Consider the following 114,390-nt stretch of genomic DNA (forward strand, 5'->3'; position numbering starts at 1 on the left):
CACCGACGCCGTCCGAGGCACCGCCCGCACAACCACTCGCGGCACCGATCGCGGCCGTCCCGAGCAGCAGCCCGCGGCGTGACATCCCGTTCCTCACCATGGCCTCCTCACCGCACCTTGCGGACGTAGCCGGCGCTGCCGGGCGTCGACACGTCCAGATCCCGGCGCACGATGCTGAGCCTCCCGGCGAAACCCGAACGGGCCTTGCGCAGACCGGAGTCGGAGTACTCGATGACGATGACCCGGTCGTCGAAGGCCGTGGCGTACTCCCCGCACTCGTCGTACTCCGCGCACTCCTCCGCGACCGCGAAGTCGAGCCCGGTTTGCTTCCTCAGCCCGGCCAACTCCACGGTGTTCTTCTGGGCGATGGCGAGCTGGCGGGCGTGCGCGTGCCGGGAGAGCAGGGTGATGAAGGCGGTCGCGTCGTTCGCCGTCAGGAGGTGCTGGGAGCGGGTGTAGCTGTCGTAGTTGTCCGGCTCGATCGCGTCGAAGCCCTTGGCTGCACAGTCGTCGATCCACCGGTCGACCCGTGCCGCCACCCGTTCCCGCTTCGCCGCCGTACCGATGTCGAGCAGCGCCTCCCCCCAGTCCTCGTCCACCACCACCTTGCCGTGCGCGTCCCGCAGCAGCAGGTCGGCGGGCCAGGAGGCGCGCTCGTCCGGCTGGGCCTGGAAGGCGTTGACGTAACAGATGTTGTAGAGGCCCGGCGCGGGCGACGCCGTACGGTCGCGGCTGACGATCCGGACGCCGGCGGGCGGGGGATAGGCGCCGCCGATCTGGTAGTCGAAGTCGGCGTGGAGCGGCGGGAGTTGCACCCTGCCGGGCGCCGAACTGGTCGAGGTCCCGCACGAGGTCAGTACCGCTGCGGTCGCGGCGGCGGTGACCAGGACCGCGGCCGTCCCGAGACCTCCGACGCGGGAGACACCCTTGGCGGGCATGTCCGCTCCATCAATCGCGGGTACGACCCCGCCTCGGACCGGATGGCGACGCGGTCCTGGCGACTGTGGCCGGGCTTGGAACCTGTCCGCTACCGGCTGGGCGCACCTCTGCGTACCGCGCGGCACGCGCGGGCACGTCCAGGATCAAAGCGCCTGGCCGCACCGGCCGTCAAGTGCGCGTGCACATGCGCGACTTCGAGCACTCACGAAGTCGTACGCTCCAGACCGGTACCGAACTCGAAGGCAGGAGCAGCAACGATGCAGTACGTGAAGCTCGGTTCGACCGGCCTGGACGTCTCGCGGATCTGTCTGGGCTGCATGACCTACGGCCTCCCGGACCGCGGCACCCACGAGTGGACCCTCGACGAGGAGGCGTCACGCCCGCTGTTCCGGCAGGCGCTGGAGGCCGGGATCAACTTCTTCGACACGGCCAACGTCTACTCCGACGGCACCAGCGAGGAGATCACCGGCAGGGCGCTGCGCGACTTCGCCCGCCGCGACGAGATCGTCCTCGCCACGAAGGTGCACGGCCGGACACACCCCGGACCCAACGGCGCCGGACTGTCCCGCAAGGCGATCATGTCCGAGATCGATCTCAGCCTCGCCCGCCTCGGCACCGACTACGTCGACCTCTACCAGATCCACCGCGCCGATCCGCACACCCCCGTCGAGGAGACGATGGAGGCGCTGCACGACCTGGTGAAGGCGGGCAAGGTCCGCTACATCGGGGCGAGTTCGATGTACGCGTGGCAGTTCGCCAAGCACCAGCACATCGCCGAGCGGCACGGCTGGACCAAGTTCGTGTCCATGCAGAACCACTACAACCTCCTCTACCGCGAGGAGGAGCGCGAGATGCTGCCGCTCTGCGGGGACCAGGGCGTGGGTGTGCTGCCCTGGAGCCCGCTGGCGCGGGGCCGCCTCACCCGGGACTGGGGCACCACCACCGAGCGCAGCAGCACCGACAACTTCGGCAACCGCCTGTACCAGGAGGGCGACCGCAGCATCGTCGAAGCCGTCACCCGTATCGCGGGCGACCGAGGCGTACCGCGTGCCCAAGTCGCCCTCTCCTGGCTGCTGCACCAGAGCACGGTGGCCGCACCGATCGTCGGCGCGGCCAAGCCGCCGCACATCGAGGACGCGGTGGCCGCCGTCGAACTGGAGCTGAGCGAGAAGGAGTTGGACGAGCTGGAGCAGTCCTACACTCCGCACGCGATCAGCGGCCATTCCTGACGGACCGTCAGTGCGGGCCGTGCGGTGCGAACTCCGTGCCGCACGGCCCCGCCCCGGCGCTCTCCGCCAGCGGCACCCGTTCGCCGCTCATGGAGATCGTGCGGTAGAAACTCCCGATCCGGTCGGCCGAGCGGCCCACGTAGTGCCCGATGAACGAACGCCGGAAGCGGTCCGCGCTGCGATTGGGCTGCGAGCCGTGCACCAGGCTGCCGTTGAAGAACAGGACGTCCCCGGGCGCCATGTCGACCGGTACGGCCGCGAGCCCGGGCGGCGGAGGAACGTACTCGCGCGCGAAGGACACCCCGGGATCCGCCTCCTCCGGGCAGAACACGTCCATCCGATGGGTGCCGGGCACGACCTCCAGGCCGCCGTTGTCCCGGTCGATCTCGTCGCAGGCGATCCACGCGGCCACGCACGTGCCCGGCTCGGCCCGCAGATAGAAGTTGTCCTGGTGCAGCGCCTGCCCCCGCGCTCCCGGCGGCTTGAAGTAGAACATGCTCTGCGCGGCGAGCACCTCCTCGCCGAACAGGCGCTCCAGGACGCCGCGCAGCCGCGGGTCGAGGAGGAAACGCAGGGCGAGGTCACTGATCTCGTGCGGGTGCATCACCCTGGGGTGGGTCAGCAGAGGATCGTCGGAGGCGTGCGGCGCGAAGTGCCCGGGCACCGGACCGGCCGCGTGCAGCGCCGTGAACTCCGCACAGAGCCGGTCGATTTCGTCGTACCTGAACAATCCGCGCGCGACCGTGAACCCGTCCTCCTCGAACGCGCCGATGTCCGTGGCCGTCATACGAGACCTCCTCGGTGTGATGTCACCACCACACTCTCAGGAGACCGGGCATCCGCCTATTGGTTGGGCGTGAACGCTCTCATCGGTGATGTCACGGAAGTCGTCAACTCCCTCGGCCCCGCCGTCTCGTCCGAAAATGGCCCGGGCAGCCGGAACATGACCTGGGAAGACCGGGAGAAGGGCAGTGCCCTCGCCCGACGTGCGGGGTGGTCCGGGCGCTCTCCGGCCAATGGTTTCGGGATTTCCCGTGTCGATACGGTGGCAATCCCATAACGGACCCGATTGACGAAACGTCAAATTCCGTGGGCCCGACCGCAATGCACAAAACCGAGAGATCCCTTGTTCCGCCTCGCTGACCTGTGCAAAGGTGTGCCTGTCGGCGCGCGGACACATAGATGATTCCCCTCTGCGCGCCCGAGGCTGCTCCCGTACGTCACCCCCCTTGCTTCAAAAGAGCTTCCCCAGGCGGACGTTCGGGATGCCATCAATCGGACGGGCAGGCCCTGTCGGCTCGTCGGCACGGTCCCATACCCGCCGGTATGGACTGAATCCCGCGTTTCACCTGGAGGAATGCAGCCGTGAAGGACGCAGGTCCCTCGAATTCCCCGACTTCCGCTCACCACTTCGAAGTGACCGACGAGCAGCTCAGCGCCGAGCTGAAGAAGTGGACGGGGACATCGCCCGCGCTGCAACCCGTCGGCGAACTGCTGGACCGGCACTGGGAAGCCGCCTACGCCTATGCGCGGCTGTGCACCGACGGACCGCACCACGCCGGAATGCTCACCACGGCCGCATTCACCCGGCTCTTCGGGGAATCCCTGCGGCAGTCCGGACCGACCGCGGCCTGGCGGCCGCAGGTTCTGGTCACCGTGCGCCGTATCGCCGGGGAATGGGACACCGACCGCCGGCAGGAAATGCTCCACCCGGACCTGCGCTCGGTGGCCGGTGACGGCGACCGCATCGCGGCCCGGCTGCTGCCGGTGCCCGAACGGCGGCTGATCTCCCGGGCGTTCCAGCGGCTGCCCCAGTCGGCGCGCACGCTGCTGTGGCACATGGAGGTCGAGTCCGAACCCGTCGCGATAGCGGCCGGACTGGTCGGCCTGGACGAAGAGGGCGCCCGTATCGAACTCGGGCGCGCCGTCGGGCGGTTGCGCGAGGAGTGCCTCCAGGTCCATCGCGAACTGGCCCCCAGCGACGAGTGCCAGCTGTACATCCGGCTGCTGGACGTCACCTTCCGGCGCGGTGGCGCGGAGGTCGACCCGGACCTCGCCATGCACCTCACCGTCTGCAAGCACTGCCGGTTCACCGCCGACCAGCTGAACCAGTTCAACGCCGGGCTCGGCGTCGCGCTGGCCGAAGCGGTGCTCGGCTGGGGCGCGCGGGCCTACCTGGAGGTAAGGGCCGGCAGCCGCGCGCTGCCCGCCGAGGTGCCGCCCGCCTCGACCGAAATCGCCGTGCACGCCGGTCCACGCCGCGGCGAACTCAGATCCGCCCACAAGGCGGCCCGCCGCGTCCGCCGCCGCAACCTCGGTGTGGCCGTGCTGACCGTCAGCGGACTGGTCGTCCTCCCGCTCGTCCTGTGGTCCAGCGGCGGCTCCGGCGGCGCGAAGACCACGACCGGGAACCAGGCCGCCGGCGCTTCCGGCACCGGCAAGGAATCCGCCAACCCCTCCTGGGTCGGCAAGAACGACACCACCCAGGGCACGCTCAGCGGCCGGCTGCACAACGTCGAGTCCGGCCTCTGCATCGGCATCGTCGGCAACAAGCCCCTCAAGGGCGCCGAGGCCGAACTGCAGACCTGCTCCTCGGCGGCCGGCCAGCAATGGTCGTACGAGACCGACGGACAGCTGCGCAGCACCGCCGACCCCGGCCTGTGCCTCGACTCGCACCTCGCCTACGAGGTCCAACTCGCCCCCTGCACGGGCGTGTCCTCGTCGACCGCCAAGAACATCCGCTACGACTTCACCCTCCAGGGGATCCTCGTACCGCGCTGGAACCAGGACCAGGCGCTCACCCCCGCCTCCACCGACGGCGGCGGCGCGCTCGTGCTGAAGACGCGGGCGGACGACTCGGCCCAGCGCTGGGTCTTCGACACCTCGAAGGCAGACCCCCAGATGCAGGTCGTCAACTGGGACACCGACACCACCGACTCACCGACGCCCACGACCAAGAAGGCCGCCCCGACGCCCTCGGAGACGCCGACGGCCACGCCCACTCCGACCGCGTCGACCCCGCAGTCCACGCCGACCACGTCGTCCCCGACCACGGGCTACTGCGACTACTACCCGTCCTACTGCTCAGGCGACGGTCAGGGCGGCGGCTGGTCCGGAGGCGGCGGATACGGGGGCGGATACGGCGGCGGTGGGCACGGCCACTGACCCTCAGTGGTGATGCGGCGGTGGCGGCGGCAGGGTCGAGATGCCCGGCGCCGCCTCCGGCCACACCAGCAGCACCGGACAGGGCGCGTGATCGACGGCGAACCGTACGGCGGGCCCGAGACTGTGCGGGCCGAGCCGGGCCCGGTCGCCGTCGCGGGCCAGCACCAGCAGATCGGCGTCCCCGGCGGCGGCCACCACCTCCCGCTCGACCCGCCCGGCCCGCTCCGTCCGGACGCACGGCCGACCCAGCCGCTCGGCCGCCGCCGCCAGCAGCTCCGCCGCCGACGTACTGCCCAGATCCTCCAGCCGGGTCCCGGGATCACGCTGCGGACCACCCCGGCCGAGCAGCCCGGCGAACGCCCCGTGCGCGACACCGGGCACGTCCGGCCCGCTGACATGCAGCAGCACCACCTCGTCCGCCTCCGGCGCATGCGTCCGTACGGCGTCCACACAGGCGGGCCATGTGCCCTCGACCAGCCAGGCGATCACACGCATTCGGCCTCCCTCGGTGTCAGAGAACCTGGAGCGACACCCACAGTGCCACCGTCGCCGGGACGAGTGCCGACGGCACGGCGAGCAGCCCCAGCTTCGTGAACTCCTTGAGATCCACGCCGTGTTCGTGCTGATGCACGATCCGCCGCCACAGCAGCGTCGCGAGCGAACCGGCGTAGGTCAGGTTCGGCCCGATGTTCACCCCGAGCAGCACGGCGAGCACGGCCCCGGGCCCGGACTGCGCGGTCAGCGGCAGCAGGACCAGCACGGCGGGCAGGTTGTTGATGAGATTCGCCAGTACGGCGGCCAGCGCGGCGATCCCGAGCAGGGCCGCGATCCCGGTCCCGCCGGGCAGGACGTGCCCGAGTGCGTCGGAGAGCCCGTTGTCCACCACCGCCCGGACCACGATCCCGAGGGCCAGCACGAACGCCAGGAAGGACGGCGCGGCGGCCCGCACGACCGTGAGCGGAGTCGCCTGCCGTCGTAGCAGTGCCCGGCCGGCGAGGACGAGGGCGCCCGCCAGCGCGGCCCACGCCGGGTCGATGCCGATCGCCGAGGTCAGCACGAACCCGGCCAGCGTGCAGGCGACGGTCGCCAGCGCGAACACCGGCAGCTCGGGCTTGTCGCCGGAGGTCGGGGAGGGGGCCGCCGCCGCGAGGTCACGGGCGAAGAACTTCCGGAACACCAGGTACTCGGCGCCGATCGCGACCAGCCAGGGCAGCACCATCAGCCCGGCGAACCGGGTGAAGCTCAGCCCGCTCGCCGCGAAGGCGAGGAGGTTCGTCAGGTTGGAGACCGGCAGCAGCAGCGAGGCGGTGTTCGACAGATGCGTGCACGCGTAGACGTGCGGCTTGGGACGCACCCCCATCCGGGACGCCGTCGCGAACACGACCGGCGTCAGCAGCACGATCGTCGCGTCCAGACTCAGTACGGCCGTGATCGCCGAGGCCAGCGCGAACACCGCCGTCAGCAGCCGGCTCGGACTGCCCTTCGCCCACTCCGCCATCCACGCCCCGCAGGCCCTGAACAGGCCCTCCACATCGCAGAAGTGGGCCAGCACGAGGACCGCGGCCAGGAACCCGACGACCGGCCCGAGCTGTTCGGCCTCGGCCCGCGCGTGGTCGAGCGAGATCGCCCCGGTGGCCACGGCGATCCCGGCGGCCGGGACCGCCATCACCGCCTCCGGCCACCCGAAGGGACGGACGACGGCCCATACGAGGACGGCGACGAGCAGGACGACGGACAGGGTCTCGGCGAGCGGGGTGTTCAGGGGACGGTCCTCCGGGACGCGATCAGCGGTGGTGCACGCCCATGAAACCAGGCCGCCGCCCGAATCCCGTCGTCAGGCGCCCGTCCCCGCGCTGAACACCGTCAGACGCACCGAGGACGCGTTGCCGGACACGGGCACCGTGCCGTTCGTCCACTTCACCTTCAGCGGGTCCTTCTCGTCGGGCGGGGTCACCACCAGCGTGGTGGGAGTCGCTGTCTTCGCGCCGCTGATCTCCGGGTTGGAGAAGGTCAGGCCCGCCCAGGCGCTCTGGCCGGGCTTCAGCGTGACCGTGGTGACGGTGCTGCCCGACTCGCGCTGCGGGTCCGGGCCCAGCTGCTGGCCGGACGCGTTCACGAACGCGGCGCCGGGATAGCCGCGGACCGTGCACGTACGGCCCGACGCGTTGGTGAGGACGATCGGGAAGTTCTCCTGCCCGGCGCCCGGGTCGTTGCCGCCGACCTTCGCGCTCAGCTCGGAGGTGTGGCACCGGCTGCTGCTCGTGACGCCGGAGCCTGAGGAAGTGGAGGTGGACGTACCCGACGAGGTGGAGGTCGAGTCCGAACCGGTGGCGGTGTCGGTGCCGCCCGACGTGGAAGCCGGCGTGCCGGCCCCGTCGGTCGTGGGATCGCCGCCCGCGGGCGCGGCCGTACCCGACTGGGTCTGCGGGCTGCTCACCGTGCCGCTGCCGTTGCCACAGGCCGTCGTCAGGCCCAGTACGGCGACCGCGCTCACGAGCAGGGCCGCCCGGCGCAGGGACTGGGACGTGTTCGCCATCTTCAACACTCCTGGAAGTTCACCGCACACACCTCGGCGTGCTGACCGCGCCTCATGCGCCGTCACAGAGATCCGATGCGTGTGCGCGCCGAAAAGTTCGTGGGATCGCCGGTCATTCTCTCCGGCGGGGACTTCTGTTCCGACAGTGATCAGGTGACCCGCAGCGAGCGGAGTATGCGCGCGGTCGCGTCTCCGCTGTGCTGCCGTATCTGTACGTACACCTGGGGCTGCGCCGCGCCGCCGACCATGCGCAGCGCGGTCTCCGAGAGGGTGCCCGTACCGCCCGAGCAGTCGCTCCAGGTACGGGTCGTGCCGCGCCAGGTCGCACTTGAGTAGGCGTGGCTGCCGTCGTAGTGGCAGCCGGAGTGGGTGATGCCGTCCACCTCGGTCGTCACGCTGCCGTGCTCGCTCAGGCCGATGAACACGCCGTTCACGTCCGCCGAGAGGTCCGGCCACTTCGCCAGGTCGTCGGCGACGGCCAGCCCCGGCTCGTGCCCGTCCTGCAGCCCGAGGGCCTGCGGATTCCAGCCCGAGTCGCGCAGCTGGCGGCCCCATGCGGCGGGCACCTCGGCCACGACCCGGCCGGTGCTGTCCTTGACCCGCAGGTCCGAACTCCCGGACGAGAACGGCAAGTTCAACACAGCGACGGCCGCACCGGCGGCCACCACGACGAACAGACCCGCCATCAGCGCGACTCCCCGGTGCCGGCTGTGCGACTGGCGCTGCTTGCGCGCGGGGGCCGCCTCGGCCGCCAGCCGCTCCAGCTCCTCCGCGAACGCGCGCGCCGTCGGCCAGCGCCGCTCCCGGTCAGGTTCCAGCGCCCGCAGCAGGGCCCGCTGGACGTCGGGGGACAGGTCAGGCCGCAGCCGGTCCGGCCGTACGACCTGCCCGGGCGCCCCCGGAACCGTGCCGGTGACGAGTTCGTAGCCGACCGCGCCCAGGCTGTACACGTCGGCGCGCTCGTCGATGCCGAACCCGGGCTGCGCCTGCTCCGGCGGCTGGTAGCCCGCGGAACCCGCGGCCAGGGTGAGGCCCGACCCGTGCGCCAGGCTCTTGGCCAGGCCCAGGTCGGCGAGCAGGACCCGGCCGGTGCCGTCCGGGGTGGTACGCAGCAGCACGTTCGTCGGCTTGATGTCCCGGTGCACGATCCCCGCCTTGTGCAGCGCGGCGGCGCCCCGGGCGGCCAGCGCGGTCAGCCGCAGCGCCTCGGGCACGGGCAGCGGACCCGCGGTGAGCAGATCGGCGAGGGTGCCGGCGTCGGCGTACTCCATCACGAAGTACGGCCGTCCGTCGGCCAGCTCACCGATGTCGTAGACCTGCACCACCCGGTTCGAGTCGGCCTTGCGCAGCAGCCGGGCCTCGGACAGGAAGCGCTCGCGGATGTCGAGGCGGTGCGCCCAGTTGTCGGCGAGGACCTTCACGGCGACCGGGGCTTCGAGCACGTCGTCGTGGGCGAGCCAGACCGTGCCGAACGCGCCGGTGCCCAGGCGGCGTTCGAGTCTGTAGCGGCCGATCTGTTCGACGAAGTGCATGGGACTATCATGCCTGCTCGGAGATCGAGGCGGAGGAGTGGATCCAGTGCGGGACACGGTACGGACCGAGGAACTGGCGCGGCGGGCCGCGGCCGGTGACACGGGTGCCCTGGACGAGCTGCTGCGGACGATCGGACCCGAGGTGCTCCGGCGGTGCGCGCGGTTCCTGCCGTGCCGCGAGGACGCCGAGGAAGCGGCGCAGGACGTACTGATGCAAGTCGCCCGGAAGATCGGCACGTTCGAGGGCCGCAGCCTCTTCAGCACCTGGCTCTACACGGTGGTCGCCAACGGTTCCCGGCAGAAGTACCGCGAGCTGAAGCGGCGGGCCGCCGAGCAGCCGGCCGTGATCGACGTGTCGCAGCACGTCGACCCGCGCACCACGAGCGTGATCGCCGGTTCGAAGATCGACCTCCTGGAGGCGCTGGAGCGCCTTGAGCGGGAGCAGCCGCACCTCGTCGCGCCGCTGGTCTACCGGGACATCTGCAACCTGGAGTACGCCGACATCGCCGAGCGGATCGGTATCCCGCTCGGCACCCTCAAGTCCCGGCTGCACGAGGCCCGCCGCCAGGTCAGGCCCTGGCTGACCGACCTCTCCTGAGCCGACCGGCCTCTCCTGATACGGCTCAGATCTCGTCGAAGAGGGAAAGTTCCGCCCAGATCGTCTTGCCGTCGGCCGTGTGCCGGCTGCCCCAGCGTTGGGTGAGCTGCGCGACCAGCAGCAGCCCGCGCCCGCCCTCGTCCCAGGTCTTGGCGCGGCGCAGGTGCGGGGCCGTGTGGTTGGTGTCGGACACCTCGCAGATCAGCGTGGCCGCGTCATGGATCAGCCGGAGCCGGATGGGGTGCGCGCCGTAGCGGATGGCGTTGGTGACCAGCTCGCTCACCACCAGCTCGGCCGTGAACCCGGCCTCGCTCATGTTCCAGGTGTCGAGCTGCTCCACGACCTGTTTGCGGATCGGGGCGACGAGCGACGGGTCGGCGGGGATGTCCCAGGTCGCGACCTGCTCGGCGGGCAGCCCCTGGGTGCGGGCCAGCAGCAGCGCCACGTCGTCGGCCGCGCCGCCGACCGGGAGCACGGCGTGCAGGATCCGGTCGCAGGTCTCGTCCAGGGAGTCCGAGGGGGCGTACAGGGCGTCGAACAGCAGCCGTTGACTGACGTCGAGGTCCCGGTCCCGGTTCTCGATCAGCCCGTCGGTGTACAGCGCGAGCACGGTGCCCTCGGGCAGCTCGAACTCGGTCGACTCGAAGGGCAGCCCGCCCAGGCCCAGCGGCGGCCCCGCGGGCAGGTCGACCTGCTCGGGCGGACCGCCCGGCCGGATCATGACCGGCGGCGGATGCCCGGCGCGGGCCAGCGTGCAGCGCCGGGACACCGGGTCGTACACCGCGTACAGGCAGGTCGCGCCCACCTCGCCCGGACTGCCCTCGCCGCCGGCCTCCGCGGACAGCCGTACGACGAGGTCGTCGAGGTGGGTCAGCAGCTCGTCGGGGGCCAGGTCGATGTCGGCGAGGGTGCGGACGGCAGTGCGCAGCCGGCCCATGGTGGCGGAGGCCTGGATGCCGTGGCCCACGACGTCGCCGACGACCATGGCGACCCGCATCCCGGACAGCGGGATCACGTCGAACCAGTCGCCCCCGACCCCCGCGCGCGCCGCCGGCAGATAGCGCGAGGCCGCTTCCAGAGCGGCCGTGCGCGGCAGTTTGCGGGGGAGCAGGCTGCGCTGGAGGGCCAGCGCGGTCTCGCGTTCGCGGGAGAAGCGGCGGGCGTTGTCGATGCAGACGGCGGCACGGGCCGTGACCTCCTCGGCCAGCAGCACGTCGTCGTCGGTGAAAGGGTCGATGCGCCGGTACCGGGTGAGGACGGCCACGCCGAGGGTGACGCCGCGGGCCTGGATGGGCACGGCCATCGAGGAGTGGATGCCGTACTCCTCGACGCGCCGGGTGCGGGTTTTGTCCCAGGCGAGCCAGAGTTCCAGGGCCCGGCCCGAGGCGACGAGCGTGCGGCCCGCGACCAGCGCGTCGGCCTGCGGGGACTGCTCCGGGTACAGGTTGAGCTGACCGGGCTTGGCGACGGCCTCCGGGCTGCCCTGCTGCACCGACTGGTGCGCGGCCCGGCGCAGTCCGACCGGCGCGATGATCGCCGTCGGGGGCTCACCGCCGTGCTCCTGCGGGTCCAACAGATCGATGCTGACGAAGTCGGCCAGCGCCGGCACACAGACGTCCGCCAGCTCCTGGGCCGTACGGGTGACGTCGAGGGTGGTGCCGATGCGCACGCTCGCCTCGTTGACGAGCTGCAGTCGCTCCCGCGCCAGGTAGTTCTCGGTGAAGTCGTGCGCGGCCAGACACACGCCCCGCACCCGTCCCTCGGCGTCGGTGATCGGCGCCATCCGGGCCAGCCACGCGTGCGCGGCGTCCTCGCCGCCGGTGCGCATGTAGATCTGGAAGTCCTGGGCGGTGCCGGAGGTGAGCACGCGGAGCATGTACTGCTCCAGCTCCGCGCTCTGCGCCTTCCCGCCGATCTCGGTGATCCGCAGGCCCTGGATGCGCTCCTCGGGCAGACCGATCACGTCGGCCATCGCGTCGTTGACCCGGTTCAGCCGGAGCCGCTCGTCGTAGACCGCGACGGCACACGGCGACTGGGTCAGCGCCGCGGTCGCGAGAGGGTCCTCGGCGGTGCGGGGAGCGCCGCCCTCCAGCGGTGTCACGACGAGCCAGTCGCCCGGGCCGCCGTCCCGCGGACGCCGGTGGTGGGCCAGCAGCCACACGGAAACGGCGCTGCCGTCCCGGTGGCGCAACGTGACCGTCCCGTCCCAGCGGGCGCCCGTGATCTCGGGCAGCGCCTCGTCGCCACCGGCCAGCAGCAGCACGGCCGGGTGGCCCACGACCTCGTCCGCGGTGTGGCCGAGGAGCCGCCGGGCCCCGTCGTTCCACTCCACCAGAGTTCCGGCATCGTCGATGACAACCCGCGCCGTCGCGGCATCGTCGAACGGGTAGACCGGACTCATCGTCGCCACTCCATCGCGCGCACTCACAGTGAACAGACCCGCCACTTGCGTTCCAGCCTAGTGCGTCACGCCGCCGCGCGGACGGGAACCCCCACGGCCGCAGGTACCGGTGGTCAAGGGGGAAATCCGGTCGAAGTGGCGCATGCGGCAGAAGCCCGCCCCCGCACCCTTGACGGCCCGGTGTGGCACCCCGTCAGAATCTGTTTGGTCACGATCAGTTGTGAGTACTTCTGGGCCCTGATGAGGGAGAGCCGCCATGACGGTCACTCGCAGATCGGTTTTGATCGCCTCTACGGCCGCGCCGACGGCCGCATCACTCCTGACCACCCCGGCCGCACGCGCCGCCGGAGCCACCACGGGCGCGTCCGGCCGCCACACGGTCCCGCTGCGGGACGGCTGGCGCTTCGCGCTGGTCAATCCGGGCGGGATCACCGACCCGACCGGTGCCTACGCCGAGGCCGCCGCACCGGGCTACGACGACTCGGCCTGGCGCGAGGTCGCGGTCCCGCACGACTGGAGCATCGAACAGACCCCCACCACGGCGAACGGCACGACCAGCGGCACCGGCTTCTTCCCCGGCGGCCTCGGCTGGTACCGGATCGCCTTCACCCTGCCGCCGGCCTTCGCGGGCAAGCGGATCTCGGTGGAGTTCGACGGCGTCTACATGGACTCGTACGTCTACTGCAACGGCACGCAGGTCGGCCAACACCCCTACGGATACACGGGGTTCGCCTTCGACCTCACCGACCGGGTGCACCTCGACGGCAGCACGGAGAACGTCGTAGCGGTGCAGGTACGGAACCAACTCCCCAGCAGCCGCTGGTACTCGGGCAGCGGCATCTACCGCGAGGCCCGCCTCGTCGTCACCGAGCCGGTGCACGTCGAACGCTGGGGGACCTACGTCACGACCCCGGACATCACGGCCGAGCGAGCCGTCGTGCGGGTCCGGACGTCCGTGGTGAACGAGTCGGGTGCCCCGAGCGAGGTCGAGGTCAGATCGCGGGTCGTCGACCCCGCCGGCCGCACGGTGGCCCGCGCCGCCTCCACGGTCACCGTCGCCGACCGCAGCACCGAACCCCATGAACTCGCCGTCCCCGAGCCGAAGTTGTGGGACATCGAGACCCCGGACCACCGCTACACCCTGGAGACCGAACTGCGCGTGGGCGGTAGGACGGTCGACACCTACCGCACCCCCTTCGGCATCCGCACCTACCGCTTCGACCCGGACGAGGGCTTCTCCCTCAACGGTGCCCACACCAAGATCAAGGGCGTCGACCTCCACCACGACCAGGGCGCCCTCGGGTCCGCGATCAGCCTCGACGCCGTACGCAGGCAGTTGAGCATCATGAAGTCGATGGGCGTCAACGCCTTCCGCACCTCCCACAACCCGCCCTCACCCCAAATCATCCAGGCCTGCGAGGAGTTGGGCATCGTGATGATGGTCGAGGCCTTCGACTGCTGGCACACCGGCAAGACGACCTACGACTACCACCGGTTCTTCGACGACTGGTGCGAGCGCGACGCCACCGAGATGGTCCTCGCCGCCCGCAACTCGCCCGCCGTGGTGCTGTGGTCCATCGGCAACGAGATCCCCGACTCCACCTCCACCGCCGGGCTGGCGATGGCCGACCGCATCATCGGCGCGATCAAGGCGGCGGACGACACCCGGCCGGTGGTCATCGGCTCGAACAAGTACCACGGTGTGCCCGCCAAGGGCTCCGCGGCCGACCTCATGCTCGCCAAGCTCGACGGACTCGGCCTCAACTACAACACCGCCAAGTCGGTCGACGGCCTGCACGCGGCCTATCCGCACCTGTTCCTCTTCGAGTCGGAGTCCTCCTCGGAGACCTCGACACGCGGCGCCTACCAGGAGCCGGAGCACCTGAACACCGGCGAGAACCACACCCCGGGCCGACGCGACACCTCGTCCTACGACAACAACCTCGCCTCCTGGACGATGAGCGGCGAGTACGGACACAAGAAGGACCGGGACCGGAAGTGGTTCGCGGGCCAGTTCCTGTGGTCGGGCATCGACTACATCGGGGAGCCGACGCCGTACGACGTCTTCCCGGTCAAGGCGTCCTTCTTCGGCGCGGTGGACACGGCCGGCTTCCCGAAGGACATGTACCACCTCTTCCGCAGCCAGTGGGTCCGCGAGCCCATGGTCCATCTGGTGCCCATGAGTTGGAACCACGAGCCGGGCGACACGGTGGAGGTGTGGGCGTACGCCAACGTCGACACCGTCGAGCTGTTCCTCAACGGAAAGTCCCTCGGGACACGGTCGTTCGACACCAAGAAGACCACCGACGGCCGCACCTACCTGGAGACCACCGAGGCCACCGGTGACGACAAGACCTTCACCACCGGCCCCTACCCGGGGAGTTACACCAGCCCGAACGGCAGCACGGGCAAACTCCACCTCGGCTGGAAAGTGCCGTACGAGCCGGGCGAGTTGAAGGCGGTGGCGAGCAGCGGCGGCAAGAAGGTTGCCACGGATGTGCTGCGTACGGCCGGAGCCGCGCACGCCCTACGCCTCACGGCCGACCGCAACTCCCTTGCCGCCGACGGCCGTTCGCTGGTCTTCGTGACCGCGGAGGTCGTCGACGCCCACGGTGTCGTACTGCCGGACGCCGAGCCCCTGATCGCCTTCGACGTGACGGGCGGGTCACTGGCCGGGCTGGACAACGGGCGGGAGGAGAGCGCCGAGCGCTACCAGGCGAGTACGCGAACGGCCTTCCACGGCAAGGCGCTTGCGATCGTGCGGTCCGGTACGGCGGCGGGCTCGCTGAAGGTGACGGCGCGGGCGGAGGGGCTGCGGACCGGCACGGTGACCGTACGGACGGCACCTGCCCGGGGCGGTGCCCTGACTCCGGCGCCGCGATTCGAGGCCGATCACCCTGCGCCGCTCAACTACCCGTACGCCGACGCGAGTTACTCCGGCCGCCCCGACACACTCCCCGCCGCCATGCTCGACGGTGACCCGGCGACCGGCTGGTCCAACGCCTTCGCGAAGTCGGCGACGGCCCTGCTGCCGGCCTTCAATGGTGCGCGGGAGAAGGACTGGGTGTCGGTGGACTGGGGGAGGGGGCGTTCCTTCGACCGGGTGGAGGTGTCGTTCACGGTGGACGCGACGCACAGTCTGCCCGCGGCGGTCGCGGTCGCGGTGTGGGACGGCCGTGACTGGGTGCCGGTGGAGGGGGCTGTCGTCGACTGGGCCACGGCCTCGGACAGTCCGACCGTCGTCGCCTTCGACGCCGTGCGCGGCTCCCGGCTTCGGCTCGCGCTGACGAGCGCTCATCCCGGGGTGGCCCAAGGGGCGGTGCGGATCAGCAAGTTGGAGGCACCGGCCGGATAGGCGACCCGCCCTCGGTCCGGACGGGAATCTGGCCTGTCCGGACCGTTGACGGGATGTCATGTCTCGAACAGCATGGCCTGCGTCCGCATCTGGGAGCGCTCCCATCGCACGTACCACCGCAGCGCGCCCCCACCTCCCAGAGGAGCCCAGACGTGAAACGACGCAGAACGACCCTGCTCGCCGCCGCGACCCTCCTCGCGGCGGCCCTCGCCACCCTGCCGGCCGGCCCGGCCGGGGCCGACGAGGTCGAGCAGCTCAAGAACGGCACCTTCGACACCACCACCGCACCCTGGTGGACGACCGGCAACGTCACCCCGGGCCTGTCCGACGGGCAGCTCTGCGCGGACGTGCCGGGCGGCACGACGAACCCGTGGGACGCCGCCGTCGGCCAGAACGACATCACCCTGGTGAAGGGCGAGTCGTACAAGTTCGCCTTCACAGCGTCCGGTTCGCCCGAGGGGCACGTGGCACGGGCCATCGTAGGACTGTCGGTGTCGCCCTACGACACCTACTACGACGTCAGTCCCGAGCTGAGCGTGTCGGGCAACTCCTATGCGTACACGTTCACTTCACCCGTCGACACCACACAGGGGCAGGTCGCCTTCCAGCTCGGCGGAAGCACGGACGCCTGGCACTTCTGCATGGACGACGTGTCGCTGTTGGGCGGGGTGCCGCCGGAGGTGTACCAGCCGGACACCGGTCCGCGTGTGCGGGTGAACCAGGTCGCCTATCTGCCCCGTGGACCGAAGAACGCGACGCTGGTGACCGCGTCGACGTCCGTGCTGCCCTGGCAGTTGAAGAACGCGGCGGGTGCGGTGGTCGCACACGGGCGGACCGTGCCGCGCGGCACCGACGTGGCCTCCGGGCAGAACGTCCAGTCGATCGACTTCGGTATCTACAAGGGGCGCGGCGGCGAGGGCTTCACGCTGGTGGCCGACGGGGAGGCGAGCCGCCCGTTCGACATCGGCACGAGCGACTACGAACAACTGCGCCTCGACTCGCTGAAGTACTACTACACCCAGCGCAGCGGCATCGGGATACGCGACGACCTGCGCCCCGGCTACGCCCGCCCGGCCGGTCACCTGAACGTCGCCCCCAACCAGGGCGACGCCAACGTGCCCTGCCAACCCGGCCTGTGCGACTACACACTTGACGTGACAGGCGGCTGGTACGACGCGGGGGACCACGGCAAGTACGTCGTCAACGGCGGTATTTCCACCTGGGAGGTGCTGAGCACCTACGAACGCTCACTGCTGGCCCGCACCGGTCAGCCGGCCAGGCTCCGCGACGGGACGCTGGCCATCCCGGAGAGCGGCAACAAGGTGCCGGACGTGCTCGACGAGGCCCGCTGGGAGCTGGAGTTCCTGCTGAAGATGCAGGTGCCGGACGGGCAGCCGCTGGCCGGCATGGCGCACGACAAAGTCCATGACGCACAGTGGACCGGGCTCCCGCTGCTGCCGAGCCAGGACCCCCAGAAACGTGAGCTGCACCCACCGACCACGCAGGCGACGCTCAACCTCGCGGCGACGGCGGCGCAGGCGGCCCGCCTGTACCGCCCCTACGACAGGGAGTTCGCGGCGAAGGCACTGAAGGCGGCGCGCAAGGCGTGGTCGGCGGCGGTCGCACACCCCTCGGTGTACCCGGACCCGAACGACGGTACCGGCGGCGGCGCCTACCCCGACGACAACGCGACCGACGAGTTCTACTGGGCGGCTGCCGAGCTGTATCTCACCACGGGAGAACGGCAGTTCGCGGACTACATCGTCAACTCCCCGCTCAACACCGCGGACATCTTCGGCAGCCTCGGCTTCGACTGGGCCCGCACCGCGGCACTGGGCCGACTCGACCTCGCGACCGTCCCCAGCAGGCTGCCCGGCAGGGACGCGGTGCGCCGCTCGGTGATCGAGGGCGCGAACACCTACCTGGCCACGCTACGAACGCAGCCGTACGGCATGCCGTACGCACCGCCCGGCAACCTCTACGACTGGGGCTCCAACAGCCAGATCCTCAACAACGCGCACGTCATCGCCACCGCGTACGACCTCACCGGCGCCGCGAAGTACCGCGACGGCGCACTCCAGAGCATGGACTACATCCTCGGCCGCAACGCCCTCAACATGTCGTACGTCACCGGTTACGGCGAGGCCAACTCCCACAACGAACACAGCCGTTGGTACGCCCACGAGCTCGACCCGAACCTCCCGAACCCACCGAGAGGGACCCTGGCCGGTGGCGCCAACTCATCCATCCAGGACCCCTATGCGCAGAGCAAACTCACGGGCTGCGTAGGGCAGTTCTGCTACATCGACGACATCCAGTCGTGGTCGACGAACGAGACGGCGGTGAACTGGAACGCGGCGTTGGCGTGGATGGCGTCGTTCGCGGCGGATCAGGGATGACCAGCGCATGGGCAGGTCTGCCGAAGTCACGCGTCAGATGTCTTCGGTACTGCCGGCGAGAGATCCGCCTATCCAGAAGGGCAGTGCCTTCTGGTCTTTGCTCAGTGAGCGTCGTATGGCGTTGACCAACCGCACCTGCGCCTGGGCGGGCGCCCTGTTGGCTCGGGAGAACTCCTCCTGGCTCAACGGGTCGCTCGTCGGGTCGCGTGCCGGGTCACGGGCCGCCTGGTCGAGGAACTCCCCGACGGCCTTGCCGAAGTTGTCGATCTCCACCGCGACAGCCGCGGGCGCGACCAGACTGGCACGGGTCAGGGCCGCGCTCCACTCGCTCCAGTCGTAGTCCCAGCCCTGGCGGCCGGCATGGGCGCGGCTGATGACCATCGTGAACTTTGCGTAGTGGCTGATCAGTTCCTGGTAGGCGAGCAACTGCTTGTCCCGCAGCCACTGACGGTCCTGGGCCCGGTGCGTGACGATGCCCCCGACCAGGACGCCTACCGTGGCGGACAGCGCCCCGGCCCCCGTTGTCACCAGTGTGTCCAGCAGTGCCACCTCAAGCCCCGATTTCCCCGTCGCCCGAACATCGGCGGCTCGAACCTAGTGGTGACCGACTTCCGGTGACAACGCTCCGGCCCGGCGACTGGCCCTAGGGTTCGCGCTCCACGAGTTCCTGCGGGCGCTTGTGCGCGGTCAGGGTGTGGAGTTCGGCCTGGCTGAGTGGCTGGTGCACCTCCACGTACTCGCCGTGCGGCAGGCGCTTGATGACACCCGTCTCGCGGCCGTGCAACACCAGTTCCCTGTCTCGGAGTTGGAGGCCCAGGCAGATACGGCGGGTCACGACGAACGCGATGGCCGGGACGGCGAACACCGCCACCCGCACCAGCCACGTCACCGTGTTGATCGACAGATGGAGGCGCGTCGCCACGATGTCGTTGCCGCCGCCGGCGAGCAGGACCAGGTACAGGCTGATCCAGGCCACCCCGATGCCCGTGCGGTTCGGGCGGTTGCGGGGGCGGTCCAGGAGGTGATGCTCTCGCTTGTCGCCGGTCCGCCGGGATTCCAGGAACGGGTACACGCCGATGAAGACCAGCAGGAGCGGGAAGACCACGATCGGGATCAGCACCCCCAGGACCAACGTGTGTCCCCACAGCGTGACTTCCCATCCCGGCATGACACGGACCAGGCCCTCCGCGAAGCCCAGGTACCAGTCCGGCTGGGCGCCCGTCGAGACCTGGTCGGCGCGGTAAGGGCCGTAGGACCAGACCGGGTTGATCGATGCCACCGCCGCGACCAGGGTGAGCGCGCCGAAGACCAAGAAGAAGAAGCCGCCCGCCTTCGCGAGGTACACGGGCATGAACGGGGCGCCCACCACGTTGCGTTCGGTGCGGCCGGGGCCCGCGAACTGGGTGTGCTTGTGGTAGACGACCAGGAGGATGTGGACGACCACCAGCGCCGCCATGATGCCGGGGATCAGCAGGACGTGCAGTGAGTAGAAGCGGGACACGATGTCGTGGCCGGGGTACTCGCCGCCGAACAGGAACATCGAGAGGTACGTCCCCACGATCGGCACCGACAGCAGTGCTCCGTCGACGAAGCGCATGCCCGTGCCCGACAGCAGGTCGTCCGGGAGTGAGTAGCCGAAGAGGCCCTCGAACAGACCGAGGAACAACAGGGTCCAGCCGAAAAGCCAGTTGAGCTCGCGCGGCTTGCGGAACGACCCCGTGAAGAAGTGCCGCATCATGTGCGTCAGCATCGCGGCGATGAACACCAGAGCCGCCCAGTGGTGCAACTGCCGGACCAGCAGCCCGCCCCGAACGTCGAAGCTGAGGTGCAGCGTCGAGGCGTAGGCGTCGGACATCCGGATGCCGTTCAGGGGGACGTAACTCCCGTGGTACGTCACCTCGTTCATCGACGGATGGAAGAACAGGGTGAGATACACGCCCGTGAGGATCAGCACCACGAAGCTGTACAGGCAGATCTCGCCGAGCAGGAACGACCAGTGGTCCGGGAACACCTTGCGCAGATACCGCTTGCCGAGGGTGCGGATGCCGAGGCGGCCGTCGAACCAGTCGGCGACGCGTTCGCCCCGCGAGGGGTCGGCGGTGCCGGTCACTGGTCGTCCTCCTCGTCCTTGTGCACGTGCGTGAGCTTCTCCGGGTTGGTCACGATGTAGACCCCGGACACCTGGTCGCCCTCGGGCGTGAGGTCCATGACCATCACCGCGTACGGCGAGTCGCCCTCGAACAGCACGGCCGCGTCGTCGCCGTTGACCCGCCGGTAGCGCAGCTCCAGGTCCTGGGGGCCGCGGCGTCCGGTCGCGAACGAGTTGATGAGCCGGACGGCCTTGTCCCGTCCGTGCACCGGGCGCAGCCCCGCCGGCTTCCGGTTGCCCCCGCTGTCGGTCCACACCGTGACGTCCGGCGCGAGGATCTCCATCAGCGAGGCGATGTCCCCGCCGATCGCGGCCCGCACGAACCGCTCGGTCGCCTCCCGCCGCACCCGGGGATGCGCCTCGTAAAGCGGCCGACGCGCGTGCACATGGGCCCGCGCGCGATGCGCGAGTTGTCGTACGGCCGCCGGGGTGCGGTCGATGATGTCCGCGATCTCGGTGTGGGCGTACCCGAAGACCTCGTTGAGGACGAAGACCGCGCGCTCCAGCGGGCTCAGCGACTCCAGGACGACCAGCATGGCCAGCGACACGGACTCGGCGCGCAGGGCGGGATCCACGGGATCGTCGTCGGCGGGCTGGTCGACCAACGGCTCCGGCAGCCACGGGCCGACGTACGTCTCACGGCGGCGGCTGATCGTGGCACGGCGCTGGAGCGCGTGGTTGACGGCGATGCGGACGAGATAGGCGCGCTGGTTGGTGATGGTGTCGAGCGGTGAGCGCCGGGCGCGCGATGTCCAGGACAGCCAGGTCTCCTGGAGGACGTCGTCGGTGTCGGCGACGCTGCCCAGCATGTTGTAGACAAGGCCGAACAGCAGCTCCCGATGGTCCATGAAGACAGTGGTCGCCTCATCGGTGACAGCGATCTCGGAGATCTCGGACATGTATGCGCCTCCCCAGTGCGTGCTCACTACTGCGAGGGGCGGCGAGGTGCGGAATGTGACAGCAGACGGCCTGAATGTGACGTAGGTCTCGGGAAATTCGTGCCGTGTCACACCCGTCGACCGTGCGGCCCTCTTGAACGCGAGTCCGACGTGCAGTCGGACGCGTAGTCGGACGTAAGGAGTCGACATCGTGTTCAAGAAGTGGCACGGCAATCCCTGGGCGATCCTCATCACGCTGTCGCTCGGGTTCTTCATGACCCTTCTCGACCTGACGATCGTGAACATCGCGATCCCCCAGCTCGGCGAGGACCTCAACGCGTCCCTGGACGAGATCCTCTGGATCGTCAACGCCTACACGCTGGCGTTGGCCGTCCTGCTGATCACCGGCGGACGCCTCGGCGACCTGCGCGGCAAACGGAACCTGTTCGCAGCCGGAGTCACCGTCTTCACCCTGGCCAGCCTCGCCTGCGGCCTCGCGCAGGACCCCGCCCAACTCATCGGGTTCCGCGCGGTGCAGGGGCTGGGCGCGGCGCTGCTCATGCCGCAGACCCTGTCGATCATCGCCGAGGTGTTCCCGGCCGACCGGCGCGGTGTCGCGATGGGCATCTGGGGCGCCGTTGCCGGAGTCTCCGGCGCGCTCGGCCCGATCCTCGGCGGGGTGCTGATCACCCATCTGTCCTGGCGCTGGATCTTCTTCGTCAACCTGCCGATCGGCGCGCTGGTGCTCGTCCTCACCATGGCGATCATCCCGGGCGCCCGGCGCACGGTACGGCGCCGCTTCGACACCCTGGGCGTCACCCTCGCCTCAACTGCTCTGTTCTGCCTGGCCTTTGGGCTGACCGAGGGGCAGCGATACGACTGGAACGCCTGGATCTGGAGCCTGTTCGGTGCGGCCGTCGTCCTCTTCGCCGGCTTCCTGCTGCACGAGCGCGGGCAGCAGAACGGCGAACCCCTGGTCCCCTTCTCGCTGTTCAAGGACCGCGACTTCAGCCTCATCAACTTCGTCGGCGTCACCGTGTCGTTCGGCGTGGTCGGAATGTTCCTGACGCTGACGATCTATCTCCAGTCCGTGCTCGGCTTCAGCGCCCAGAAGGCGGGGCTCGTGCTGCTGCCCGTCGCCCTCGGCTCGTTCGTCATGGCCGGGCCCGCCGGAGCGCTCGCGGACAAGGTCGGCGGCAAGTTCATCCTGATGGGCGGGCTGCTCGCCTGGGCGGGTGGACTGGTGTGGGTCGTCGGTGTCGCGGACGTCGGTACGGGGTGGTTGACGATCGCGTTCCCGTTGTTTCTCACGGGGTTGGGCGTCGGGTGCACCTTCGCTCCGATGGCCACGGAGGTCATGCGTAACGTCCCGCCCCGGCTCGCGGGCGCCGCGTCCGGTGTCACCAATGCGCTTCGGCAGGTCGGTTCCGTGCTCGCCGGTGCGGTGATCGGCGCGGTGCTCCAGGCGCGGCTCGCCTCTTCCCTGACCGAGCAGGCGCGGGCACGAGCCGGTCAACTCCCCGGCGCCTACCGGGAGTCGTTCGTCGCCGCGTTCTCCAAGGCAGAGTCCGACGTCGGCGCCGGGCAGCAGGGCGGCGCGCCGTCCGGTGTCCCGCACGACATCGCCGAGCGGATGCGTGTCCTCGGGGGTGAGGTGTTCGGCCACGGGTTCGTCCATGCGATGGGGCCCGCCGTGTATGTCGCCGTCGCCGTCCTGCTGACCGGTGCGCTCGCCTGTCTCGCCGTACGACGACACCACGGACCGTCCGCCAACCCACACGCCCTGCCCATGTCCGAGCCCGAACTGGAGGAAGCCGCACGATGACCATCGACTTCACGCCCATGTACGCCTCCCACGACGCGTTCCGGCGCGACCTGGAGCGGCTCGCTGTCGCGGTCGCGGAGGGCAGGGCGCACACCGGCCCTGTTCGCGCCGGGTGGGAGAACTTCAAGCACCAACTGCACGTCCATCACACCGCGGAGGACAGTGACCTGTGGCCGCGGGTCCGTGCGCGGGTCGCGGGGCGGGTACGGGACCTTACGCTGCTCGATGACATGGAGGCGGAGCATGCTCGGATCGACCCGCTGCTGGTCGCTGTAGACGCTGCCTTGGCCGATCAGGCACCCGAACTACCCGATCTCGTAAGGGCGTTGCGGGCTACCCTCGACGATCATCTCAAGCATGAGGAGGACGGGGCGCTGCCGTTGATGGGGGAGGTGTTGACCGACGCGGACTGGGGTGCATTTACGGGGCGGATGCGGGAGACACAGGGGTTGCGTGGGGCCGCGGTGTTTGTGCCGTGGCTTGTCGATGGGGTGTCGGGAGAGGAGCGGGATCGGTTCCTGGGGGCATTTCCGCCGCCGGTGCGTGTCCTTAACCGGCTGTTCTGGGAGGGGAGTTATCGGCGGAGGGGGCTTTGGGCTGTGTGACCCGTTCCGGCCGGTGGGGGCTGGTCGCGCAGTTCCCCGCGCCCCTATAGGGCGCTGTCCGCAACGGAGTTGATCAGTCCCCTCAGGGCGCGTCGTGGAACACCAGCCCCAGCGCGTGCCGTCGGCCGGAGCGTACGACGCTCACCCCGTGTCGCACTGCTCCGGCCGGCCAGCCTCCCTTCGTGCGTACCGGTCGGTCCCGCGTGGTGAACACCAGGCCGTGGCCCTGCCGTAGCGGGGTCGCGGTGCCCCGGGACTGGGCGCGGGCCCGCTGCTCGACCATCAGGAACTCGCCGCCCGTGTAGTCGGTGCCGTACTCGTCCAGACCGATCACCACCTGGAGCGGGAAGACCGACTCGCCGAACACATCGCGGTGCAGGGTGGTCCAGCCGGGCCGCCCAGTCCCGGGCGATCGGCAGCAGGCGCGGGTAGAGCGCGGCGCGCAGGCCGGCGACCGGTGCGGGCAGGTCGTGCGTGAAGTAGCGGTACGCGCCGGAGCCGAAGCGGTGTCGGGCCATGTCGACGGTGGTGCGGAACAGTTCCGGCTTCTCGTACAGCGCGGCCAGGTCGCGGCACTCGGCCGGTGTCAGCAACTGTGCGGTCGGCGCGCTGCCGTACAGGTCCAACTCCCCTGCAAGAGTGGACCAGTTGGTGCGATCCATGACTACTCCCTCCGTATCCCTGGCGTGCGTCAGCCGAGCATCGGCTGCAGCGCGCCCTCGTGCGTCAGCAGCCGCACCTTGCGCTCGACCCCGCCGGCGTAGCCACGCATCGAGCCGTCCGCACCGATCACCCGATGGCACGGGCGCACCAGCAGCAGCGGGTTGGCGCCGATCGCCGCGCCCAGCGCCCGGATCTCGGCGCGCGGCACACCCAGCCGCCCGGCGAGCACGCCGTACGTCGTCGTGGTGCCGTACGGAATCTCGTCGAGGGCCCGCCACACCCGCTGCTGGAACTCCGTTCCCTGGGCGGCGAACGGGAGTCGGAAGCGGGTGAGGTGTCCGGCGAAGTACGCGGACAGCTGACGGGTGGCCTCGGTGAAGGCCGGGTCGTCGCGTCGCCGGTCGGCACCCGCGCCTCGGCCGTCCGGCATGGACAGTGAGGTGAGCGTGGTGCCGTCGGTCGACTTCTCGCCGGTCAGGAGCAGTTCGCCCACAGGGCTGTCGATGAGTGTGTAGAGGGTCATACAGACGAGTCTGCTCCGGGACGACGGCCGAGTCCGGCGGGATTCGGACATGGCGCCGGAAGCCGTCCGGTACCGCCATCCGTACCTCTTGACCTGGTGGTATTTACGGGTAAGTACCCGAGCGGTACCGTGAACACATGCCAGCTCTCAACGTGGAGTTCAGCGACCGCGAGCTAGAGGACCTGCGGCGGATGGCCAAGGAGCGCGGTACGTCGATGAAGGCGTTGGTGCGTGAGGCGGCTGCGGCCGACATAGCTCGGCACCGGGCGCTGCAGGAGGGCGCCGAAGCCTTCCGCCGGTTCTTCGCCACGCACGCCGACGAGTTCGCCGCCGCGTTCCCCGACGACGAACCGTCGGCCAAGGGCGAGGGGCGGGTCGCCTGACGCATGCCCGACATCCATATCGACGTGCCCTGGCTGCTTCAGCGCCATGAGGAAGTCCTGCCGGACCAGCCGACCATCAACGACTTCTCGGCGTTCGTGGCAGCCGTCGCCCGGCACCGCGTCGATCCGCCCCGCCTCGGTGTCGACTCCGACCCGGCCTGGCGGGCCACCGCGTTGCTGCACACCCTCGCCCTGCTCAAGCCCCTGCCGTCGGCCAACGCCCGCTTCGCCTGCGCCACGGCGGTTGCCTACATGTTCGTCAGCGGCGTCGGCATCGATCCGCCCTACGGCGCCCTCGTCGACCTCGCCCGCGACCTGATCTCCGGCAAGACGGACGTGTACGGCGCGGCGGAACGGCTGCGTTCCTGGCAGATCTGACCGATCGGATGCGTCACCGGTCCTCGTCGAGGCGGGCGATCTCGTCGTGCGCCCGCGTGCGTCCGTCCTGGGGTGCTTCGTCGGACGCGGCGAGGCTGCCCAGCAGGCCGAGCAGTTCCGCGCTGCGGCTGCCCGGCTCGGCGTGGAAGACGACCACGCTCAGCGCGTCCGTGCCCGGGATCTCGAACTTGTTGGACCGCAGCTCGAAGTCGCCGACCAGCGGATGGCTGAGGAGACTGGTCCGGCCGACCATCGGCCGTACCTCGTGGCGGCTCCACAGCAGGCGGAAGCGCTCGCTGCGCACGGACAGCTCGCCCACCAGCTCCATCAGCCGCGGATCGTCGACGTCGGGACCGATGTGGCCGCGCAGGGTCGCCACGCCCTCGGCGGTCAACTCCTCCCAGTCGCGGCGCAGTTCGTGCTCGGCGGGGTCGAGGAACACCGCCCGCAGCAGGTTCACGCCCGGCGTGTAGTTCGGGGACAGCGCCCGGCACAGCGCGTTGGCCGCGAGGCAGTCCGTGAACCGGTTCTGCACATACGCGGGGTGTGCGGGCCAGGTGTCGAGCAGTTCGCGGACGCTCGCCGGTACCGCCTCGAGCCTCCTGGCCCGCCTGCGGGACGCGGCCGGCCGCTCCGGCTGGGCCAGGCTCAGCAGATGGGCGGTCGCGGAGGCGTCCAGGCGCAGCACCCGGGCCAGCGCCTCCAGCACCTGCACGGACGGGTTGCGGTCCCGGCCCTGCTCCAGCCGCAGGTAGTAGTCGGAGCTGATACCGGCCAGCAGGGCGACCTCCTCCCGGCGCAGCCCCGACACCCGCCGCAGCCCGCCGCCGCTCAGCCCCACGTCCTCGGGCCGGACCCGCTCACGGCGGGCCCGCAGAAACTGACCGAGCGCGTTCTTGCCGTCCACACCCACCACCGTAGGTCCGAATCCCCACAGGTGCGTGTCCCTGCCACTACCAGGAACATCCGGGTACTGCATGCCCGGCCGGGACGGGCGCAGAGTCGGTGGCAGGGAGCAGCACCTATCACCTACCGAAAGGCGCGCCATCATGGCCGACACCGTCTCCGGCGGCACCCTCACCCTCGCCGAGGGACTCACCATCACGCGCATGGGATACGGCGCCATGCAACTGGCCGGCCCGCACGTGTTCGGACCGCCGAAGGACCGCGCCGAAGCGGTGGCAGTCCTCCGCGAGGCCGTCGAGCGGGGCATCACCCACATCGACACCAGCGACTTCTACGGCCCCGTCGTCGTCAACGAGATCATCAGGGAGGCCCTCCACCCCTACCCGGACGACCTGCACCTCGTGACCAAGGTCGGCGCCCGGCGCGGCCCCGACGGCAGCTGGATCATGTCCGCGCACCCGGAGGACCTCAAGGCCCAGGTGTACGACAACCTCCGCAACCTCGGGCTCGACGCGCTCGACGTGGTGAACCTGCGGGTCGGCACCGATCACGGCGCCTACGAGGAGTCGATCGGGGAGAGGTTCGGTGCGCTCGCCGAACTGCAGAAGGCCGGGTTGATCCGGCACCTCGGGGTGAGCACGGTCTCCGACGCCCAGCTGACCGAGGCCCAGGCCATCGCGCCGGTCGTCACCGTGCAGAACCTGTACAACGTGGCCAACCGGGAGGACGACGCCCTCGTCGAGCGGTGCGCGGCGGAGAACATCGCCTTCGCCGCGTACTTCCCGCTCGGCGGCTTCACCCCGCTGCAGTCGTCGACCCTCTCGGACGTGGCCGCCCGCCTGGGCGTGTCGCCCCAACAGGTCGCCCTGGCCTGGCTGTTGCAGCGCTCGGCCACCATCGTCCTCATCCCCGGCACCTCGTCCCGCGCCCATCTGCGCGACAACATCGCCGCCGCGGACCTGGTGCTGACCGCGGACACGATCGCCGAACTCGACACCATCGGTCGGCCCGTGGCCTGACAGAGGAGGGCGGGGGTGGGCCGCCCCCGCCCTCGGGGCCGCCGACCGAGGGCGGGAGGAACAAGGTCGGCGGCCGTTTGGCGCGGGAGAGCCGCCGTCCAGCGCGTGGCCTCCGAGAAGGGCCGATTCCAGTGGACCGCGGTGAGTCGTGCGCCGGGAGCGTGCGTGACGCACCGGCGTGTGCGCATGCTTCACACGGGGCGCATGGAAAGTCGAAAGCCGGTGCGAGTGAACCGAGTTGTCACCGGATCTGACTTTATTTCAAAGATGTGCATGTTGCCCAAGTGCCTTGTTGGGTTCAGTGGGTTGTGCAAGGGTGAAACACCCGCGCGGGGGTAATGCCCGGGGCTCATTGACCTGTTGATGAACCGAATCCGAGGAATCCACTCCGTGTCCCTCCCTCACCCTCCCCGTCCTCCTTACCCTCCGCCGAACGGCGGGGCCCCGGAGGAATCGGACGAGACCCTGGCCGCCCGGCTGCGGGGCCGTCCGGAGGGCGAGGCGGCTCATTCCGTCGCGCTGCTGATGGCGCGACACTGGCAGCCGGTCCAGGATTACGCGGGCGTCTGTCTCACCGCCACGGGCAGTGTCCCCGCGATGGCTGCCGCCGCCGCTTTCCACCGGGTGTTCGACCGGCTGACGTTCGGCGAGCACGGTGTGGCGCTGCGCCCCCGGCTGCTGCTGACCGTGCGCGACACGATCCGGGAGTGGTCCGCGGAAGAGCGAATATCCGGTGTTCTGCCGGACCTGGAGAAACCCTTCGGGGGGCGCGCCATGCGTGCTGCCAAGTCCATGACACCCGAAAATCGCAAGCTCGCCGAGCGGTCTTTCCAGACTCTTCAGCCGCTCGCCCAGTGTCTGCTGTGGCACACCGAGGTCGAGGCCGAGTCGATAACCGTGCCGGCGGCACTGCTCGGGATGGATACCGACAACGCGTCGGCCGCTCTCCAGCAGGCGCACGAAAAATTCCGCGAAGGCTGTGTACGCGCCCACCGGGAACTCGCGCCGACCCAGGATTGCCGCTTCTACAACCGCCTCCTCGACGTCCCGATTCGACGCGGCGGCGCACTGCTGCCGGATGTCCAGCAGCATCTGGCCCAGTGCCGCTACTGCCGTTTCGCCGCCGAACAACTCAGCTATTTCGAAGGCGGGTTGGGAGTCCTCCTCGCCGAAGCGGTACTCGGCTGGGCAGCCCGCCCCTACCTCGAATCACGTCCCGGCCGCGCCCCGCGCGACGCGCGGACGAGGACCGCCTCCCGGCACGGCGGGCGCCCGAGCGGCGGCAACGGACGGCACCGTCTGCTGTCCCGGCTCCCCGCCCCAGGCCGCCGTGTCGTGGACGCGGCCCGGTCGGCGCGGTCGTCCAGGTCGCTGTTCGTCGGCGCCGGCCTGGTCGGTGCCGGAGTTCTCGCGACCGTGCTCGCCGTCAGCCTGTGGCCGGACCACGACGGCACCGCCGACCCGGTCGCCTCCAGCACCACGAACAGCGGCTCCGGTCACGTGTCGTCGTCGGCACCCGGTACGGCCCGGCTCCCCGCCGCACCCCAGCGGACGAGACTGCACAACGCCGCCGCCGACCTGTGCCTCGACATCCAGGGCACCGCGAAGGCCGGCGCCGGGACCAGCCTGGCGGTGTGCTCGTCGGCGCAGACCCAGGAGTGGTCGTACGACACCGACGGACTGCTGCGTAGTGTGGCGAGCCCTGGACTGTGCCTGGACTCGCACGCGGACGCCGGTGTCGTCGTACTCGGCACCTGCGCGGACGCGAAGGACAGGCGTGGCAACGATGTCCGCTACGACCTCACCGTGCAGGGCGAGTTGCTGCCCCGCTGGGATTCGGAGCTCGCACTCACCTCCACCACCAAGGACCCGGGCGCCGACATCGTCCTCAAGGTCCGCGACGGCTCCGCCGCACAGCGCTGGCTGACCGACTCGGTGACGGCCAGCCCCGGATCGCTGTCGATCGCCGGTACGGGAGCGCCGTCACCGCGCCCCGCGAAGATCGCGGACCGGCTCAGCTGACGACATCGCCGGGCGGTCTGCCGGTCAGGTAACCGGCGGCGTTCTCCACGGCGGCCAGCGCGATCCGGATCACCGTCTCCCGGGTCACACCGCCGACGTGCGGCGAGAGCACCACGTTCGGAGACTTGAGCAGACGCAGGGCCGTGGTCGGCGGTTCGGGGTCGAAGACGTCGAGGCCCGCACCCGCGAGGGCGCCTGCTTCGAGGGCGTCCGCGAGGGCGTCCTGGTCGATCAGGGCGCCCCGCGCGGTGTTGACGACGAACGCGGTGGGCTTGAGGAGCGCGAGCCGCTCCGCGTTCAGGAGATGCCGGGTCTCGTCGGTGAGCGGCGCGTGCAGGGTGACGTAGTCGGAGAGGCGCAGCAGTTCGTCGAGCGGGACGTGACGGGCGCCGCCGAGCCCGGCCGTCGTCTCCTCGGGGACGGCGCGTCGGCCGGCGGAGACGACGGTCATGTCGAACGCGGCGGCACGGCGGGCGACCTGCTGCCCGATGGCGCCCAGTCCCACGATGCCGAGGGTCTTGCCGGACAGCTCGGTCAGGGAGCGTTGCAGGCGGGGGAGCGCCCAGTCGCCCTCGACGAGTGAGGTGTGTGCGGGCACGAGTTGCTTGGCCAGCGCCAGCATCAGGGCGAAGGTCTGCTCGGCCACGTTCTGCGCCTCGGCACCGCTGGAACCGATGGTGCAGACGACGACCCCTTGGGCGCGGGCGGCCTCCAGGTCGACGTAGTCGAAGCCGTGACTCGCGCACTGCACCAGCTCCAACTCCGGGGCGGCGGCGAGGTGTTCGGCGGTCACCGGGGAGAGCGCGGTGATGACGACGTGCGCCGCACGCAGAGCCTGAGGGTTCTCGTCGACCGTCTCGACGACGGTGACGTCCACCCCTTCGGGCAGCAGCGTCGCGAGTCCGGCTCCCGCGGTGCGGCCGCCCATGTGGGGTGGGACGACGGCCAGGACGTTCTTCGTGGAGGGCATACGAAATCCTTGTGGGGGTGGGGGGAGGCAGGCGGGCGTCCGCGTGCGTCAGGACCAGGTGGCCGACTCGACGAGTATCCGGGCCAGTTCGCGGGGCCGGGAGAACATCGGCCAGTGGCCCGTGTCCATCCGGACCAGCTCCCAGCGCCCGCTCGCGACCAGTTCGTCCACCGGGGTCGGCAACTCGTCGCCGTCGAGCAGGCACTTGATGTAGGTGGCCGGGAGGTCGGCCAACGGGTGCGCCAGGACCGCGGGTTCGGTGAGGGTGGCACCCGGGTGTGGGGTCCCGTCGGTGACTATGCGGGTGATCTGCTCGTCCGTGAGGCCCTGGCCCGCGTAGTCGGCCGGGTCCAGGGGCGGCCAGTCGCCGCCGTTCTCGTCGAGCGACTTCCTGATGAAGTCGCTCGGGAAGCTGTCCAGGAACGACTTCCCGTCGACCGGCACGTTCGAGTCGACGAACACCACCCGGGCCAGCCGGTCGCCTGTCCGCTCGGCTGCCTGGCCAACGGGTACACCGGCGTAGCTGTGTCCGACCAGAACGACGTCCCGCAGATCGAGGCGCTCGATCTCGTCGACGATGTCCTGGACATGGGTCTGCTGCCCGGCCGGGATCCCCTGCTTCTCCGCCAGCCCGGACAAGGTCAGCGCATGCACCTCGTGCCCGGCCCCGCGCAGCTCGGGCACCACCTCGTCCCACGCCCACGCACCGAGCCACGCGCCTGCCACCACCACGAATCGAGTCATGGTCCCAACGTAACCGCCGGGTCTGACAACGACCTTCCCGGAACGATCAGACCGCCCGCGCCACGGCCCGTACCGGCGCACCGTCCGCCCTCGGCAGCCGCAGCGGGAACAGGAACAGTTCCACGTCCGCGATGCCCACCAGCTGATCCAGACCCGTGAGGTTCTCGGCGATCACCCCGCCCGCGCCGCACAGCACACGATGCGCGGGCAGCCCGAAGTCGGCCGTCACATCGCCGGGTCGGGGCGTCGGATCGACACTGAGCGCGTCGACTGCGACCGTACGGACCCCTGCCGCGACGAGAGCTTCGGCCGCCTCCGGGGTGAGCCACGGGTGGGCGAGGTAGTCGTCGGTGCCCCAGTACGCCGACCAGCCCGTGGCCAGCAGAACCAGGGACCCCGGCCGCAACCGGCTCAGTGCGGGCGCCAGCAGACCGGGCGTGATCGGTGCCCGGGCCGGCAGTCCCCGTACGTCGGCCACCACGGCGTGCCCGGCGAAGCGTTCCAGGGGCAGTTCGTCGAGGCGGGGCCACGCGTCGTCCACGTGGTAGGGGGCGTCGACATGCGTGCCCGACTGCGAACCCATGTGCAGCTGAAGGACGTTGACACCGTCCCGGGGTGCGCGCAGGGCGGAGGAGACCTCGACGGCCGGGTCACCGGGATACACGGGCATCCCGGTGACGACGGGCACCGACAGGTCGATCCATGCGGACGGCATCAGCTGCCCTCGGTGACCAGCGTGGGCGCCTGGGTCTCCGTGCCGGGGCCGGTGATCGCCGGTACCGGGACCTCGACCGTACGGGCCAGCCGAGCGCCCTCCGGGCCGTACACGGCGCGGGGTTCGGGGAACAGCCTGAGCAGGCTCAGGAACAGCACGGCGGCCACGGCCAGCGACAGCGGCAGGCTGATGTCCACGCCGTTCGCCAGGTCGCCGAGAGGGCCGACGAACTGCCCCGGGATGTTGGTGAACAGCACACCGACGACGGCGGCCACCCACCAGGCGGTCATGCCGCGCCAGTTCCAGCCGTGCGCGAACCAGTAACGGCCGCCGCGCTGACGGCGGTTGAAGACCTGGAGCGCGTCCGGGTCGTACCAGCCGCGCCGGGTGTAGAAGCCCAGCATCATCACGACCATCCACGGTGTCGTACAGGTGATGATCATCGTCGCGAAGGTGGAGATCGACTGCACCAGGTCGAAGCCGAACCGCCCGATGAAGATGAAAGCGATCGACAGCACACCGACCAGGAACGTCGCCTGCACCCGCGACAGCCGCGGGAACACCGACGAGAAGTCGAGCCCGGTGCCGTAGAGCGAGGTGGTGCCCGTCGACATGCCGCCGATCAGGGCCAGCAGACACACCGGGAGGAAGAACCAGCTCGGCGAGATCGCGAGGAGTCCGCCCACGAAGTTCGGGGCGGCCGGGTCGACGTACTTGGGGGCCTTCGTGGCGATGATGCTCGCGGTCGCCAGGCCGAAGACGAACGGGAGCAGTGTCGCGATCTGGGACAGGAACGCGGCCCCAACCACCTTGCGGCGCGGGGTGTTCGCCGGGATGTAGCGCGACCAGTCGCCGAGGAAAGCGCCGAACGACACCGGGTTGGAGAGCACGATCAGGGCCGCGCCGATGAACGACGGCCAGAACAGCGACTGGGTCGCCGCGTCCGCCGAGGACGTGAAGACACCGGCGTACGACGGGTCGAAGTCACCGGCGAAGGCGATCGCGCCGAGCAGGAACAGGACCGTCGCGGACGTCACGGCGATCTTGTTGACGAACAGCATGAACCGGAAGCCGTAGACGCACACCGCGAGGACCAGTCCGGCGAACAGCGCGTACGCGACGACGTACGACAGCGTGCTCTGCTCCAGGCCGAACAGCCGGTGCGCGCCGCCGACCAGGGCGTCGCCGGAGCTCCACACCGAGATGGAGAAGAACGCGACGGCGGTGAGGAGGGACAGGAACGAGCCGACGACCCGGCCGTGCACGCCCAGGTGCGCGGAGGAGGCGACCGCGTTGTTCGTGCCGTTGACCGGGCCGAACACCGCCATCGGGCACAGGATCAGCGCGCCTACGACGACTCCCAGCAGCGTGGCCGCGAGGCCCTGCCAGAAGGAGAGGCCGAACAGGATCGGGAAGGCGCCCAGGACACAGGTGGAGAAGGTGTTGGCGCCGCCGAACGCGACCCGGAACAGGTCGAGCGGGGTGGCGGTGCGGTCCGCGTCGGGGATGCGCTCGACGCCGTAGGTCTCGACCTCGGTCAGGGACTGGCTCGGCGCGGCGGGGGAGGGGGCGGGCTGCGAGGACAAGGGGGCTCCAGCGGGGGACGGCGGTGGAGCGCGTTGTGGCGCGGTGGCGGTGTGGACGGCCGTTCACGCGCGCGGGGTGGGCGGAGTGAGCGGATGCCGTCCTCAGGGTGTCTGGCGACGTTATGGCGGGCCGCGACACCCGCACCAGAGGACGGTTCATCCATCTTCCGTGCCGTGGGTGGAGGAATCGTCCACCCTGAAGTCACTCGGTTTCGCCGGGCGCGTCCTCCGGTTCGGTGTCGGGGCCCTGGGCGCGGACCCGCTGGACGTGTTCGAGGGAGTCGCGCAGTTCGCTGAGCCAGTCGTCGGTGTGGCGCTGGACGAGGCGGACGCACCAGGCGAGCGCGTCGCTGCGGCTGCGGGCCACGCCGGCGGCGATGAGGGTGTCGAGGACTTGGCGCTCGGGCTGGCGCAGCCTGGTCATGACGGGGGCGGCGATGTGCGTGAACAGGGACCGCTCCCCGGCGCACTCCACACCCCACGAGACCTTCCTGTGGAACCGGTGCTCGGCCTCGCGGGCGAGAGCGATCCGGGTCTCCCGGGTGCGCTCGCGGAACTCCTGGACCCGGCCCTGGACGGCCGCCTCCTTCTCGGCGTCCGAGACGTCCTCGGCGAGCTTGGGTGCGGGGATGCGGCCGATCACGGTGACCTCCTCGCGGTCCACCGTGACCTCGACCAGTTCCTCGAACAGGTCGTCCGGCAGGCGGCCGGTGAACCAGCCGCGAAGCTTCTCCTGCTGCTCTGTCGTAATCATGTAATGACGATTACTCGCGAGCAGAGTGAATGCAAGGGGCTGCGGTGGAGTGCGCCGAGAGCTGAAGCGGAATGTTTCGGGACTGTTTCAGGACGATTGGCGAGCACGGGTAAACCGGCCATCCGACCCGCTTCGGCGATCAAGAACCGCGCGGTTACGGGGTCGACGTGTTCGAATTCTGTGACTTCACGCCACTGATTCAACACGCAAGGTTACTGAAACCTGTGGGTGGGATGTGAGTTTCGGCGGCGGACTCGGCAGAGTGGCGCCCGCCGGTCCGGCACCGACCGAGCGGGACCGGCACCTCTTCGAACCGATCGGTTCGTGATCGGTTCGTATCGAGCGGAAGGATGCACACAATGCGGAACACCGCGCGCTGGGCAGCGACTCTGGGTCTGACGGCCACCGCCGTCTGCGGGCCCCTGACCGGCACCGCCCTCGCAGCCCACGGCGCCAGCCCGTCCGCGCTCTACGCCCCGTCGGCCCTGGTGCTGACCATGGGCCACGGGAACGACGCCGCCGTCACCACACCGGAACGCGCGGTGACCCTCACCTGCGCGCCGACCGCCTCGGGCACCCATCCCGCCGCCGACCGGGCCTGCGCCGAACTGCGCGGCATCGGGGGCGACTTCGACGCCCTGACGGCCCGGGACGACGTGCTCTGCAACAAGCTCTACCACCCCGTCGTCGTCACCATCGACGGTGTCTGGCAGGGCAGACGCGTCTCCTACGAGCGCGTCTTCTCCAACGAGTGCGTGAAGGACTCCTACGGATACGGAGGCGTCTTCACGTTCTGAGAGACCGGGATCGCACGGTCTCCGTGAGCAACAGGGAGGGTCCGTAGCTGGGGAGTGCGTACCCCTGTCGCGGAGTACTGCGGTCCCGCACCAGGGGTCGGCCGGGCGGTGTGGGGTCGCCCGTGCCGGCCCCTGTCGTCATTGCGGCCTCTCGTCGTGCGAGGGCAGCACGCGGAGCGGCGGGAAGCGGCCGAACAGTCCCGAGGCACGCAACAGCCGGTCGATGCGCGGCCCGTCGGAGACGATCCGCAGCCGCCCGCCGCGCTCCCTGGCCCGCCGCTCGGCCCGGCACAGGACGCGTAACCCCGAGCAGTCGAAGAACTCGACGGGCCGCAGATCCACCAGCACGTCGGGCTCCTCGACCGCGGTGGCGGCGTCCAGGTGATCGATGACCAGATCGGCGGTCGCCATGTCGATCTCCCCCGAGACCTCGACCACCGTGAAGGGGCCGCTCGACCGCGTACGGGCACAGGAGTTGGCCGCGGGACTGTCGCGTTCGTCCGCTTCCGCTGTCATGGCCGCTCCACCTCGGCACGGGACGCATTCGGTCTCGGTAGTTACCCCGGAGGGGCCCCGAGCATCCCTGATACGCCGTCCGCAAGATCTGGTTCACTCGACATGGTGAATTTCGGTTCGGAAGGTTGACTTCCGTTCAGTTGTCGCCAGACGGAACGCTCAGCCGACACTTCAGGGAAGAGAAGAGGGGCCGCCGTCTCCCTGCGGACGGCGACCCCTCGGTCTGTGCGGCTCAGGCTCGGGCGAACCCGGTCACATGTGGACGACCGGCGCCGCGTCCGCTTCCTGCTGCGGAACCCCGCGACGGTAGAGCACGAACGCGATCAGCGTGCCCGCGGCGAAGAAACCGGCCGACCACCAGAACGCGGTGGTGTAGCTCTCGATCGTCGCCTGCGCCTGGACCAGCTTGCTGGACGCGTCCTTCCCGGCCAGGTAGTCGGTCGCGGCGCTCGCGGCCAGCGTGTTCAGCAGCGCCGTACCGATCGAACCGCCCACCTGCTGCATGGCGTTGACCGTCGCGGAGGCGACGCCCGCGTCCTCGGCGGCCACACCGCTCGTGGCGAGCTGCATCGCCGGCGGCATCACCATGCCGAGACCCGCGCCGATCACGATCAGCTGCGGCAGGACGTGGGTCGCGTAGGACGAGCTGGTTCCGATGCCGGTCAGCCAGGCCATGCCGACCATGGCGATGGCGAAGCCCAGCGGAATGACGACCTTCGGGCCGAGGCGCGGCACGAGCATCGTGGTGCCGATCTGCGCCATCACCATCAGGGCGCCGATCATCGGCAGGAACGCGACACCGGTCTTGGTCGGGCTGAAGCCCAGGTTCAGCTGCAGGTAGTAGGTCAGGAAGAGGAACACACCGAACATGCCCGCACCGGTGATCAGCACGGCGAGGAACGAGGCGCCCCGGTTGCGGTCGAGCAGGATACGCAGCGGCAGCAGCGGGTGCGCGGCACGGTTCTGCCACCACGCGAAGGCCGCCAGCAGCACACCGCCCGCGATCAGGAAGCCCCAGGTCTGCGGCGAACTCCAGTCGTGCGTCTCGGCGTTGGAGAAGCCGTAGACGAGGGAGAACAGACCACCGGCGACCAGTACCGTGCCCGGTACGTCCAGCTTGGAGCCCGCGGCGTCGCGGTGGTTGCTGAGCAGGACCCAGCCGCCGGCGAAGGCGACGAAGGCGATGGCGACGTTGACGTAGAGCGTCCAGCGCCAGTCGAAGGCGTCGGTCAGCACACCGCCGAGCAGCAGCCCCACCGCACCACCGGCGCCGGCGATGGCGCCGTAGACGCTGAAGGCCCTGGCGCGCTCACGGGCGTCCGTGAACGTCGTGTTGAGCAGGGAGAGCGCGGCCGGCGCGAGGAGTGCGCCCGCGACACCCTGGAGGGCGCGTGCGGTGACCAGCATCTCGAAGCTGGTGGCGGCGCCGCCGAGTGCGGAGGCGGCGGCGAATCCGACGACACCGGCGAGGAAGGCGGTCTTGCGGCCGAACAGGTCGGCGATCCGGCCGCCGAGCAGCAGCAGGGAGGCGAAGGCCAGGGCGTACGCGGTGACGATCCACTGCCGGTTGCCGTCGGAGAAGCCGAGGTCCTTCTGGGCCGACGGGAGGGCGATGTTCACGATGGTGGCGTCGAGGACCACCATCAACTGAGCGACGGCGACGATCGCGAGGATCCACCACCGCTTGGAGGAGGGCGCGGACTGCGCCTCTCCGGCACCCGACCGGGTGTCTTCGGTCAATGTCTTCTGGGACATCGGGAACCACTCCAGGGAAGTCGTTCGGGGTTTACCAAAACGTAAACGAAACGGTTTCGTACACATGGAGACTAGAGCACTCGCAGCGAAACGGCAACGTTTCGCTGAGGATGGGGAGCAGGCGTGCGCAGTGGCATGTTCGAGGCCGATGGGGCCGGGCTGTACTACGAGGTGCGAGGCACCGGCCCGGCGCTGCTCATGATCAGCGGGGCAGGGGGAGACGCCGGCTACTACTCCGGCATCGCCGAGGCCCTCTCCGACGCTTTCATGGTGATCTCCTACGACCGGCGCGGCAACTCGCGCAGCACGGGCCGGTCCCGGACCCCGATGGAACTCACCGTGCAGGCGGCCGACGCCCGCGCGCTCATCGACGGACTGGCCGACGGGCGGGCGCTGGTGTTCGGCAACAGCGGGGGCGCGATCATCGGCCTCACGCTGGCCGCGCTGCACCCGGAGGCGATGGCGGGCCTGATCGCTCACGAACCGCCCGCCGTGAACGTCCTGCCCGACGGCGACCCGGGGCGCGGCTTCTTCGCCGAACTGGCCGCACTGTACGAGCAGGGCGGGGCACCCGCGGCCGGTCGCCGGTTCGCGGAGACGACACGCGGCGAGGGGACGTACCGCTGGCCCGCCGACCTCTGGAAGCGGTTCATCGGCAACCAGGACCACCTCTTCGGCACGGAGTGGCCCGGCTTCGCCGCCTTCCGGCCCGACGAGACCGCGCTCAAGTCGGCCCCGTTTCCCGTGGTGTTGGGCGCGGGCGCGGAGGACCGCGGTACGTACTACGCCCGGCCGTCGATCGAGATCGCCCGCAGGATCGGGGTGCCGTGGGTCGAATTCCCCGGCATCCACATGGAGGTCCTGCGCAACCCGGATCAATTCGCGGCGGCGGTACGGGTGTTGGCGACCCAGATGCACAGCAGCGCGGGCGAGGTGCCGGAGCTGTGGCAGGGCGCCGTTCAGTGAGGCCCGAGCAACTCCGCGACCAACACCCGCCGCAGCCACACCCGATAGGCGTCCCGTGTCCAACCCCGGTGCCTGCGCAGGAGTTGATGCATGTGCGGTGAGGCGAGGGCGTAGAGCGTGTCGGCGGCGGTGTGCGCGTCGAGGCCCGGGCGGAGGGCTCCGCGCTCCTCAAGTGCCGTGGCCAGAGCGAGATGTACCCCGTACGTGGCCTCGGCACCGGCATCCGCGGACGCCCGCATGTCAGGGTCGGCGCCGGCCGCCTCGACGGTCCCCATGATCAGGTCACCGGCGCGCTCCAGCAGGTCGGTCGTCTGGTCGACGGCACGGCCGATCGCGCGCTCGGGGTCGGGCTCGTCCCGAATCGCCAGAGTCTCGGGGCGGTCCGGGACGGCGACCGGTTCCTCGTCACCGGCGAGCGTGACGCCCAGGGTGTGCCCGAACAGTGCGGCCTTGGTGGGGAACGCGTCGTACAGCGTGCGCTCACCGACACCGGCCGGCGCCGCCACCTCCTTCATTCGCGTGCCCGTGTACCCGTTCTCTGTGAAGAGGTGGGCGGCTGCTTCTCGGATGCGGGTGCGGGTCGTCCTCGCCGGAATCCACCACGTGAAGATGCCCGTCACCGACCTCGACCGCTCACGGCACTGGTACGGCCGCGTCCTCGGCTTCAAGGTCACGCATGAGTTCCAGGATGCGGACGGAGTCGTGCGCGGCGTGGCGGGGGAGGTCCCGGGGCTCGGCGACTCGATGCTCTGCCTGCGTGTCAACTCCCAGGCGGCACAAGGCTGTCAGAGCTTCGACCCGGTCAGCTTCGCGGTCCGGGACCGCGCCGACATCGAGGCCTCGATCGGCTGGCTCCTGGTGTTCAACGACCCGGACGGCCTCGATCTGCATCTGTACAGCTGGGCGGCGCACGGGGTGGATCACGGGGGTGTCGCGGGGTACGGCCGTCCGGTCTCCTGAGCACTGAGCATGCCTTGACCGGCATATAACCGCCGAGGCATATTGGAGTCATGTCCGACGCCTCGCTCTGGACCGCCCTCGCCGATCCCCACCGGCGGGCCATCGTGGGCCTGCTCCTGGAGCGGCCCCGGCCCGTCGGCGAGATCGTGGAGGCATGCGGTCTGAGCCAGCCCAGCACGTCGAAGCATCTGCGGGTACTGCGGGACGCGGGCCTGGTCCGGGTACGGCAGGACGCACAGCGCCGCGTCTACGCCCTCGACCCGGCCCCGATCGCCGAACTCGACGCCTGGCTCGCTCCCTACCGCGAGCTGTGGAACCGCAGCCTGGACGCACTGGGCCGCCGCCTCGACGAGACGTCGGACGACGACGACACCTCGCAACCCACCCCGAAGGACTGATCCGCCATGTCCGTCGATCTCACCGGCACGTACCTGACCCTGGACGACGGCCGCCCCGCCGTCCGATTCAGCCGCACCTACGACCAACCCCTCGACCGGGTCTGGCAGTTCGTGACCGACCCGGACGAACTCGCCCAGTGGTTCCCCTCACGCGCCGAGTTCGACCTGCGTCCCGGCGGCACGGTCACCTTCAGCGGCGACCCCAACATGCCGGAGTCGACCGGCCGGGTCGTCGCCGTCGACGCGCCCCGGCACCTCTCCTTCGAATGGGGCGGCGACGAGCTGCACTTCGACCTGGAGGAGGTCGAGGAGAAGCGCACCACTTTCACGCTCACCCACATCCTGAGCGCCGCGAACACCGCGTCCCGCAACGGCGCCGGCTGGGAGGTCTGTCTCGCCGCCCTGGACGCGAAGGCCCGCGGCGAGCGCGTCGAGGGACCGCATACCGGTGCCGATGTGCCCTGGAAGGCGTTCTACGACGGCTACTTGGCGGCCGGGATCCCCTCCGGCGCGCCCGTGCCGGGCATGGACTGACCCATCACACCGACAGCTGAGCCGTCACGCCATCTGCCGCCGTACCAGCTCGTGCAGACGGCCGCCCGTGTCCGCCAACAGCTGGGCGGGCGGGCCCTGTTGGGCGACCTTGCCGTCCTCCATGACGATGACGCGGTCCGCGTCCAGCACCGTCGACAGGCGGTGCGCGATGACGATCCGGGTCGCGTTGAGGGCCTTGGTGCTCTCGATCACCGTGCGCTGGGTCTCGTTGTCCAGGGCGCTGGTCGCCTCGTCGAAGAAGAGAATGCGCGGTCGGCGGATCAACGCCTGCGCGATCATGAGGCGTTGACGCTGACCGCCCGACACCGCGCCACTGCCCGCGACGATGGTGTGCAGGCCCATCGGCATCCGCTTGATGTCCTCGGCGAGCCCCGCCATCTCGGCCGCCGCCATCGCCTCCTCCGGCGTGAACGGCTCGGTGCCGCAGATGACGTCCAGGATGGAACCGGTGAACGGCTGCGCGTGCTGGAGCACGACACCGCACTGCCGCCGTACCGCGGACTGGTCGAGGGCGCCGAGGTCCTGGCCGTCGTAGAGGACGCTGCCGGAGACCGGTTTGTCGAAGCCTATGAGAAGGCGCAGGAGGGTGGACTTGCCGCAGCCGCTGGGGCCGACGATCGCCACGAACTCGCCCGCTCGGACATTGAAGGACACGTCGTCGAGGACGAGGGGGCCGTCGTCGGCGTAGCGGAAGGAGACCCGGCGGGCCTCGATCGCGCCGGACAACTGGCCGGGGCGGGTGCTCGCGGTGCGGACCTCCGGGGCCGCGTCCAGGACCGGCCTGATCTCCTCGAAGAGGGGGAGTGCGGACACCGCGGAGACGAAGGCGCCGGTCAGGCTGGTGACGGAGGTCAGGAGCATCGTCACCGAGGTGTTGAAGGTGAGGAAGGAGGCCGCCGACATCGAGCCGCGCGCCGGGCCCGCGAGGAGCATGAACATCAGCAGGGTGCAGACCGGCAGGTACACCGCTCCCATGACCGTGGTGAGGTTCTTGATCCGGCCGACCCGCTGCTGCAACTCGCGGCTGCGGGCGAACTCGGAGGCCCAGGCCGCGTAGGCGTAGTTCTCGGCCGCCGCGACCCGCAGTTTCGGCAGACCGCGCAGAGTCTGGAACGCCTGGTTGTTCAGCTTGTTGCTGAGCACGACCAGCTTGCGCTGCCAGCGCACCTGCCACAGGCCGAGGCCCAGGAACACGGCCGCGATCACGACGAGCATGCCGATCGCCGCGAGCGCCATCGAGGGGCTGTACCAGAACAGCAGCCCCAGGTTCATCGCGCCGACCGTCACCGACTGGGCGACCACCGGGCCAACTCCCGCCAGCAGACGGCGGATCGAGCTGATGCCCATCGCCGCGCTCGCGAGTTCGCCTGTGGAGCGTTCGGTGAAGAACTTCGTCGGGAGTCTCAACAGCCGGTCCCAGACGGCCGGTTGGAGCGTGGCCTCGATGCGGCCCTCCAGGCGGAGGATGGTGAGGTTCTCCAGCAGCATGAAGGCCGCCGCCACCACACTGGTGATCATCACGGCCAGACAGACCTGGACGATCAAGTTCGTCTGCGCCTTCGGCACGAACTCGCCGAGCACCTTGCCCGTCGCGATCGGCACCAACGCCCCGATCACCACCGTCACCAGCCCGCTGATCAGCAGGTTCGACAGATCGCTGCCGGTGCCCTGCATGCTGAAGCGCATCAGCCCGAGCGGGCTGAGTCGGCGCTCGGGCAGCGGGCGGTAGAACATCACCGCGCGCGGCTCGAACTCCTCCGCGTTCGCCTTCTCGATCGGGGTCTCGCGCCCGGTCGCCGGATGGACGGCGACGTAGCCGCCGCGCCGCCACAGCAGTGCGACCGGCGCCCCCGACAACGCCCGATGGCCCACCAGCGGGCCGACGTTGTCGCGCCACCAGCGCCCGTCGAGCCGTACGGCGCGCACCCGGACCCGGGAGGCGAGGGCGATGCGCTCGACCGGGTCGAGGCGGTCGCTCTCGCTGCCGCTCTGCGCGGGTTCGGCGAGGGTGATGCCCGCTGCCTCGGCGACCAACTTGCAGGCCGCGTACGACGCGTCGGCGTCGGCGGCCGTCGTGCGCCGGGCCGACGACTTGCCGATCGACGCCAGCAGCGTCCGGTCCGCCTGGGCGCGCACCGCCTCACCGGCCTTGATACCGGCGGCGGTTCGCGTCTCGTGGGTGCGCTCCAGCTGCTCGATCCACTTGTCCAGCGTGGACAGCAGCCGGTACTGCTGGTCGACCATGCCCTGCCAGACACCCGGATCCATCAGCAGATCGGCCGCCGCCTCCGCGCCGTACATCGAGCCGTACTGCACGCTGCCCGGCGGGACTTGCATCCAGAAGACGTCGTCGTCGGTGAGCGCGGCGGCCCGTTCGGTGGCCATCGGTGCCTGGAAGAGGATGGAGAGGCCGCGGCCGACGCCGAGGGCGAGGGCGTATTCGAGCGGGCTCGAAGTCGGCGGCACGTACTGGGGGTTGCCGTACTCGTCGTACGACCAGGTCTGGGTGTCCGCGGCCTGGTACAGCTCGCGCAGGTTGATGCGGTGCACCACGCAGTCCCGCAACGGGCGTGCCACCAGCGTGTGTTGGGGTCCGGTGACCGGACCGAGCAGCAGCGAGCCCGCTTCCAGTCGGCCGAGGTGGTGCCAGTGCCCCTGCTGTACGGCGTCGACCGCGAAGAGGTCGATGGCGCCCGACGCGACGAGCCACAGCACCTGCGGGCCTTCGAGGTCGAGGCGGTTGAATCCGGCGCAGTCGATCGGCGTGCCCAGGGATCCCAGCGCACCGAGGACCAGGTCACCCTCGTGAACGGACGTCATCTCACCGCTCCTTGACCAGCGTGGCGTACGCGCCGCCGGCCGCAACCAGGGCGTCGTGCCGCCCGCGTTCCACGATCGTCCCGTGTTCGAGGACGACGATCTCGTCGCTGTCCCGCACGGTGCTGAGCCGGTGTGCGATCACCACGCAGGCGCAGCCGCGCTTGCGCAGGTTGTCCATCACGATCAGCTCGGTCTCCGCGTCCAGGGCGCTCGTCACCTCGTCGAGCACGAGGATGCTGGGCCTGCGCACCAACGCCCGTGCGATCTCCAGGCGTTGACGCTGACCGCCGGAGAAGTTGCGCCCGTCCTGCTCGACCCGGCTGTGGATGCCGCCGGGGCGTCGCATGACCACGTCGTACAGGGCCGCGTCCCGCAGGGCGTCCTCCACGGCGTCGTCCGGGATCGACGGGTCCCACAGCGCCACGTTGTCGCGGACCGAGCCCTCGAAGAGGAACACGTCCTGGTCGACGAAGGACACGGAGGCGGCGAGCGCGCCGCGCGGGATGTCCTCCAGGCGGTGGTTGTCGATGCGGATCACGCCCTCCCAGGGCGTGTAGAGGCCCGAAATCAGCCTGGAGACCGTGGACTTGCCGCTGCCGGAGCCGCCGACCAGCGCCACCTGCTGACCCGGGCCGACCGTCAGGTCGAAGCCGGTGAGCAGCGGCTTGTCGAGCGGGCTGTAGCCGAAGGTGATGTTCTCCAGCTCGACGTGGCCTTGCAGCCGGCGGGTCGAATCGGCGCCGCCGGCACGGGAGTAGAGGGGATCGGCCTGGAAGTTCTCGACGTCCTTGAGACGGGCCACGTCGGCCGCGAAGTCCTGGATGCGGCCCGCGACGCCGTTGAGCCGGGTGATCGGCGCGGTGAAGCGGGTGACCAGGGACTGGAAGGCGACCAGCAGACCGACCGAGATGCCCCCCTCCACGGCTCGCATGCCACCGATCCACAGGATCAGCGCGCTGTTGAGCGAGGCGAGTGTCGGCGCGACCACGCCCAGCCAGGCGCTCGGCACCCCGAGCCGCTGCTGTTCCTCCAGGGTGGTGGCGTGCTGTCCGGCCCACTTGCGGAAGTAGCCGTCCTCGCCGCCGGTCGCCTTCATCGTCTCGATCAACTGGAGCCCGGTGTATGCCGTGTTGGTGAGCCGGGCGCTGTCGGCACGGAGCTTGGCGGTACGGGTCGCGCGCAGCCGGATGACGACCCGCATCGCCACCACGTTCAGCAGGGCAACACATATGCCCACGTAGGTCAGTTGGGGGTCGTACGAGTAGAGCAGGAACGCGTAGAGCACCACGACCACCGCGTCCACGCCCGCTGCCGAGAGGTCGCGGGCCAGGGTCTCGGCGACGGCGTCGTTCGACTGGAGGCGCTGCACCAGGTCGGCCGGGCTCCGCTGGGAGAAGAACGTCACCGGCAGCCGCAGCAGATGGCGCAGGAAGCGAGCGCTGGAGAGAGTGGAGGAGATGATGCGGCCGTGCAGCAGGTTCGCCTGTTGCAGCCAGGTCAGCGCCAGCGTGAGCAGGACGCAGGTGCCCATCGACGCGAACAGGACGCCCAGCAGGGACGTCTGACCACCTATCAGAAACATGTCGATGTAGGTCCGGCTGAGCGCGGGCATCGCCGCACCGACCAGGACCAGCAGCAGGCTCGCGAGAACGGCGGCGGGCATCGTGCCCGCGGTACCGCGCAGCCGGGCCGGCATCGCGCCGAGGACGCCAGGCTTGCGCCCGCCCTTCTCGAAACCGTCGCCAGGTTCCATGACGAGGACGACACCGGTGAAGCTGGAGTCGAAGTCCTCCATGGGCACGAACCGGCGGCCTTTTCCTGGGTCGTTGATGTACACCCCGCGCCGGCCGAAGCGGCGCCCCATGCCGTCGTAGACGACATAGTGGTTGAACTCCCAGAACAGGACCGCAGGGGACCGCACTTCGGCGAGGGCGGCCGTGTCCATCTGCATGCCCTTGGCCGTCAGGCCGTAACTGCGCGCCGCCTTCAGCAGGTTGCTGGCGCGTGAGCCGTCGCGGGAGACACCGCAGGCGATGCGCAGTTCCTCCAGCGGGATGTGGCGGCCGTAGTGGCCGAGCACCATCGCGAGTGAGGCGGCACCGCACTCGACGGCCTCCATCTGGAGCACGGTGGGTGAACGGACCGTCTTCACACGGCCCTTGGGGACCGGGCGCTTCGGCGGCGCGGAACGGCGCCGCGAACGGGTGTCCTGTGCGGGGCTCACGGCAGCAGCCAATCGAGGGGACGCTGATCGGCCAGCCGGATCGAGGCCGAGGCCATGGTCATGGAGGTGAGGGCGAACGGCGGCCCGTCCTGGGACGACCACTTGAGCCCGCTCTTCGTCCCCTTCGACTTGTCGAGCTTCACCAGCACGGCCACCGGCCTGCCCTTCTTGGTGAACTGCTCGCCCAGTTGGCTGTCCCCGAGGAACGCGGCGATCGACTGCGCCGACTCGGCGGACCGGTCCACCGCCTTCACATGGCCGCGCAGCACGCCGTACGTCTGCGTCGGAACCGAGGAGACGGTCAGGTCGACGGCTGCGTTCGCGGGAATGGAGGCCGCGTTCTCGGCAGGCACGTACACCGTCGCGTACAGCGGGTCGGTGGCGCGGGCGACCTTCTCCACGGCGGCGACGTTCGCGCCGGTCTGGATGATCTGGCCGATGGTGGCGGCGAGCGCGGTGATCCGGCCCGCGGCGACCGTGCGCACGACGGCGTCGCCGGCGCTCGTACGGACCTTCAGGACAGGGGAGTTGGCGGGCAGCCGTTCCCCTTCCTGCGCGAGGACGGCGGTGACCTGTCCGGCCACGGGACTCTGCAGGATGTAACTGCCCTCCCCGTGCGTGAGGATGGCGGACGCCCCGACCGTGGACGCCACGGAACCGGTGACCGCCCACACGGAAGCGGCGGCCACCACGACCACCGTCACGGAGAGCACGAGCCAGCCCTGCGGACGCGCGAAGCGCACCGGAAGATCGAGCTCTTCGGGCGACTGGAGCTTGGCGAGGGCCTGTTGGCGGAACTGCACGGAACTTCCCTCACCTAGGGGAGAGATCTTTTACGGCATCCAAGAGTCCCGGAGCCGGGAAACGGCTCCGGGACTCAGTGGAACAAGACGCGATCAGAGACCGGAGACCAGGTTCGTGACCGGGGAAACGCTCAGGCCGGTGACACCCTCGACGGTGCCGACGACCGTGTCGACCAGGCCGGAGACCGGGGCGATGCCGTCCACAACACCGGTGACGGTGCTGAGGGCGTTCAGGGACAGGCCGCCGGAGACGTTGTCGAGCTCGGCGTCGGAGATCTCGACGGTCTGAACCTGGGGGGTGGAGTTCATGGGGGAACTTCCCTTCATATGGATATTCACAAGGGGGAGCGGCCCCCTCTGGGGACAGACGATGGCCGCGACCGCAGGCGCCGGGCGCCGTTTCCGGAGCCCTCGTGGCTCCTGCGGTGCGATGGATCAAAGCACGCTGCGGGTGGGCGCAGCCAATCAAACTCCCGCCTCACCAGGGCACTTGAGCCTCACGCACCTCGAACCGTGCAGGCGTGGGCACGAGGTGTCGGCGAGTTCTTCACATGCGCCACGGCATCGCTCCGTGGGAAGGGTTGCCGGGCGGAACCGGAATCCGGCACTCCCTACCAAAGGCGTCCCGGGGGGCGTGTGCATGTGCAGATCTGCCGAACCTGGTGACTTCGTTGGGTACGCGCTGTGCAGATTCCCTGAAGTGAGGATTCCGCCCGCTGTTCTCGACGGACCGTTGCCGACCGATCGCGTTCCGTGTCGGTCCGGGACTGTGCCGGGAGTGCGCGAACGGGGCCGGTGCGTGGGCAGGTTCGGCCGACACCGGTTCGATCAAGACATACGACCGCCCGGCGCGCGCCCGACGGACACGGACCGCCACGCCGTCGGCACTGGCCCGCAGCCACCTCGTACCCCCGTCGGGTCAGGGGCGGCACATGGCCGATTCCCGTTTTTGTAAAGGAAGTTGGGAAACGGAATTGAACGCCCCACGTGACACGTGCGTATCAACGGGCATCCAGGCGCCCCCCCATAAGCCGCCACCCGGCGGCACAGACCCCGGTCCCCAGGAGGTCGAGAAGTTTGAGTCACAAGCGAATTCCGAAGCGCAAGGTCGTGATAGCCGTCGGAGGTGTCGCGGCTCTCGGAGCGGCGGCCATCCTGCTGCCGAACGCCAACGCGTCCCAGGACAACTCGGCAGGCGCCGCCACCCCCAAGACCCTCAAGGCGACGGGCGCCTCCGACCTCTCCTCGCAGATCGCCGGACTGCTGGGTGACGCCTTCGCCGGGTCCTACTACGACAGCGCCACGCAGCAGCTCGTCGTCAACGTGATCTCGGGCGACAACAACAACGTGGTCGTGCAGGCCGAGAAGGCCGGCGCCAAGGTGCGCGAGGTGCAGAACAGCACCGCCGAACTCACCGCCGCCGCAAAGGTGTTGAAGACCAAGGCAACCGTCCCCGGCACCGCCTGGTCGGTCGACCCGAAGACCAACAAGATCCAGGTCCTCGCGGACAGCACCGTCACGGGCACCAAGTGGGACACCGTGCTGTCGACGGTCAAGAGCCTCGGCACCAGCATGGCCACCGTCAAGAAGACCGCCGGGTCCTTCAAGACGCTGGTCTCGGGCGGCGACGCCATCTTCGCCCAGACCGCCCAGGGCGGCGTGCGCTGCTCCCTCGGCTTCAACGTCACCGCGAGCGACGGCACCCCCGCCTTCCTGACCGCCGGACACTGCGGCGTCGCGGCGAAGCAGTGGTCCGACTCGCAGGACGGCGCTCCGATCGCCACCGTCGACCAGGCCACCTTCCCGGGCAACGACTTCTCCCTCGTGAAGTACGACGACCCGGCCACGCAGACCACGAGCGACGTCAACGTCGGCAACGGCCAGACCGTCCAGATCACCCAGGCCGAGGACGCCACGGTCGGCACGCAGGTCTTCCGGATGGGCTCCACCACCGGTCTGCACGACGGCTCGGTCACCGGGCTCGACGCGACCGTCAACTTCCAGAGCGAGACCGACCCGAACGGTGTCGACACCGTCAACGGCCTCATCCAGACGGACGTCTGCGCCGAGGCGGGCGACAGCGGCGGCTCGCTCTTCACCCAGGACGGCGGCGCGGTCGGCCTCACCTCCGGCGGCAGCGGCGACTGCACCGCCGGCGGCGAGACCTTCTTCCAGCCGGTCACCGCCGCGCTCACGGCGACCGGGGCCACTCTCGGTGACGCCGGCGCGGGTGCCGGTGCGGGCGACACCGCCACGGCGGACCCGTCGGCGACCGCCGCGGACCCGTCCGCCACCGATGGCACGGGCGACCAGTCCGGAGCCGTGGACCCGAGCGCGACCGACGGCACCGGTGACCAGTCCGGCGTTGTCGACCCGTCCGCGACCGACGCCACGGGCACCGGCGCGGACCAGAGCGGCACCGGCCAGAACACCGGCACCGGGGCCAACGACGGTTCGTCGCTCACCTCGAACCACTGATCCGACCCCTTCCTTCAGGTCGGCGGTGGATCGGTCCGGCCCTCCGGCGGGAGGGCCGGACCGCCCTGCTTTCACGGCAGTCGACCCGGTCCCGGCTCGCGGGCCCGCAGCAGTAGTAGCGCCACGTCGTCGATCCGCTCCTGTGCCGCGGCGCTGTGCCGCACCAGTTCGTCGGCGATCTCCTCCAGCGGCAAGTCCCCTGCCGCTGCGAGGCGTTGGCCCAGTTCGGCCAGCGCGTCCTCGATGTCTACGCCGGGCGACTCGATGAGCCCGTCGGTGTAGAGGGCGAGGACGGAACCGGGCGCGAGATCGACCTCCGTCGTCGGATACACGGCGTCGGCGTCGATACCCAGCAACGGACCACCGGCCAGGTCCAGCACCCGTACCCGCCCGTCCGGACGGCGCAGCAACGGCGGCGGATGCCCGGCACGCGCCATCACGGCCGTACCGCGTCCGGGATCGAGCCGTAGATACAGACAGCTCGCGAAGAGTTCGGAGCCGAGGTCGATCAGCAGCCGGTTGGTGCTGCGCATGAGCTCCGCGGGAGCCTGACCGACGGTGGTGTACGCGCGGACGGCGGTCCGGATCTGCCCCATCAGCCCGGCCGCGGTCACGTTGTGCCCCTGTACGTCACCGATCACCGCCGCCAGGCCCTCGGACGTCACCAGGTCGTAGAAGTCGCCGCCGATCTCCATGCCCTGGGTGGCCGGCAGATAGCGGGCGGCGGCCTCGATGCCCGGCACCGGCGGCAGCGAGTGCGGCAGCAGCGCCGCCTGCAGTCCATGGGCCAGCTGGTTCTTCGCGTCGTAGAGCAGCGCACGTTCCAGGGCCTGCGCGATCAGCCCGCCCAGACTCGTCAGCACGGCCCGCTCGTCCGCCGGGAAGACGTGCGGCTCGGCATAGGCCAGCACACAGGTGCCCACCGGCCGCCCGGACGCGATCAGCGGCAGATACGCCCAGGCCGCGAACCCGTCGGGGGTGGCGTGCCGGCTCGGATACAGCCGCTCCAGCTCCTGCCGTGAGTCGAAGAACGCGGGCACACCGTTGTTCAGCGCGGCCGTCCCGGGTGTCGACCCGGTCAGCGCCATTCCGTCGAAGCGCTCGACGACATGCGGGTCCGGATATCCGCGATGCCCCAGCACATGCAGCCGCCCGCCCCCCGAACCGAGGACGACCAGCGCCTGGCTGCCCACGGCCGGGGCGACCTCGTCCGCGATCAGCTGCACCACGTCCTCCACCCCGACCGCCTCGGTGAGCGCCCCGGCCAGGCTCAGCACCTGGGAGATGGTCACAAGCCGCGACGGCCCCTCACCGGGCTGCGGCGCCGCCCGGGCCAACTCCGTCACCGCCCGCGCCCGGCTGATCCGTACGCTCAGCCCGGTCGTGTTCGGGTACATCCGGAACGACAGCCACTCGCCCGGCGGTCGCAGCGCCACGAACGACGTGACCTGCTGACTGAGCAGCGCGGCCCGGTAACGGTCCTCGTACACCGGGTCGTTGAGCCAGGGCACCGCCGCCCACAACTGGGTGCCCAGCAGCCTGCTCACCGACATGCCGAGCAGCTCCCCGGCCGCCTCGTTCGCGAAGCCGACCCGCCCGTGCAGATCCAGCGAACACAGCCCGTACGGCAGCCGGGCCACCATCCGCGCCGCCTCGACCGTGCCCAGCGTCCCGGCCACGCTCGTCGCGGGCCCGGTGGCGAGCAGATCGGGCTCGGCCCGCACCGGGCGACGCTCCTCGACGGCCCGCTCCAGCCGCACCGCGAGCCGGTCGCAGGCGGAGGTCAGCTGGTCGCGGTCCCGGTCGGACAGGACCGGCGGATGCGAACCGGGCCAGGTCACGAACACCGAGCCGTGGACCGTCGACTCCGTGGCGATCGGCACGGCGGCCAGGGCGAAGGGGTACGGCAGCACGACCGCGATGCGCGGATAGCGGCGGGCCATGTCCTCCTCGCCGCCGACCCAGACCAGCCGCCGCTCGCGCACCGCCTCGGCGACCGGGATCGGCGCGCTCAGCCCGACCCGCTCCCAGGGCGCCGCGAAGGCGCGCGGCAGCCCCGCCATCACGGCCATCTCCAGCACCGGCTCGTCGGGCGTCAGCAGATACACGGCACCCGAGTGCGCGTGGACGGCGTCCATCATCGCGGCCAGCGCGAGAGACAGCATCGGCCGCCCGACCGCAGCCAGGTGGGACGACTGTCCGTCCGACACGCCGACCACCTCCTTGCACGGCCGCGCGGTCTCAGTGATCAGGCTCCACCCTGGGCGCCCGACGCGCACGGCGAACGAGATCGTCCCGCGGTGGTGAAGCGCTCGTTCGTACCCCGAAGGCCCCTGTCGTATACCCCCCAGATTGAAGCGCGCGGCGGCGTACGGGCGCCTCGCGTGCGCCCCCGCGCACCCTGTTGGCCGGATCTCCGGGACCGCGCGCGGTCGCGGAAGCGAACAATGGGGCACGCGCGAAACCACCGTGAAACCGGCGAACAGCGAGCTGAAGGGGCGGCAGTGATCCGGCTACTTCTGGTGTACGACGCGTGTCTGGTGCGATCGGTCCTCGCGGAGTGGCTCCGCCGGGAACCCGACCTCGGGGTCTACGACACCCCGTGGCGCACCGCATCCGGTCGCGTCCGGTCCGTACGGCCGGACGTCTGCGCGGCGGACCTGGACTGCGCCGACACGTACGGCATCCCGCCGCTCGGCGAACTCGGCCCCCGCGGCACCTGCCCCACCCCGCCACGCCTCCTCGTACTGGCCACCGCACACCGCCCCGGCCTGCTGAAACGGGCGCTCGAAGCGGGTGCGCTCGGCTACGTCGACAAGGCCAGCCCACCCGACCGGCTCGTGCACGGCATCCGCCGGGTCGCCGAGGGGAAACGTTTCGTCGACGATTCGCTGGGCTTCGGATTCCTCAAGGCCGCGGAGATGCCGTTGACCCGCCGGGAACTGAGCGTGTTATCGCTCGCCGCCGAGGGAGCCTCCATCGCGGAGATCGCCGGGAGCCTGCACCTGTCCCACGGGACCGTGCGCAACTACATGGCGGCCATCACCCGCAAGACCGGGGCCCGCAACCGCATCGACGCGATCCGTATCTCGCAGGGCGAGGGCTGGCTCTGACGACCAGCTGCCCACCAGCTCCCGATAGAGCGGGGAGCGACGGAGCAAATCGTCGTGCGTACCGAGCGCGGTCTCCGGCCCGTCCATGACCAGCACCCGCCCGGCCCGCCGCGCCGAACTGATCCGGTGCGCCACGACCACCAGTGCCCCGCCGTTCCGCTCCCGCCGGGCGAAGGCCCGCTCGGCACGTTCCTCCGCCTCCGGGTCGAGATGGCAGGTCGCCTCGTCGAGGAGAGCGAGCGGGGCGTACGACAGATAGGCCCGGGTCAGCGCGATCAACTGCCGCTCGCCCGCGGACAGCGCCGCCGGGTCGACCGGAGAGCCGGGCCCACCGAGGGCTTCGAGCAACGGGGCGAGTCCGACGGCGCCGGCCGCGGCCAGCAACTCCGCCTCGGGCACGGGGTCGGGCCGCAGATGGCCGAGGTTCTCGGCGAGCGTCCCACTGAAGACGTACGCCTCCTGCGGGATGAGCACACGCTGGGTGCCTGTCTCGGACACCGGCCGCCCGTACACCCGGATCGTGCCGTGTCCGGGCTTCAGCAGTCCGGCGGCGAGGGCGGTGAGCGTGGATTTCCCGATACCGCTTGGTCCTACGACGGCCAGGTGGCCGCCTTGGGGGAGGGCGAGGGTGAGGTCGCGGAGGACGGGTTCGCCGGCAGCGCCGTAGGCGAAGGTGACGGAGGTGAGGGAGAGGGCTGGGGGGTTGGGCGGGGGTGGGCCGGTGGTGAGGTGGGTGATGGTGGTTGGAGCGCCGCTCGGGCCGACGACGGCGAGGTCGGGGTCGTGGAGCACAGCTTCGTCGGCTGGTGGTGGGGCGACGTGTGGGGCGGTGGTCGGGACACCGCTTGGGACACCGCTTGGGTCTACGACGGCCGGGTGCGGGCCTTGGGGGGAGGGGCAGTTGGGGTTGTGGGGGACGGGTTCGCCGACCGGTTGCGAGGTGGGGGGAGGGGCGACGGTCGGAATGCCGCTCGTGTCCACGACTGCCGGGTGGGCGTCTTGGGGGAGCCCGGAGTCGGGGACCTGGGGGACGGCTGTGCTGGGCGGTGATGCGGCGAGTCGGGGGACTGTGTTCGGAGGTCCGGAGGCCGACGGGGGTGCCAGGCGGCGTAGGACGACCGCGAGGCGGGAGCCGCTGGTGCCCAGGCCGTGCACCAGGTTCTGGAGGGCCGGCAGCAGGGACTGGGTGACATAGGCGAGGGCGCCGACGAGACCGCCCGGGGTGACGCCGTGGCCGAGGAGCCAGGGGGCGGTGGCGAGGAGCAGCACGATCGGCAACTGGCCGCCGACCGCCAGGGACACCACGCGCAGGACGCCCCAGCGGGCCAGTGAACGCGCGGCACGCAGTTCGGCGTCGACGAGGTGCCCGGTGTCGGTGGCGACCTGTTCCTCGGCACCCGCCGCTGTGATGTCCCGCAGTCCCGGGCAGACCGTGCCCAGCCGCTCGGCGAGGGCCTCGTCGGCGAGGAGGAAGGTCTCCTGCCGCCGGGCCAGTGGACGCAGGGTCGCCGAGAACAGGCACACCCCGGCGACGAGGGGCGGCGCCACGACGAGAAGGAGCAGCGGGTCGAGCGAGAACAACCCGGCGAGCGCGCCCACGGCGGTGAACAGGAACGAACGGGACACCATCACCAGCCCGGCGAAGGTGTCCCGGGCCAGTTCCACCTGCTGGGTCAGCCCGGACAGTGCCCCGCCGTCCGCCTCCCGCACCCCGCGAGCGACGACCCCCTCCACGAGCCGGTCCCTGAGCGGCTCGACCAGATCGGCGACACCCCGATAGACCCGCCCCGTCCCGAAGGCTCCGACGACAACCCCGACTCCCGCCACCGCGAGCCACCCGAGCCCGACCCCACCCCGCCCGACGAGAAACCCGGCGTCCAACGCCCGAGCAAGCCCGTACCCGACGAGAAAGGTCTGCCCGGTTTCCAGCACGGACCAGGCACCGAGGCGGACCAGCACGGGCCGGCGGGTGCGGAGGAAGTGGAGGCCGCGGCGGGGGATGGTGTCGGCGTCGTGGGGTGGGGTGGGTGGCGTGGTCTTCTGCGGTGGGGCTTCGGGCGGCGGGGGTTGCTGCGGCCGACGGCGGAAGAAGCGCGGGCCGCAGCCGCTCTCGTGGGGCCGGGTGGGTGGCCTGGCCTTTGCCAACTGGGCTTGGGGCAGCGCCGGTTCCTGCGGTCGGCGGTGGAGGAAGTGGAGGCTGCGCCGAGGGACGGTGCCGTTGTCGTCGGGCCGGGTGGATGGTGTGGTCCCTGGCGGTTGGGCTTCGGGCGGCGCGGATTTCTGCCGTCGTCGATGAAGGGAGCGCAGGCCGCGTCGAGGGGCGCTGCTGTCGGCGTGGGGTTCGGCGGGTCGCGTGGCCTCGTTCGGCTGGGCGTCGAGTGGTGCCGGGTTCAGTCGCTGCCGACGCAGGAAGCCGAGGCGGTGTCGACGGATGCCGTCGCCGGTTCGGCGCAGGGTCTCCGCCGACTTGGTGCCGGGTGGCGCCGGGTTGTCCCGTCTCCCGAAGCCCGGTCGACTGAGGCCGCGCCTACGACCATCACCGTCGTCCTCGGTCCCGCCGTGCCACTCGGTCTCCGTCGGGCCACTCCGTTCACGTTCTCCGGGTCCTCGCCGTGTCTGCTCCCCCGCGAGGTCCGTCGGCGGGTTCGTTGCCGGGTGATCGCCGAAGCAGTCGTTGCCGACAGGTGATCCTTGGCGTCCCTGGTGGTCCTTGTTCGACATCGGTCCGTTCAGTCGGCCCGCCTGCTCCTCCCCGCCCGACATCACCCCGTCCCGCCCTCTGCGCCCCGAGTCCCTCCGCGCATGGCTCTCTCGGCAGCCCCCGATCCCTCCGAACCACTCACCGCCTCCACGCCGACCCCATCCCTTCCCGTATCCGCCAACCCCTCCACCTCCCCGAACACCCCTCGATACCCCGCCATCCCCCACAACTCCGCATGCACCCCGACCGCCCGCACCCGCCCCCCGTCCAGCCAGGCCACCAGGTCCGCGCGGGCCGCCGTAGCGGCGCGGTGGGCTATGAGGAGGCGGGTGCCGGTGGCGTCGGGGCCCGTGAGGGACTTCGTGATGTGGTGTTCCGTGATCGTGTCGAGGCTGGAGAGGGCGTCGTCGAGGATCAGGACACGGCCTTCGTGGGCGAACGCCCGGGCGAGGCCGAGGCGTTGGGACTCGCCGCCGGAGTGGGGCGCGTCGGCGACGGGGGTGGCGTAGCCGTGGGGGAGGCGGCGGACGAACGTGTCCGCATGGGCCATGAGCGCGGCCTGCCGGACGCGGGCGGGGGAGGGCGACCGTAGGCCGAACGCGATCGTGTCCTCGATCGTCGTCCCGAGCAGTGCCGGACGGTCGAAGGCGTAGCCGATCGCGCCGCGCAGGTCGTCGTGGGGCAGGTCGCGGAGCGGGATCCCGTCGAGGAGTACCTCGCCCGCGTCCGGGTCGGTGAGGCGGCCCGCGACGGCGGCGAGCAGTGACTTGCCCGCTCCGGAGCGGCCGACGACGGCGAGGGTCGTACCGCCGGGGATCACCAGGTCGATGCCGTCGAGCACCGTGCGTTCGCCGTGCCGGGCGATCACGCCGCGCAACTCCAGGCGTCCGGGGCCCGGCGGGAGACGGCGGTGTCCATGGACGGGCGCCGGTTCGGCCAGGAGCTCGCCGAGGCGCCGCGTCGCCGCCTTCGCGCGCAGCAGGCCCGCCAACTGCCCGACGAGTACTCCGACTCCGGTCGCCAGGACCGCGTACCGGGACGCGGCCAGCACCTCGCCCACCGTCAGACGGTGCCTGGTCAGCAAGTAGCCCGCCACGGCGACGACGGCGAGTTGGAGGAGGGGCGCCACGGTCACCGCCTGTGCGGCGGCCCGACCCTGCACCCGCCACATGCGGTGACCCGCGCGGGAGAGTTCGGGCAACGGCCGCAGAATCCGTGCCGTCTCCCGGTCCGCCGTACCCGCCGCCTGGATCGTACGGAAGCCACCCATCGCCTCCGCGAGCGCCGCCGCGATCCGCCCCTGGACCTGTTGGTAGCGCGTCACACACTCCGAGGTGTCACGGGCGAAGGCGCGTAGGAGGACGGTGAGGACCGGGGCACCGGCCAGGAAGACGGCCGCCAGCCACGGGTCGATCAACGCCAGCGCGACCACGCCTCCGACCGGCCCCGCCAGTGCCGCGAGCAGCGCCGCCACCGCACCCGGAGCCGTCCCCGCCTGCGCGGCGTTCCCCACCAGCCGGGCCACCAACTCCCCGGCGCCGAAACGGGAGTTGGCCTGCGGACCCAGGGCAAGTACATGTCCGGTGACGCGTCGCCGCAGCCATGCCGTCGACCCGGCCGTGACCGTGCCGCCGAGCACCGTCCCGCACGCGTCCAGCACACCGATCAGCAGCACGAGCCCCGCGCACCCCCACACCCAGCGCGAAGCCGGAGCGTGTGCCAGCAGGTGGTCCAGGGTCCGGCCCAGCACGGCGGGCAGCAGCAGCGCGGCGGCCGTGGACGCCGTACTGACCGCGCACAGCGCCACACAGCGCGGACCGGCGGCGCGGACGGCCGACCGGAGCAACGAGCCGGTCAGCGGGGCGCCTTCGGCATGCGTCGTCATACGGCGGTCCCTCGGGGTGACGTGACGTGGACCCCGGGCGGCCCTCCCCTTCCACGAGGGGGCCGCCCGGAGCCGTGGGCTCACCGTGCTGTCAGAGACAGAGCAGAACGCTCGCCGCGCTGATGCAGGAGAGCAGGCTGACCGTGCTCGCGCCGCCGCCGTCGTTGTGCTCGTCGGATTCCATCGTCTGCAGGTCGAGAAGTGCCATGAGATGTCCTTTCGTTGTGGGGACGGGGTGGTGGTGTCACGACTCCGTCAGATCGCGGAGCCGTGCTGAGTGGGCCGCCGGAGCGGCGGCAGGAAGGGCAGCCCGGGCGCGGAGTCGGCATCGCCGAAGGCCGCGCCGAGCGCGAGCAGGCACCCGGCCGTTCCGGTGCCCAGGTCCATGGACAGCCGCATCATCTGGTGCCCGGGGAAGGCGAGTTGACCTTCGTACGACATCGCGAACCAGTCGAGGCCGGCGACCTGTTCGGCCAGCCTGCCGGCATCGGCGCCCGGCGCGGTCGTACGGGCGAGGTGCAGGATCATCCCCGCGCGGCCCTGGAACAGACCGGGCTGCGCGTAGAAACGGGAGGTGGCCGCCGTGAGGATGCCGGTGCGGGCGCGCTCGAACTCCCCGTCCTCGTCGGGGACTTGGGCCAGCAGGTCGTCAAGGACCATGCCCAGGCCCACGCTCCCGTCGCCGAGGTACGGCAGCGTCCGCCACCCCTCGTCGACCTCAAGCCCGCCGCCACGCTGCACGACACAGCACTCAAGGTCGCGGCGCAACGCCCCGGCCGCCGCGTCGAGCAACCGCCGGTCGCCGGTCCACTCGTACTGCCGCAGCAGGAACAACGCGGGCCCGCTCGCGCCCCGCAGCAGACCGGCCCGCCGCCGGGGCGTGGCGGGGCGCGGCTCCGCCAGCCGTCGTACGAGGATGTCCGCGGCCTCCGCCGCCCGCTCGCGCAGCTCCGACTCGCCGGTGTCGGCGGCCAGTTGGCCGAGGACCAGGCCGAGTCCTGCCAGGCCGCCGTGCAGGTCGGAGGAGAGGTTCTGCCAGCGTTCCGCGAGGATGCCGGAGATGAGGTCGAGGGCGCGTTGGCGGTGGCCGAGCCGGTCGAGGACGTGGGCGACGCCCGCGAGTCCGTCGTACAGGCCGAGCGGGGTGCCGACCGGGGGCGGGGCGGTGCGGTCCAGGAGCCAGCGCTCGCCCTCCTCGTAGCGGCCGGTCCCGGTCGCGTCGAGTGCGTACAGCACACCGGCCGCGCCGTGCGCCAGGCCGAGTCCGCCGCCGTCGGAGAACTGGGCGACATCGCCCGGGAAGAGCCGGTCGTCCCGCTCCGGGGTCGCCGAGGTGAGGATCGCCTTGACCATCGAGTCACGGCTGTAGGGCCAGTCGCCGGGCCGTACGAAGGCCGGGGAGATCGTGCCTGTGCCCCGGGTGATCTCCGCGACCGCCCTGTCCAGGAACTCCCTTGGTACGTCCGGGAATTGGCCCGCGATCACCTCGGCCAGGTGTGCCGCCTTGCCGCGGTCGACCACGAACAGCGTGGTCACCGGCAGGAACAGGGCGAGCCGCAGACAGGCCAGCGCGTACCGGTCGACGTCGACGCCCCGGCGGTCCGGCGGCGCGAAGAAGCCAGGGTGGGCGACGACTTGTCGGCCGTTCTCCTCGGCCGGGGCAGCCGCCTCGAAGTCGATGAGGAACACCGACTCCTCGTCGGGCGCGACGATGACGTTGAAGATGTGCAGGTCGTTGAAGACGATCCCGCGCGCGTGCACCGCCTCCAGCGCCCGCTCGACCGCGCCGTGGATCTTCAGCGCCCACGCCGTGTACGCGGCCACCGCGTCCGGGTCGGGGTCCGGGGTGAGCAGCGGATGCCGCTCCGCGAAGAAGGAGTTGAGGGGGCGTCCCTCGATGAAGTCCATGACCAGGAACCGGTGTTCACCCAGCAGGAACCAGTCCCGCACCTCGGGCACCACCCCGGTCCCGGCGAGCCGCTCCAGCGCCAGCTTCTCGCGCTCCAGTCGGACGATCGCGTCGGCACCGTCCGAGGCGAGCCCCGCGTGCGGCCGTCCCTCCTTGAGGACGACCTTGCGCCCGTCTCGGGTGTCGGTGCCCGCGTACACCCCGCCGCCGTTGGAGAAGTGCAGCGCCTTCTCGATGCGGTACGGCAGTTCGCCGACCGTCGTGGTGTTGCGCGCCGCGAGATGCGGCTCCAGGAACGCGGGCAGTGTCACCCACTCCGGGACCTGGAAGGACGGCGCCCGCCGGTCCGGCACCAACCGCCCCGAGCCGTCCCGCACCGCCGGCACCAGCGAGCCCCGCTCGTCGACGACGAAGGTGCGCGCGAACGCGCCGTAACGGACGTAGAGCGGGCCGTCGTACCAGCGGAGATCGGTGAGAATGTACGGGCCCTCGAAGCCCTCCAGGAGTTTGCCCAACTCGCTCAGGATCTCGTGGAGTTGGTCCTCGTCGGACGGGTAGACCGTGACGAACTTGCCGCTGGTGTCCCGGCCCGCGTACTTCGTGTTGCGCAGGTGCAGTAAGTGGGGGCCCGGGACGAACTTGAAGGGGATGCGGCGCGGGACGCAGTAGTCCCAGACGAGGGCGGCGACGCGGTCCGCGTTCGCCCGGGTGGCCGAGGCGTGGATCTTCCAGCCCTGGGCCGGCCCGGGGAGCGGGCTGCCGTCCTCGTCGAGCGGGGTCAGCGTCAGCCAGTCGCCGATCCGGGCCGAGCTCCAGCCCTCGGGGACGTCACGGCGCGCCGTTTCGAACAGCGGCGCGGAGGCGTCCGTACCGGGTGCGGACAGGCGGTCCGGTGTCTCGTAGAAGTGCCTGTCGGCGAGCGCGTACACCTCGTACCGCTTGTCCATGGTCGTCCCCCTCCGTGGCCCGGCACGAATCTCCCAGCCGGGCCGCGGAGGGGGACAGTCACGACTGTCACGAGGTCACTGTGCGAAACGCATGCGTAAAGACTTGTTCGGTCCCTTTCGAGCGGACAGGGGGCCATCCGGTCCCTCATCTCCACGGAACGGTCACAGGGGCTGCGCAGCGGCTGCATAAGCGCTGTAATTGCGGACGTGGTCAGTGAGGGCGCTGTGGGACGCAGAACGAGAACGCTGCGTGCCGAACTTGCCCTCAAAACGCTCACCGTCGATCTCGACCCCCGCGAACGGCTGCGCCGCGTCCTCGAACAGGTCCTCGTCTTCGCTTCCGCGAGCTTCGCCGGGGTGTACACACCCGGTGACGACGCCGACCTGCTGTGCCTGGTCGAGTCGGTGGGTGTGCCGCGGACGCTGTACGGGCTGCGGGACGCCTATCCGGCGTCCGGGGGATCACCGGTCGCCGAGGTGCGGCGGGCCGGGCGTGCGGTGTGGCTCGGCCCCGAGGAGCTGGCGGTGGGCTGCGACTCGCGGCGGCTGCCGTCCGGGGAGTTCCATCTGGCGGCCCTGCCCGTGCACGGGGACCGGAGCGGCGGCTGTCTGCTCGCGGTGAGCGAGCGCCCGGCAGGCTTCGACACCGAGGACCGCGCATGCCTCGCCCTGGTCGCCGAGGCGGTCGCGATCCCGGTCCCGGCCGCTGCCGTGGCGGGCGAGGAACTGCCCGCGGGCTCGTTCGACCTGGCCATGGACACCGGGCGGGTCGAGGTGGGCGGCGACATCCTGACGCTGTTCGGGCTGGGCCCCGACGACTTCGACGGCAAGGTGGAGACTCTGCTCGGGCTCACCGTGCCCGAGGACCTGCCCTCGCTCATGTCCGTCGTCGAGGCCGACCACATGGCCATCGGCGACCGCGAGCTGGAGTTCCGGGTCCTGCAGCCCTCGGGACCGCCGAAGTGGCTGCGGCTGCGCGGCCGGCTCCTGCCCGGCGGCGACGGCCGCCCCGCCCGCCTCGTCGGCACCGTCGGCGACGCCTCCCAGCTGCGCTCCGGCGTCAACGACGTGGCCCGCGTCCAGCGCCTCGCCGCCGCGCTCGCCATGGCCGGCACGGTCCGCGACGTCAGCCAGGCCGTGGTCGCCGCCCTGCGCAAACCGCTGCGCGCCGACCGCATCGCACTCGCCGAGCTGGAGGGCGACCGGCTCGTCGTCACCGTCCTCGACCCGCCCGAACCGGAGTCCTGGCCCGAGCTGTGGCGCCTGGAGTGGCGCAGCGAGTGGCCCGACGCACCCGTCCGCGCGATGCCCACCCTCGCCGCCGCCCTGAGCGAGGGCCGTGCCGCGATCTGGCCCGCGGGCACCGACCTGGAACCCGCCCTCGCCGAGGTCGGACCCGGTGGCCTCGCCGTACTGCCGCTGTCGGCGGGCGGCCGGGTCTCCGGTGCCTGTCTGATCGGCTGGGACGACCCGCACGTCTTCGGCCCCGACGAACGTGCCCTGCTCACCGCCTCCGCCGGCCTAGCCGGACAGGCCCTCATGCGCGCCCACGCCTTCGACGCCGAGCACGAACTCGTCGGCATGCTCCAGCGCCAACTGCTCCCGCGCCGTCTGCCGAAACTCCCGGGCGCGGTCGCCGTCGCCCGCTATCTGCCGACCACGGCCGGTCTTGAGGTCGGCGGCGACTGGTACGACGTGATCCCGCTGCCCGACAACCACGTCGCCCTCGTCATCGGCGACGTCCAGGGCCACAACGCGGGCGCCGCCACCCTCATGGGCCAGATGCGCACCGCGCTGCGCGCCTACGCCGTCGAGGGACACCCCCCGGACGTGGTCGTCTCGCACGCCAACCGTCTCCTCATCGACCTGGAGACCGACCTCTTCGCCACCTGCTGCTACGTCGACGTCAACCTGGAGGAGGGCTCCGCCTGGTACGTCCGGGCCGGTCACCTCCCGCCCGTCCTGCGTCACCCGGACGGCAGCACCGACATCCCCTACGCGGACGGCGGCCCGCCGCTCGGCGTGGTGACACAGGCCGACTTCCCGATGAGCCCGCTCCGGCTCCAGCCCGGCACCGTCGTCGCGCTCACCACCGACGGCCTCGTGGAGTCCAAGGAGGCCGACATCGACGAGGGCCTCGACCGCCTCGCCCACGGCCTCGCCGTCTCCGACCCCGCCCACCTCGGACTCGTCGCCGACGCCCTGCTCGGCAACGCCCGCCGCGAGGACGACGTAGCCCTCCTCCTCATGCGCTACGACGGCCTGGCCACCCGCCCCCGCCGGGAGAACTGGACGGTGTGGCGCGTCCCCGAGGCCGCCCGGCACGCCCGCCGCTTCACCAAGCGCACCCTGCGCACCTGGGGCGTCACCGAGGAGACCGACACCATCCTGCTCGTCGTCTCCGAGCTGGTCACCAACGCCCTGGTGCACACCGACGGCCCGGTCCGCCTCGACCTCACCCTCGTCAACCACCGGTTCCGCGTCGCCGTCGCCGACTCCTCACCACGCACCCCGGTCAAACCCACCAGCATCGGCTGGGAGGCCACCGGAGGCCGCGGCATCCTCCTCGTGGAGGCCATGTCGGCGGCGTGGGGCACGGTGCCGGTGAGCGGCGGCAAACAGGTGTGGGCCGAGATCGCTCTCGACCGGTAGACGGCCGCACGGGTGCCTGTACGGACGTACAGCGGCAGGTCGGAGCGGTCGCGCCCGCCCGCCGTGATGGGGTGCCTGCTTGTGGCACACACCTTCGAAGAACTGGTCGAGAAGCACCGCGCGGCCCAAGCGGCACGCGCCCGGGTCCAGGAGATGCGGGACTCCCTGGGAGCCCCCGCCCACGAATCCTGGACCGAGGCCGAGACCGACATCTACGAGACCGCCTGGCGGGCCTGGCGTGACCTCGCCCGTGACATGCAGGCCGCCGCGGACGAATACGCGAAGGACGAGGGCCTCGACCGGACCGAGGTCGAGGCGGACGTAGCACGAGTGGCGGGTGATTTGTCCGATCCGTCGGGCGACTAGACACCTCATAGCCCCCTCATTGTTGGCCGGTCGTAATAAACGAACATAGGGAGGAACGATGCACGTCCAAAGATGACGCTAAGGTGAAGCGATGAAGGCTCTCGTTCTCTCCGGCGGCACTGGATCCCGCCTGAGGCCGATCACACACACATCGGCAAAACAGCTCGTCCCGGTGGCCAACAAGGCCGTCCTTTTCTACGGGCTCGAATCGCTCGCCGACGCGGGTATCACCGAGGTCGGCATCATCGTCGGTGACACCGCGGCGGAGATCGAGGAGGCGGTGGGTGACGGGTCGAAGTTCGGCCTGAAGATCACCTACATCCCGCAGGACCGTCCCCTCGGACTGGCCCACGCCGTTCTGATCGCGCGCGAGTACCTCGGCGACGACGACTTCGTGATGTACCTCGGTGACAACTTCATCGTCGGCGGCATCACCGGTCTCGTCGAGGGCTTCCAGGCCAACAAGCCCGACGCGCAGATCCTCCTCACCCACGTGCCCGACCCCCGCTCCTTCGGCGTCGCCGAACTCAGCGAATCCGGCCAGGTCATCGGCCTGGAGGAGAAGCCGGAGCACCCCAAGAGCGACCTCGCTCTGGTCGGTGTCTACCTCTTCACGCCCGCCATCCACGACGCCGTACGCGCCATCAAGCCGTCCTGGCGCGGCGAGTTGGAGATCACCCACGCCATCCAGCAGCTGATCGACGACGGCGCCGACGTGCGCTCCTCGGTCATCCACGGCTACTGGAAGGACACGGGCAACGTCGTCGACATGCTTGAGGTCAACCGGACCGTCCTGGAGAGCATGGACCGCCGCATCGACGGCGAGGTGGACGACGTGTCCGAGACCATCGGCCGCGTGGTGATCGAAGAGGGCGCGCGCATCGAGCGCTCGCGCATCGTCGGCCCCGTCATCATCGGGTCCGGAACCGTGGTGAGCGACTCCTACGTCGGCCCCTTCACCTCGGTCGCGGAGAACTGCAGGATCACTGACAGTGAGCTGGAGTTCTCCATAGTGCTGCAGGACTCGTCCATCGCCGGGGTGGGCCGGATCGAGTCCTCGCTCATCGGCAAGCACGTCGAAGTGACCCCCGCTCCGGGGGTACCCAGCGCCCACCGCCTCGTTCTCGGAGACCACAGCAAGGTGCAGATCCGTTCATGAATCTCCTCGTCACCGGCGCCGCCGGATTCATCGGTTCCACGTACGTCCGCACGCTCCTCGCCTCGGACGCGGCTGACGCGCCCCGCATCACGGTGCTGGACAAGCTCACGTACGCCGGCACGCTCGACAACCTGGAAATAGGCCACCCGCGCCTGGAGTTCGTCCAGGGCGACATCTGCGACGCCGAACTGGTCGACAAGCTGATGGCCGAGGCGGACCAGGTCGTCCACTTCGCGGCCGAGTCCCACGTGGACCGCTCGATCAACGGCGCCGCCGACTTCGTCCGCACCAACGTGGTGGGCACTCAGGTCCTGCTGGACGCGGCCCTGCGCTACCGCACCCCGTTCGTGCACATCTCCACCGACGAGGTCTACGGCTCCATCGAGACCGGCTCCTGGCCCGAGACCCACCCGCTGGCGCCGAACTCGCCGTACTCCGCGTCGAAGGCGTCCTCGGACCTGCTCGCCCTGGCCTACCACCGCACCCACGGCCTGGACGTGCGCGTCACCCGCTGCTCGAACAACTACGGGCCGCACCAGTTCCCCGAGAAGGTCATCCCGCTGTTCGTCAGCAACCTCCTCGACGGCAAGAAGGTCCCGCTGTACGGCGAGGGCCTCAACGTCCGTGACTGGCTGCACGTCGAGGACCACTGCCAGGGCATCGAGCTGGTGCGCACCAAGGGCCGCGCCGGCGAGGTCTACAACATCGGCGGCGGCACCGAGCTCAGCAACAAGGAGCTCACCGGTCTGCTGCTTGAGGCCTGCGGCGCGGACTGGGACCGGGTCGAGCGCGTCGAGGACCGCAAGGGCCACGACCTGCGCTACTCCGTCGACTGGTCCAAGATCCACGACGAGCTCGGCTACCAGCCGCAGCACGACTTCGCGAGCGGCCTCGCGGACACCGTCGCCTGGTATCGCGACAACCGCGCCTGGTGGGAGCCGCTCAAGGCCCGGGTGGAGCGCGGCTGATGAAGTGGCTGGTCACCGGTGCCGGCGGGATGCTCGGCCACGATGTGCTGGAGGAACTCGCCCGCCGCGGTGAGCAGTTCGTCGGTCTCGACCGCGCCGCCCTGGACATCACCGACCCCGCGTCGGTGGACCGGGCGTTCGCGGAGCACCACCCCGACGTGGTGGTGAACTGCGCGGCGTACACCGCCGTCGACGACGCCGAGACCGACGAGGAGCGGGCCCTTCGCATCAACGGCGAGGGGCCCCGGCTCCTCGCCCGCGCCTGCGCCGCCTCGGGCGCGCGGCTGGTCCACGTCTCCACCGACTACGTCTTCGACGGCGAGGCCCGCAGCACGCCGTACCCGGAGAATCACCCCACCGCACCCCGCACCGCGTACGGCCGTACCAAACTCGCGGGCGAGCAGGCCGTGTTGGAGGAACTGCCAGGTGCGAGCGCCGTCGTGCGCACGGCTTGGCTGTACGGAGCCTGTGGGGGTAACTTCGTCCGCACGATGATCGAGCTGGAGGCACGTCGGGACACTCTCGACGTCGTCGACGACCAGCGCGGTCAGCCGACCTGGACCGCCGACGTCGCCGTGCGGATCGCCGATCTCGGCGAACGCATCGGTCAAGTCGAAGGCGCGCACGGGGTGTTCCACGCGACCAGCTCCGGTGAGACCAGCTGGCACGGTCTCGCACAGGAGGTGTTCCGGCTCATCGACGCCGACCCGGAGCGTGTCCGCCCCACCACGAGCGCGGCCTTCGTCCGTCCCGCGCCCCGCCCCGCCTACAGCGCCCTCGGGCACGAGCGGTGGCGGGAGGTCGGCCTGGAACCGCCGAGGGACTGGCGGTCCGCCCTGCACGAAGCACTTCCTCACATCCGCAAGGAGATTTCTTCGTGAAACGTCATGAGTTCCTGCGGGGGCTCCACAAGTCAACCGCGAACCGCAACTACCTGGAGATCGGCGTCAACGACGGCCGCAGCCTGACGCTCTCCCGGGTGCCCAGTGTTGCGATCGATCCCGCGTTCAAGGTGGTCACGGAGATCCGCTGTGACGTCCACCTGGCCAAGGCGACCAGTGACGACTTCTTCGCCCGCGACAACCCGCTGGTGCACCTGCGGGGCGGTCGTCACCCGCTGCGTCAACTGGCCCGCAACCGCAGCCCGTTGGGCTGGTGGAAGACCACCACGCTGGACCTGTCGTTCATCGACGGCATGCACCTGTTCGAGTACGCGCTGCGCGACTTCATCAACGTGGAGAAGCACTCGGACTGGGCCAGCGTCATCGTCTTCGACGACATGCTGCCGCGCAGCATCGACGAGGCGGCCCGGGACCGGCACACCGACGCCTGGACCGGTGACGTCTACAAGCTCGTCGAGATCCTCGCCCGCTACCGTCCCGACCTGGTGACGGTCCTGGTCGACACCCAGCCCACCGGGCAGCTTGTCGTCTTCGGCGCGGACCCCAGCAGCACGGTCCTGCAGGACAAGTACGACGAGATCGTCGCCGAGTTCGAGGTCCCGGACCCGCAGAAGGTGCCCGAGGCGATCCTGGAGCGCACCACCGCGGTGAAGCCCGAGGCGTTGCTCGGCGCCGGTTTCTGGGGCCCCCTCGCCAAAGCGCGGGACCGCGGGACCAAGCGGTCCCGCGGCTGGGAGCCCCTGCGCCGCTCGGTGGAGCAGCTCAGCGTCAGTCGCTGAGCTGCCCACTCCGCAGTCGCTCGTAGTAGGCGGAGCAGTCCGCGTAGGACGGAAGAAGTCCTGACTGCTCCGCCTCTGCCAATGTCGGAGCCTCCGCGTCCTTCTCCGACAGCACCGGCTCGAAGCCCTCGGGCCAGACGATGCCCAGCGCGGGGTCGAGCGGGTTGATCCCGTGCTCGCGGCCGGGCGAGTACCCCGTCGAGCACAGGTACACGACCGTCGCGTCGTCGGTCAGGGCCATGAACGCGTGCCCGAGACCCTCCGCGAGGAACACGGCGTGCTTGGTGTCGTCGTCCAGCCGGACGGCCTCCCACTGACCGAACGTGGGAGAGCCGACGCGGATGTCCACGATCACGTCGAGGACGGCGCCGCGCACGCACTTGACGTACTTGGCCTGGCTCGGCGGCACGTCGGAGAAGTGCACTCCGCGCACCACACCGCGCCGCGAGACCGAGCAGTTGGCCTGGGACAGAGCCAGGTCGTACCCGGTGGCCTCGCGGAACTCCTCGCCCCGGTACCACTCGTGGAAACTGCCCCGGTCGTCAGGGAAGACCTTGGGTTCCAGGACCCAGGCGCCTTCAATCCCCAGTGATCGCACGTTCTTCCGTCCTCCATGGCTTGCTCGTGTGGTGCGGTGCTACTTGCTCAGGGCGCGCTTCAGCTTGCGCGCCACCCGGTAGGCCAGCCCCGGCTTGGGCTTGGCGGCCACCGGCTTCGGCGCGGGCTTGGGCTCGGCGGGCTTGGCCTTCGGCGCCGCCTCGACCCGGATGCCACCGGCGTCACCGGTCAGCCGGACCGGCAGTGTCAGGAAGCGCTGCCCGGTGGTGGCCGGCGTCAGGCACACCGAGGCGTTCCACGCCGCGTCCTTCAGGTCGGCGGCCGGCACCTCGGCGGCCAGCCGTGCGCCGGAGGACTCGGGGGAGACCACACCGGGCACGTCCAGGGTCGTACCGGACGACTTGTGGGTCAGACGCAGCAGTACGTCGGTGGTACCGGAGACGTAGAAGGGGAGCAGGACGCCGACGCGGGCGCCGGTGACCGTGAAGTCGTCGGGCTTGAGGTCGGCGAGGCCGAGGCGCTTGCTCGCCTTGTCGACGTCCAGGGAGAAGTTGCCGTGCGGCTCCGTGTAGTACGGGAGCATGACCTGGCCGGCGACGACACCGGCGTGCCCGGCGTTCTCGCCGTGCTGCGGGACCGGGCCGAGGCGGCACTCCTTGTTCCAGGAGCCGATGGCGACGCGGACGTAGGTGTCCCAGAGGCCGCTGCCCAGCGGGGCGCCGCCGGCCGCGGTGGCGGGGTCGACGGTGGCCGTGGCGTGCAGCACCAGGCGGACGCCGGTTCCGTCGGCGACTGTCTCGTGCGAGATCTGCACGGGCTGGAAGTGCGCGGCGGCGCTGGTGCGTTCGCGGACGACGAGGTCGGCCGTCGCCTTCTTGAAGTTGGCGGTGGCGTCGGCCGTCAGCATGGCGGTCGCCTCGGCGAGGGTCTTCGGCTCCGGGTGCTTGGGAGCGGGGGCGCCCTTGGCCTCGAAGATCGCCGGCTTGCCGTCGATGACGAACTCGGCCTGGTAGTGGACCAGCAGCTTGCCGTCGCGCCACTCGATCTCGCCCGGGACCGCGGTCGGCTTGAGGGCGGCCTCCCACTTGGCGAGTTCGACGAGGTCGTCGTAGCGGTCGGCGGCGGCGAGGGCGGCGACGACCCGCAGGCGCGGGCCGAGACCGGCCGCGACGCCGGGGCCGAAGCGCTCGGTCATGACACCGCGGATCTCCTTGAGGAGCTGCCGGCGGTAGTCGTCGGGGGCCTTGAGCAGCCGGCCGCCGCCGAGGCGCTCCGTCATCTCCACGCGCAGCCAGCGGCGGAAGATCTTGTCGCGGGCCGGACCCGGCTCGGTGTACTTCTCGACGACGTCGAGGGCCTCGCGCAGGTTCTTGAAGTAGCCGACGGGGTCGAAGCGCTGGAAGCCGGCGTTCGAGGCGTCCTCGCGCTTGATGTGGTAGTAGCAGACGTAGTCGCTGAGCACGGCGACGTTGTCCGCGGCGAGGTAGGCCTCCGTCACGAAGACGTGGTCCTCCAGGCGGCGACGTCCCTCGGGGAACCGCAGGTTGATGCGGTCGAGGAACGCGCGGCGGAGCATCTTGTGCGGGGTGAGGCTGTCCATCAGCGGCGCGGTCTCGACCGACGCGTGCGGATAGTTCTTGCGGAACAGCTCCACGGGTACGCCGCGGCCCTTGCCGGCCATCTTGCCGACGATGACGTCGGCGCCGTTGGCCACGCCGTACTCGTACATCCGCTCCAGGGCCTCGTCGCCGAGGTAGTCGTCGTTGTCGACGAACATGACGAACTCGCCCTTGGAGGCGGCGATGCCGACGTTGCGGGGCTTGCCCGACCAGCCGGACGCCTCCTGGTGGATGACGTGCATGTGGGGGTGCTCGGCGGCGATCTCGTCGAGCCGCGCGGGCGTGCCGTCCGTCGAGCCGTCGTCGACGAAGATCGCCTCGTACTCGTCGTTAGGCAGGGACTGCCTGAGGAGAGAGGAGATGCAATCCTCGATATAAGGCCCTGGGTTGTACACAGGGACGACGACACTGACCTTGACCGACATCCGGCTTCTAGCCCCCTTGTTTGCGCTGACCGTCACCCGTTGCGGAACGGCGCGAGTGGGGTGATGCTAACCCGGTCTGTCTCGATGCCGCCCATTGGGCCGGTGTTGGGCAACGGTTAACCCGCCATGGACGGACGTCAGCTCACGTGGTGGGTCTTGGTAAGAAGTTCCAGGATTTCGGCCGACGTGCCCGTTTCGCCCAGACGCGGGAAGATCCGCTCGATGCTGTGGGCGTGCGAGACGGTGTCCAGGTCGCTCATCGCGTCCGTGGCCAGGGTCACGTGGTAGCCGTGCTCGTGGGCGGCGCGGGCGGTGGACTCGACGCCGATGCTCGTGGCGATGCCGGTCAGCACGATCTGCGTGACCCCGCGGCGGCGCAGCTGTACGTCGAGGTCGGTGCCGTGGAAGGCACCCCAGTTCCGCTTGACGACCTGGATGTCGCCGGGGTGCCCGGCCAGCTCGTCGACGATGACGTCCCAGCCCTCGGGGCGGGCCGCGCCGCCGGGCCGCTGCTGCTCGTTGCGGCCGGGGACCGCGTCCGCGCCGTCGGCGGCGAAGGTGACCCGGACCAGGACCACGGGGAGGTCGGCGGCGCGGAAGGCGTCGGCGAGTTCGACGGTACGGGCGACGACCTCGGGCCCGCTGTACGGCTGGGTCGGGGCGCCGACGATGCCGCCCTGGAGGTCGATCACGACGAGGGCGGTGCGCGGGTCGAGGGTGGTGAGTGCCATGGGGCAGGCCTTTCAAGGGTGTTGGGGATTCCTGGAATGTCAGGCGGCTTGGGGGGTGAGGGTGCGCAGGGAACGGTCGGGCAGGGTGATCGCCAGGAGCAGCGCCGAGCCGACGGCCATGAACAGGGCCAGGTCGTGCAGTCCCGGGGTGTCGGCGCGGTGCGGGAAGAAGGCCGCGGTGGCTGCCGACGCGGCCAGCGCGCCGAGGTACATGAAGGTGCGGAGCAGTCCGGCGGCGGACGCGATGCGCGCGGGCTCGGCCTGTCGGTACAGGGCGTTCTGCCCGGCCAGACCGAGCAGGCCCTGAGGTATGCCCAGCACGGCGCCGACGGCGAGCAGCAGCCAGACCGGACTGTCGGAGCCGACCAGGAACAACCCGGCACAGCCCACGACCTGGATGGCGCTGCCGACGAGCAGCTTGACGCGGACCGCCTCGCGGCGCCCGGTGAGGGTGGAGACACCGAGGGCGGTGGCCGACAGGGGCAGCAGGATGAGTCCGGCGGCGGATGCGCGCAGCCCGCGCCCCTCCTCCAGCCACTGCGTGTAGCCGTAGAGGAAGGCGTACGAGGTGGTGTAGCCGAGGAACTGGCGGATGTACGTGGTCACCAGGGGGAGGTTGCCGCCGAGGACGCGCAGGTCGACGAAGGGTTCCGGGACGCGGAGTTCGCGTTTCGCGAAGGCGACGGCCGCGGCGGCGCTGAGGACCGGGAGGTACCACTCGGAGAGCTTGGGGGCGGTCAGGAACATCATCAGCGAGACCAGCATGACGGCGAACAGGAGCATGCCGGGCGGGTCGACATCGCGCCGGGTGCCCGCCGTGTCCTTGTCCTTGCTCATCCTCGGCAGTCGTAGGGCGCCGAGGATGAGGCAGGCCACGGACAGCGGCACGTTGACGGTGAAGATGGCGCGCCAGCCGCCGACGCCGATCAGGAAGCCGCCGAGCGTGGGCCCGATTACCGACACCGTCTGGGCGGAGACGGCCAGCGCGGTGAGGACGCCGGCGGGGCTGTCCTTGCCGGTGCGCTCCGCCTCGCTGCGGGTCAGCTGCATCGCGGCCGGATACGCGGCCGAGGTGCCGAACCCGAGCAGGACCCGGGCGGAGATCAGCACGCCGAGCGACGGCGCGAGGGCGCCCATGACTCCGGCGATGCCGACCAGGGCCGTACCGATGAGATAGAGGCGGCGGGGCCCGTACATGTCGACGAGCCGCCCGATGACCGGCTGGCCCACGGCCGTGGCGAGATAGAGCGCCGAGACCAGCCAGACCGTCTGCGAGGGCGGCGCCCCGAACGCGATGCCGATGGGCACGAGGGCCACGGCGATCATCGAGGAGTTGATCGGGTTCAGTACGGAGCCGAGGACCATCGGCGCGATCAGGCGCCGGTCGAAGCCGTTCGGTGCGGGACGCGTGGTCCCTCGTGCCTGGGTGAGCCTCGGTATCACTGCTCGGACAGCCGTTCCATCAAGGCCAGCGCGTCGAGAATCGTCCGCCGTTCCTGCTCGGTGTACCGGTCCTCGAAGGCGCGCGCGAGCCATTCCTCGCGGACCTGCCGGTTGTCCTCGATGCGCTCGCGGCCGGCTTCGGTGAGGGTGACGAGTTGTCTACGGCCGTCCTCGGGGTCGGGGCTGCGCCGGATCAGCGCGTGCTGGTCGAGGGCGGCGAGGGTGGCGGCCATCGACTGCGGCCTGACCCCCTCGGCGGACGCCAGAGCACTGGCCGTGGCCGCGCCGTGCTTGCCGACGAGCGTGAGCGCCGACTCCTGCGACGGGGTGAGGTCCTCGTCCGCCGCGACCTCACGCAGTCTGCGCCGCAGTCGACTGAACACCACCCGCAGGTCGCGCGCGGAGCGGGCAGCGGAGTCGGAGATGCCCGCGGATGTCTCGGTCGGCTTGTGATCCACGTCCTTACCGTATGACTCTCAGGTGAAACTGTCCAGGTGAAACTGAACAGTTTCACCTGAAGATCTGCGGCCCCTAGGCTGAGGCCGTGCGTCTGCTGCTGATGTCCGACACCCATCTCCCCAAGCGCGCCAAGGAACTGCCCGCGCAGCTCCTCGCCGAACTCCCGCGCGCCGACGTCGTGTTCCACGCCGGCGACTGGGTCGACACCGCGACCCTCGACCTGCTGGAGAGCCGCAGCCGCCGGTTCGTCGGTGTGTACGGCAACAACGACGGGCCCGAGCTACGGGCCCGGCTCCCCGAGGTGGCGTACGCGGAGCTGGGCGGCCTGCGCTTCGGCGCCGTGCACGAGACGGGCCCCGCCCAGGGCCGCGAGGCGCGCTGCGCGGCCCGGTTCCCCGACCTGGACGTGCTGGTCTTCGGACACAGTCACATCCCCTGGGACACCACGGCCCCGACCGGCCTGCGCCTGCTCAACCCGGGTTCCCCGACCGACCGCCGACGCCAGCCGTACTGCACGTACATGACGGCGACGGTCGACGACGGCGCCCTGACGGACGTCGAACTGCACCGACTGCCGCCGAGGTGACGCACTGATCACCTGACGGCGCCCGATTCACCCCGACGGTGCCCGATGGATCGCCCCCGCCGTCGCCGTCAACGGCACCCCCGTGCCGCCCCACCGCAGCGCGACGATCTCGGCGGCCACGGACACGGCCACCTCCTCGGGCGTCCGGGCACCGAGGTCCAGGCCGACCGGTGAGCGCAGGCGGGCCAACTCGCCCTCGCTCAGGCTGGATTCGAGCAGCCGCCGCATACGTTCGTCGTGCGTACGGCGGCTGCCCATCGCCCCGATGTACGCGGCCGGCCGGCGCAGCGCCTCCTCCAGCAGCGGCACGTCGAACTTCGGGTCGTGGGTCAGGACGCAGATCACCGTGCGTTCGTCGGTGTCCGTGCCGTGCAGATAACGGTGCGGCCAGTCCACGACCACCTCCACGCCCGCCGGGAAGCGCTTCGGTGTGGCGAACACCGGGCGGGCGTCGCACACAGTGACCCGGTAACCGAGGAAGTCGCCGATCCGGGCCACCGCCGCCGCGTAGTCGATCGCGCCGAAGACCAGCATCCGGGGCGGTGGCGCGAAGGAGTGCAGGAACACGGTGACAGAGTCCTCGCGCCGCTCGCCGCGCGGCCCATAGTGCCGCAACCCCGTTGCACCGAGGGCGAGTTCACCCCGGGCGTCGGCGGTGACCGCCACGTCCAGGCCGGTCGAGCCGAGAGTGCCGCCCACCCTGCCGGGCCATACGGCGAGTGTGGCTCCGCGCGGTGCCGGACCGTCGGTCACCGTCGCCACGGTCACCGGCTCACCCGCGGCGACCGAACGCGCGACCGCCCCGAACGTGGGATCGGCCTCCGGCGTGACGGGCCGGACCAGCACCGTGACCTCTCCGCCGCAGGTCAGCCCGACCGCGAAGGCGTCCTCGTCGCTGTACCCGAAGGTCTCAAGGCGCGCCTCGCCGCTCGCCACGACCTCCCGCGCCAGCTCGAAGACCGCCCCCTCCACACAGCCGCCGGACACACTGCCCACGACCTCGTCGTCGGGGCCCACGGCCATCGCCGCACCGGGGTCGCGCGGCGCGCTGCGGCTGACCGCGACCACCGTGGCCAGGCCGAACGGGGTGCGTGCGGCGTACCAGCCGCTCAGCACCGGGAGAAGGTCACGCATGCTCGGCTCCTGTCGCCACCACCGCCGCCGCCGCCGGACGCGGCAAGCGTCGCATCCGGTGCACGAGAGGAACCGGACCGCCACGGACGTTAATCCGTTGGCGTCGCTCCGGCCGTTCTGCTGCACTTGCCCGTGACGAGTCACCGACGACCGAGGAGCACTGAGATGCGCGCACCCTTCATGTCCGCCCAGGAAGGAAGGCCCCCCTCATCAAAGGACATGACACCAGGTGCACTTGCTCAACCTCGGGATTCTCGCGCACGTAGACGCAGGTAAGACCAGCCTGACCGAGCGCCTCCTGCACTCGGCCGGTGTGATCGACGAGATCGGCAGCGTCGACGACGGGAACACCCGCACCGACACCCTCGCGCTGGAACGGCAGCGCGGTATCACCATCAAGTCGGCCGTCGTCTCCTTCCCGATCGACGACGTGACCGTCAACCTCATCGACACCCCCGGCCACCCGGACTTCATCGCCGAGGTGGAGCGCGTGCTCGGCGTGCTCGACGGCGCGGTACTCGTCGTCTCCGCCGTCGAAGGCGTGCAGCCGCAGACCCGCATCCTGATGCGCACTCTCCAGCGGCTGCGCATCCCCACGCTCCTCTTCGTCAACAAGATCGACCGACGCGGAGCACGCTACGACGACCTCCTGTCGGCGATCTCCGAACGGCTCAGGGCGGCCGTCGTGCCCATGGGCTCGGTCGAGGGAATCGGTACCCGCGAGGCCCGTTTCCTGCCGGGACTCGGTCCGGGCGCACCCGCGGTCCTCGCCGAGCACGACGACGAACTGCTCACCGCGTACGTCGAGAACACCGTGTCCCACGACCTCCTGCGCAGCGCCCTCGCCGCACAGACCCGCCAAGCCCTCGTGCACCCCGTCTTCTTCGGCTCCGCCATCACCGGCGCCGGCGTCGACGCGCTGATCACCGGCATCAAGGAACTGCTCCCCGCAGCCGAGGGCGACCCCCAAGGCCCGCTCTCCGGCTCGGTGTTCAAGGTCGAGCGCGGCCTCGGGGGGGAGAAGATCGCCTACGCGCGCATGTTCTCCGGCACCCTCCGCACCCGCGACCGGATCACCTTCGGCGACGCGGGGGAGGAGGGCAAGGTCACCTCGGTCAGCGTTTTCGACCACGGTACGGATGTCGAGTGCGACTCCGTTCCGGCGGGCCGGATCGGCAGGCTGCGGGGACTCGGCGAGATCAGGATCGGGGACTCAATTGGCGTACCGAGGAAGGCGGTTGAGCACTTCTTCGCGCCGCCGACCCTCGAAACCGTCGTCGTCCCTGGCCCGGACGCCGACCGGCGGGCCCTGCACCTCGCGCTCACCCGACTCGCCGAACAGGACCCGCTGATCGGCCTTCGCCACGACGAGGTGCGCCAGGAGACCGCGGTATCCCTCTACGGCGAGGTCCAGAAGGAGGTCATCCAGGCCACGCTCGCCGACGAGTTCGGGGTACACGTCACCTTCCGCGAGACGACTCCGCTGTGCATCGAGCGGCCGGTCGGCACGGGCGCGGCGGTCGAGTTCAACAAGAAGGACCCGAACCCGTTCCTCGCCACGGTCGGCCTGCGCGTCGAACCGGGCCCGGTCGGCTCGGGCGTGCGGTTCGGCCTGGAGGTGGAGTTGGGCGCGATGCCGTACGCCTTCTTCAAGGCTGTCGAGGACAGCGTGCGCGAGACGCTCGGGCAGGGGCTGCACGGCTGGCGGGTCACCGACTGCGCGGTCACCATGACGCACTCCGGCTACTCGCCCCGGCAGAGCCACGCCCACCAGGGCTTCGACAAGAGCATGTCGAGCACCGGGGCCGACTTCCGCGGGCTGACCCCGCTGGTCCTCGTCGAGGCGCTGCGGCGGGCGGGGAGCCAGGTGTACGAGCCGATGCACCGGTTCCGCGTCGAGGCGCCGTCGGACACCCTCGCCGCCCTGCTGCCGGTCCTCGGCGCGCTGCGTGCCGTACCGGGGACCACCGAGACGCAGGGGGCGCTCTGTGTGCTGGAGGGGGTGGTACCGGCGGCCCAAGTGCATGGACTGGAGCGGCAGTTGCCGGGGCCGACGCGAGGGGAGGGCGAGTGGGAGAGCGCCTTCGACCACTACGCGCCCGTCGCGCACGGCACCGTTCCGGAGCGGGCGCGCACCGACCACAACCCGCTGAACCGGAAGGAGTACCTGTTGAACGTGACACGTCGGGTGGCCTGAAATGTGTCAACAGGGCGTCCAGAGCGCAGACTTACTCATGAGTCAGAAGTGTTGACAGTGTCCGGAAATCACCGGACTGTAGTGGACATGACGAATATCCGGGCGCGTTTGATCGTTGTCCTGGTTGTCCTCTGCGGATTCCTGTCGGTGGTGGGCGCCTCGCCCGCCACCGCCGCCACCCCAACCGACTCCCTCTGGTTCGACGGCTCGGCGCTGACCGTCCAGAACGGCAGCTTCGTGGACAGCTACGGCCGCCAGGTCGTGCTGCGCGGCTACAACGTCTCCGGTGAGACCAAACTGGCGGAGAACGACGGTCTCCCCTTCGCCTCGGTCGCCGACGCGAAGAAGTCCGCGACCGCGCTGCGCGCCCTCGGCGGCGGCAACTCGGTCCGCTTCCTGCTCTCCTGGGCTTACGCCGAACCCGTACGCGGCCAGGTCGACACCACCTACCTGGCCGCCGCCACCGCCCAGATGCAGGCGTTCCTCGACGCCGGCATCCGCGTCTACCCCGACTTCCACCAGGATCTCTACTCCAAGTACCTGTTCAACAGCGGCAGTTGGTACACCGGCGACGGCGCCCCCAAGTGGGCCGTGGCGCTGGGGAGTTACCCGCAGGAGTCCTGCGGCATCTGCCTCTTCTGGGGGCAGAACATCACCCAGAACGCGGCCGTGACCGAGGCGCAGTACGACTTCTGGCACAACAACTACGGCGTCCAGGACTCGTTCCTCGTCACCGCGCAGTCGACGATGACGTACATCCAACAGCACCTCACCACCGACGAGTTCGCGGGTGTCGTCGGCTTCGACCCGTACAACGAGCCCTTCGCCGGCACCTACGACTCCGGCCAGACCAGCCGCACTTGGGAGCAGAACCTGCTCTGGCCGTTCTACGTGAAGTTCCGGGCCAGGATGGACGCGGCCGGCTGGACTGCCAAGCCCGCCCTCGTCGAGCCGAACCTCTTCTGGAACTCCAACATCTCCAGCCAGGTGCAGGAGGGAGGGCTCCTCGACGCGGGCACGCTCGGGTCGCGCTACGTCTTCAACACCCACTTCTACGACCAGAAGGCGATCTCCGGCATCCTGATGTGGGGCAACGCGGCCGACGGTCAGTACTCGACCGACTTCGGCACCGTCCGTGACCGGGCCACCGCGGCAGGCACCGCCGCTATCGTCAGCGAGTTCGGGCATCCCCTGTCCGGCTCGGTCTCGGGCAAGGCGCCGACCGTGCTCAAAGCGATGTACCAGGCCCTCGACTCCCGCTTGCCGGGCGCCAGTTGGTGGTCCAACCCGGCCGGCTCCGGCCCGGTCCTGTCCGGCACGCAGTGGCAGTGGGACATCTACAACGGCCGCCACAGCGAGCTGATGAACGACAACCCCGACAAGGTGCTCACCTCCGGCGACGCGTGGAACGACGAGGACCTCTCGGCCGTCAACATGACCGACTCCGGAACGGTGACACTCCGTCAGGACGCGCGCCTGCTCGACCGGATCTACCCGAGTGCGACCGCCGGCACCACGGTCGCGTTCACCTACGAGGACCGCTCCCGCGACGGCTCCACGACTCTGACCTGGAACCCGGTCCCCAGCACCCTCCCGAACGTGTCCTCGCTGGTCGGCTCCGGCCAGTACGGCCTGCTGATGTGGCGTTCCAACAGCTCCACGGCCCCGACCGAACTCCACCTCCCGGCGTCCTTCCCGGCCGCGTCCACGACCGTGGTCTCCGACCTGGGAGCGGTCTCGGGGGTCCCGGCGTACACGACATCCACCCCGATCGGCTACGCCAACGAACCGGGCGGCACCGGCAGCCACCGCCTCCTGCTCTCCGCGTCCGGCTCGGGCACCCTGCACTACGCCCTGATCACCAACGGCGCGTCGAGCCCCTCCTCGACGCTGCTGAGCGCGGCCAAGTCCGAACTGGCCACGTGGGCGGCATCGCACAGCTGACACACGCAACGGCACCGGTCCCCTCGGGGGCCGGTGCCGTTGACGGTCGCTCAACTCGCGGACGGGCTCGTCCAGTCGGCCTGCACATGACCGAGTCGTACGCGCTGCGGATGGTCGCCCACCGGAACGGAGAGCACCTTCTCACCGGTGGCGAAGTCGATGGCCGTCACCTGGTCGGCACCGGCCTCCGAGATGATGCAGTCCTTGCCGTCACCGCTCACGGTTGCCCAGTACGGCGTGGACGCCGTGACGAGCGGGCCCTCCTGCAGGGTGGACCGGTCCACGATCGTCGCGTAGTTGTCCATCGTCCCGGCGACGCACAGCTTGGTGCCCTCGGGGTTCATCGAGATGCCGTGATGACGTGAGTCGAGCAGCCAGGTGGTGCGGTCCGTGCTGGTCGCGGGGTTCGCCGGGAGCGTCTTCACGCGGGTAATCTTGTCGGTGGCGACGTCGTACTCCAGGAAGCCGTTGAAGAACGACACCTGGAAGTACAGCTTGGACCAGTCCGGCGTGAAGGCGGCGGGGCGGACCGCGTCGGAGAAGTTCGTGAGGCCGATCGCGTCCAGCCGGTCCCGCATGTCGATGATCTTGACCTGCTTGAACGTGGTGGCGTCGACGACGGTGATGTGCCGGTCGCCCTTGGTCCAGTCCCAGGCCGGATCGTCGAGTGAGGTGGTGACCTCGCCGATCGACATGTTCCAGATGTACTTGCCGCCGTTGGTGAAGAAGTTCTCGTGCGGCTTGTCGCCGGTGGCGAACTCGCCCAGTTCGGCGCCGGTGTTGATGTCCAGCACCTGCACCTTGTTGGCGGTCGAGGCGGAGACCGCGACGCGCGTGCCGTCCGGGGAGACCGCCATGTGGTCGGCGCGGTAACCGGCCACGGGGAAACGCCAGTTGATGGTGTCGGTGGCGAGGTTGATCGACACCACGTCGGCGAAGCTGGGGCGGGAGACGACGACGGACTTGCCGTCCGGCGTGGAGTACATGTCGTCCACGTACTGGTCGTGTCCCTGTCCGACCTCGTTGTGGATGGACGTGTAGTAGATCCACTTGATCGGGTCGGCGTTGATCTCCGCCAGTCGCGCCGCCTTGTCGGGGACGATGTTGATCTCCCCGATCTTCGCGAAGTCGCCGGTGGACTTGATGACGTCCGCGGTGCCGTCCCAGTTGTTGCCCACGAACAGCACCTCGCGCAGAGCGGCGGAGGAGTCGGCGGTGGCGGCCGTCGCGGGAGCGGCCACGGTCAGGACGAGGGCGGCGGCCATGGAGCAAAGGTGCCTGGGTCTGAAGGCAGGCATGACTGCTCTCTTCTGTGAGGTGGGGGGCGTGCCCGGTCGCGTGAAGAAATCTGAACACGCGGGAATTCAGAGTGAACTTACTGAAAAGTAAGGACGGTGCCCCCTTCTCCACAAGACTGCGGACACGACAAGATTGGTCAATGGCCGACAAGACAGGGGTGTGACAGTGGCGGGCAGGCTCAAGGCGCCGACCGGTCGTTACGGCGGCAAGTCCGCCGAGCAACGGCAGGCCGAGCGGCGCGGACGCTTCCTGGACGCCGCGCTCCAGCTGTTCGGCGACACCCCTGGGTACCGCGCCACGACCGTCGCCGCGCTCAGCGAGGCCGCGGGACTGTCCACCCGGCAGTTCTACGAGGAGTTCCGCAGCCTGGAGGACGTCCTGGCCGCCCTCCACCTCCAGGTCAACGACTGGGCCGAGGGCGCCGTCCTGGCCGCGCTCACCGCGGCGGAGGGCCTGCCCCTCGCCGAGCGGTGCACTGCGATCTTCCAGGCCTATGCCGCGAACGTCACCACCGACCCGCGCCGCATCCGCATCACCTTCGTCGAGATCATCGGGGTCAGCCCACGGCTGGAGGAACAGCGGCTGGCCCGCCGCGCCCGCTGGGTCAACCTCATCTGCAACGAGGCGAAGGCCGCCGCCGAGCGCGGTGAGGCGGCGCGGCGCGACTACCGGATCGCCGCGGCGGCCTTCATCGGCAGCGTCAACGGTCTGCTCCACGACTGGAGCGCCAGCTGGGTGGACGCCACGCTGGACGAGATCGTCGACGAACTGGTACGACAACTGCTGGGCATCATGCAGCCGCCGGGCTGGAACCGCTAGGTCCTGTCGTCGGCGGCGTGCTCCTTCAGGCGGCGGGCCAGCGCGCGTACGAGAGTGCGCAGCTCAGCGGGGCGTTCGATGACGAACGGGCGGTCGAGGGCGGCGAGGACGGGCGGGATCCAGTCCAGCCGCTCGGCCCGCATCCGGACGTGGACCCATGCGGCGTGTTCGCCCGCCGCTGAGGCGTTGGGGTCGGTCTCTCCGGCATCCGGTGCGGCGGTGGCCGGGAGCATGGACAGGGTGGCGATCCCGGCCGGGAGATGGCCGCGGATGTGCTGCACGCTGCCGCGGATGCGCAGCGACACCTCGTGGGTCCAGGGTGTGCGCGCGAGGCTGTCCAGCACCGTGGCCGCCGGGTCGAACTCCGCCGGGACGGCGAACGAGCCGGACCGCACGCTCATGGCGGCGATCCGGTCCAGCCGGAAGGTGCGTACCTCCCCGTCGGCGGGGTCGGCGCCGGTCAGATACCACCGTCCGGCATGCGCCACGAGACCGTAGGGCAGGACGGTACGGTCGCTGTCGCGACCCTTCCGGTCGGTGTAGCTGATCGCCACCGGCCGCCGATGGAGCGCGGCCTCGGCGAGTTCGAGCAGGACCTCCGTCTCCGGGGCGGTGCCGGCTCGGGGCCGCGCGGTGAAGTCGGCCGTGTTCAGCAGGGCGTCGAGTCGTCGGCGCAGGACGGCGGGCAGCACCCGCAGCAGTTTCGCGGTGGCACTCTCGCTCGCCGCGGCGGACGTGGTGACGAGCCCCGCCTTCCGGCCGGCCAGCAGCCCGAGCACCACGGCCAGGGCCTCCTCGTCCGTGAGCATCAGCGGGGGCATCCGATAGCCCGGAGCGAGCCGGTAGCCGCCGTATCGACCGCGTACCGAGTCGACGGGTACGCCCAGTTCCAGCAGGTGGCCGACGTAGCGGCGGACCGTGCGTTCGTCTACGCCCAGTCGGACGGCCAGGTCGGGGACGGTACGGAGGCCGCCGCCCTGGAGGATCTCCAGCAGGGCGAGGACGCGCGCGGTCGAGGTGGTCACCCGGAAAGTCTGCCTCGGATACCGGGCGGAAGCTGTCCGGTATGGGTCCTAGCGTGAGGAACGCCGGTTCATCCGGTACCGCCTCCGACCTCTGACAGGAAGCCCCTCATGAACTTCGTCTCGATCCGTGTCATCACCGACGACGTCGCCCGTCTCGTCGGGTTCTACGAACAGGTCACCGGCGTCCCGGCCACGTGGTCGACCCCCGACTTCGCCGAACTCGTCACGCCGGCCTGCACGTTGGCGATCGCCAGCACCCGCACTGTGGCCCTTTTCGGTGCCGACTCCGCTCGCCCCGCCGCCAACCGCTCGGTGATCACCGAGTTCCGCGTGGCGGATGTCGACGCCGAGTTCGAGCGCCTGGTGCCCCTCGACTGCGAGATCGTGCAGAAGCCGACGACGATGCCGTGGGGCAACCGCTCCCTCCTCTTCCGGGACCCCGACGGCAACCTGGTCAACTTCTTCACGCCGGTGACCCCCGAGGCCGTGGAACGACAGCGGCGCTAGGCCCTGTCGTCACATTCCCTCCCCCACTGCCTAAAGGGCGTGGGAGGTGCCCCCAGCCTCGCGACGCCATGCACGCACTCTCGCCGCACCGGGCGCAGCCCCAAGTACGTCCAGTACGAGGGTCTACGCCCGGCACTCCCCCAGCCTTCGGCCGGGGGGACCCCCAGAGCACGCACCTGACGCCGCGCGGCCGCCCTCCGGGCGACGACGGGAATGTGACGACAGGGCCTAGACCAGCCTGTCCAGGGCGGCCAGCACGGGCGCGACGCCGTCCTCGGCACGCACCCGGGCGCCGAGGGCTCGCGCGCGCTCGGCGTAGGCGGGTTCACGCGTGGCCCGTACGAGCGCGGCGGACAGGGTGTCGGCGGTCAGTCCGCGCAGCGGTACGGCGACCGGAGCCACGCCCAGGGTGACCAGCCGCGCGGCCCAGAAGCCCTCGTCGAACTGGATCGGCACCGGCACGGCCGGTACACCGGCACGCAGCCCGGCGGCGGTCGTGCCCGCACCGCAGTGATGGACCACGGCCGCCATGCGCGGGAACAGCGCCGAATGGGGGACCTCGCCGACGGTCAGGACGTCGTCACCGGCCGCTTCGAGGCCGGCCCAGCCGCGCTGGACCACCCCGCGCAACCCGGCCCGGCGCAGGGCACGCACGATCTCGGCGCTCAGCCGCTCCGGATCGGGCACGGTGGCGCTGCCCAGCCCCACGAAGACCGGAGCCGGACCGGAGTCGAGGAAGTCCCGTAGTTCGACGGGGAGTTGGGCGTCGACGTCGTACGGCCACCAGTAGCCCGCCACCGTCAGTCCGGGCCGCCAGTCGGCCGGACGAGGCACGATCAGTCGGCTGAAGCCGTGCTGGACGGGCCAGTTCTGCCGTTCCCGGGCCCGGAGCGCGGCGCCGGGCCGGGTGCGGGACAGGCCCAGGCGGGACCGCACCTCCGGTACGGCGGAGGCGAAGACGTGCTCCACCGCCCGGTTCACCCCACGCCCGGCGACCCGATTGCCGAGCCCGCCCCAGGAGCCGGCTCCGAGCACCGGCGGTGCGAACTCCCTTGTCGGCGCGAGGGGTTGGAGGTACACACCCATGCTCGGCAACGACAGGCCCTCGGCGACGGCATGCCCCAGCGGGCCCAACGAGCTGGACAGCAAAAGCACTTCGTTCGCCCGGGCGGCCGTCAGGAGATCGTCGGTCATCCGCCCGACCAGCGCCCGCGCCATCCCCACCACTCGCAGCAACTTGCCCGCACCCGAGCCGCTCCGGTGCAGCCCGCGCCCCCGCGAGGACTCCAACTCGGCCCGGGGATCCACCGGAAGGGGATGGAAGCCGACGCCCGAGCCCGCCACCAGGGGCGCGAAACCTCCGTGAGTGACGAGGGTGACCTCGTGGCCCGCCCGGGCCAGGGCATGTCCGAGTCCGGTGTAGGGGGCCACGTCGCCCCGGGATCCCGCTGTCATGATCGCTACGCGCACGACGGTCAGTATCCCGCCCGGTGGCCGACGGGTGGGGGATTCCAACTGCCCCTCGTGTCACAGCCGTTGACTTCACCCTCCAGTGGCTCTACTTTCAGCGCGCCGCGTCGTTCGGCGACCCGATCCTGGTTCGAAATATCGGCAAAGGAGCCGCATGTTCCGCACCCCCTTCCTGCGCGCCCTCGCGATGGCCGCAGCGGCAGTCACCCTGCTTCTCTTCACCAGACCAGCGCCCGCGGACCCACTCCGGGCAGCCCCGGTCGCCTCGACGACCCGTCAGATGGCGGTGCCCACCGCCCCGATGGGCTGGGCCTCCTGGAACAGCTTCGCCGCGAAGATCGACTACAGCGTCATCAAGGCGCAGGTCGACGCGTTCGTCGCCGCGGGCCTCCCGGCGGCCGGATACAAGTACATCAACATCGACGAGGGCTGGTGGCAGGGCACCCGCGACAGCGCGGGCAACATCACCGTCGACACCAGCGAGTGGCCCGGCGGGATGAGCGCCATCGCCGACTACATCCACAGCAAGGGCCTCAAGGCCGGTATCTACACGGACGCCGGCGCGAACGGCTGCGGCTACTACTACCCGACGGGCCGCCCCGCCGCCGCGAACACCGGCAGCGAGGGCCACTACGACCAGGACATGCTGCAGTTCTCCCAGTGGGGCTTCGACTTCGTGAAGGTCGACTGGTGCGGCGGCGACGCCGAGGGCCTCGACGCGGCGACGGCGTACAAGGCGATCAGCGCCTCGGTCACCAAGGCCACCGCCAGCACAGGCCGCGCGCTGACCCTCTCGATCTGCAACTGGGGCTACCAGAACACCTGGAACTGGGCCACGGGCCTCGCCCCCATGTGGCGGACCAGCACGGACATCTACTACTACGGCGGCACGGCGTCCCAGGCGAGCGTGCTCTCCAACTTCGACCAGACCCTGCACCCGGCCGCCCAGCACACCGGCTACTACAACGACCCCGACATGCTCACCGTCGGCATGTCCGGCCTCACGGCGGCCCAGAACCGCACCCACATGGCCCTGTGGGCGATCTCCGGCGCCCCGCTACTGGCCGGCAACGACCTCACCACGATGACCAGTGAGACCGCCGCGATCCTCAAGAACGCGGACGTCGTCGCCGTCGACCAGGACGCGCGCGGACTCCAGGGCGTCAAGGTCGCCGAGGACACCACCGGTCTCCAGGTCTACGGCAGGGTCCTCTCCGGCACCGGCAACCGTGCGGTCGTACTGCTCAACCGCACCTCCTCCGCCCAGAACATCACCGTCCGCTGGTCCGACCTCGGCCTGACCGGCGCCTCCGCCACGGTCCGCGACCTCTGGGCGCAGACCAACCTCGGCTCGTACGCCACGAGTTACACCGCCAGCGTCCCGGCGGGCGGCTCGGTGATGCTGAAGGTGAGCGGCGGCACCGAGGCGGCGAGCACCAACTACACGGCCACCTCCACCGGCAAGTACACCGGAGTCAGCGCGGCGAGCACCGGCCTGGACGTCGTCGACATCCCCTACACCAACACCGGCTCCACCGCCGTCACCGGCACCCTCCAGGTCAACAGCCAGACCGCGACCACGGTCTCCTTCCCACCGACCGGCTCCAGCCAGGGCACGGTCTCGGTCCAGGTCGACCTGTCGAAGGGCTCCACCAACTCCCTCACCTTCACCGGCAGTTCACTGCCGACCCTGGGAGCGATCAACGTCCAGCCCATCCCGGGCACGAACGGAAACCTGGTCGTCGGCACCGGGTCCGGCCGCTGCGCCGACGTCTACAACAACACCATCACCAACGGCACGCAGGCCGAGATCTGGGACTGCAACGGCGGCCAGAACCAGGCCTGGACGTACACCTCCCGCAAGGAACTCGTGGTGTACGGCAACAAGTGCCTGGACGCCTACAACAACGGCACCACCAACGGCACCAAGGTCGTCATCTGGGACTGCAACGGCCAGAACAACCAGAAGTGGACCGCCAACTCCGACGGCACCCTCACCAACGTCAACGCGGGCCTGTGCCTGGACGCGTCCGGTGCCGCCACGGCCAACGGCACCTTGCTGATCCTGTACACCTGCGGCACGGCGAACAACCAGAAGTGGACGCTGACGTAGCCGCCCCCGCTCCTGTGCAGCACATCGTCCCGCCGGTCGTCAGGACCGGCGGGACGCGCGTCCCTAGGCGAGCGCGAGGGTGACCAGGCCCGTCGCGGCAAACAGGGCGCACGCCAACAGGCAGCAGGCGAGGGTGCGTTGCCGCAGTCGCCGGTACGTCTCCTCGTACTCGTCCCGCAGTTGACGGCCCCGCTCGGCCGTGCGCTGCCACGACAGGCGGCTGAGGGCCAGGTACTCCGCCTCGAACTGCCGCTCCACCTCGATCCGTTGGCCGTCGGTGAGCCAGTCGAGCCGTGCCGTGAAACGGGCGGCGGCCATACGGCCCTCTGCGTGGGCGGTCGCGATGAGCAGGTGGCCCTCGATGTCGTTGAGGAAGGCTCCGGCGTCGAGGGGGTGCTCGTCCATCGCGGTCACCGGGGGGTCAACTCCCGTTCCAGGGCCGGGATATCGGAGTGGTGGAGGTCGAAGGCCGGGGACTCGCTGCGGATGCGGGGGAGCGAGACGAAGTTGTGCCGCGGCGGCGGGCAGGACGTTGCCCACTCCAACGAACGGCCGTAGCCCCACGGGTCGTCGACCTCGACCTTCTTCCCATACTTGGCCGTCTTCCAGACGTTGTAGAGGAACGGCAGGATCGACAGGCCGAGCAGGAACGAGAAGATCGTCGACACGGTGTTGAGTGTCGTCAGGCCCTCCACCGCCAGGTAGTCGGGAATCCGGCGCTGCATCCCGTTCACGCCCAGCCAGTGCTGGACCAGGAAGGTGCCGTGGAAGCCGATGAACAGCGTCCAGAAGGTGATCTTGCCGAGGCGTTCGTCGAGCATCTTGCCGGTCATCTTCGGCCACCAGAAGTGGAAGCCGGAGAACATTGCGAACACGACGGTGCCGAACACGACGTAGTGGAAGTGGGCGACGACGAAGTACGAGTCGGAGGTCGAGAAGTCGAGGGGCGGGGACGCGAGCATGACGCCTGTCAGGCCGCCGAACACGAAGGTGATCAGGAAGCCGGTGGCCCAGAGCATCGGGGTCTCGAAGGACAAGGACCCCTTCCACATGGTTCCGATCCAGTTGAAGAACTTCACGCCGGTCGGTACGGCGATGAGGAACGTCATGAAGGAGAAGAACGGGAGGAGGACTCCGCCGGTGACGTACATGTGGTGCGCCCACACCGTCACGGACAGGCCGGCGATGGAGATCGTGGCCGCGACCAGTCCCATGTAGCCGAACATCGGCTTGCGGGAGAAGACCGGGATGACCTCGGAGATGATGCCGAAGAACGGCAGGGCGATGATGTACACCTCTGGATGGCCGAAGAACCAGAAGAGGTGTTGCCACAGCAAGGCCCCGCCGTTTGAGGCGTCGAAGACATGTGCCCCGAACTTCCGATCCGCCTCCAGCGCGAACAGCGCGGCGGCGAGAACGGGGAAGGCCAGCAGGACCAGGACGGCGGTCAGCAGCACGTTCCAGCAGAAGATCGGCATGCGGAACATCGTCATGCCCGGTGCGCGCATGCAGATGATCGTGGTGATGAAGTTGACCGAGCCGAGGATCGTGCCGAAGCCGGAGAAGGCCAGACCCATGATCCACATGTCGCCGCCGATGCCCGGCGAATTGACCGCGCTCGACAGCGGCGAGTACGCGAACCAGCCGAAGTCCGCCGCGCCCTCCGGGGTGAGGAAACCGCCCACCGCGATGAGCGAGCCGAACAGGTAGAGCCAGTAGGCGAACATGTTCAGCCGCGGGAAGGCGACGTCCGGGGCGCCGATCTGCAGCGGCATGATCCAGTTGGCGAAGCCCGCGAACAGTGGTGTCGCGAACATCAGCAGCATGATCGTGCCGTGCATCGTGAACGCCTGGTTGAACTGCTCGTTCGACATGATCTGCAGGCCGGGTCTGGCGAGTTCGGCGCGCATGAGGAGCGCCATCACGCCGCCGATGCAGAAGAACCCGAACGCCGTGACCAGATACAGCGTGCCGATCGTCTTGTGGTCCGTGGTCGTCAGCCACTTGATGCTCTTGAGGTCTCTCACGCCCCGCCTGTGTCCGCGCCCCGCCCGCGCGTCACACTCGACGGACGCGAGGAGAATCACGAAATCGGGTGTGACGATCGCCCGGGTGCCGGACACGAACGGGACATGAGCAACGACGAGAACTTCGCCGCTGCCTATCGCGAGCACTACTGGGCGGTCAGCCGCTACGTGGCACGGCGACTGGACGGGCGGAACAGCGAGGTCGAGGAAGTGGTGGCGGAGGTCTTCACCGTCGCCTGGCGCCGCCGCGCGGATCTGCCGCCGACCCCGCTGCCCTGGCTGTACGGCGTGGCCCGCAACTGCCTGGCCAACGCGGTGCGGGGGTACGGGCGGCGGCGTCGGCTTGTCGACCGGCTGGGCAATGACGAGAGCGCGCACGGGCGGCAGGTTGTGGCCGGGCCCGGTGCGGATGCCCCCGGCGGCTGGGTGCACGAGGCGTTGGCGCGGTTGTCGTCGGGTGACCAGGAGGTGCTGAGGCTTACGGCGTGGGAGGAACTGGGTGTGGAGGAGGTTGCCGTGGTTCTTGGGTGTGGAGTACGGGCTGCGGCAATGCGGTTGCACCGGGCGCGGCGGAGGCTGAGAGCGGAGATTGATCGGCTCGCGGTGCTTGGAGGGGCGGGGTGTTGATCGAATTCTCTGCGGCGCCGTTGTGGCTGGTCGCGCAGTTCCCCGCGCCCCTTTGGGGCGCCACAGTGGCCCCGGAGGAACATCGTCATGGCTGATGAGCTTGAACTTCTTCGTAGCGCCAACCCGTTCACGAGCGACGGGTCCCTCTACGGCGACGGGCCGCTTGACCATCACGCCGAGCGCGGGCTCAACCGGCTGCTGTACGAACGGCGTTCACGGCGTCGGCGAGTGCTCTGGAGCCTGGCGGCCGCAACTGCCGTCGCCGCGACGGTGCTTACCCTGGTGCTGGGCGGGCCGAGCAGTACCCCGGCGGTGGCGGCGCCCCGCCCCTTGGTCGTACAGGCGAACTCCACGCCGGTGTCCCTGAAGCAGCTCGCCGCCCTCGCCACGGCGGTCGCCGTAGACGGAACTCCCGCTCTGCGCAGGGGAACTCACGTGCAGTCATGGAGCCTCGGCATGTCCGACGACAAGCCACCCGTCACTATCCCCGAGGAACGCATCGTGCGCTGGCACGCGGACGACAGTCACACGGAGCGTGACATCGAGGACGGGCGTGTCCTCAAGGACACGACGTATCCGCCGAGTTGGAGCGATGTCCCGCCCGATGCCCGGCCCCCGCACGACGTGGCGGGACTGCGGGCGTACCTCCAGGAGACGGCGTACAGCAAGACGCCGTTGACCACCCCCGAACTCCTGTCAGCCGTGGGGGAGTTGCTGGACCACTGGACGCTCGGGGCGCGTGAGTCGGCCGCGTTGGCGCGGCTGCTCGCGGGGGCGGACGGGTTGCGGCCCGTGGGGGAGGTGACCGACCGGCTCGGGCGGCACGGGCAGGCGTACGTCTATCAGCAGTCCGCCACCCGCCTGATGCTGATCATGGACCCGGCCACCGGCGCCGTCCTCGGAATGGAGAGCACCTTCACGAAGGACCAGCCCGAGTACGGCGTCAAAGCCGGGGACGTCATGGACTACAGCGCCTGGACGCGCTGATCACACCCCGAGCTGCAGGGCGGCGGCAGTCACGGTCTGTTCCAGGAGCGTGGCGATCGTCATCGGGCCGACGCCGCCCGGCACCGGCGTGATCAACGAGGCGCGTTCGGCGGCGGATTCGAAGTCGACGTCGCCGACGTTGCCCGCGTTGTAGCCCGCGTCGACGACGACCGCGCCGGGCTTGATGTCCTCGCCGCGGATCAGCCGGGGGCGGCCGACGGCGGCGACCACGATGTCCGCCTCACGGACCACCGCGGACAGATCCCGGGTGCGGGAGTGGCAGTAGGTGACCGTCGCGTCGCGGGCCAGGAGGAGCATGCCGGCCGGCTTGCCGAGGATCGCGCTGCGGCCCACGACGACGGCCCGCTTGCCGGACGGGTCGACGTCGTACTCGTCGAGCAGCCGCATGATGCCGCCGGGCGTGCAGGACACGAAGCCCGGCAGGCCGAAGCTCATCGTCGCGAAGGACGCGAAGGTGACACCGTCCACGTCCTTCTCCGCCGCGATGGCCTCGAACGCGGCCCGCTCGTCGATGTGTTCACCCATCGGGTGCTGGAGCAGGATGCCGTGCACGGTCGGGTCGGCGGAGAGTGCGTTGAGGGTGGCGACCAGTTCGGCGGTGGTCGTGGCGGCGGGCAGTTCCACGTGCCGGGACTCGATGCCGGCCTTGCGGGAACGGTTCTGCTTCATCCGTACGTAGGTGACGGAGGCCGGATCCGCGCCGACCAGCACCGTCGCCAGACAGGGCGCCGTACCGGTGCGCTCCGTGAGGTCGGCGGCCTTCTTCGCGGTGTCCTCGACGATGCGCCGGGCGAGCGCGGTGCCGTCCATGAGCTGTGCCTGAGACATGATCCACTCCTGAGCTGGTTGACCAATCGCCCAGGCGCACGGCATCGACTCCGCGTGGGCCGCTCCACGGTGGTGCTCCACCTCAGCGCCAGTCACGACCCACGAACAGCGTAACCGAGGGCTCTACGACTGTCAGGAGCCGGTCTCCGCGGGCGCTGCCGTCGGGTCGACGCCGGCGAGGAACCCCCGGGCCTGCGCCGCGAGGCGTACGGCCCCGATGGCTTCCGCCCAGCGGGCGACCTCCGTCGAGAGCGCAGTGGCCCCGGCCTCGTCGCCGGAGTCCCGGGCCAGGACGGCGAGCAGCAGTTGCTGGGAGAGGGTGCCGGGGACCGTGCCCGCGGCGGCGCCCAGTGTGGCCGCCCGGCTCCAGCGGTCCAGGGCGCGGGCGTGGTCACCGGCATCGTGGTCGTGGTCGCCGAGGTGGCGCAGGGCCTCGCGGGCCAACAACGGGTCGTCGCCCTGCTCGGCGGCGCGCAGCGCGGACGCGTAGTGGGGCGGCGCGCCCGCCAGGTCGGCGAAGTGATTGTCCGTGATCAGGCCGAGGTACATCTCGGCCCAGCCCCGGCGTACCTCGTCCGGCGCGCTGTCCCGCAGTGACTCCGCCTCACGGCGCAGGGCCGCGAGGTCCTCCGGATCCTTGCCGTCGGGGCCCAACCGGAGCCGGCCGTCGACGACGAGCAGTCGGCGGTAGGTGTTGCGCAGCCGCGCGAAGTCCAGGTCCCAGTCACCGCCCGGGAACTCCTTCTCGGCCGCCTCGATACGTGCCGCCGCGGTGTCCGTACCGGCGAACCAGTCCTGTTCCAGGGCGACTTGGGCGGCGGCACGGGCGATCCGCGCCCGGGACTCGGGATCGTCGGCGGTGCAGGTGTCCAGGAGGCGGGAGGCGCGCTTCCACCTCCCCGTCACGCTCAACTCCTGTGCGGTGGCGATGAGTTCCTCGACGGGTATGACCGCGTTCACTGTGGATGTCATGCGGGGGAAGGTAGTTAGGCGAAAAACTATCCACAAGAAAACTACTGCGGGAGGCAGACGGTGGAGGACTCGGTCGACCGGCACGTGGCGGTCTGGGCGAAGGAACTGGCCTGGTTGGACCCGGTGAAGGAGGCGATCTTCTTCCGGCTGGCGATCCTCGCGCGTCATGCCGGCCGGACGCGACGGGACATGCTCGACTCCGACGGGCTCAAGCAGTGGCAGTACAAGGTGCTGCTCATGCTGCGCAGGCTCGGGCCACCGTACGAGACGAGCCCCTCGCATCTCGCCGAACTGCTCGGGCTGACCCGTGGGGCGCTGTCCGCGCGGCTGGTGACCATCGAGGAGGCGGGGCTGATCGTCCGTACCCACGAGACGGGGGACCGGCGGCGGGTACGAGTGCGGCTCACCGACGCCGGATACGCCGTGTTCGAGCAGCATGCGGTGGCCGAGGAAGAGGGCGAGATCGCGCTGCTCGCAGCACTGACCCCAGCAGAGCGGCGGACGCTCGCAGACCTGCTGCGGAAACTGGTGCTCGCCGTCGAGTCGTAGCGGACCGCGCAGGTGCCGTGCTCGCCGAGAAGGTCCAGGTCAGACGAGTGCTGATCTGGACCTTCGGCACCATCCTCGCTATCCGTCCCATGCCTGGATCATGGTCTGCCGGGTGATCTTGCCGTCCTGCAGCAGGAGCATCGACTCGGCGAGGACCCTGGCCCCGTCCGGGTACTGACACGATTCGCTGTAGGCGACACGGTCCCCTTCCACGACGCACTCCTCCAACTTGTGCGTCATGTCGCGGCTGTAGACGTCGGCGAGCATCGCGCCGATCTCGTCCCGGCCGTGCAGGACCTTGGGGTGACTGGGCTGTGTCTGGTGGTCGACGACGTGGATCTCGGCGTCGTCCGCGTAGAGCGACAGAAGTGTCGCCGCTGTGTGATCCTCGATGCCCCGGCGCAGTGCATCGGTGTCGAAGCCGGAGCGTGCCGCGGTGCCCATGGTGACCTCCTCAGAGGGTGCGGCCCGAACAGGAGCGGGCCGCGACGGGCCTTTCCTACGAGACTCCTCCGTCACGGCGGCCTCGGCAAACGCAACGGCCCACTGCGCCTGACGGGTGAGCGGTGCCCCGTGCCCGTGACCGTGCGGGGACCGTCCGCGTTGCTGAAGGCATGATCTCAACACGACGTATTGCCGCCGCCGTTGGTCTCGCCGTCGGGGTCACCGGCCTCGTCGCGCCGATGGCGAACGCCGCCGACGCGCCCGCCTTCAAGGACGGCAAGGTCAGCCCGGTCGCCCTGCTGGACTCGCTCGCGGTGAGTGAAATCCCCGCCGAGCACCAGGCGGAGATCCCGAAGGTCGCCGGCCAGATGAAGGCGCTGAACCACCTGAACGACCTCCAGCAGCTGCATCAGGTCACCGACCTCGCCGCGCCGGTCACGGGACTCCTCCCCGCTGTCGAGTAGAGCCTGCGGTACTGCTGAGCACGCGCTTTCTGAGGGCCGTCCGGAAACGGACGGCCCTTCGCGTTGCCGGGACGTGTCCGCGGCGGCATTCACGTGAAGCGTATTTCGCTGGGCGAACGCGAACGTCCCGCGTGCCGCGCGCTCAGCCCGCCGTCGCCAGGAACTGCGTCGCCGCCAGCTCCGCGTAGAGCGGGTCGGCACTCACCAGCTCCCGGTGCGTGCCCACCGCGCGGACGCGGCCGGCGTCCATGACGACGATCCGGTCGGCCATCGTCACCGTGGACAGCCGGTGCGCGACGACCAGAACCGTCGTCGTACGGGCCACATCGGCGACGGTGTCGCGCAGGGCCGCCTCGTTTACCGCGTCCAGCTGCGAGGTCGCCTCGTCCAGGAGCAGCAGCCGGGGGTGGCGCAGCAGGGCGCGGGCGATGGCGACACGCTGGCGTTCGCCGCCCGAGAGGCGGGTGCCGCGGTGGCCGACCAAGGTGTCGATGCCCTTGGGCAGCCGGGCGAGCAGGCCGTCGAGGCGGGTCGTCTTCAGGACGCGGGTGACGGCGTCGTCGTCCGCGTCCGGGTTGCCGAGCAGCAGGTTGTCGCGCAGGGAACCCGACAGGACCGGGGCGTCCTGCTCCACATAACCGATGGCGGACCGGAGCCCGGACAGCTCCCAGTCCGCGAGGTCCCGGCCGTCGAGGGTGATCGCGCCGGACTCGGGGTCGTAGAAGCGCTCGATGAGGGAGAACACGGTGGTCTTGCCCGCGCCGGACGGGCCGACGAACGCCGTCATGCCCTGGGCCGGTACCTCGAAGGTCACGCCGTGGTGGACATAGGGCAGGTCGTCGGCGTAGCGGAAGCGGACGTCGTCGAAGGCGAGGGCCGCGGGCTCGGCGCCGGGGGAGGGCAACTGGGCGGGCAGGGACGGGGGTTCGGCGGGGAGTTGGAGTGCCTCCTGGATGCGGGAGAGGGCCGCGGCGCCCGTCTGGTACTGCGTGATCGCGCCGACGACCTGCTGGATCGGCTGCATGAGATAGAAGACGTAGAGGAGGAACGCGACCAGTGTGCCGATGTCGATCGCGCCGGTCGCCACCCGTGCGCCGCCCACCGCGAGGACGGTGATGAAGGCGACCTGCATCGACAGTGCGGCCGTATTGCCCGCGGCGGCGCTCCACTTGGCGGCCCGCACACTCTGCCGCCACGACTCCTCGGCCGCCGCGTGCAGGGTGCGTTCCTCGCGGTCCTCGGCGCCGGACGCCTTCACCGTGCGCAGTGCGCCGAGGATGCGTTCCAGCGAGGCGCCCATCACGCCGACCGCGTCCTGTGCCTGTCGGCTGGCCCGGTTGATGCGCGGCAGGATCAGGGTGAGCACGGTGCCCGCGCCCGCGATCACGGCCAGGGTGACGCCCAGCAGCACCGGGTCAACAAGGCCCATCATCACGACAGTTGCGACGAGCGTGAGCCCTCCGGTGCCGAGGCCGACCAGCGAATCGGTGGTGACCTCGCGCAGCAGCGTGGTGTCGGAGGTGATGCGGGCCATCAGGTCACCCGGCTCGCTGCGGTCCACGGCGGAGATCCGCAGCCGCAGCAGATACGACGACAGGGTGCGTCGGGCACCGAGCACCACCGACTCCGCGGTACGCCGCAGAACGTATGAACCCAGCGCGCCCAGCGCCGCGTTGGCGACCACCAGCGCCGACATCGCGAGCAGCGCCCCGGTGATCGTCCGGTCGTGCGACAGGTCGTCGATGAGCCCCCGTGCCACCAGCGGCAGCAGCAGTCCGGTGCCCCCGGTGACCAGCGAGAGCAGCGCGCCCGCCAACAGGGCCCAGCGGTGCGGTCGTACGTAGTCGAGGAGCAACCGCCAGGCCGGCGGAGCGCTCTGAGTCGCTGCGATGCTCACGGTGCTCCTCGGGAATCGGTCGGAGCATTCAGGCTACGTCGGTCACCGACCGCGGTGAGAGGGGCGGTGGAGGTGACGGCCATGGCGGTACGCGTGGGCCTTACCGATCAGTCACGCGTAGGGTCGTAGGCAGGGACAACGGCCGACGAAAGGGTTCAGGACCATGGCGCAGGAAGTACGCGGCGTGATCGCACCGGGCAAGAACGAGCCGGTCCGGGTCGAGACGATCGTCGTACCCGATCCCGGACCCGGTGAGGCCGTGGTGAAGGTACAGGCCTGCGGGGTCTGTCATACCGACCTGCACTACAAACAGGGCGGCATCAGCGACGACTACCCCTTCCTGCTCGGTCACGAGGCCTCCGGCATCGTGGAGTCGGTCGGCGAGGGCGTCACCGACGTCGCCCCCGGCGACTTCGTGATCCTCAACTGGCGTGCCGTGTGCGGCAATTGCCGCGCCTGTCTGCGCGGACGCCCCTGGTACTGCTTCAACACCCACAACGCGAAGCAGAAGATGACCCTTGCCTCGACCGGCCAGGAACTGTCCCCGGCCCTGGGTATCGGCGCCTTCGCCGACAAGACCCTGGTGGCCGCCGGACAGTGCACCAAGGTCGAACCGGCCGTCTCCCCGGCGGTCGCCGGGCTGTTGGGCTGCGGGGTGATGGCGGGCATCGGCGCTGCGATCAACACCGGCAACGTCGGGCGCGGTGACACCGTCGCGGTTATTGGGTGCGGTGGTGTGGGTGACGCTGCGATCGCCGGGTCCCGGCTCGCCGGGGCGGCGAAGATCATCGCTGTAGACATCGACGACCGGAAGCTGGAGAAGGCCCGCTCCATGGGGGCCACGCATACCGTCAACTCGAAGACGAACGACCCCGTCGAGGCGATCCGCGAACTCACCGGTGGCTTTGGTGCCGATGTCGTCATCGAGGCGGTCGGCCGCCCGGAGACGTACAAGCAGGCCTTCTACGCCCGTGACCTCGCCGGCACGGTCGTCCTCGTCGGTGTCCCCACGCCGGAGATGAAGCTCGAACTGCCGCTCCTGGATGTGTTCGGGCGTGGTGGCTCGCTCAAGTCGTCGTGGTACGGCGACTGTCTGCCTTCCCGCGACTTCCCGATGCTCATCGACCTGCATCAGCAAGGGCGCCTGGACCTGGCCGCGTTCGTGACGGAGACCATCCAACTCGACGAGGTGGAGAAGGCGTTCGAGCGGATGCACGGTGGCGATGTGCTGCGTTCGGTGGTGGAGCTGTGATGGGCGCTCGTATCGAACACCTCGTCACGTCAGGGCAGTTCACGCTCGACGGCGGCACCTGGGACGTCGACAACAACGTGTGGATCGTGGGCGACGACCACGAGGTCGTCGTCATCGACGCGGCCCACGACGCCGACGCCATCCTCGCGGCGATCGGCGACCGCAGGCTGACCGCGATCATCTGCACCCACGCCCACAACGACCACATCGACGCCGCACCCGAACTCGCCGACCGCACCGGCGCCACGATCTGGCTGCACCCCGACGACCTGCCGCTGTGGAAGCAGACCCACCCCGACCGCGACCCCGACGCCCATTTGGCCGACGGTCAGGTGATCGAGGCCGCAGGTGCCGACCTGAAGGTCCTGCACACGCCCGGTCACGCGCCCGGCGCGGTGTGCCTGTACGACCCCGGGCTCGGCACGGTCTTCACCGGTGACACGCTCTTCCACGGCGGGCCGGGGGCCACGGGACGGTCGTACTCCCACTTCCCGACGATCATCGACTCCATCCGGGAACGGCTGTTGACCCTCCCGCCCGAGACGAAGGTCCTGACGGGGCACGGTGACTCGACGACCGTCGGCGCGGAGGCCGCGCACCTGGAGGAGTGGATCGCGCGCGGCCACTGAGACACCGGCTAATACCCGACAGAGGGTGTCCGGCTTCTCCTGCACGATCGACGTGACAAAGGTCGAACGAGCACGGGAGGTCGGACATGCCGGGCCCACTGGAAGGCAAGGTCGCGCTGGTCGCGGGGGCGACGCGCGGAGCGGGACGCGGGATCGCCGTGGAACTGGGCGCGGCCGGTGCCACCGTCTACGTCACGGGACGCAGTACCCGCGCGCTGCGCTCCGAGTACGACCGGCCCGAGACCGTCGAGGACACCGCCGACCTGGTCACCGCGGCCGGCGGCCAGGGCATCGCCGTACCCACGGACCACCTGGAGCCGTCGGCCGTACGAGCCCTCGTCGACCGTGTCGACGACGAACAGGGCCGCCTCGACATCCTCGTCAACGACATCTGGGGCGGCGAGCACCTCTTCGCCTGGGACACTCCCGTCTGGGAACACGACCTCGACAAGGGGCTCCGGCTCCTCCGGCTGGCGGTCGAGACACACGCGATCACCAGCCATCACGCCCTGCCCCTGCTGCTGCGTCGGCCCGGCGGCCTGGTCGTCGAAGTGACCGACGGGACCGCCGAGTACAACCGCGACACCTACCGCGTCTCCTTCTTCTACGACCTCGCCAAGTCGTCCGTCCTGCGCATGGCCTTCGCCCTTGGCCACGAACTCGGCCCACGCGGCGCCACCGCTCTGGCGCTGACCCCGGGCTGGCTGCGGTCGGAGATCATGCTCGACCAGTTCGGCGTCCGCGAGGAGAACTGGCGCGACGCCCTGCACCGCGTACCCCACTTCGCCATCTCGGAGACCCCGCGCTACGTCGGCCGCGCTGTCACCGCCCTCGCCACCGACCCCCAAGTGGCCCGCTGGAACGGGCAGTCGCTGTCCAGCGGCGGACTCGCCCCGGTGTACGGCTTCACGGACCTCGACGGCAGCCGCCCGGACGCGTGGCGGTACCTGGTGGAGGTGCAGGACGTGGGGAAACCGGCGGACACGAGCGGCTATCGGTGAGTTCACGCGGGGCGGGCGGGCGCCAGCGCCCAAGCGGCCGAGTTGCCTGGCGGCAGGGCCAAGTCGTCGCGTACGGCCGCGTAGTAGCCCTGGCGTCCTTCCCGCTGTCGCTGCAGCAGGTCCTGCCACGCCTCCGGATCGTGCGTGCCCTCGCGCAGGAACCTCTCCATCGCCAGCAGGGCGGTGACCCAGACCCGTGCCTTCGCCACCACATCCGCGCTGCCCAGCATGAGCAGTGTCTCTCCGGCCGGATCCCCGGCCGCGGTCGCCTCGGCCATCAGTGGCGCGGCCTCCGCAGGGGTTAGTGGATACGGATGCGGGTCGTTGCCGAGATGGGACGCGACCCGGTACGTCAGGGTCACGGACTTCTTCAGCGTCCGCGCGTACTCGGCGTACACCTCCAGCCGCCGCTCCTCCCAACGGGCTTCCCGCTCACGACGGAACCTCACCCGCTCGCCGCGCACGACCGCCACATAGGAACCGAGGGCGCCGATCACCACACCGATGAGCGCGGGAAGTTGTTGTATGAACGCGTTCATGTCCGCACGCTATCTGCCGAGTTGATCGTTCCGGCAGTAGGTTCGCGTTCATGACTGACACAACGCGCTTCGAGGGGTACGGAGTTCTCGTCACCGGCGCGGCCCGCGGCATCGGTGCGGCCGTGTCCCGGCGGCTCGCGGAGGAGGGGGCGCGGGTTCTGATGACCGACGTCGATCTGCCCGAGGCGGAGAAGACGGCGGCGGCACTGCGCGAACTCGGCCTGGCGACCGAGGCGTTCGGGTGTGATGTGGGGGACCGGGAGGCGGTGGAGAGGGCCGTCGCCCGGGCCGTCGAGTCCTTCGGGGCGCTCGACGTCCTGGTCAACAGCGCCGCGCACTGCACGCCCGACCTCCCGCTCTTCGAGGACGAGCCCGACGACGAGTGGGCACGCGACCTCGACATCACGTTGACGGGACCGTACCGCTCCTCCAAGGCAGCACTCCCGCACCTGGTCGCCTCCGGACGCGGAGCCGTCGTCAACATCGGCTCCGTGAACGGGACTCAGGACTTCGGCAACCACGCCTACAGCGCGGCCAAGGCCGGACTCGCCTCGCTGACCCGCACCCTCGCCGGACACGCCGGCCGGCGCGGCGTGCGGGTCAATCTGGTGATGCCGGGCACGGTACGGACCTCGGCGTGGGAGGGCCGGGACGACGAACTGGACGCGGTACGCGGGCTGTATCCGCTCGGCAGGGTCGGTGAGCCCGAGGACATCGCCGCGGCCGTCGCGTTCCTCGCCTCGCGGGACGCCTCGTGGATCACCGGTACCACGCTCACCGTCGACGGAGGGCTGACCGCGGTCAACACCGGTTTCCTGCGGGCCCTTTCAGCCCGGGAGGTCCACGGGCAGTGAAGCAAGCGCCGCCAGCACCCGGTCCGTATCGGCCTCGGACGTACGCCAGTTGCTGAACGCGGCCCGGAGCGAGGGCGTCCCGTCGTACACCGTCGGCGTCAGGAACGCCTCACCGGTGGCGGCGACGGCCTCCGCCACGGCGGCCACCCGCTCCTGCGTGGGGTTCTCGGCGACGGTGAAGCAGACGACGTTCAGCCGGACCGGTGCCGACAGCCGCAGACCCGGGAGCGCGGCGATGCCCTCGCCGAGGCGGTGGGCGAGGGCGACGTTGCGCTCGACGATCTCGCGGTGCCCCGAACTGCCGTACGCCAGAAGGGAGAACCAGGCCGGGAGGGCGCGCAGCCGTCGGGAGTTCTCGGGGGTGAGGTGGAGGAAGTCCGGGTCGCCGGTCGGCAGGCCGAGATACGGGGACGCGTTGTGGAACACTCTGGTCTGGAGGTCGCGGCGACGGGTGAACTGGACGGCCGCGTCGTAGGGCACGTTGAGCCACTTGTGGAGGTCGACGCAGACCGAGTCGGCCGCGTCGAGGCCGTCGACGAGGTGGGCGTACGCGGGGGAGAGCGCGGCGAAGCCGCCGAAAGCGGCGTCCACGTGCAGCCAGAAGTCGTGCCGTTCCTTGAGGGCGGCGATCGACCGCAGGTCGTCGAAGTCGACGGTGTTCACGGTGCCGGCGTTCGCGACGACGATCGCCGGACGGCCGTCCAACTCGGCCAGCGCTGCGTCGAGTTGGGCCACGTCCACGGCCTCGCGGTTCCCGGCGAGCACGGGCACATGGCGCAGCCGGTCCCGCCCGATGCCCAGCACGGACAGTGCCTTGGTGACGCTGGAGTGCGGGCTGCCGGAGAGCACGTCGACCGGGCCGAGCGCGGCGAGCCCGTCCCGGGACACGTCCACGCCCAGGCGCTCGCCCAGCCACTCGCGGGCGATCGCCAGCCCGACCGTGTTGGACATGGTCGCGCCGGTCACGAAGGCCCCGGAGTGCGCCTCGCTCAGCCCGAACAGCTCGCGCAGCCAGTCGACCGTCTCCCGCTCCAGCGCCGCCGCCCAGGAACCGGCCGCCCCGGACACGTTCTGGTCGTACGCGCTCGTCAGCCAGTCCCCGGCGACCGACGCGGGCGTCGCACCACCGGTCACGAAGCCGAGGTAGCGCGGGCCCGCCGACCCCGAGAGTCCGGGCGCCCACCGCTCGGCGAACCGGGTGAGAGCCGCCTCGCCACCGGCCCCCTCGACCGGCAGCGGCTCCCGGTCGGGCGCCTTGTCGAGCCGGGCGACCGGCCGCTCGTCCACCCCGGCCAGCTCGCGGGCGGCGACGTCACGGGCGGACTGGAGGAGCGCGGGGAGCCGGGAGAGATCGTCGGCGAGAGTGCGGTGCATGGCGGCAGCGTAGGCGGCGGTGGCGGGAGGGGTATCGGGCCACTTCGGGGGAACTGGACTGCTGAGTGGCGCACGGCCACCGGTGCGCACGGTGACCGTCAGGCGAGGAATGTCACCGTTTCGTCGCAGCGTGACCAGCACTACAACCTCGACCGGCATACTCCGGTCTAGGTGGCAGAGATCGCAGTTCTTGCCGACGGGGAGGGTTCGACATGGGGGACATACGCAGACGAGGTGCCGTGGTGCTCGGTATCACCGGGCTGGTGGCACCGCTCACGCTCGTGCTGGGCAGCACGCCGGCGATGGCGGCGAGCTGTACGACGCAGACGGGGCCGTACCAGAAGCAGGTGGAGAAGTTCCTCGGCCGGCCGGTCGACGGCAAGCAGTCCGTCGCCGACTGCAAGGCCATACGGAGCTTCCAGACCAAGCACGGCATCACACCGAACATCGGCTACGCGGGTTCCGTCACCTGGGGCGTGATGGACCTGATGAACAAGCAGAAGGCCGTGGGCAACAAGCCCAACAAGGACGGCAAGTGCCCGACGAACAAGGGCCGGATCGCCTGCGTCAACCTCACGCTCCAGATCAGCTGGATCCAGGACGGCAGCCGCCTCGTCTACGGCCCGGTCCCGGTGCGCACCGGTCGTAACGGCTACGAGACCCGCACCGGTCTGAAGAAGATCTACTGGCGGGACATCGACCACGTCTCGAACATCTACAACGTGCCCATGCCGTACAGCCAGTTCTTCGACGGCGGCCAGGCCTTCCACTCGGTCAACCTCAGCATGTGGAACCCGCCGGGCTCGCACGGCTGCGTCAACATGACCCCGGCCACCGCCAAGAAGTACTGGTCGCTGCTGAAGAACGGCGACGACGTCTTCGTCTACGGCCGCAAGCCGGGCACCTGACAGTCGGTCACCCGGCTTGCGCACCAAGCCCGTTACTCGGGCGCGTCTCCGAAGTCCGGGATCTCCAGCCTCGCCCCGCCCTGCCGTGCCGAGTCGTGCGCGATGATGCCCGGCAGGGTGTAGCGGGCCGCGACCCACGCGTTGACGGACGGCAGGGTGCGGGAGTTGACCGCGGTCACGAAGTCGTCCGCCAGGAAGTGGTGGCTGCCCTCGTGGCCGTTGTGCAGGTTGTCGAACTCCCGCGGCAGCCGCGACCGGTCGTGCACCGGCGCCGAGCCCGAGGTGAAGGCGGCCCGAAGATCCGGCGCGATGTGCTGGAGTGACGGATCGTCAGGAGACATGGTGGGCTTGGGCTCCAGCAGCTCGCTGATGTCCTGCACCCCCTTCTTGTCCTGCCAGAAGGCCACCGTCGCCAGCTGCTCCATGCTCGCGTCGGTCCCGAAGAACCGGAAACGCGACTCCCGGATCTGTGAGGGATAGCCCACCCGTCGGAACTCGTTCGTACGGAACGAACCGCCGCCCGCCACCTCGAACAGCGCGGTGGCGTTGGAGAAGTCGTTGCCGAACTGGCTGACCTCCTTGTCGAAGACACCGTCCCCGCGTTCGTCGACGACCCCGATCGCGGACACGCTCACGGCGTGCGTCTGCCAGGCGCCGAGCACCCCGCCGACCGAGTGCGTCGGGTACAGCAGCGGGGGATAGCTGGCGGTGGCCTTCCAGCCCTCGCCGCCGCTGTACTGGTACGCCTCGTAGAACCCCAGATCCATGTCGTGGACGTAGTCGCCCTCGGCGTAGAAGATCCGCCCGAAGGCGCCCTCCGCGATCTGGTTGCGGGCGTGCACGGTCGCCGGGTTGTACTGGCTGGTCTCGCCCATCATGTACGTCAGTCCGGTCGCCTTGACCGCGTCGATGATCGCCGCGATCTCCTCCGTGCTGATCGCCATGGGGACCGCGGAGTACACGTGCTTTCCGGCGCCGAGCCCCTGGAGGACCAGCGGGCCGTGCGTCCAGCGCTGGGTGAAGATCGCGACGGCGTCGACGGCCTTCGACTCCAGCATCGCTTCGTAGGAGGGGAAAGTGCCCGCCAGCCCTTGTTCGGCGACCAGTTGCTCCGCCCGCTCCGGCAGGAGGTCGGTGACATAGACCTCGCTCACGCCCGGGTGGGCCTGGAACAGTCTGGCGAACTGGCCCGAGAACTGGCCTGCTCCGACGATGCCGAGGGAGAACGTCATAGGTGCGTGTCCTTCTCTGACGAGATTTTCACTGACTCATGAGTCGTCGACCGACGAGTCACTGACCGAGGATGAAGTTGATCTGCTTGTTGGTCTTGCCCAGGCCGCTGACCGGTGCGTCATTGGCGTAGACGTCCTGCATGGCGGGGCGCATCAACGCGTACACGTCCGCCGAGTAGTTGGTGATCGGGAAGGAGAAGGTGGCGAAGTCCTTCTTGTCGGCGACCGGCCGGGTGAAGGCCGTGACGTCGATGCCCTTCTTCTTGTAGGCGGCGACGGCGGCCTCCGTGCCGTCCGGGGTCGCGGGGAAGACGATGCCGTAACTCCCCACCGTCTTCTGGCAGTTGTTCGACGACAGGTAGGTCACCCACTTTCGCGCGCCCGTCTTGTTGTGGGCGTTCTTGGTGATCGAGTCGGCCAGTCCGTTCATCATCGTCGCCCGTTTCCCGGTCGGACCGGTAGGGGTGTATGCGGTGTTGACCTTGATGCCCTTGGCCGCGGCGTATGTGGAGATCATCCAGGCGCCGTCGAACGCGGTCGCCGCCTTTCCGGCCGCGATCTGCGCGTTGGGCGGGTTGGCGCCGTCGCTGTAGTCCGTGAACGGCGCGAGATAGCCCTTCTTCGCCAGGCCGAAGTACCACTTGATCGTCGACTGGTAGGTCTTGTTGTCGTACTGGAACTTCGTGCCCCAGCGCTTCTTGTCCGTGTAGTTCCAGCCTGCCGAGGCGGTGAAGGGACTCCACGTCGTCTGACCGTCGGAGTCACCGGCGCCCCCGGTGGCCATGCCGTACACCTTGACGTGGTGCTTGTCGAAGCCGGGTTCGTCGCCGCGCTTGCCGTTCTTGTCGATGGTCAGATGGGCGATGGCCTTCTCGAAGGTGCCGCCGTCCGTCGGGTTCCAGGACAGGCTGTTCAGCTGCTCCGCGCTCAGCCCCGCCGAATTGGCCATCTTCTGGTTGTAGAAGAGGGCGACCGTGTCCCAGTCCTTCGGCGTGCCGTACTGATGCCCGTCCTGGCCCTGCCAGTTGGCGGCAAGTCCGGGCTGATAGGCGGACGGGTCGACGCCGAGGTCGTCCAGCGGCTGGAGCACCTTCAGGTCGGCGAACTGGCCGAACTTCTGGATGTGGTCGGTGAACACGTCCGGTTGGGTGCCCGCGATGAAGCTCGCGGTGAGCTTGGTCCAGTAGTCGGCCCAGCCCAACTGCGTGATGTTCACCTTGAGTCCGGGGTTCTGCTGTTCGAAGCCCTTCGCGCAGGCCTGGTAGGCGGGGAGTTGGTTGGAGTCCCACAGCCAGTACGTCACCGTGTTCGAGGCCGATCCCACGGAGTCGCCCTTCGCGCAGCCCGCCGTCAGGGACAGCGCGAGCGCCCCGGTCAGTGCCATGACCGTACGAAATCGCATGCCCTGCCCCTTACTTGATTCCGGTGAAGCTGATGGAGCTCACGATGCGGCGTGCGAACACCGAGAACAGCACGAGCATCGGGAGTGCGGCGATGAGGGTCGCCGCCATCAGGCCCGACCAGTCGTAGCCGGTCTGCGGGGTCTGCGAGCGGAAGATGGCCAGCGCCACCGACAGGACACGGGAACTGTCGCTGTAGGACACCATCAGCGGCCAGAAGTAGTCGTTCCAGGACGTGATGTACGTCAGCACACCCAGGGTGAGGATCGGTGTGGACGCCATCGGGAGCAGGACCCGGAAGAAGACGCGGATCTTGCCCGCGCCGTCGAGCAGGGCGGCTTCCTCGACCTCGCGCGGGATGTTCATGAAGAACTGCTTGAGGAAGAACACCGCGAACGGCGTCATGAACATCGTCGGCAGCGCGATCCCCAACAGGGTGTCCACGAGCCCGAGTTGCTTGATGAGGACGAAGTTCGGCAGCAGGGTGAAGATCGCCGGCACCATCAGCCCGGCCAGGAACAGCCCGAACATCCGGTCCCGGCCCCGCCAGCGCAGCCGGGCGAAGGCGTAGGCGGCCATCGCGGAGAAGAACACCTGGCAGACGGTGACCAGCGTCGAGACGACCACCGAGTTGAGCAGATAGCGCCAGAACTTCAGTCCGCCGCCCGAACCGCCCTGTGCGATGGCCTCCTTGGTCGACTGGAGGCCGAGTGCTCGCTCGAAGCCGCCGGTGGTGAAGTCGACCGGCAGCGGGTCCGAGGGGTGGGCGGCGAGACCGGTGTTGGTGGAGAGCGCGGTGCGCAGGATCCAGTAGAAGGGCAGCAGAGTGATCAGCATGATCGCGGCCATCGCGACCCAGGCGGCGACCTTGCCGACGGAGGGCCGGGGCCGGGGCGGCCGTACGATCTCCTGCTTTGCCGTAGGCGTAGGGGTGTTGGGCGTGGTGGTCAGGGTGGCCATGTCGACTCCTTCCGGTCAGCCGAGGTCGGTCTGGCCGGCGCGGGTGAGCCGGTACTGGAGGAACGTGATGGCGCTCAGCACGATCAGCAGGGCCACGGACATCGCGGACGCGTAGCCGAACTGGAAGCGCCCGAAGGCGGAGCCGTAGATGTAGTACTGGAGGACGTTCGTCGCGTTCGCCGGGCCGCCCGCGGTGGTCACCGCGACCGTGTCGAACACCTGGAACGAACCGATCACCGTCATGATCAGCACGACCGCGAGGACCGGCCGCAGCAGCGGCATCGTGATCCGCCAGAACATGCGCCACTCGCTCGCGCCGTCCACCTTCGCGGCCTCGTACATGTCGCCCGGGATGGCCTGCAGCCCGGCGAACAGCAACAGCGCGGTGTAGCCGACGTGCCGCCACACGTTGATCACGGCGATCGTCGGGATCGCCCAGGTCTTGTCGGCGAGGAAGGGGATGTGGTCGAAGCCGAGCCCGCCGATGATCTCGTTGCCGATGCCGAGCTGGGTGTCGAGGATCCACAGCCAGACGATGCCGGCGACGACGTTCGACATCAGGTACGGCGTCAGCACGATCCCGCGCAACAGGGCGGACTGGGTGAGCCGTTGGAGCAGGACCGCGATGGCGAGGGCCGACACCGTCTGGATGCCGATGTTGATGAGCACGTACTCGACGGTGACCTTCAACGACGACCAGAAGATGGGGTCGTGGACCATCCGGTCGTAGTTGTCGAGGCCCACCCACTTCGCCGGTGTCAGCAGGTTGAAGCGGGTGAAGCTCAGATAGATGCCCCGCAGGGTCGGCCAGAGCAGGAAGACCAGGAAGCCCAGCAGGGCCGGGGCGATGAAGACCGCCGCCAGCCGTCCGTCGCCCCCGCCTTCACGGGCCCGCGGCCGACGGGTCGGGGGACTGCTTGAGGCGATGGTCATCTGGAGACTCCCTTGTCTACGACGGCTCGTCCTCGGGCCACTTACTTTTGTCGCGAAAGAATCCAGGCGTCAATAGCTGTGCATGGGTCTTTTCTGTGGGAGATCTCGGCCGTAGAGTGGCTGTGTTACTTCCAGAGGAAAAGAAACCTCGGGGAGGGAGACCTTGTGGGAGTGTGACCCTCATGACCACACGTGCCGCCAGCTGGCAGCCGCTGAGCCCCGGTGAACGCTCCGTCGCGATCGAGGTGCTCGTCCACGGCCCGCTGTCGCGCACCGACCTCGCGCGGCGGCTCGACCTCTCGGCGGGGAGCCTCACCCGCCTCACCAAGCCGCTCATCGAGTCCGGCCTGCTGGTCGAGGTCCCCGACGGCGGCAGCCCGGCCGAAGTCCGTCAGGGCCGCCCCTCGCAGCCTCTCGACGTGGTCGTCGAGTCCCGCACCTTCGTCGGGTTCAAGGTCACCGAGGACATGGTCTACGGCGTCGTCACCACCCTCAGGAGCGAGATCGTCGCCCGCCTGGACCGACCGCTCACCACCCACGACCCGGCCGAAGTAGCCGACCTGCTCGCGGAGATGACCGGCGAACTCACCGCGCGGTTCCCCACCCTCACGGGCATCGGCATCGGTGTCGGCGGCCTCGTCCAGGACCGCGCCGTGGTGGGGGAGTCACCCTTCCTGCAGTGGCGCGACGTCCCGCTGGCCCAACTCGTCGAGGAGCGCACCGGGTTGCCGGTCGTCGTGGAGAACGACGTCGCCGCGCTCGTCGAGGCCGAGACCTGGTTCGGCGCCGGGCGCGGCCTCGACCGCTTCGTCGTCCTCACCATCGGCGCGGGCATCGGCTACGGCCTCGTACTCGGCGGGAAGCGGGTGGCGTACGCCGAGGAGGACCGCGGGTTCGGCCGCCACTGGATCCTGAACCCCAACGGCCCGCTCACCCCGGCCGGTGAACGGGGCAGCGCCGTCTCGCTGTTGACCATCCCCAGCATCCGCTACCAGATCCAGGCCGCCACCGGCCTCGACCTGACCTACGACGAGATACTCGTCCGCGCCGCCGCCGGTGAGCCCATGCCCTCCCGGGTGATCGACGAAGCGGCCCGCGCGCTGGGCGCGTTGGTCGCCCAGATCGCCAACTTCGTGCTGCCGCAGAAGATCCTGCTCGCCGGAGAGGGTGTCGGCCTGATCGACGTGGCGGGCAAGACGGTTGACGACACGCTCCGCGCCCACCGGCATCCGCTGGCCGCCCCGCTCGACGTGGAGACGAAGGTCTCCGACTTCCATGACTGGGCCCGCGGGGCCGCGGTGTTGGCGATCCAGGTGCTGGTGCTGGGTGTGGCTGAGGTGTGAAATGCGTTACGGGGCTTGACAGATGGACGTGATCAGTAACACGGTCCGATATGTCCGGTTAGCTCGCGATTACTCACATCGCCTTCACCTACAGCGCCGTATGCTTCACACCATGTCCACCAGTGTTGATTCAGTTACCGAGCGATCGGCAGCCGAGGTCAACGAGGAGATCAGGGCCCTGTGGCTCCGATCGGGCGGGACACTGAGCGTCGAACAGCGCGAGGAGTACCGGCGGCTTGTGATGGAGTGGGCCGCCGCGGCTCCGCAGCCGGCCACGGCGGCCTGAGAGCCGCCGGGCAGACGCAGGTGTCGTAGGGATCCCGCCGCCCGGTCCTCCTCGTGACCCGCCCGCCGAACCCCTTGCCGACCCCTCCCGCGTGATCAGCCCCACATCGCCGAGTAGTGCCGCTGGAAGGCCTTGCGGTCCTGTTCCGCCCGTATCCAGCGCGTCGCCACCAGCGCGATCAGACTTCCCGCGATGACCAGCAGACCCGGCCCCACGTTCTTGGGGTCGGTGAGCCGGGCCGCCAGCGTCGTCGTGCCCGCCGTGGTGTTCGTCGCCGGCGCCGAGGTCCCGGGCGTCGCCGCACCGGCGGCTGCCCCGCTGCCGGCGGCCGAGGCGGACGGCGCGGGCGAGGCGGCCGTCTTCGGCGCCACCAGCAGCTTCACGTTCAGCGCGGCCAGCGCCTTGGTCAGCGGCTGGAAGAACGTCGTACCGCCCGCCGTGCAGTCGCCGCTGCCGCCCGACGTCACGCCCAGCGCGATGCCGTTGGCGAACAACGGGCCGCCGCTGTCGCCCGGTTCGGCACACACCGTGGTCTGGATGAGACCGGTGACCGTGCCCTCGGGGTAGTTCACCGTCGCGTTGAGCGCGGTCACCTCGCCGTCGTGCAGCCCGCTGGTGCTGCCGCTGCGGAACACCTTCTCGCCCACGGCCGCGTCGGCCAGGCCGGTGATCGTCACGCCGCTGCCGTTGCCGATCGCGACGACGTCCGCGCCCTCGCCCGCCGAACCGCTCGCGTACTGCACCAGGGAGAAGTCACTGCCGGGGAAGTTGTCGGAGACCGTCTTGCCCAACTGCTGGTCGCCCTGGTTGTTGGCGAACCAGATGGACCCGACCGGCCCGCAGTGCCCGGCCGTGAGGATGAAGTCGTTCGTCCCGTCGGTCACGTTGAAGCCCGCCGAACAGCGTCCGCCGGTCGACAGGATCGGCTGCGCGCCGTTGATGCGGGTCGTGAACTTGCCCTGCGTGCGCTGCATCTGGACCGAGGTGCCGATGCCGGTCGCGACCTTCGTCATCGCCGTCCAGGCGGCGGCGGAGACACTGCTGTCGCCCTCCACCAGCACCCTGTTGTTCCGGTAGTCCATCGCCCACGCGGTGCCCGGCACCTTGGGTGCCGAACTCAGCGTGGTGGTCGCCGAGTTCAGCTCGTTCATGCTGTAGCGCACGACCTTCGCCTCGGCACCCGCCTTCGTCACCTCGGCCGCCGTCTTCGCGTCGGTCACCGCGACGACCGTACGGCCGCCGGAGTCGACCCAACTGCCCGCCGTACGAGCAGAACCGAGCTTCGCCACCAGCGCGGACCCCTTGTCCGCGGGCGTCTGCGGCGCGCTGAGCGTGGCGGCGGACGTGCCCGAGGAGTCACTGGCCATGGCCGCCTGGGTGACCATGGCACCTCCCAGCAGGAGTCCGCCGACAGCCGTCAACCGTGTCACTCGCCGGACGACCCGTCGTCGTGCGTGCCTCATGCCTGGCTCCCGAACCCCGAACGTGCGGTGCCGAACACCGCGAGGCACTCCGGTCGTTGAGGTGCCCTTCCTCCATACGTGGCCCGGCACCGTCCCGTTCACCGTGTGGAAGATCGGCTTCAGCTGCCGGGGTTCCTGTTCAAGGACAACTGGTGCTCTACGCCGCCGTATCTCCTGCCCCATGAGCGTGCCGCGCTCAGGATGCCCGGTCGGCGCACATCCCCTTATCTTGAGCCCCATGACCAGCATCCCGCAGGACCCCTCCGGTGAACCGAATCCCCTGCGCGCGCTCACCCTCGACCGCCTGCGATGTCGTACGAGCATGAAGTGGCGCACCTATCCCGAGGACGTGCTGCCGGTCTGGGTGGCCGAGATGGACGTGCCGCTCGCCGAACCCGTGGTCCGCGCGGTCACGGACGCGCTCGCACTCGGGGACACCGGCTATCCCGCCGGTACGGCCTACGCCGAGGCGCTCACCGCGTTCGCGGAGAAGCGGTGGGACTGGGACGGGCTCGCCGTGGAACGGACGCGGATCGTGCCGGACGTCATGCTGGGCGTCGTCGAGATGCTCAGGCTGGTGACCGGGCCCGGCGACGCGGTGATCGTGAACCCGCCCGTGTATCCGCCGTTCTTCCAGTTCGTGGCGCACATGGACCGGCAGCTGGTGGAGGCGCCGCTGGGGGACGACCTGCGGATCGACCTCGGTGCCCTGGAGGACGCGTTCCGGAGGGTGGCCGAAGGCGGGCGGCGGGCCGCGTACCTGCTGTGCAGCCCGCACAATCCGACCGGCACCGTGCACACCGCCGCCGAACTGGCCGCCGTCGCCGCCCTCGCCGAGCGGCACGGCGTGCGGGTCGTGGCCGACGAGATCCACGCACCGGTCGTCGCCGCCGGCGCGGCCTTCGTGCCCTATCTGAGCGTGCCGGGCGGAGAGAGCGGCCTGTCGCTGATGTCGGCGTCGAAGGCGTGGAACCTGGCCGGACTCAAGGCCGCCCTCGCCGTCGCGGGCCCCGCGTCCGCCGCCGACCTGGACCGTCTCCCCGAAGAGGTCGGCCATGGCCCGAGCCACGTCGGCGTCATCGCCCACACCGCCGCCCTGCGCGACGGCACCGCCTGGCTGGACGCCCTGCTGACCGGCCTCGACGAGAGCCGCCGCCTCCTCGCCGACCTGCTCGCCGAGCACCTGCCCGCGATCACCTACCGTCCGGCCGAGGCCACCTACCTCGCCTGGCTCGACTGCCGCGCACTCGGCCTCGGCGACGATCCGGCCGATATCTTCCTGCAGCGGGGGCGGGTCGCGCTGAGCCCCGGCATCGACTTCGGGACCGGTGGCTCCGGGCACGTACGGCTCAATCTCGCGACGTCTCCCGAGGTGATCACGGAAGCCGTACGACGGATGGCGGCGGCGCTGGGATGAGCCGAGCCGCAGTGCTGTCATGAACACCTGACCCGACTGCCATGATGAGCCCATGCGCGTGCTGATGCCGGTCCCCGACCGCGACTTCGACGTCACCGAGGTCGCCGTGCCCTGGCGGCTGCTCACCGACGCCGGGCACGAGGTCGTCTTCGCGACCGAGCGGGCCGGGACCCGGCCCGCGGCGGACCCCCGCCTGCTGACCGGCGTCCTCTTCGGGCAGCTCGGCGCCGAGGACGAACCGAAGCGCTTCTACGAACAGCTCACCCGGGCACCGGAGTTCAGTGCCACCGTCGCGTGGGCGGACGTGGACGTGATCGGCTTCGACGGACTGCTGCTGCCCGGCGGACACGCGCCCGGCATGCGGCAGTACCTGGGCTCGCCCGAACTGCGTTCCACAGTGGGGGAGTTCTGGTCGCTGGGCCGCCCGGTCGGCGCGATCTGCCACGGCGTCCTCGTCCTGGCCCGTACCCAGGACCCGGACACCGGCCGCAGCGTCCTCGCCGGACGCCGTACGACCTGTCTGCCCAAGTACATGGAACGTACTGCCTACTTGACCACCGCCTGGCGCCTCGGCCGCTACTACCGCACCTACCCCGCCTACGTGGAGGACGAGGTGCGGGCCGCCCTCGACGATCCCGGCACGCAGTTCGAACGCGGCCCCAAGGAGCTCACCCGGCGCGGCACCGCGAGCGACGACACGCACGCGTTCGCCGTACGGGACGGCACCTACCTGTCGGCGCGCTGGCCCGGCGACGCATACCTTTTCGCCCGCCGGTATCTCGATCTCCTGCGGGCACCGGCGGGTGCTTAGACTTCCGACCATGGACGAGACCCCGCTGGACCGGCTCGGCGCAGGCCAGTACCTGCTGATCACCAGCTACCGCAAGAACGGCTCCCCGGTCGCCACCCCGACGTGGGTGGTGCGCGACGGCGAGACACTCGGCGTCTGGACGGTCGCCGACTCCTGGAAGGTCAAGCGCATCCGGGCCCGCGCCGACGTCCTGGTGGGCCCCTGCGACCTGCGCGGCAACCCGACCGGCAACCAGGTCCCCGGCACCGCCGAGATCTGCGACGCCGAGACCACCGCCCACTACCGCAAGCTCATCACGCGCAAGTACGGCCTCACCGGGCGCATCACGCTCCTCGCCAGCCGCCTGCGCCGCGGGCTCGACGGCACCGTCGGCATCCGCGTGACGCTCACACCCTGAGGACCGACCCCTTGCACACCGAACCCAGGGAGCGCCCGTGGACCCCGCGCTGAACCCGGCCAACCTGCCGCTGCGGCAGGAGCGGGTCGTCTTCGCCCGGATGCGCAGTACCCAGGACCGGGTGGCCGACGCGATCACCGCCTTCGCCGGCACCATGCTCTTCGTCTACATCCACGCGCTGTGGTTCGCCGTCTGGATCGCCCTCAACCAAGGGCTCCTCGGGCACGCCGGGATCTTCGACCCGTACCCCTACGGGCTGCTCACGATGATCGTCAGCCTGGAGGCCATCTTCCTGTCGACCTTCGTCATGGTCAGCCAGAACCGCCAGGCGACCCGCGAGAACGTCCGCGCGGACCTCGACTTCGAGACCAACCTCCGCTCAGAGGTGTGGTCCGCACACATCGGCGCCGCGCTCGGCCTCGACCCCCGCGAGGTCGAACAACGCGTCCAGGAACTCCTCACCGAGAACCGCGCCAAGATGAACGGCGGGACACAGACGCCGAGTTGAGCAGCCGCACGATGCTGTCGCACGAGGAAGGGGCCGCAGCTCTCGCGCTGCGGCCCCTTCACTTCGTACGGCGTTGCGCTACGACGCGTCGAGCACCGTGCCGGTCAGCTCCGGTCCGCCGCTGTGCGGGTCGCCGTTCTCGTCCACGGCCTGGAAGCGCACGGATTCAGGCTGTTCGGTCACCTGGTCGGTGATCGTGGGCACGCTGATCTCGGCGCTGAGCTGCCCCGCCGGGACGGACGTCCAGAGGAACAGGCTCGACACCTTGGACAGCGGGCGCTCCGGGGCGGGTTGCTCTCCGGAGTTCTCGCTGAGCCACTGCGGGTCGACGTCCAGGGTGGACAACTCCGTGCCCGAGGCGATCGGTTGGACGAGGAACGCCGGGCTCAGCTCCACGTCGGCGAGCGCGGACAGTGTCACCTTCCACTTGAGGGACTGGCCCTCGGTGACCCGGTCGGCGACCGGTGTGACGGTGAAGGTGGGCATCGGGTCGTCGTTCTCGGTGGTCACCCCACCCCGGTGGGCGCCGACCACCGAGCCGTGCACCGCCTTCACGAACACGTCGTGCTGGACGCCGTAGTCGAAGCGCGTGTTGCCCTCGACCTTTACCGATACGTCGATGGCGTTGCCGCCGGGACGTACCGTCACCAGGCGTGATGTGTCCCGGCCGGTGGCCGGGTCGTCGACGTAGACCCGGACCTGGCCGCTGCCGTGGCCGGACACCTGGACGGGCACACGGTACGTCTTGACGCCCGAGTCGCCTTCCTTGACGGTGAGCCGGCCGATGTCGACGCGGGGCAGTGAGGCCGGGACGGCCGCCGGGGTGCCGGGGCGCCAGCCCCAGGCGTCCATCAGCCAGGCCTGGCCGGAGCGCGAACGCGGAGTCAGCTCAAGGGACTTGATCCGGCGCAGGTCGAGTCCGGCGCGGGAGGCGGCGGTCAGCGGTACGCGGACCTCGCGGGCCCAGTAGGAGGCGGTGCGCTCGGTGCCGGGCAGGCCGTCGACGCGGACCCGGCCGAGGGTCGCGCGGTGGCCGGAGGCGTCGGTCACGGAGACGTCGAGCTGGGTGCCGGTGGTGTTGGGCGGCACGATCACGCGCAGGGCGAGATCCTTGGCGCCGCCGAGGGAGACCGGCTTGTCCGGGCGTACCGTCACCTTCGCACCGGCCGCGGACCAGCGCAGCGCGACGGCGCGGCGGCCGATCTCCTTCGAGGCCTCCCAGGACGCGAAGTGCGGAGAGGCGCCCTTGGTGTCGGGGCCCAGACAGGCGACGGCCGGGTCGGGATCCACCGCGGAGCACAACTTGCCGCCGGACACGGTGACTTGACCGTCCGGCAGGAACCCGGAACCACGGTTCGCGCCCACCGCGTGGGTGAGGACCCGCGCGGGGTCGGCAGAGGGGGCGCGGCGGCCCGAGCCGTCGAGCAGCTCGCGGGCCCGGTCGTCACCGGCGACGAACAGCCGTGCCGCGGTGGCGATGTAGGTGGAGCCGGCCCTGTGCTGCTGGTCGGCGGTCAGCCGGGTCGCGGCGCCCGGCGAGCACACCGCGTCCCGCTGGTCGGGGTCGTCGTAGAAGTCGTCGGACGCGGGCGCCTGGGCCTGGCCCGGCGTCCACTCGGTGTTGAAGAAGTTGTGGTCGGCGCCCTCGACGTAGACCGCGCTGTGCAGGGCGGTTCCCTTGCTGACTCCGCGGGTGCCGTCGACGTACACCTCGCCCTGCAGGTCGGAGACGTCACCGTCGCAACCGGGCAGGATTGTCGCGGAGGGCACGTCGGCCACCGGGTTCTGGCCGAAGATCGTCGGGCCGATGAGGACGGTGCCGCGGATCTTCCACCGCACCGGGCCGTGATAGCCGTCCTGCGCGGCCGGCGGCGGGTAGAGGCTGTCCATCGCCGCCCGGTTGACGCCCTCGCCACCGCGTGAGTGGCCGATCAGCAGGACGCGGGACAGGTCGGCCCGGGGTGCGTTCCGGACGACCGGCGGTGCCGTCTCCGGGTGGGCGGACCAGTCGGCCCAGCGGGCGAGGTGCTGCCGGACCAGTGACGAACGGGCCTGTGCGCCGGCGTCCGCGACATCGCCGTCCTGGGCGTTGATGCCGTTCGCGGAGATCGACACCGTCACATAGCCCTGGGAGGCCAGGAGTTGCTGGTCGCGCAGATAACCCCGGTAGCTCGGAACCGACTTCAGGCCGGTGGGGCAGGGCCAGTCGCCGGTGATGTCCTCGGTGCCGGGCTTGTAGCAGGTGTAGTGACGGCCGTGCAGGAACAGCGCGAGAGGCCGCTTGCCGGTGGCGCCCTTCGGTGCGACCACGACGGCCTGCATCTCGACCGGCGTCGGAAACCCGGGCAGACGAACCGAGTTGAGCGTGTACTCGCCGGTCGTCGTACGGTACGCACCCGGCTTGCCGGGATCGATCGCACCGGCCGGGAGCGGGGCCGCGGGTCGGGCGGCGGCCTCCGAACGCCCCTTGCCGGAACCGGAGGTGTCACCGGCGGCGTCCAACCGCCGCCCACCGGCCAGTACTTGAAGGTCCGTCAGCTGCTCGGGCGAGGCGGCGGCGAGGCCGAGCCGGAACGTCCGTCCGTCCTTCGCCGGTCTCGGTACGCCGAGCAGTCGACCCCCGGCGTGGAACTCGACGCGCGCGTCTCCCATCGGCACTCGCGTGCCCGAGCGCCAGACCAACTGCTGTGCGGAACCCTTCCCGGTGATCCGCCAACCCGGTGGAAGGCTGCCGTTGTCGGCTGCCGCCGTGGCCGTGAACGGTCCGGCATCCGTCGGTGGCGCCGCCTGCGCCGACCCGGACACTCCGCCCGCCACCGCGAGCACCGCCGCGGCCGTGACCCATATTCGCCGGGCACGGAACAATGTGTTCTCCTCCTCGAACCCCAGACTCAGGAGCCCCGTCGATCCCGGGAGCCCCTCGCGCCCCGGAGGACGGGAAAGAGAGCCTGTGGGTTGTCTGTGCAGGAGGATTCGGTCGATCTTCGTCGGCCGGGCCCGAACTCGGCCCTCTGCTACGGCCGTTCAGGGATCGCTCGCCGATCGGTGCCGACCGGGTCGATGGTCAGTGCCAGGCCCGGTACGGCTCGTCGAGGAGCTGGAAGACGGGCTCGCCCCGCACCGGGTCCTTAGCCGTGGACAGCCGGACGCGGTCACCGCTGTGGATGCCGATGGGCGGGCCGATGACCCGGCCCCGCACCACGAACCCCTCGGCCATCTCGATCAACGACACATTGCGGGCGGCGGGCGTGTTGCGGTGCACGACCGTCGAGTGGCGCACCGTCCCGGTGCCCTCGCTGCGCTCCGTGCGCAGGTCGCCGCCCTGGCAGACCGGGCACAGGAGCCGGTGGTACATGGCTGTGCCGCACCAGGTGCAGCGCTGGAAGAGGATGGTGTCCCCGTCCGAGGTGGGCGGATCGAGTACGCCCGCCGGGGAGCCGACTGCCGGACGGGTCGCGAATCCTGAGTGGTGGTACACGCTGTCAACTCCCTGCGCTCGGCCGGAATCCCGCGTGCGCGGCCGAGCCGGGCACACAGGTGCGCGGTTCGTCGTGCCACCGTGCACGGCCACAGCGTATGGCACTCAGTGCCAGCCGTAAAGACACTGCGTACCCTTGGGTTTTCCGGTTCCGCCGTGGCCTCAGTCGCGGCCGAACGCGGACTCGATCTCCTGGACGACGCGCCACAGCGGAGCCCCGCGCCGGGAGACGACCACCACGATGTCCTCGGGCCGTTGCTCCCGCCACTCCGGCTGTGCGGCGGCGGGCCGGGCCGGCGGATGCCCGAACGCGGTCTGCACATACCCCAGGGCGTGGTCCACCTCGGCACTCGCATCGCGCTGCCCGTCCGAACGCAGCCAGGAACGCAGCGCGTTGTTGTGCGCCGCGACCACGGCCGCCGCGACCACGTCCGCCTGCAGGGTCCCGTCGCGCCGCCCGGCGAAGCGGGCGCGCAGATAGTCGGCGAGGGCACGCTCGTAGCGCCACACCACCGACAGCTCGTACGCGCGCA

The 114,390-nt window shown here is 70.2% G+C and carries 98 protein-coding genes, 3 pseudogenes and 1 riboswitch (2 of these 102 cut by a window edge); of the genes and pseudogenes, 45 read left to right on the forward strand and 56 right to left on the reverse strand.

The window, feature by feature from the left end; translation table 11 throughout:
* Positions 1-85 (reverse strand): annotated as a pseudogene (locus AB0I69_RS02935) (ABC transporter substrate-binding protein) (its annotated part extends 164 nt beyond the left edge of the window); the annotation flags it as partial.
* Positions 86-107: 22 nt separating this feature from the next.
* Positions 108-938, reverse strand: a complete 831-nt coding sequence (locus tag AB0I69_RS02940; protein WP_363093719.1) for an endo alpha-1,4 polygalactosaminidase — start codon at positions 936-938, stop codon at positions 108-110.
* A gap of 258 nt (positions 939-1,196) precedes the next feature.
* Between AB0I69_RS02940 and AB0I69_RS02945 the strand changes: the two genes are divergently transcribed.
* Complete coding sequence (locus AB0I69_RS02945) at positions 1,197-2,168, forward strand: aldo/keto reductase (RefSeq protein WP_363093720.1); 972 nt, start codon at positions 1,197-1,199, stop codon at positions 2,166-2,168.
* Between the two features lie 7 nt (positions 2,169-2,175).
* On the opposite strand, the gene AB0I69_RS02950 is transcribed toward AB0I69_RS02945, so the two are convergent.
* Positions 2,176-2,955 carry a phytanoyl-CoA dioxygenase family protein gene (locus AB0I69_RS02950; protein ID WP_363093721.1) on the reverse strand — a complete coding sequence of 260 codons (780 nt, stop codon included), beginning with the start codon at positions 2,953-2,955 and terminating at the stop codon, positions 2,176-2,178.
* Between the two features lie 578 nt (positions 2,956-3,533).
* Here AB0I69_RS02950 and AB0I69_RS02955 point away from each other — a divergent pair.
* Positions 3,534-5,333, forward strand: a complete 1,800-nt coding sequence (locus AB0I69_RS02955) for a ricin-type beta-trefoil lectin domain protein (RefSeq protein WP_363093722.1) — start codon at positions 3,534-3,536, stop codon at positions 5,331-5,333.
* 3 nt (positions 5,334-5,336) lie between these two features.
* On the opposite strand, the gene AB0I69_RS02960 is transcribed toward AB0I69_RS02955, so the two are convergent.
* From AB0I69_RS02960 to AB0I69_RS02975, 4 genes are all read right to left on the reverse strand, one after another.
* Positions 5,337-5,828 (reverse strand): universal stress protein, encoded by a 492-nt coding sequence (locus AB0I69_RS02960; protein WP_363093723.1) that lies wholly within the window; start codon positions 5,826-5,828, stop codon positions 5,337-5,339.
* A gap of 16 nt (positions 5,829-5,844) precedes the next feature.
* Positions 5,845-7,095 carry an arsenic transporter gene (locus AB0I69_RS02965; protein WP_363094158.1) on the reverse strand — a complete coding sequence of 417 codons (1,251 nt, stop codon included), beginning with the start codon at positions 7,093-7,095 and terminating at the stop codon, positions 5,845-5,847.
* Positions 7,096-7,167: 72 nt separating this feature from the next.
* Positions 7,168-7,869, reverse strand: coding sequence for a DUF4232 domain-containing protein (locus tag AB0I69_RS02970; protein WP_363093724.1), 702 nt, complete (start codon positions 7,867-7,869; stop codon positions 7,168-7,170).
* 149 nt (positions 7,870-8,018) lie between these two features.
* On the reverse strand, positions 8,019-9,401 hold the full coding sequence (locus AB0I69_RS02975) for a serine/threonine-protein kinase (RefSeq protein WP_363093725.1): 1,383 nt from the start codon (positions 9,399-9,401) through the stop codon (positions 8,019-8,021).
* 46 nt (positions 9,402-9,447) lie between these two features.
* Between AB0I69_RS02975 and AB0I69_RS02980 the strand changes: the two genes are divergently transcribed.
* The gene (locus AB0I69_RS02980) at positions 9,448-9,999 is read left to right on the forward strand and encodes an RNA polymerase sigma factor (protein ID WP_363093726.1); all 552 of its coding nucleotides are present in this window, start codon (positions 9,448-9,450) and stop codon (positions 9,997-9,999) included.
* Positions 10,000-10,024: 25 nt separating this feature from the next.
* On the opposite strand, the gene AB0I69_RS02985 is transcribed toward AB0I69_RS02980, so the two are convergent.
* On the reverse strand, positions 10,025-12,400 hold the full coding sequence (locus AB0I69_RS02985; protein WP_363093727.1) for a SpoIIE family protein phosphatase: 2,376 nt from the start codon (positions 12,398-12,400) through the stop codon (positions 10,025-10,027).
* Between the two features lie 256 nt (positions 12,401-12,656).
* Here AB0I69_RS02985 and AB0I69_RS02990 point away from each other — a divergent pair, with 256 nt between their 5' ends.
* A complete protein-coding gene (locus tag AB0I69_RS02990; RefSeq protein ID WP_363093728.1) occupies positions 12,657-15,755 on the forward strand; it encodes a glycoside hydrolase family 2 TIM barrel-domain containing protein in 3,099 nt (1,032 codons plus the stop codon).
* 152 nt (positions 15,756-15,907) lie between these two features.
* Positions 15,908-18,154, forward strand: coding sequence for a glycoside hydrolase family 9 protein (locus AB0I69_RS02995; protein WP_363093729.1), 2,247 nt, complete (start codon positions 15,908-15,910; stop codon positions 18,152-18,154).
* Between the two features lie 33 nt (positions 18,155-18,187).
* Here AB0I69_RS02995 and AB0I69_RS03000 read toward each other — a convergent pair whose 3' ends face one another.
* The 3 genes from AB0I69_RS03000 to sigJ form a co-directional block, all read right to left on the reverse strand.
* Positions 18,188-18,703, reverse strand: a complete 516-nt coding sequence (locus AB0I69_RS03000; RefSeq protein WP_363093730.1) for a hypothetical protein — start codon at positions 18,701-18,703, stop codon at positions 18,188-18,190.
* 94 nt (positions 18,704-18,797) lie between these two features.
* On the reverse strand, positions 18,798-20,264 hold the full coding sequence (locus AB0I69_RS03005) for a cytochrome bc complex cytochrome b subunit (RefSeq protein WP_363093731.1): 1,467 nt from the start codon (positions 20,262-20,264) through the stop codon (positions 18,798-18,800).
* The gene (gene sigJ, locus AB0I69_RS03010; RefSeq protein ID WP_363093732.1) at positions 20,261-21,202 is read right to left on the reverse strand and encodes an RNA polymerase sigma factor SigJ; all 942 of its coding nucleotides are present in this window, start codon (positions 21,200-21,202) and stop codon (positions 20,261-20,263) included. The genes AB0I69_RS03005 and sigJ overlap by 4 nt, the downstream gene beginning before the upstream one ends.
* A 190-nt stretch (positions 21,203-21,392) precedes the next feature.
* On the opposite strand from sigJ, the gene AB0I69_RS03015 reads away from it, so the two are divergent.
* On the forward strand, positions 21,393-23,006 hold the full coding sequence (locus AB0I69_RS03015) for a DHA2 family efflux MFS transporter permease subunit (RefSeq protein ID WP_363093733.1): 1,614 nt from the start codon (positions 21,393-21,395) through the stop codon (positions 23,004-23,006).
* Complete coding sequence (locus AB0I69_RS03020; RefSeq protein WP_363093734.1) at positions 23,003-23,611, forward strand: hemerythrin domain-containing protein; 609 nt, start codon at positions 23,003-23,005, stop codon at positions 23,609-23,611. Before AB0I69_RS03015 ends, AB0I69_RS03020 begins: the two co-directional genes overlap by 4 nt.
* A gap of 82 nt (positions 23,612-23,693) precedes the next feature.
* Here AB0I69_RS03020 and AB0I69_RS03025 read toward each other — a convergent pair.
* Both AB0I69_RS03025 and AB0I69_RS03030 read right to left on the reverse strand, forming a co-directional pair.
* Positions 23,694-24,273, reverse strand: a pseudogene (locus AB0I69_RS03025) (2OG-Fe(II) oxygenase).
* A 29-nt stretch (positions 24,274-24,302) separates the two neighbouring features.
* Positions 24,303-24,797, reverse strand: coding sequence for a methylated-DNA--[protein]-cysteine S-methyltransferase (locus tag AB0I69_RS03030; protein ID WP_363093736.1), 495 nt, complete (start codon positions 24,795-24,797; stop codon positions 24,303-24,305).
* A gap of 137 nt (positions 24,798-24,934) precedes the next feature.
* On the opposite strand from AB0I69_RS03030, the gene AB0I69_RS03035 reads away from it, so the two are divergent.
* Together AB0I69_RS03035 and AB0I69_RS03040 are read left to right on the forward strand one after the other, a co-directional pair.
* Positions 24,935-25,180: a hypothetical protein gene (locus AB0I69_RS03035; RefSeq protein WP_200689430.1), complete on the forward strand. Its 246-nt coding sequence runs from the start codon at positions 24,935-24,937 to the stop codon at positions 25,178-25,180.
* Positions 25,181-25,183: 3 nt separating this feature from the next.
* Positions 25,184-25,558 carry a toxin Doc gene (locus AB0I69_RS03040; RefSeq protein ID WP_363093737.1) on the forward strand — a complete coding sequence of 125 codons (375 nt, stop codon included), beginning with the start codon at positions 25,184-25,186 and terminating at the stop codon, positions 25,556-25,558.
* 13 nt (positions 25,559-25,571) lie between these two features.
* Here AB0I69_RS03040 and AB0I69_RS03045 read toward each other — a convergent pair whose 3' ends face one another.
* On the reverse strand, positions 25,572-26,465 hold the full coding sequence (locus AB0I69_RS03045) for a helix-turn-helix transcriptional regulator (RefSeq protein ID WP_363093738.1): 894 nt from the start codon (positions 26,463-26,465) through the stop codon (positions 25,572-25,574).
* A 142-nt stretch (positions 26,466-26,607) separates the two neighbouring features.
* On the opposite strand from AB0I69_RS03045, the gene AB0I69_RS03050 reads away from it, so the two are divergent.
* The gene (locus tag AB0I69_RS03050) at positions 26,608-27,483 is read left to right on the forward strand and encodes an oxidoreductase (protein WP_363093739.1); all 876 of its coding nucleotides are present in this window, start codon (positions 26,608-26,610) and stop codon (positions 27,481-27,483) included.
* 390 nt (positions 27,484-27,873) lie between these two features.
* Positions 27,874-29,505, forward strand: a complete 1,632-nt coding sequence (locus AB0I69_RS03055) for an RICIN domain-containing protein (protein ID WP_363093740.1) — start codon at positions 27,874-27,876, stop codon at positions 29,503-29,505.
* Here the strand turns inward: AB0I69_RS03055 and AB0I69_RS03060 are convergent.
* The 5 genes from AB0I69_RS03060 to AB0I69_RS03080 form a co-directional block, all read right to left on the reverse strand.
* The gene (locus AB0I69_RS03060) at positions 29,498-30,475 is read right to left on the reverse strand and encodes an NAD(P)-dependent oxidoreductase (protein WP_363093741.1); all 978 of its coding nucleotides are present in this window, start codon (positions 30,473-30,475) and stop codon (positions 29,498-29,500) included. The genes AB0I69_RS03055 and AB0I69_RS03060 overlap by 8 nt on opposite strands.
* Before the next feature lie 48 nt (positions 30,476-30,523).
* Entirely contained in the window at positions 30,524-31,219 is a 696-nt protein-coding gene (locus AB0I69_RS03065) for an alpha/beta fold hydrolase (protein WP_363093742.1), read from the reverse strand.
* A gap of 46 nt (positions 31,220-31,265) precedes the next feature.
* Positions 31,266-31,934: a cyclase family protein gene (locus AB0I69_RS03070; RefSeq protein WP_363093743.1), complete on the reverse strand. Its 669-nt coding sequence runs from the start codon at positions 31,932-31,934 to the stop codon at positions 31,266-31,268.
* Positions 31,934-33,520, reverse strand: a complete 1,587-nt coding sequence (locus tag AB0I69_RS03075; RefSeq protein ID WP_363093744.1) for a cytosine permease — start codon at positions 33,518-33,520, stop codon at positions 31,934-31,936. The genes AB0I69_RS03070 and AB0I69_RS03075 overlap by 1 nt, the downstream gene beginning before the upstream one ends.
* A 202-nt stretch (positions 33,521-33,722) precedes the next feature.
* Positions 33,723-34,274: a hypothetical protein gene (locus AB0I69_RS03080; RefSeq protein ID WP_363093745.1), complete on the reverse strand. Its 552-nt coding sequence runs from the start codon at positions 34,272-34,274 to the stop codon at positions 33,723-33,725.
* Between the two features lie 359 nt (positions 34,275-34,633).
* Between AB0I69_RS03080 and AB0I69_RS03085 the strand changes: the two genes are divergently transcribed.
* On the forward strand, positions 34,634-35,071 hold the full coding sequence (locus AB0I69_RS03085) for a protease inhibitor (RefSeq protein WP_363093746.1): 438 nt from the start codon (positions 34,634-34,636) through the stop codon (positions 35,069-35,071).
* 138 nt (positions 35,072-35,209) lie between these two features.
* Here AB0I69_RS03085 and AB0I69_RS03090 read toward each other — a convergent pair whose 3' ends face one another.
* Positions 35,210-35,587: an STAS domain-containing protein gene (locus AB0I69_RS03090; protein WP_363093747.1), complete on the reverse strand. Its 378-nt coding sequence runs from the start codon at positions 35,585-35,587 to the stop codon at positions 35,210-35,212.
* A 252-nt stretch (positions 35,588-35,839) separates the two neighbouring features.
* Positions 35,840-37,342: an MFS transporter gene (locus AB0I69_RS03095; protein WP_363093748.1), complete on the reverse strand. Its 1,503-nt coding sequence runs from the start codon at positions 37,340-37,342 to the stop codon at positions 35,840-35,842.
* A gap of 123 nt (positions 37,343-37,465) precedes the next feature.
* On the opposite strand from AB0I69_RS03095, the gene AB0I69_RS03100 reads away from it, so the two are divergent.
* Positions 37,466-38,308, forward strand: coding sequence for an alpha/beta hydrolase (locus AB0I69_RS03100; RefSeq protein ID WP_363093749.1), 843 nt, complete (start codon positions 37,466-37,468; stop codon positions 38,306-38,308).
* On the opposite strand, the gene AB0I69_RS03105 is transcribed toward AB0I69_RS03100, so the two are convergent.
* The gene (locus tag AB0I69_RS03105; protein ID WP_363093750.1) at positions 38,302-38,823 is read right to left on the reverse strand and encodes a TetR family transcriptional regulator; all 522 of its coding nucleotides are present in this window, start codon (positions 38,821-38,823) and stop codon (positions 38,302-38,304) included. The two genes, AB0I69_RS03100 and AB0I69_RS03105, sit on opposite strands and share 7 nt — an antisense overlap.
* 52 nt (positions 38,824-38,875) lie before the next feature.
* Here AB0I69_RS03105 and AB0I69_RS03110 point away from each other — a divergent pair, with 52 nt between their 5' ends.
* The 3 genes from AB0I69_RS03110 to AB0I69_RS03120 are packed head-to-tail and all read left to right on the forward strand — an operon-like array spanning position 38,876 to position 40,200.
* The gene (locus AB0I69_RS03110; protein ID WP_363093751.1) at positions 38,876-39,268 is read left to right on the forward strand and encodes a VOC family protein; all 393 of its coding nucleotides are present in this window, start codon (positions 38,876-38,878) and stop codon (positions 39,266-39,268) included.
* 50 nt (positions 39,269-39,318) lie between these two features.
* The gene (locus AB0I69_RS03115; RefSeq protein WP_363093752.1) at positions 39,319-39,666 is read left to right on the forward strand and encodes a metalloregulator ArsR/SmtB family transcription factor; all 348 of its coding nucleotides are present in this window, start codon (positions 39,319-39,321) and stop codon (positions 39,664-39,666) included.
* A 6-nt stretch (positions 39,667-39,672) separates the two neighbouring features.
* Entirely contained in the window at positions 39,673-40,200 is a 528-nt protein-coding gene (locus tag AB0I69_RS03120) for an SRPBCC family protein (RefSeq protein ID WP_363093753.1), read from the forward strand.
* Positions 40,201-40,224: 24 nt separating this feature from the next.
* Here the strand turns inward: AB0I69_RS03120 and AB0I69_RS03125 are convergent, their stop codons facing one another.
* From AB0I69_RS03125 to AB0I69_RS03140, 4 genes are all read right to left on the reverse strand, one after another.
* On the reverse strand, positions 40,225-43,041 hold the full coding sequence (locus AB0I69_RS03125) for an NHLP bacteriocin export ABC transporter permease/ATPase subunit (protein ID WP_363093754.1): 2,817 nt from the start codon (positions 43,039-43,041) through the stop codon (positions 40,225-40,227).
* Position 43,042: 1 nt separating this feature from the next.
* On the reverse strand, positions 43,043-45,265 hold the full coding sequence (locus tag AB0I69_RS03130) for an NHLP family bacteriocin export ABC transporter peptidase/permease/ATPase subunit (protein WP_363093755.1): 2,223 nt from the start codon (positions 45,263-45,265) through the stop codon (positions 43,043-43,045).
* On the reverse strand, positions 45,262-46,068 hold the full coding sequence (locus AB0I69_RS03135; RefSeq protein ID WP_363093756.1) for an HlyD family efflux transporter periplasmic adaptor subunit: 807 nt from the start codon (positions 46,066-46,068) through the stop codon (positions 45,262-45,264). Before AB0I69_RS03135 ends, AB0I69_RS03130 begins: the two co-directional genes overlap by 4 nt.
* A gap of 93 nt (positions 46,069-46,161) precedes the next feature.
* A complete protein-coding gene (locus tag AB0I69_RS03140; RefSeq protein WP_317885217.1) occupies positions 46,162-46,377 on the reverse strand; it encodes a type A2 lantipeptide in 216 nt (71 codons plus the stop codon).
* 768 nt (positions 46,378-47,145) lie between these two features.
* On the opposite strand from AB0I69_RS03140, the gene AB0I69_RS03145 reads away from it, so the two are divergent.
* Positions 47,146-48,546, forward strand: a complete 1,401-nt coding sequence (locus AB0I69_RS03145) for a S1 family peptidase (protein WP_363093757.1) — start codon at positions 47,146-47,148, stop codon at positions 48,544-48,546.
* Between the two features lie 71 nt (positions 48,547-48,617).
* Here AB0I69_RS03145 and AB0I69_RS03150 read toward each other — a convergent pair whose 3' ends face one another.
* Positions 48,618-50,765 (reverse strand): SpoIIE family protein phosphatase, encoded by a 2,148-nt coding sequence (locus AB0I69_RS03150; RefSeq protein ID WP_363093758.1) that lies wholly within the window; start codon positions 50,763-50,765, stop codon positions 48,618-48,620.
* A gap of 285 nt (positions 50,766-51,050) precedes the next feature.
* Here AB0I69_RS03150 and AB0I69_RS03155 point away from each other — a divergent pair, with 285 nt between their 5' ends.
* Complete coding sequence (locus tag AB0I69_RS03155) at positions 51,051-51,659, forward strand: response regulator transcription factor (RefSeq protein WP_363093759.1); 609 nt, start codon at positions 51,051-51,053, stop codon at positions 51,657-51,659.
* A gap of 228 nt (positions 51,660-51,887) precedes the next feature.
* Here AB0I69_RS03155 and AB0I69_RS03160 read toward each other — a convergent pair.
* The 4 genes and pseudogenes from AB0I69_RS03160 to lanKC form a co-directional block, all read right to left on the reverse strand.
* Positions 51,888-54,422 (reverse strand): annotated as a pseudogene (locus AB0I69_RS03160) (ATP-binding cassette domain-containing protein); the annotation flags it as partial.
* On the reverse strand, positions 54,422-56,245 hold the full coding sequence (locus AB0I69_RS03165) for an ABC transporter ATP-binding protein (RefSeq protein ID WP_363093760.1): 1,824 nt from the start codon (positions 56,243-56,245) through the stop codon (positions 54,422-54,424). The pseudogene AB0I69_RS03160 and the gene AB0I69_RS03165, both read right to left, overlap by 1 nt.
* A 91-nt stretch (positions 56,246-56,336) precedes the next feature.
* The gene (locus tag AB0I69_RS03170) at positions 56,337-56,453 is read right to left on the reverse strand and encodes a SapB/AmfS family lanthipeptide (RefSeq protein WP_363093761.1); all 117 of its coding nucleotides are present in this window, start codon (positions 56,451-56,453) and stop codon (positions 56,337-56,339) included.
* A gap of 47 nt (positions 56,454-56,500) precedes the next feature.
* A complete protein-coding gene (lanKC, locus tag AB0I69_RS03175; RefSeq protein WP_363093762.1) occupies positions 56,501-59,101 on the reverse strand; it encodes a class III lanthionine synthetase LanKC in 2,601 nt (866 codons plus the stop codon).
* Between the two features lie 207 nt (positions 59,102-59,308).
* Here lanKC and AB0I69_RS03180 point away from each other — a divergent pair, with 207 nt between their 5' ends.
* The 6 genes from AB0I69_RS03180 to AB0I69_RS03205 all read left to right on the forward strand — a co-directional run bounded on the left by AB0I69_RS03180 (position 59,309) and on the right by AB0I69_RS03205 (position 65,927).
* Complete coding sequence (locus AB0I69_RS03180; protein ID WP_363093763.1) at positions 59,309-61,753, forward strand: SpoIIE family protein phosphatase; 2,445 nt, start codon at positions 59,309-59,311, stop codon at positions 61,751-61,753.
* Positions 61,754-61,834: 81 nt separating this feature from the next.
* Positions 61,835-62,119: a hypothetical protein gene (locus AB0I69_RS03185; protein WP_363093764.1), complete on the forward strand. Its 285-nt coding sequence runs from the start codon at positions 61,835-61,837 to the stop codon at positions 62,117-62,119.
* Positions 62,120-62,210: 91 nt separating this feature from the next.
* Positions 62,211-63,278, forward strand: coding sequence for a glucose-1-phosphate thymidylyltransferase (locus AB0I69_RS03190; protein WP_363093765.1), 1,068 nt, complete (start codon positions 62,211-62,213; stop codon positions 63,276-63,278).
* Positions 63,275-64,246 carry a dTDP-glucose 4,6-dehydratase gene (gene rfbB / locus AB0I69_RS03195; protein ID WP_019057837.1) on the forward strand — a complete coding sequence of 324 codons (972 nt, stop codon included), beginning with the start codon at positions 63,275-63,277 and terminating at the stop codon, positions 64,244-64,246. The genes AB0I69_RS03190 and rfbB overlap by 4 nt, the downstream gene beginning before the upstream one ends.
* Positions 64,246-65,127: a dTDP-4-dehydrorhamnose reductase gene (gene rfbD, locus AB0I69_RS03200; RefSeq protein ID WP_363093766.1), complete on the forward strand. Its 882-nt coding sequence runs from the start codon at positions 64,246-64,248 to the stop codon at positions 65,125-65,127. The genes rfbB and rfbD overlap by 1 nt, the downstream gene beginning before the upstream one ends.
* On the forward strand, positions 65,124-65,927 hold the full coding sequence (locus tag AB0I69_RS03205; protein ID WP_363093767.1) for a class I SAM-dependent methyltransferase: 804 nt from the start codon (positions 65,124-65,126) through the stop codon (positions 65,925-65,927). The genes rfbD and AB0I69_RS03205 overlap by 4 nt, the downstream gene beginning before the upstream one ends.
* Here the strand turns inward: AB0I69_RS03205 and rfbC are convergent.
* The 5 genes from rfbC to AB0I69_RS03230 form a co-directional block, all read right to left on the reverse strand.
* On the reverse strand, positions 65,917-66,525 hold the full coding sequence (rfbC, locus tag AB0I69_RS03210; RefSeq protein ID WP_363093769.1) for a dTDP-4-dehydrorhamnose 3,5-epimerase: 609 nt from the start codon (positions 66,523-66,525) through the stop codon (positions 65,917-65,919). The two genes, AB0I69_RS03205 and rfbC, sit on opposite strands and share 11 nt — an antisense overlap.
* A 39-nt stretch (positions 66,526-66,564) precedes the next feature.
* Positions 66,565-68,529, reverse strand: a complete 1,965-nt coding sequence (locus AB0I69_RS03215) for a glycosyltransferase family A protein (RefSeq protein ID WP_363093771.1) — start codon at positions 68,527-68,529, stop codon at positions 66,565-66,567.
* A gap of 137 nt (positions 68,530-68,666) precedes the next feature.
* Positions 68,667-69,260: a hydrolase gene (locus AB0I69_RS03220; protein WP_363093772.1), complete on the reverse strand. Its 594-nt coding sequence runs from the start codon at positions 69,258-69,260 to the stop codon at positions 68,667-68,669.
* Between the two features lie 39 nt (positions 69,261-69,299).
* Complete coding sequence (locus AB0I69_RS03225) at positions 69,300-70,703, reverse strand: MFS transporter (protein WP_363093773.1); 1,404 nt, start codon at positions 70,701-70,703, stop codon at positions 69,300-69,302.
* Positions 70,700-71,161: a MarR family transcriptional regulator gene (locus AB0I69_RS03230; protein ID WP_363093774.1), complete on the reverse strand. Its 462-nt coding sequence runs from the start codon at positions 71,159-71,161 to the stop codon at positions 70,700-70,702. Before AB0I69_RS03230 ends, AB0I69_RS03225 begins: the two co-directional genes overlap by 4 nt.
* A gap of 86 nt (positions 71,162-71,247) precedes the next feature.
* On the opposite strand from AB0I69_RS03230, the gene AB0I69_RS03235 reads away from it, so the two are divergent.
* Positions 71,248-71,748 carry a metallophosphoesterase gene (locus AB0I69_RS03235; RefSeq protein ID WP_363093775.1) on the forward strand — a complete coding sequence of 167 codons (501 nt, stop codon included), beginning with the start codon at positions 71,248-71,250 and terminating at the stop codon, positions 71,746-71,748.
* Positions 71,749-71,775: 27 nt separating this feature from the next.
* Here the strand turns inward: AB0I69_RS03235 and AB0I69_RS03240 are convergent, their stop codons facing one another.
* A complete protein-coding gene (locus tag AB0I69_RS03240; RefSeq protein ID WP_363093776.1) occupies positions 71,776-72,882 on the reverse strand; it encodes an XdhC family protein in 1,107 nt (368 codons plus the stop codon).
* A 229-nt stretch (positions 72,883-73,111) separates the two neighbouring features.
* Between AB0I69_RS03240 and AB0I69_RS03245 the strand changes: the two genes are divergently transcribed.
* Positions 73,112-75,079, forward strand: coding sequence for a translation factor GTPase family protein (locus AB0I69_RS03245; protein WP_363093777.1), 1,968 nt, complete (start codon positions 73,112-73,114; stop codon positions 75,077-75,079).
* Between the two features lie 87 nt (positions 75,080-75,166).
* Positions 75,167-77,023 carry a cellulase family glycosylhydrolase gene (locus tag AB0I69_RS03250; protein ID WP_363093778.1) on the forward strand — a complete coding sequence of 619 codons (1,857 nt, stop codon included), beginning with the start codon at positions 75,167-75,169 and terminating at the stop codon, positions 77,021-77,023.
* Positions 77,024-77,073: 50 nt separating this feature from the next.
* Here AB0I69_RS03250 and AB0I69_RS03255 read toward each other — a convergent pair whose 3' ends face one another.
* A complete protein-coding gene (locus AB0I69_RS03255) occupies positions 77,074-78,321 on the reverse strand; it encodes a YncE family protein (protein WP_363093779.1) in 1,248 nt (415 codons plus the stop codon).
* Positions 78,322-78,487: 166 nt separating this feature from the next.
* Between AB0I69_RS03255 and AB0I69_RS03260 the strand changes: the two genes are divergently transcribed.
* Entirely contained in the window at positions 78,488-79,141 is a 654-nt protein-coding gene (locus tag AB0I69_RS03260) for a TetR/AcrR family transcriptional regulator (protein WP_363093780.1), read from the forward strand.
* Here the strand turns inward: AB0I69_RS03260 and AB0I69_RS03265 are convergent.
* On the reverse strand, positions 79,138-80,166 hold the full coding sequence (locus AB0I69_RS03265) for a transcriptional regulator (RefSeq protein WP_363093781.1): 1,029 nt from the start codon (positions 80,164-80,166) through the stop codon (positions 79,138-79,140). The two genes, AB0I69_RS03260 and AB0I69_RS03265, sit on opposite strands and share 4 nt — an antisense overlap.
* Before the next feature lie 108 nt (positions 80,167-80,274).
* On the opposite strand from AB0I69_RS03265, the gene AB0I69_RS03270 reads away from it, so the two are divergent.
* A complete protein-coding gene (locus AB0I69_RS03270; protein WP_363093782.1) occupies positions 80,275-80,673 on the forward strand; it encodes a VOC family protein in 399 nt (132 codons plus the stop codon).
* 228 nt (positions 80,674-80,901) lie between these two features.
* Here the strand turns inward: AB0I69_RS03270 and AB0I69_RS03275 are convergent, their stop codons facing one another.
* Entirely contained in the window at positions 80,902-82,128 is a 1,227-nt protein-coding gene (locus AB0I69_RS03275; RefSeq protein WP_363094159.1) for a glycosyltransferase, read from the reverse strand.
* A gap of 169 nt (positions 82,129-82,297) precedes the next feature.
* Between AB0I69_RS03275 and AB0I69_RS03280 the strand changes: the two genes are divergently transcribed.
* Positions 82,298-84,256, forward strand: coding sequence for a ricin-type beta-trefoil lectin domain protein (locus AB0I69_RS03280; RefSeq protein ID WP_363093783.1), 1,959 nt, complete (start codon positions 82,298-82,300; stop codon positions 84,254-84,256).
* Positions 84,257-84,319: 63 nt separating this feature from the next.
* Here the strand turns inward: AB0I69_RS03280 and AB0I69_RS03285 are convergent, their stop codons facing one another.
* On the reverse strand, positions 84,320-84,670 hold the full coding sequence (locus tag AB0I69_RS03285; RefSeq protein WP_363093784.1) for a hypothetical protein: 351 nt from the start codon (positions 84,668-84,670) through the stop codon (positions 84,320-84,322).
* Positions 84,667-86,283: a cytochrome c oxidase subunit I gene (ctaD, locus tag AB0I69_RS03290; protein WP_363093785.1), complete on the reverse strand. Its 1,617-nt coding sequence runs from the start codon at positions 86,281-86,283 to the stop codon at positions 84,667-84,669. Before ctaD ends, AB0I69_RS03285 begins: the two co-directional genes overlap by 4 nt.
* A 105-nt stretch (positions 86,284-86,388) precedes the next feature.
* Here ctaD and AB0I69_RS03295 point away from each other — a divergent pair, with 105 nt between their 5' ends.
* Positions 86,389-86,910 carry a sigma-70 family RNA polymerase sigma factor gene (locus AB0I69_RS03295; protein WP_363093786.1) on the forward strand — a complete coding sequence of 174 codons (522 nt, stop codon included), beginning with the start codon at positions 86,389-86,391 and terminating at the stop codon, positions 86,908-86,910.
* Between the two features lie 87 nt (positions 86,911-86,997).
* On the forward strand, positions 86,998-87,897 hold the full coding sequence (locus AB0I69_RS03300) for a CU044_5270 family protein (protein ID WP_363093787.1): 900 nt from the start codon (positions 86,998-87,000) through the stop codon (positions 87,895-87,897).
* Here the strand turns inward: AB0I69_RS03300 and AB0I69_RS03305 are convergent, their stop codons facing one another.
* A complete protein-coding gene (locus AB0I69_RS03305) occupies positions 87,898-88,746 on the reverse strand; it encodes a bifunctional 5,10-methylenetetrahydrofolate dehydrogenase/5,10-methenyltetrahydrofolate cyclohydrolase (RefSeq protein WP_363093788.1) in 849 nt (282 codons plus the stop codon).
* A 21-nt stretch (positions 88,747-88,767) separates the two neighbouring features.
* A riboswitch (ZMP/ZTP riboswitch) is annotated at positions 88,768-88,852 on the reverse strand.
* 26 nt (positions 88,853-88,878) lie between these two features.
* Positions 88,879-89,718, reverse strand: a complete 840-nt coding sequence (locus AB0I69_RS03310) for a hypothetical protein (RefSeq protein WP_363093789.1) — start codon at positions 89,716-89,718, stop codon at positions 88,879-88,881.
* Between the two features lie 60 nt (positions 89,719-89,778).
* On the opposite strand from AB0I69_RS03310, the gene AB0I69_RS03315 reads away from it, so the two are divergent.
* Positions 89,779-90,267, forward strand: a complete 489-nt coding sequence (locus AB0I69_RS03315) for a MarR family transcriptional regulator (protein ID WP_363093790.1) — start codon at positions 89,779-89,781, stop codon at positions 90,265-90,267.
* A 78-nt stretch (positions 90,268-90,345) separates the two neighbouring features.
* Here the strand turns inward: AB0I69_RS03315 and AB0I69_RS03320 are convergent, their stop codons facing one another.
* A complete protein-coding gene (locus AB0I69_RS03320; RefSeq protein ID WP_363093791.1) occupies positions 90,346-90,711 on the reverse strand; it encodes a nuclear transport factor 2 family protein in 366 nt (121 codons plus the stop codon).
* A gap of 170 nt (positions 90,712-90,881) precedes the next feature.
* Here AB0I69_RS03320 and AB0I69_RS03325 point away from each other — a divergent pair, with 170 nt between their 5' ends.
* The gene (locus tag AB0I69_RS03325) at positions 90,882-91,175 is read left to right on the forward strand and encodes a hypothetical protein (RefSeq protein ID WP_363093792.1); all 294 of its coding nucleotides are present in this window, start codon (positions 90,882-90,884) and stop codon (positions 91,173-91,175) included.
* A gap of 142 nt (positions 91,176-91,317) precedes the next feature.
* On the opposite strand, the gene AB0I69_RS03330 is transcribed toward AB0I69_RS03325, so the two are convergent.
* The gene (locus AB0I69_RS03330; protein ID WP_363093793.1) at positions 91,318-93,072 is read right to left on the reverse strand and encodes an ABC transporter ATP-binding protein; all 1,755 of its coding nucleotides are present in this window, start codon (positions 93,070-93,072) and stop codon (positions 91,318-91,320) included.
* A gap of 163 nt (positions 93,073-93,235) precedes the next feature.
* On the opposite strand from AB0I69_RS03330, the gene AB0I69_RS03335 reads away from it, so the two are divergent.
* From AB0I69_RS03335 to AB0I69_RS03345, 3 genes are all read left to right on the forward strand, one after another.
* The gene (locus AB0I69_RS03335; RefSeq protein ID WP_363093794.1) at positions 93,236-94,324 is read left to right on the forward strand and encodes an S-(hydroxymethyl)mycothiol dehydrogenase; all 1,089 of its coding nucleotides are present in this window, start codon (positions 93,236-93,238) and stop codon (positions 94,322-94,324) included.
* Positions 94,324-94,953, forward strand: coding sequence for an MBL fold metallo-hydrolase (locus tag AB0I69_RS03340; protein ID WP_363093796.1), 630 nt, complete (start codon positions 94,324-94,326; stop codon positions 94,951-94,953). Before AB0I69_RS03335 ends, AB0I69_RS03340 begins: the two co-directional genes overlap by 1 nt.
* Positions 94,954-95,039: 86 nt before the next feature.
* Complete coding sequence (locus tag AB0I69_RS03345; RefSeq protein ID WP_363093798.1) at positions 95,040-95,954, forward strand: SDR family oxidoreductase; 915 nt, start codon at positions 95,040-95,042, stop codon at positions 95,952-95,954.
* Between the two features lie 2 nt (positions 95,955-95,956).
* On the opposite strand, the gene AB0I69_RS03350 is transcribed toward AB0I69_RS03345, so the two are convergent.
* Complete coding sequence (locus tag AB0I69_RS03350) at positions 95,957-96,493, reverse strand: hypothetical protein (RefSeq protein WP_363093799.1); 537 nt, start codon at positions 96,491-96,493, stop codon at positions 95,957-95,959.
* 50 nt (positions 96,494-96,543) lie between these two features.
* Between AB0I69_RS03350 and AB0I69_RS03355 the strand changes: the two genes are divergently transcribed.
* The gene (locus AB0I69_RS03355) at positions 96,544-97,347 is read left to right on the forward strand and encodes an SDR family NAD(P)-dependent oxidoreductase (protein WP_363093800.1); all 804 of its coding nucleotides are present in this window, start codon (positions 96,544-96,546) and stop codon (positions 97,345-97,347) included.
* On the opposite strand, the gene AB0I69_RS03360 is transcribed toward AB0I69_RS03355, so the two are convergent.
* Positions 97,321-98,721, reverse strand: coding sequence for a pyridoxal-dependent decarboxylase (locus tag AB0I69_RS03360; protein WP_363093801.1), 1,401 nt, complete (start codon positions 98,719-98,721; stop codon positions 97,321-97,323). The two genes, AB0I69_RS03355 and AB0I69_RS03360, sit on opposite strands and share 27 nt — an antisense overlap.
* 212 nt (positions 98,722-98,933) lie before the next feature.
* Between AB0I69_RS03360 and AB0I69_RS03365 the strand changes: the two genes are divergently transcribed.
* Positions 98,934-99,629 carry a L,D-transpeptidase gene (locus tag AB0I69_RS03365; protein WP_363093802.1) on the forward strand — a complete coding sequence of 232 codons (696 nt, stop codon included), beginning with the start codon at positions 98,934-98,936 and terminating at the stop codon, positions 99,627-99,629.
* A gap of 32 nt (positions 99,630-99,661) precedes the next feature.
* On the opposite strand, the gene AB0I69_RS03370 is transcribed toward AB0I69_RS03365, so the two are convergent.
* The 4 genes from AB0I69_RS03370 to AB0I69_RS03385 are packed head-to-tail and all read right to left on the reverse strand — an operon-like array spanning position 99,662 to position 104,154.
* The gene (locus AB0I69_RS03370) at positions 99,662-100,861 is read right to left on the reverse strand and encodes a Gfo/Idh/MocA family oxidoreductase (protein WP_363093803.1); all 1,200 of its coding nucleotides are present in this window, start codon (positions 100,859-100,861) and stop codon (positions 99,662-99,664) included.
* Positions 100,862-100,919: 58 nt separating this feature from the next.
* On the reverse strand, positions 100,920-102,263 hold the full coding sequence (locus tag AB0I69_RS03375) for a sugar ABC transporter substrate-binding protein (protein WP_363093804.1): 1,344 nt from the start codon (positions 102,261-102,263) through the stop codon (positions 100,920-100,922).
* A gap of 10 nt (positions 102,264-102,273) precedes the next feature.
* The gene (locus AB0I69_RS03380; protein ID WP_363093805.1) at positions 102,274-103,221 is read right to left on the reverse strand and encodes a carbohydrate ABC transporter permease; all 948 of its coding nucleotides are present in this window, start codon (positions 103,219-103,221) and stop codon (positions 102,274-102,276) included.
* Between the two features lie 15 nt (positions 103,222-103,236).
* Entirely contained in the window at positions 103,237-104,154 is a 918-nt protein-coding gene (locus AB0I69_RS03385; RefSeq protein ID WP_363093806.1) for a sugar ABC transporter permease, read from the reverse strand.
* Between the two features lie 182 nt (positions 104,155-104,336).
* Here AB0I69_RS03385 and AB0I69_RS03390 point away from each other — a divergent pair, with 182 nt between their 5' ends.
* Both AB0I69_RS03390 and AB0I69_RS03395 read left to right on the forward strand, forming a co-directional pair.
* Positions 104,337-105,497: an ROK family transcriptional regulator gene (locus tag AB0I69_RS03390; protein ID WP_363093807.1), complete on the forward strand. Its 1,161-nt coding sequence runs from the start codon at positions 104,337-104,339 to the stop codon at positions 105,495-105,497.
* Between the two features lie 100 nt (positions 105,498-105,597).
* Positions 105,598-105,783 (forward strand): hypothetical protein, encoded by a 186-nt coding sequence (locus AB0I69_RS03395; protein WP_363093808.1) that lies wholly within the window; start codon positions 105,598-105,600, stop codon positions 105,781-105,783.
* A 95-nt stretch (positions 105,784-105,878) separates the two neighbouring features.
* On the opposite strand, the gene AB0I69_RS03400 is transcribed toward AB0I69_RS03395, so the two are convergent.
* Complete coding sequence (locus AB0I69_RS03400) at positions 105,879-107,246, reverse strand: S1 family peptidase (RefSeq protein ID WP_363093809.1); 1,368 nt, start codon at positions 107,244-107,246, stop codon at positions 105,879-105,881.
* 238 nt (positions 107,247-107,484) lie between these two features.
* On the opposite strand from AB0I69_RS03400, the gene AB0I69_RS03405 reads away from it, so the two are divergent.
* Genes AB0I69_RS03405 through AB0I69_RS03420 form a run of 4 tightly spaced genes read left to right on the forward strand, consistent with a single transcriptional unit; the run spans position 107,485 to position 110,379 of the window.
* Positions 107,485-108,663, forward strand: a complete 1,179-nt coding sequence (locus AB0I69_RS03405) for an aminotransferase class I/II-fold pyridoxal phosphate-dependent enzyme (RefSeq protein ID WP_363093810.1) — start codon at positions 107,485-107,487, stop codon at positions 108,661-108,663.
* 52 nt (positions 108,664-108,715) lie between these two features.
* On the forward strand, positions 108,716-109,474 hold the full coding sequence (locus AB0I69_RS03410) for a type 1 glutamine amidotransferase domain-containing protein (protein WP_363093811.1): 759 nt from the start codon (positions 108,716-108,718) through the stop codon (positions 109,472-109,474).
* A 10-nt stretch (positions 109,475-109,484) separates the two neighbouring features.
* Entirely contained in the window at positions 109,485-109,871 is a 387-nt protein-coding gene (locus AB0I69_RS03415) for a PPOX class F420-dependent oxidoreductase (protein ID WP_363093812.1), read from the forward strand.
* Between the two features lie 37 nt (positions 109,872-109,908).
* Positions 109,909-110,379: a DUF1003 domain-containing protein gene (locus AB0I69_RS03420; protein ID WP_363093813.1), complete on the forward strand. Its 471-nt coding sequence runs from the start codon at positions 109,909-109,911 to the stop codon at positions 110,377-110,379.
* A gap of 78 nt (positions 110,380-110,457) precedes the next feature.
* Here AB0I69_RS03420 and AB0I69_RS03425 read toward each other — a convergent pair whose 3' ends face one another.
* The 3 genes from AB0I69_RS03425 to AB0I69_RS03435 all read right to left on the reverse strand — a co-directional run.
* Entirely contained in the window at positions 110,458-113,244 is a 2,787-nt protein-coding gene (locus tag AB0I69_RS03425) for a hypothetical protein (protein ID WP_363093814.1), read from the reverse strand.
* 199 nt (positions 113,245-113,443) lie between these two features.
* Entirely contained in the window at positions 113,444-113,857 is a 414-nt protein-coding gene (locus AB0I69_RS03430) for a zinc ribbon domain-containing protein (RefSeq protein ID WP_363093815.1), read from the reverse strand.
* Positions 113,858-114,019: 162 nt separating this feature from the next.
* Positions 114,020-114,390 carry the 3' portion of a TetR family transcriptional regulator gene (locus AB0I69_RS03435; RefSeq protein ID WP_363094160.1) on the reverse strand. The gene runs 319 nt beyond the window's last position, so only the last 371 of its 690 coding nucleotides appear in the window; the start codon falls outside the window, past its right edge; the stop codon is at positions 114,020-114,022.

The organism is Streptomyces sp. NPDC050508 (assembly GCF_040655155.1).
Taxonomy (GTDB): Bacteria; Actinomycetota; Actinomycetes; order Streptomycetales; family Streptomycetaceae; genus Streptomyces.

Excerpts from the sequence above, each read along its gene's own strand:
- AB0I69_RS02985 (WP_363093727.1), bottom strand. The coding sequence starts at position 12,400 with ATGAGTCCGGTCTACCCGTTCGACGATGCCGCGACGGCGCGGGTTGTC.
- AB0I69_RS03270 (WP_363093782.1), top strand. The coding sequence starts at position 80,275 with ATGAACTTCGTCTCGATCCGTGTCATCACCGACGACGTCGCCCGTCTC.
- AB0I69_RS02945 (WP_363093720.1), top strand. The coding sequence starts at position 1,197 with ATGCAGTACGTGAAGCTCGGTTCGACCGGCCTGGACGTCTCGCGGATC.
- AB0I69_RS03165 (WP_363093760.1), bottom strand. The coding sequence starts at position 56,245 with ATGACGACGCATGCCGAAGGCGCCCCGCTGACCGGCTCGTTGCTCCGG.
- AB0I69_RS03190 (WP_363093765.1), top strand. The coding sequence starts at position 62,211 with ATGAAGGCTCTCGTTCTCTCCGGCGGCACTGGATCCCGCCTGAGGCCG.
- AB0I69_RS03310 (WP_363093789.1), bottom strand. The coding sequence starts at position 89,718 with ATGACATCCACAGTGAACGCGGTCATACCCGTCGAGGAACTCATCGCC.
- AB0I69_RS03340 (WP_363093796.1), top strand. The coding sequence starts at position 94,324 with ATGGGCGCTCGTATCGAACACCTCGTCACGTCAGGGCAGTTCACGCTC.
- AB0I69_RS03280 (WP_363093783.1), top strand. The coding sequence starts at position 82,298 with ATGTTCCGCACCCCCTTCCTGCGCGCCCTCGCGATGGCCGCAGCGGCA.
- AB0I69_RS03275 (WP_363094159.1), bottom strand. The coding sequence starts at position 82,128 with ATGACAGCGGGATCCCGGGGCGACGTGGCCCCCTACACCGGACTCGGA.
- AB0I69_RS03070 (WP_363093743.1), bottom strand. The coding sequence starts at position 31,934 with ATGCCGTCCGCATGGATCGACCTGTCGGTGCCCGTCGTCACCGGGATG.
- AB0I69_RS03350 (WP_363093799.1), bottom strand. The coding sequence starts at position 96,493 with ATGAACGCGTTCATACAACAACTTCCCGCGCTCATCGGTGTGGTGATC.
- AB0I69_RS03110 (WP_363093751.1), top strand. The coding sequence starts at position 38,876 with ATGCGGGTGCGGGTCGTCCTCGCCGGAATCCACCACGTGAAGATGCCC.
- AB0I69_RS03105 (WP_363093750.1), bottom strand. The coding sequence starts at position 38,823 with ATGAAGGAGGTGGCGGCGCCGGCCGGTGTCGGTGAGCGCACGCTGTAC.
- AB0I69_RS03405 (WP_363093810.1), top strand. The coding sequence starts at position 107,485 with ATGACCAGCATCCCGCAGGACCCCTCCGGTGAACCGAATCCCCTGCGC.
- AB0I69_RS03120 (WP_363093753.1), top strand. The coding sequence starts at position 39,673 with ATGTCCGTCGATCTCACCGGCACGTACCTGACCCTGGACGACGGCCGC.
- AB0I69_RS03220 (WP_363093772.1), bottom strand. The coding sequence starts at position 69,260 with ATGGCACTCACCACCCTCGACCCGCGCACCGCCCTCGTCGTGATCGAC.
- AB0I69_RS03040 (WP_363093737.1), top strand. The coding sequence starts at position 25,184 with ATGCCCGACATCCATATCGACGTGCCCTGGCTGCTTCAGCGCCATGAG.
- AB0I69_RS02975 (WP_363093725.1), bottom strand. The coding sequence starts at position 9,401 with ATGCACTTCGTCGAACAGATCGGCCGCTACAGACTCGAACGCCGCCTG.
- AB0I69_RS03365 (WP_363093802.1), top strand. The coding sequence starts at position 98,934 with ATGGGGGACATACGCAGACGAGGTGCCGTGGTGCTCGGTATCACCGGG.
- AB0I69_RS03095 (WP_363093748.1), bottom strand. The coding sequence starts at position 37,342 with ATGTCCCAGAAGACATTGACCGAAGACACCCGGTCGGGTGCCGGAGAG.
- AB0I69_RS03065 (WP_363093742.1), bottom strand. The coding sequence starts at position 31,219 with ATGACTCGATTCGTGGTGGTGGCAGGCGCGTGGCTCGGTGCGTGGGCG.
- AB0I69_RS03240 (WP_363093776.1), bottom strand. The coding sequence starts at position 72,882 with ATGCGTGACCTTCTCCCGGTGCTGAGCGGCTGGTACGCCGCACGCACC.
- AB0I69_RS03085 (WP_363093746.1), top strand. The coding sequence starts at position 34,634 with ATGCGGAACACCGCGCGCTGGGCAGCGACTCTGGGTCTGACGGCCACC.
- AB0I69_RS03295 (WP_363093786.1), top strand. The coding sequence starts at position 86,389 with ATGAGCAACGACGAGAACTTCGCCGCTGCCTATCGCGAGCACTACTGG.
- AB0I69_RS02960 (WP_363093723.1), bottom strand. The coding sequence starts at position 5,828 with ATGCGTGTGATCGCCTGGCTGGTCGAGGGCACATGGCCCGCCTGTGTG.
- rfbD (WP_363093766.1), top strand. The coding sequence starts at position 64,246 with ATGAAGTGGCTGGTCACCGGTGCCGGCGGGATGCTCGGCCACGATGTG.
- AB0I69_RS02940 (WP_363093719.1), bottom strand. The coding sequence starts at position 938 with ATGCCCGCCAAGGGTGTCTCCCGCGTCGGAGGTCTCGGGACGGCCGCG.
- AB0I69_RS03215 (WP_363093771.1), bottom strand. The coding sequence starts at position 68,529 with ATGTCGGTCAAGGTCAGTGTCGTCGTCCCTGTGTACAACCCAGGGCCT.
- lanKC (WP_363093762.1), bottom strand. The coding sequence starts at position 59,101 with ATGGACAAGCGGTACGAGGTGTACGCGCTCGCCGACAGGCACTTCTAC.
- AB0I69_RS03375 (WP_363093804.1), bottom strand. The coding sequence starts at position 102,263 with ATGCGATTTCGTACGGTCATGGCACTGACCGGGGCGCTCGCGCTGTCC.
- sigJ (WP_363093732.1), bottom strand. The coding sequence starts at position 21,202 with ATGTCCGAGATCTCCGAGATCGCTGTCACCGATGAGGCGACCACTGTC.
- AB0I69_RS03060 (WP_363093741.1), bottom strand. The coding sequence starts at position 30,475 with ATGCCCTCCACGAAGAACGTCCTGGCCGTCGTCCCACCCCACATGGGC.
- AB0I69_RS03360 (WP_363093801.1), bottom strand. The coding sequence starts at position 98,721 with ATGCACCGCACTCTCGCCGACGATCTCTCCCGGCTCCCCGCGCTCCTC.
- AB0I69_RS03250 (WP_363093778.1), top strand. The coding sequence starts at position 75,167 with ATGACGAATATCCGGGCGCGTTTGATCGTTGTCCTGGTTGTCCTCTGC.
- AB0I69_RS03080 (WP_363093745.1), bottom strand. The coding sequence starts at position 34,274 with ATGATTACGACAGAGCAGCAGGAGAAGCTTCGCGGCTGGTTCACCGGC.
- AB0I69_RS03345 (WP_363093798.1), top strand. The coding sequence starts at position 95,040 with ATGCCGGGCCCACTGGAAGGCAAGGTCGCGCTGGTCGCGGGGGCGACG.
- AB0I69_RS03125 (WP_363093754.1), bottom strand. The coding sequence starts at position 43,041 with ATGACGTCCGTTCACGAGGGTGACCTGGTCCTCGGTGCGCTGGGATCC.
- AB0I69_RS03140 (WP_317885217.1), bottom strand. The coding sequence starts at position 46,377 with ATGAACTCCACCCCCCAGGTTCAGACCGTCGAGATCTCCGACGCCGAG.
- AB0I69_RS02950 (WP_363093721.1), bottom strand. The coding sequence starts at position 2,955 with ATGACGGCCACGGACATCGGCGCGTTCGAGGAGGACGGGTTCACGGTC.
- AB0I69_RS03415 (WP_363093812.1), top strand. The coding sequence starts at position 109,485 with ATGGACGAGACCCCGCTGGACCGGCTCGGCGCAGGCCAGTACCTGCTG.
- AB0I69_RS03300 (WP_363093787.1), top strand. The coding sequence starts at position 86,998 with ATGGCTGATGAGCTTGAACTTCTTCGTAGCGCCAACCCGTTCACGAGC.
- AB0I69_RS03385 (WP_363093806.1), bottom strand. The coding sequence starts at position 104,154 with ATGACCATCGCCTCAAGCAGTCCCCCGACCCGTCGGCCGCGGGCCCGT.
- AB0I69_RS03170 (WP_363093761.1), bottom strand. The coding sequence starts at position 56,453 with ATGGCACTTCTCGACCTGCAGACGATGGAATCCGACGAGCACAACGAC.
- AB0I69_RS03050 (WP_363093739.1), top strand. The coding sequence starts at position 26,608 with ATGGCCGACACCGTCTCCGGCGGCACCCTCACCCTCGCCGAGGGACTC.
- AB0I69_RS03305 (WP_363093788.1), bottom strand. The coding sequence starts at position 88,746 with ATGTCTCAGGCACAGCTCATGGACGGCACCGCGCTCGCCCGGCGCATC.
- AB0I69_RS03255 (WP_363093779.1), bottom strand. The coding sequence starts at position 78,321 with ATGCCTGCCTTCAGACCCAGGCACCTTTGCTCCATGGCCGCCGCCCTC.
- AB0I69_RS02970 (WP_363093724.1), bottom strand. The coding sequence starts at position 7,869 with ATGGCGAACACGTCCCAGTCCCTGCGCCGGGCGGCCCTGCTCGTGAGC.
- AB0I69_RS03035 (WP_200689430.1), top strand. The coding sequence starts at position 24,935 with ATGCCAGCTCTCAACGTGGAGTTCAGCGACCGCGAGCTAGAGGACCTG.
- AB0I69_RS03030 (WP_363093736.1), bottom strand. The coding sequence starts at position 24,797 with ATGACCCTCTACACACTCATCGACAGCCCTGTGGGCGAACTGCTCCTG.
- AB0I69_RS03020 (WP_363093734.1), top strand. The coding sequence starts at position 23,003 with ATGACCATCGACTTCACGCCCATGTACGCCTCCCACGACGCGTTCCGG.
- AB0I69_RS03380 (WP_363093805.1), bottom strand. The coding sequence starts at position 103,221 with ATGGCCACCCTGACCACCACGCCCAACACCCCTACGCCTACGGCAAAG.
- AB0I69_RS03370 (WP_363093803.1), bottom strand. The coding sequence starts at position 100,861 with ATGACGTTCTCCCTCGGCATCGTCGGAGCAGGCCAGTTCTCGGGCCAG.
- AB0I69_RS03410 (WP_363093811.1), top strand. The coding sequence starts at position 108,716 with ATGCGCGTGCTGATGCCGGTCCCCGACCGCGACTTCGACGTCACCGAG.
- AB0I69_RS03325 (WP_363093792.1), top strand. The coding sequence starts at position 90,882 with ATGATCTCAACACGACGTATTGCCGCCGCCGTTGGTCTCGCCGTCGGG.
- AB0I69_RS03115 (WP_363093752.1), top strand. The coding sequence starts at position 39,319 with ATGTCCGACGCCTCGCTCTGGACCGCCCTCGCCGATCCCCACCGGCGG.
- AB0I69_RS03390 (WP_363093807.1), top strand. The coding sequence starts at position 104,337 with ATGACCACACGTGCCGCCAGCTGGCAGCCGCTGAGCCCCGGTGAACGC.
- AB0I69_RS03400 (WP_363093809.1), bottom strand. The coding sequence starts at position 107,246 with ATGAGGCACGCACGACGACGGGTCGTCCGGCGAGTGACACGGTTGACG.
- rfbB (WP_019057837.1), top strand. The coding sequence starts at position 63,275 with ATGAATCTCCTCGTCACCGGCGCCGCCGGATTCATCGGTTCCACGTAC.
- AB0I69_RS03335 (WP_363093794.1), top strand. The coding sequence starts at position 93,236 with ATGGCGCAGGAAGTACGCGGCGTGATCGCACCGGGCAAGAACGAGCCG.
- AB0I69_RS03355 (WP_363093800.1), top strand. The coding sequence starts at position 96,544 with ATGACTGACACAACGCGCTTCGAGGGGTACGGAGTTCTCGTCACCGGC.
- AB0I69_RS02990 (WP_363093728.1), top strand. The coding sequence starts at position 12,657 with ATGACGGTCACTCGCAGATCGGTTTTGATCGCCTCTACGGCCGCGCCG.
- AB0I69_RS03395 (WP_363093808.1), top strand. The coding sequence starts at position 105,598 with ATGCTTCACACCATGTCCACCAGTGTTGATTCAGTTACCGAGCGATCG.
- AB0I69_RS03090 (WP_363093747.1), bottom strand. The coding sequence starts at position 35,587 with ATGACAGCGGAAGCGGACGAACGCGACAGTCCCGCGGCCAACTCCTGT.
- AB0I69_RS03320 (WP_363093791.1), bottom strand. The coding sequence starts at position 90,711 with ATGGGCACCGCGGCACGCTCCGGCTTCGACACCGATGCACTGCGCCGG.